87 protein-coding genes and 4 tRNA genes (1 of these 91 running past the window's edge) are annotated in these 115,343 nt (G+C 66.3%); 46 read left to right on the top strand and 45 right to left on the bottom strand.

Going from position 1 to position 115,343, the window contains the following annotated elements:
- The 5 genes from AC3A6F_RS08220 to AC3A6F_RS08200 all read right to left on the bottom strand — a co-directional run.
- Positions 1-1,537: the 5' portion of an NADP-dependent malic enzyme gene (locus AC3A6F_RS08220; RefSeq protein ID WP_487679638.1), read on the bottom strand. The gene continues 665 nt to the left of window position 1, outside the view; the window shows 1,537 of its 2,202 coding nt (coding positions 1-1,537); it begins with the start codon at positions 1,535-1,537; its stop codon lies beyond the left edge, outside the window.
- Positions 1,538-1,653: 116 nt separating this feature from the next.
- Positions 1,654-2,934: a permease gene (locus AC3A6F_RS08215; RefSeq protein ID WP_487679636.1), complete on the bottom strand. Its 1,281-nt coding sequence runs from the start codon at positions 2,932-2,934 to the stop codon at positions 1,654-1,656.
- A complete protein-coding gene (locus tag AC3A6F_RS08210; RefSeq protein ID WP_487679634.1) occupies positions 2,919-3,167 on the bottom strand; it encodes a DUF2249 domain-containing protein in 249 nt (82 codons plus the stop codon). Before AC3A6F_RS08210 ends, AC3A6F_RS08215 begins: the two co-directional genes overlap by 16 nt.
- On the bottom strand, positions 3,164-3,658 hold the full coding sequence (locus AC3A6F_RS08205) for an RrF2 family transcriptional regulator (protein ID WP_487679632.1): 495 nt from the start codon (positions 3,656-3,658) through the stop codon (positions 3,164-3,166). Before AC3A6F_RS08205 ends, AC3A6F_RS08210 begins: the two co-directional genes overlap by 4 nt.
- 37 nt (positions 3,659-3,695) lie before the next feature.
- Positions 3,696-4,376, bottom strand: a complete 681-nt coding sequence (locus AC3A6F_RS08200; RefSeq protein WP_487679670.1) for a Crp/Fnr family transcriptional regulator — start codon at positions 4,374-4,376, stop codon at positions 3,696-3,698.
- A 258-nt stretch (positions 4,377-4,634) separates the two neighbouring features.
- Between AC3A6F_RS08200 and AC3A6F_RS08195 the strand changes: the two genes are divergently transcribed.
- From AC3A6F_RS08195 to AC3A6F_RS08185, 3 genes are read left to right on the top strand one after another with little or no spacing between them, the layout of a single operon-like run.
- The gene (locus AC3A6F_RS08195) at positions 4,635-5,303 is read left to right on the top strand and encodes a carbonic anhydrase (protein ID WP_487679630.1); all 669 of its coding nucleotides are present in this window, start codon (positions 4,635-4,637) and stop codon (positions 5,301-5,303) included.
- A gap of 5 nt (positions 5,304-5,308) precedes the next feature.
- On the top strand, positions 5,309-7,252 hold the full coding sequence (locus tag AC3A6F_RS08190) for a type IV pili methyl-accepting chemotaxis transducer N-terminal domain-containing protein (protein ID WP_487679628.1): 1,944 nt from the start codon (positions 5,309-5,311) through the stop codon (positions 7,250-7,252).
- Between the two features lie 22 nt (positions 7,253-7,274).
- Positions 7,275-7,961 (top strand): response regulator, encoded by a 687-nt coding sequence (locus AC3A6F_RS08185; RefSeq protein WP_487679626.1) that lies wholly within the window; start codon positions 7,275-7,277, stop codon positions 7,959-7,961.
- 1 nt (position 7,962) lies between these two features.
- On the opposite strand, the gene AC3A6F_RS08180 is transcribed toward AC3A6F_RS08185, so the two are convergent.
- Both AC3A6F_RS08180 and AC3A6F_RS08175 read right to left on the bottom strand, forming a co-directional pair.
- The gene (locus AC3A6F_RS08180) at positions 7,963-10,410 is read right to left on the bottom strand and encodes an ATP-binding protein (RefSeq protein WP_487679624.1); all 2,448 of its coding nucleotides are present in this window, start codon (positions 10,408-10,410) and stop codon (positions 7,963-7,965) included.
- Positions 10,411-10,842: 432 nt separating this feature from the next.
- Positions 10,843-11,985 (bottom strand): ATP-binding protein, encoded by a 1,143-nt coding sequence (locus tag AC3A6F_RS08175; protein ID WP_487679622.1) that lies wholly within the window; start codon positions 11,983-11,985, stop codon positions 10,843-10,845.
- 311 nt (positions 11,986-12,296) lie between these two features.
- Between AC3A6F_RS08175 and AC3A6F_RS08170 the strand changes: the two genes are divergently transcribed.
- From AC3A6F_RS08170 to AC3A6F_RS08100, 15 genes are all read left to right on the top strand, one after another.
- Positions 12,297-12,506 carry a cold-shock protein gene (locus AC3A6F_RS08170; protein ID WP_123070176.1) on the top strand — a complete coding sequence of 70 codons (210 nt, stop codon included), beginning with the start codon at positions 12,297-12,299 and terminating at the stop codon, positions 12,504-12,506.
- Between the two features lie 302 nt (positions 12,507-12,808).
- On the top strand, positions 12,809-14,080 hold the full coding sequence (locus AC3A6F_RS08165) for an MFS transporter (protein WP_487679620.1): 1,272 nt from the start codon (positions 12,809-12,811) through the stop codon (positions 14,078-14,080).
- 32 nt (positions 14,081-14,112) lie between these two features.
- Complete coding sequence (locus tag AC3A6F_RS08160) at positions 14,113-15,489, top strand: NarK family nitrate/nitrite MFS transporter (RefSeq protein WP_487679618.1); 1,377 nt, start codon at positions 14,113-14,115, stop codon at positions 15,487-15,489.
- A gap of 130 nt (positions 15,490-15,619) precedes the next feature.
- Complete coding sequence (locus AC3A6F_RS08155) at positions 15,620-19,375, top strand: nitrate reductase subunit alpha (RefSeq protein WP_487679616.1); 3,756 nt, start codon at positions 15,620-15,622, stop codon at positions 19,373-19,375.
- Positions 19,372-20,928, top strand: coding sequence for a nitrate reductase subunit beta (gene narH / locus AC3A6F_RS08150; protein WP_123070172.1), 1,557 nt, complete (start codon positions 19,372-19,374; stop codon positions 20,926-20,928). Before AC3A6F_RS08155 ends, narH begins: the two co-directional genes overlap by 4 nt.
- Before the next feature lie 15 nt (positions 20,929-20,943).
- Positions 20,944-21,603: a nitrate reductase molybdenum cofactor assembly chaperone gene (gene narJ, locus AC3A6F_RS08145; RefSeq protein ID WP_123070171.1), complete on the top strand. Its 660-nt coding sequence runs from the start codon at positions 20,944-20,946 to the stop codon at positions 21,601-21,603.
- Between the two features lie 13 nt (positions 21,604-21,616).
- On the top strand, positions 21,617-22,300 hold the full coding sequence (gene narI / locus AC3A6F_RS08140) for a respiratory nitrate reductase subunit gamma (RefSeq protein ID WP_487679614.1): 684 nt from the start codon (positions 21,617-21,619) through the stop codon (positions 22,298-22,300).
- A gap of 11 nt (positions 22,301-22,311) precedes the next feature.
- On the top strand, positions 22,312-23,064 hold the full coding sequence (locus AC3A6F_RS08135; protein ID WP_487679611.1) for a peptidylprolyl isomerase: 753 nt from the start codon (positions 22,312-22,314) through the stop codon (positions 23,062-23,064).
- 15 nt (positions 23,065-23,079) lie between these two features.
- Positions 23,080-23,484: a ribonucleotide reductase subunit alpha gene (locus AC3A6F_RS08130; protein WP_487679610.1), complete on the top strand. Its 405-nt coding sequence runs from the start codon at positions 23,080-23,082 to the stop codon at positions 23,482-23,484.
- Between the two features lie 75 nt (positions 23,485-23,559).
- Positions 23,560-24,597, top strand: coding sequence for a ubiquinone anaerobic biosynthesis protein UbiU (ubiU, locus tag AC3A6F_RS08125; RefSeq protein ID WP_487679608.1), 1,038 nt, complete (start codon positions 23,560-23,562; stop codon positions 24,595-24,597).
- A 4-nt stretch (positions 24,598-24,601) separates the two neighbouring features.
- Positions 24,602-25,489: a U32 family peptidase gene (locus tag AC3A6F_RS08120; protein ID WP_487679606.1), complete on the top strand. Its 888-nt coding sequence runs from the start codon at positions 24,602-24,604 to the stop codon at positions 25,487-25,489.
- A gap of 32 nt (positions 25,490-25,521) precedes the next feature.
- Positions 25,522-26,010 carry a ubiquinone anaerobic biosynthesis accessory factor UbiT gene (gene ubiT, locus AC3A6F_RS08115; RefSeq protein WP_487679604.1) on the top strand — a complete coding sequence of 163 codons (489 nt, stop codon included), beginning with the start codon at positions 25,522-25,524 and terminating at the stop codon, positions 26,008-26,010.
- Between the two features lie 9 nt (positions 26,011-26,019).
- Positions 26,020-26,391 (top strand): putative zinc-binding protein, encoded by a 372-nt coding sequence (locus tag AC3A6F_RS08110; protein ID WP_123070165.1) that lies wholly within the window; start codon positions 26,020-26,022, stop codon positions 26,389-26,391.
- A gap of 89 nt (positions 26,392-26,480) precedes the next feature.
- Positions 26,481-28,964, top strand: a complete 2,484-nt coding sequence (locus AC3A6F_RS08105) for an adenosylcobalamin-dependent ribonucleoside-diphosphate reductase (protein WP_487679602.1) — start codon at positions 26,481-26,483, stop codon at positions 28,962-28,964.
- Positions 28,965-28,993: 29 nt separating this feature from the next.
- Entirely contained in the window at positions 28,994-29,239 is a 246-nt protein-coding gene (locus AC3A6F_RS08100) for a hypothetical protein (RefSeq protein ID WP_487679600.1), read from the top strand.
- A 12-nt stretch (positions 29,240-29,251) separates the two neighbouring features.
- Here the strand turns inward: AC3A6F_RS08100 and AC3A6F_RS08095 are convergent, their stop codons facing one another.
- Complete coding sequence (locus AC3A6F_RS08095; RefSeq protein ID WP_487679598.1) at positions 29,252-29,842, bottom strand: nitroreductase family protein; 591 nt, start codon at positions 29,840-29,842, stop codon at positions 29,252-29,254.
- A 269-nt stretch (positions 29,843-30,111) separates the two neighbouring features.
- Between AC3A6F_RS08095 and AC3A6F_RS08090 the strand changes: the two genes are divergently transcribed.
- On the top strand, positions 30,112-30,912 hold the full coding sequence (locus AC3A6F_RS08090; RefSeq protein ID WP_487679596.1) for a cysteine hydrolase family protein: 801 nt from the start codon (positions 30,112-30,114) through the stop codon (positions 30,910-30,912).
- A gap of 7 nt (positions 30,913-30,919) precedes the next feature.
- Here AC3A6F_RS08090 and AC3A6F_RS08085 read toward each other — a convergent pair whose 3' ends face one another.
- The 3 genes from AC3A6F_RS08085 to ilvB form a co-directional block, all read right to left on the bottom strand.
- Complete coding sequence (locus AC3A6F_RS08085; protein ID WP_487679594.1) at positions 30,920-33,310, bottom strand: PepSY domain-containing protein; 2,391 nt, start codon at positions 33,308-33,310, stop codon at positions 30,920-30,922.
- Positions 33,307-35,412: a TonB-dependent siderophore receptor gene (locus tag AC3A6F_RS08080; protein WP_487679592.1), complete on the bottom strand. Its 2,106-nt coding sequence runs from the start codon at positions 35,410-35,412 to the stop codon at positions 33,307-33,309. The genes AC3A6F_RS08085 and AC3A6F_RS08080 overlap by 4 nt, the downstream gene beginning before the upstream one ends.
- A gap of 207 nt (positions 35,413-35,619) precedes the next feature.
- The gene (gene ilvB / locus AC3A6F_RS08075; RefSeq protein WP_487679590.1) at positions 35,620-37,404 is read right to left on the bottom strand and encodes a biosynthetic-type acetolactate synthase large subunit; all 1,785 of its coding nucleotides are present in this window, start codon (positions 37,402-37,404) and stop codon (positions 35,620-35,622) included.
- Positions 37,405-37,490: 86 nt separating this feature from the next.
- Here ilvB and AC3A6F_RS08070 point away from each other — a divergent pair, with 86 nt between their 5' ends.
- A complete protein-coding gene (locus AC3A6F_RS08070; protein WP_320475012.1) occupies positions 37,491-37,967 on the top strand; it encodes an Lrp/AsnC family transcriptional regulator in 477 nt (158 codons plus the stop codon).
- On the opposite strand, the gene AC3A6F_RS08065 is transcribed toward AC3A6F_RS08070, so the two are convergent.
- Positions 37,964-39,109: a glycerate kinase gene (locus tag AC3A6F_RS08065; protein ID WP_487679588.1), complete on the bottom strand. Its 1,146-nt coding sequence runs from the start codon at positions 39,107-39,109 to the stop codon at positions 37,964-37,966. The genes AC3A6F_RS08070 and AC3A6F_RS08065 overlap by 4 nt on opposite strands.
- An 11-nt stretch (positions 39,110-39,120) precedes the next feature.
- On the bottom strand, positions 39,121-40,455 hold the full coding sequence (locus AC3A6F_RS08060; protein WP_487679586.1) for an MFS transporter: 1,335 nt from the start codon (positions 40,453-40,455) through the stop codon (positions 39,121-39,123).
- Positions 40,456-40,668: 213 nt separating this feature from the next.
- On the opposite strand from AC3A6F_RS08060, the gene AC3A6F_RS08055 reads away from it, so the two are divergent.
- The gene (locus tag AC3A6F_RS08055) at positions 40,669-41,823 is read left to right on the top strand and encodes a sugar diacid recognition domain-containing protein (RefSeq protein WP_487679584.1); all 1,155 of its coding nucleotides are present in this window, start codon (positions 40,669-40,671) and stop codon (positions 41,821-41,823) included.
- A gap of 56 nt (positions 41,824-41,879) precedes the next feature.
- Here the strand turns inward: AC3A6F_RS08055 and AC3A6F_RS08050 are convergent, their stop codons facing one another.
- The 3 genes from AC3A6F_RS08050 to AC3A6F_RS08040 form a co-directional block, all read right to left on the bottom strand.
- Complete coding sequence (locus tag AC3A6F_RS08050; RefSeq protein ID WP_487679582.1) at positions 41,880-43,214, bottom strand: MFS transporter; 1,335 nt, start codon at positions 43,212-43,214, stop codon at positions 41,880-41,882.
- Positions 43,215-43,307: 93 nt separating this feature from the next.
- Positions 43,308-43,679 carry a DsrE family protein gene (locus AC3A6F_RS08045; RefSeq protein ID WP_487679581.1) on the bottom strand — a complete coding sequence of 124 codons (372 nt, stop codon included), beginning with the start codon at positions 43,677-43,679 and terminating at the stop codon, positions 43,308-43,310.
- 131 nt (positions 43,680-43,810) lie between these two features.
- The gene (locus AC3A6F_RS08040; RefSeq protein ID WP_487679580.1) at positions 43,811-44,710 is read right to left on the bottom strand and encodes a LysR family transcriptional regulator; all 900 of its coding nucleotides are present in this window, start codon (positions 44,708-44,710) and stop codon (positions 43,811-43,813) included.
- A gap of 128 nt (positions 44,711-44,838) precedes the next feature.
- Here AC3A6F_RS08040 and AC3A6F_RS08035 point away from each other — a divergent pair, with 128 nt between their 5' ends.
- Positions 44,839-45,189, top strand: coding sequence for a hypothetical protein (locus AC3A6F_RS08035; RefSeq protein WP_487679578.1), 351 nt, complete (start codon positions 44,839-44,841; stop codon positions 45,187-45,189).
- Positions 45,190-45,192: 3 nt separating this feature from the next.
- Here AC3A6F_RS08035 and AC3A6F_RS08030 read toward each other — a convergent pair whose 3' ends face one another.
- The 4 genes from AC3A6F_RS08030 to AC3A6F_RS08015 all read right to left on the bottom strand — a co-directional run bounded on the left by AC3A6F_RS08030 (position 45,193) and on the right by AC3A6F_RS08015 (position 48,097).
- The gene (locus AC3A6F_RS08030; protein ID WP_487679576.1) at positions 45,193-45,537 is read right to left on the bottom strand and encodes a winged helix-turn-helix domain-containing protein; all 345 of its coding nucleotides are present in this window, start codon (positions 45,535-45,537) and stop codon (positions 45,193-45,195) included.
- 178 nt (positions 45,538-45,715) lie between these two features.
- Complete coding sequence (locus AC3A6F_RS08025) at positions 45,716-46,195, bottom strand: nuclear transport factor 2 family protein (RefSeq protein WP_487679574.1); 480 nt, start codon at positions 46,193-46,195, stop codon at positions 45,716-45,718.
- Between the two features lie 36 nt (positions 46,196-46,231).
- A complete protein-coding gene (locus tag AC3A6F_RS08020) occupies positions 46,232-47,167 on the bottom strand; it encodes a PDR/VanB family oxidoreductase (RefSeq protein ID WP_487679572.1) in 936 nt (311 codons plus the stop codon).
- Between the two features lie 3 nt (positions 47,168-47,170).
- A complete protein-coding gene (locus AC3A6F_RS08015; protein ID WP_487679570.1) occupies positions 47,171-48,097 on the bottom strand; it encodes a pyridoxamine 5'-phosphate oxidase family protein in 927 nt (308 codons plus the stop codon).
- Between the two features lie 249 nt (positions 48,098-48,346).
- Between AC3A6F_RS08015 and AC3A6F_RS08010 the strand changes: the two genes are divergently transcribed.
- Positions 48,347-51,127: a TonB-dependent receptor gene (locus AC3A6F_RS08010; protein WP_487679568.1), complete on the top strand. Its 2,781-nt coding sequence runs from the start codon at positions 48,347-48,349 to the stop codon at positions 51,125-51,127.
- Positions 51,128-51,187: 60 nt separating this feature from the next.
- Here the strand turns inward: AC3A6F_RS08010 and AC3A6F_RS08005 are convergent, their stop codons facing one another.
- The 8 genes from AC3A6F_RS08005 to AC3A6F_RS07970 all read right to left on the bottom strand — a co-directional run bounded on the left by AC3A6F_RS08005 (position 51,188) and on the right by AC3A6F_RS07970 (position 67,830).
- Complete coding sequence (locus AC3A6F_RS08005) at positions 51,188-52,465, bottom strand: sugar MFS transporter (protein WP_487679669.1); 1,278 nt, start codon at positions 52,463-52,465, stop codon at positions 51,188-51,190.
- A 40-nt stretch (positions 52,466-52,505) separates the two neighbouring features.
- Complete coding sequence (locus tag AC3A6F_RS08000; protein ID WP_487679667.1) at positions 52,506-54,986, bottom strand: GH92 family glycosyl hydrolase; 2,481 nt, start codon at positions 54,984-54,986, stop codon at positions 52,506-52,508.
- Positions 54,986-55,891, bottom strand: a complete 906-nt coding sequence (locus AC3A6F_RS07995; RefSeq protein WP_487679665.1) for a carbohydrate kinase family protein — start codon at positions 55,889-55,891, stop codon at positions 54,986-54,988. The genes AC3A6F_RS08000 and AC3A6F_RS07995 overlap by 1 nt, the downstream gene beginning before the upstream one ends.
- A gap of 10 nt (positions 55,892-55,901) precedes the next feature.
- Positions 55,902-57,119 (bottom strand): AGE family epimerase/isomerase, encoded by a 1,218-nt coding sequence (locus AC3A6F_RS07990; protein WP_487679566.1) that lies wholly within the window; start codon positions 57,117-57,119, stop codon positions 55,902-55,904.
- 22 nt (positions 57,120-57,141) lie between these two features.
- Entirely contained in the window at positions 57,142-58,128 is a 987-nt protein-coding gene (locus tag AC3A6F_RS07985; protein WP_487679565.1) for a LacI family DNA-binding transcriptional regulator, read from the bottom strand.
- A 284-nt stretch (positions 58,129-58,412) separates the two neighbouring features.
- Positions 58,413-61,886: a GH92 family glycosyl hydrolase gene (locus tag AC3A6F_RS07980; protein WP_487679563.1), complete on the bottom strand. Its 3,474-nt coding sequence runs from the start codon at positions 61,884-61,886 to the stop codon at positions 58,413-58,415.
- Complete coding sequence (locus AC3A6F_RS07975; protein WP_487679561.1) at positions 61,883-64,570, bottom strand: beta-mannosidase; 2,688 nt, start codon at positions 64,568-64,570, stop codon at positions 61,883-61,885. Before AC3A6F_RS07975 ends, AC3A6F_RS07980 begins: the two co-directional genes overlap by 4 nt.
- 65 nt (positions 64,571-64,635) lie before the next feature.
- The gene (locus AC3A6F_RS07970) at positions 64,636-67,830 is read right to left on the bottom strand and encodes a TonB-dependent receptor (RefSeq protein ID WP_487679559.1); all 3,195 of its coding nucleotides are present in this window, start codon (positions 67,828-67,830) and stop codon (positions 64,636-64,638) included.
- A gap of 342 nt (positions 67,831-68,172) precedes the next feature.
- On the opposite strand from AC3A6F_RS07970, the gene AC3A6F_RS07965 reads away from it, so the two are divergent.
- Positions 68,173-69,300: a metallophosphoesterase gene (locus AC3A6F_RS07965; RefSeq protein ID WP_487679557.1), complete on the top strand. Its 1,128-nt coding sequence runs from the start codon at positions 68,173-68,175 to the stop codon at positions 69,298-69,300.
- Between the two features lie 66 nt (positions 69,301-69,366).
- Here the strand turns inward: AC3A6F_RS07965 and AC3A6F_RS07960 are convergent, their stop codons facing one another.
- Positions 69,367-71,673, bottom strand: a complete 2,307-nt coding sequence (locus AC3A6F_RS07960; RefSeq protein ID WP_487679555.1) for an FG-GAP-like repeat-containing protein — start codon at positions 71,671-71,673, stop codon at positions 69,367-69,369.
- A gap of 149 nt (positions 71,674-71,822) precedes the next feature.
- Between AC3A6F_RS07960 and AC3A6F_RS07955 the strand changes: the two genes are divergently transcribed.
- Together AC3A6F_RS07955 and AC3A6F_RS07950 are read left to right on the top strand one after the other, a co-directional pair.
- The gene (locus AC3A6F_RS07955) at positions 71,823-74,123 is read left to right on the top strand and encodes a putative bifunctional diguanylate cyclase/phosphodiesterase (protein ID WP_487679553.1); all 2,301 of its coding nucleotides are present in this window, start codon (positions 71,823-71,825) and stop codon (positions 74,121-74,123) included.
- The gene (locus tag AC3A6F_RS07950; protein WP_487679551.1) at positions 74,120-75,013 is read left to right on the top strand and encodes a phosphate/phosphite/phosphonate ABC transporter substrate-binding protein; all 894 of its coding nucleotides are present in this window, start codon (positions 74,120-74,122) and stop codon (positions 75,011-75,013) included. Before AC3A6F_RS07955 ends, AC3A6F_RS07950 begins: the two co-directional genes overlap by 4 nt.
- 30 nt (positions 75,014-75,043) lie before the next feature.
- Here AC3A6F_RS07950 and AC3A6F_RS07945 read toward each other — a convergent pair whose 3' ends face one another.
- The gene (locus AC3A6F_RS07945; protein WP_487679549.1) at positions 75,044-75,292 is read right to left on the bottom strand and encodes a hypothetical protein; all 249 of its coding nucleotides are present in this window, start codon (positions 75,290-75,292) and stop codon (positions 75,044-75,046) included.
- 332 nt (positions 75,293-75,624) lie between these two features.
- Here AC3A6F_RS07945 and AC3A6F_RS07940 point away from each other — a divergent pair, with 332 nt between their 5' ends.
- From AC3A6F_RS07940 to AC3A6F_RS07900, 9 genes are read left to right on the top strand one after another with little or no spacing between them, the layout of a single operon-like run.
- On the top strand, positions 75,625-75,900 hold the full coding sequence (locus AC3A6F_RS07940; RefSeq protein WP_487679547.1) for a hypothetical protein: 276 nt from the start codon (positions 75,625-75,627) through the stop codon (positions 75,898-75,900).
- A 19-nt stretch (positions 75,901-75,919) separates the two neighbouring features.
- The gene (locus AC3A6F_RS07935; protein WP_487679545.1) at positions 75,920-76,681 is read left to right on the top strand and encodes a GntR family transcriptional regulator; all 762 of its coding nucleotides are present in this window, start codon (positions 75,920-75,922) and stop codon (positions 76,679-76,681) included.
- Position 76,682: 1 nt separating this feature from the next.
- A complete protein-coding gene (locus tag AC3A6F_RS07930; protein WP_487679543.1) occupies positions 76,683-78,428 on the top strand; it encodes a fumarate reductase/succinate dehydrogenase flavoprotein subunit in 1,746 nt (581 codons plus the stop codon).
- Between the two features lie 9 nt (positions 78,429-78,437).
- Positions 78,438-78,671: a 4Fe-4S dicluster domain-containing protein gene (locus AC3A6F_RS07925; RefSeq protein ID WP_487679541.1), complete on the top strand. Its 234-nt coding sequence runs from the start codon at positions 78,438-78,440 to the stop codon at positions 78,669-78,671.
- Positions 78,672-78,712: 41 nt separating this feature from the next.
- The gene (locus tag AC3A6F_RS07920) at positions 78,713-80,113 is read left to right on the top strand and encodes an ABC transporter substrate-binding protein (protein ID WP_487679539.1); all 1,401 of its coding nucleotides are present in this window, start codon (positions 78,713-78,715) and stop codon (positions 80,111-80,113) included.
- 15 nt (positions 80,114-80,128) lie between these two features.
- Positions 80,129-80,950 (top strand): ABC transporter permease, encoded by an 822-nt coding sequence (locus AC3A6F_RS07915; protein ID WP_487679537.1) that lies wholly within the window; start codon positions 80,129-80,131, stop codon positions 80,948-80,950.
- Positions 80,947-81,822, top strand: a complete 876-nt coding sequence (locus AC3A6F_RS07910) for an ABC transporter ATP-binding protein (RefSeq protein WP_487679535.1) — start codon at positions 80,947-80,949, stop codon at positions 81,820-81,822. Before AC3A6F_RS07915 ends, AC3A6F_RS07910 begins: the two co-directional genes overlap by 4 nt.
- A gap of 17 nt (positions 81,823-81,839) precedes the next feature.
- The gene (locus AC3A6F_RS07905) at positions 81,840-82,802 is read left to right on the top strand and encodes a HEAT repeat domain-containing protein (protein WP_487679533.1); all 963 of its coding nucleotides are present in this window, start codon (positions 81,840-81,842) and stop codon (positions 82,800-82,802) included.
- A complete protein-coding gene (locus tag AC3A6F_RS07900; RefSeq protein WP_487679532.1) occupies positions 82,799-83,098 on the top strand; it encodes a DUF971 domain-containing protein in 300 nt (99 codons plus the stop codon). Before AC3A6F_RS07905 ends, AC3A6F_RS07900 begins: the two co-directional genes overlap by 4 nt.
- Positions 83,099-83,125: 27 nt before the next feature.
- On the opposite strand, the gene AC3A6F_RS07895 is transcribed toward AC3A6F_RS07900, so the two are convergent.
- The 5 genes from AC3A6F_RS07895 to AC3A6F_RS07875 all read right to left on the bottom strand — a co-directional run bounded on the left by AC3A6F_RS07895 (position 83,126) and on the right by AC3A6F_RS07875 (position 90,285).
- Complete coding sequence (locus AC3A6F_RS07895) at positions 83,126-83,719, bottom strand: helix-turn-helix domain-containing protein (protein WP_487679530.1); 594 nt, start codon at positions 83,717-83,719, stop codon at positions 83,126-83,128.
- 2 nt (positions 83,720-83,721) lie between these two features.
- Complete coding sequence (locus tag AC3A6F_RS07890) at positions 83,722-85,002, bottom strand: type II toxin-antitoxin system HipA family toxin (protein ID WP_487679528.1); 1,281 nt, start codon at positions 85,000-85,002, stop codon at positions 83,722-83,724.
- Positions 85,003-85,187: 185 nt separating this feature from the next.
- Complete coding sequence (locus AC3A6F_RS07885) at positions 85,188-87,320, bottom strand: TonB-dependent receptor (RefSeq protein ID WP_487679526.1); 2,133 nt, start codon at positions 87,318-87,320, stop codon at positions 85,188-85,190.
- 267 nt (positions 87,321-87,587) lie between these two features.
- Positions 87,588-88,889, bottom strand: a complete 1,302-nt coding sequence (locus tag AC3A6F_RS07880) for a sugar MFS transporter (protein ID WP_487679524.1) — start codon at positions 88,887-88,889, stop codon at positions 87,588-87,590.
- A gap of 169 nt (positions 88,890-89,058) precedes the next feature.
- Positions 89,059-90,285, bottom strand: a complete 1,227-nt coding sequence (locus tag AC3A6F_RS07875; RefSeq protein WP_487679522.1) for a hypothetical protein — start codon at positions 90,283-90,285, stop codon at positions 89,059-89,061.
- A 739-nt stretch (positions 90,286-91,024) separates the two neighbouring features.
- Here AC3A6F_RS07875 and AC3A6F_RS07870 point away from each other — a divergent pair.
- From AC3A6F_RS07870 to AC3A6F_RS07860, 3 genes are all read left to right on the top strand, one after another.
- Entirely contained in the window at positions 91,025-93,499 is a 2,475-nt protein-coding gene (locus tag AC3A6F_RS07870; RefSeq protein WP_487679520.1) for a sensor domain-containing protein, read from the top strand.
- A gap of 316 nt (positions 93,500-93,815) precedes the next feature.
- Positions 93,816-96,662, top strand: coding sequence for a TonB-dependent receptor (locus AC3A6F_RS07865; RefSeq protein WP_487679518.1), 2,847 nt, complete (start codon positions 93,816-93,818; stop codon positions 96,660-96,662).
- Between the two features lie 53 nt (positions 96,663-96,715).
- Positions 96,716-98,107, top strand: a complete 1,392-nt coding sequence (locus AC3A6F_RS07860) for a DUF4832 domain-containing protein (RefSeq protein ID WP_487679516.1) — start codon at positions 96,716-96,718, stop codon at positions 98,105-98,107.
- Between the two features lie 4 nt (positions 98,108-98,111).
- Here AC3A6F_RS07860 and agaR read toward each other — a convergent pair whose 3' ends face one another.
- Positions 98,112-98,879 carry a transcriptional repressor AgaR gene (gene agaR, locus AC3A6F_RS07855; RefSeq protein ID WP_487679514.1) on the bottom strand — a complete coding sequence of 256 codons (768 nt, stop codon included), beginning with the start codon at positions 98,877-98,879 and terminating at the stop codon, positions 98,112-98,114.
- A gap of 254 nt (positions 98,880-99,133) precedes the next feature.
- Between agaR and AC3A6F_RS07850 the strand changes: the two genes are divergently transcribed.
- Entirely contained in the window at positions 99,134-101,119 is a 1,986-nt protein-coding gene (locus tag AC3A6F_RS07850) for an NPCBM/NEW2 domain-containing protein (protein ID WP_487679512.1), read from the top strand.
- On the opposite strand, the gene AC3A6F_RS07845 is transcribed toward AC3A6F_RS07850, so the two are convergent.
- The gene (locus tag AC3A6F_RS07845; protein WP_487679510.1) at positions 101,100-101,345 is read right to left on the bottom strand and encodes a hypothetical protein; all 246 of its coding nucleotides are present in this window, start codon (positions 101,343-101,345) and stop codon (positions 101,100-101,102) included. The genes AC3A6F_RS07850 and AC3A6F_RS07845 overlap by 20 nt on opposite strands.
- Before the next feature lie 236 nt (positions 101,346-101,581).
- Between AC3A6F_RS07845 and AC3A6F_RS07840 the strand changes: the two genes are divergently transcribed.
- Entirely contained in the window at positions 101,582-102,739 is a 1,158-nt protein-coding gene (locus AC3A6F_RS07840) for a sensor histidine kinase (RefSeq protein ID WP_487679508.1), read from the top strand.
- A gap of 98 nt (positions 102,740-102,837) precedes the next feature.
- Here the strand turns inward: AC3A6F_RS07840 and AC3A6F_RS07835 are convergent, their stop codons facing one another.
- Entirely contained in the window at positions 102,838-103,806 is a 969-nt protein-coding gene (locus AC3A6F_RS07835; RefSeq protein ID WP_487679506.1) for an IS1595 family transposase, read from the bottom strand.
- 359 nt (positions 103,807-104,165) lie between these two features.
- Between AC3A6F_RS07835 and AC3A6F_RS07830 the strand changes: the two genes are divergently transcribed.
- The 4 genes from AC3A6F_RS07830 (at position 104,166) to AC3A6F_RS07815 (ending at position 109,972) form a co-directional block, all read left to right on the top strand.
- Positions 104,166-104,870 (top strand): ABC transporter ATP-binding protein, encoded by a 705-nt coding sequence (locus tag AC3A6F_RS07830; RefSeq protein WP_487679504.1) that lies wholly within the window; start codon positions 104,166-104,168, stop codon positions 104,868-104,870.
- Positions 104,818-106,299 (top strand): DUF3526 domain-containing protein, encoded by a 1,482-nt coding sequence (locus tag AC3A6F_RS07825; RefSeq protein WP_487679502.1) that lies wholly within the window; start codon positions 104,818-104,820, stop codon positions 106,297-106,299. The genes AC3A6F_RS07830 and AC3A6F_RS07825 overlap by 53 nt, the downstream gene beginning before the upstream one ends.
- Positions 106,296-107,798, top strand: coding sequence for a DUF3526 domain-containing protein (locus tag AC3A6F_RS07820; protein WP_487679500.1), 1,503 nt, complete (start codon positions 106,296-106,298; stop codon positions 107,796-107,798). The genes AC3A6F_RS07825 and AC3A6F_RS07820 overlap by 4 nt, the downstream gene beginning before the upstream one ends.
- Before the next feature lie 65 nt (positions 107,799-107,863).
- Positions 107,864-109,972: a TonB-dependent receptor gene (locus AC3A6F_RS07815; RefSeq protein ID WP_487679498.1), complete on the top strand. Its 2,109-nt coding sequence runs from the start codon at positions 107,864-107,866 to the stop codon at positions 109,970-109,972.
- Between the two features lie 275 nt (positions 109,973-110,247).
- Here AC3A6F_RS07815 and AC3A6F_RS07810 read toward each other — a convergent pair whose 3' ends face one another.
- Positions 110,248-111,159: a LysR family transcriptional regulator ArgP gene (locus tag AC3A6F_RS07810; protein WP_487679496.1), complete on the bottom strand. Its 912-nt coding sequence runs from the start codon at positions 111,157-111,159 to the stop codon at positions 110,248-110,250.
- A gap of 53 nt (positions 111,160-111,212) precedes the next feature.
- On the opposite strand from AC3A6F_RS07810, the gene AC3A6F_RS07805 reads away from it, so the two are divergent.
- Together AC3A6F_RS07805 and AC3A6F_RS07800 are read left to right on the top strand one after the other, a co-directional pair.
- Positions 111,213-111,827: a LysE/ArgO family amino acid transporter gene (locus tag AC3A6F_RS07805; RefSeq protein WP_487679494.1), complete on the top strand. Its 615-nt coding sequence runs from the start codon at positions 111,213-111,215 to the stop codon at positions 111,825-111,827.
- 17 nt (positions 111,828-111,844) lie between these two features.
- The gene (locus AC3A6F_RS07800) at positions 111,845-112,273 is read left to right on the top strand and encodes an ACT domain-containing protein (protein WP_487679492.1); all 429 of its coding nucleotides are present in this window, start codon (positions 111,845-111,847) and stop codon (positions 112,271-112,273) included.
- A gap of 54 nt (positions 112,274-112,327) precedes the next feature.
- On the opposite strand, the gene AC3A6F_RS07795 is transcribed toward AC3A6F_RS07800, so the two are convergent.
- The 6 genes from AC3A6F_RS07795 to AC3A6F_RS07770 form a co-directional block, all read right to left on the bottom strand.
- Entirely contained in the window at positions 112,328-112,957 is a 630-nt protein-coding gene (locus AC3A6F_RS07795) for an alpha/beta fold hydrolase (protein WP_487679490.1), read from the bottom strand.
- Positions 112,958-113,029: 72 nt separating this feature from the next.
- Entirely contained in the window at positions 113,030-114,187 is a 1,158-nt protein-coding gene (locus tag AC3A6F_RS07790; RefSeq protein WP_487679488.1) for a branched-chain amino acid ABC transporter substrate-binding protein, read from the bottom strand.
- Between the two features lie 697 nt (positions 114,188-114,884).
- Positions 114,885-114,958 (bottom strand) — tRNA-Cys (locus AC3A6F_RS07785).
- Positions 114,959-115,035: 77 nt separating this feature from the next.
- A tRNA-Gly gene (locus AC3A6F_RS07780) sits at positions 115,036-115,111 on the bottom strand.
- Between the two features lie 31 nt (positions 115,112-115,142).
- Positions 115,143-115,218 (bottom strand) — tRNA-Gly (locus tag AC3A6F_RS07775).
- A 47-nt stretch (positions 115,219-115,265) separates the two neighbouring features.
- Positions 115,266-115,341, bottom strand: a tRNA-Gly gene (locus AC3A6F_RS07770).
- Between the last annotated feature and the right edge of the window lie 2 nt (positions 115,342-115,343).

Genomic DNA, 115,343 nt, shown 5'->3' with positions numbered 1-115,343 from the left:
CAAGCTCCGCCGCGATGACCGTGTAGTCCACGCCAGCCTGCAGGCGCAGGCCGGCCTGCTTGACGGCGCGCGCGATCGCGGTCTCGTCGCCGATCAGCACCGGCTGGGCGATGCCCTCGTCCACCACCGCCTGCACCGCGCGCAGCACGCGTGGCTCGTTCGCTTCGGCGTAGGCGACCTTGCGCACATTGGCGCGCGCCTTGTTGAACACGGGCTTCATGAAGAAACCGGTGTGGTAGATCATCTCGCCCAGCTTGTCGCGGTAGGCGTCCATGTCGGCGATCGGGCGGGTCGCCACGCCAGAATCGGCGGCCGCTTGCGCCACGCGCGGTGCGATCGCCGCCAGCAGGCGCGGATCGAACGGCTTCGGGATGATGTATTCAGGACCGAAGGTCAGGTCCTGGCCTTCGTAGGCCAGCGCCACCACGTCGCTCGCCTCGGCCTCGGCCAGTTCGGCGATCGCGGTCACGCAGGCCAGCTTCATCTCGTCGGTAATGCGGGTCGCGCCGCAGTCCAGCGCGCCGCGGAAGATGTAAGGGAAGCACAGCACGTTGTTGACCTGGTTCGGATAGTCCGAACGGCCGGTGGCGATGATGACGTCCGGACGCGCGGCCTTGGCCACCTCAGGACGGATTTCAGGTTCAGGATTGGCCAGGGCCAGGATCACCGGCTTGTCGGCCATGGTCTTGACCATCTCGGCGCTCAAGACGCCGGCGGTCGAGCAGCCCAGGAACACGTCGGCATCCTTGACGATGTCGCCCAGGGTGCGCGCATCGGTCGCCTGCGCATAGCGCGCCTTGTTGGCTTCCATATTCGCTTCGCGACCCTGCCAGATCACGCCCTTCGAGTCGGTGACGTAGATGTTCGACTGCTTCACGCCCAGCAGCACCATCATGTCCAGGCAGGCGATGGCCGCCGCGCCGGCGCCCGAGGCCACCAGCTTGATCTGGCCGATGTCCTTGCCCACCACCTTCAGCGCATTGAGCAGCGCGGCGGTCGAGATGATCGCGGTGCCGTGCTGGTCGTCGTGGAAGACCGGGATGTTCATGCGTTCGCGCAGCTTCTTCTCGATGTAGAAGCATTCCGGCGCCTTGATGTCTTCCAGGTTGATGCCGCCCACGGTCGGCTCGAGCATGGCAATGGCGTCGACCAGCTTGTCCGGATCCAGTTCGTCCAGTTCCAGGTCGAACACGTCGACGCCGGCGAATTTCTTGAACAGGCAGCCCTTGCCTTCCATGACCGGCTTCGATGCCAGCGGGCCGATGTTACCGAGACCCAGCACCGCGGTGCCGTTCGAGATCACGGCCACCAGGTTGCCGCGCGAGGTGTAATCGAAAGCGGTCGCCGGGTCGGCGGCGATTTCCTCGCAGGCGTAGGCCACGCCCGGCGAGTAGGCCAGCGACAGGTCGCGCTGGTTCGACAGCGGCTTGGTGGCCACCACTTCGATCTTGCCGCGGGTCGGGCTGCGATGGTATTCGAGCGCGTCGATGCGCAACTGGGTGTTCTGGGCTTCGTTCAGATTACTATCGGTACTCATGGTCTTCCTATAACTTGGATGTCGCGGCGTGGAAGGCGGCCTTCCATTCATGGGCAAACATTCTAGCCGAAGCGACACCATCGCGTGTGGACGCGGTTACGTACGGTCGTGCTGTTTTATGCGCCGCGCAGGCGTACGTACAGCAGCGCCGCGCCGGCGACGTCGCGCGCCAGCAGTAGCAAGGACACCATCAGGAACAGGCCCGCGGGCCGCGCCAGCACGGCGGGGAACAGGCAGGCCAGCACCAGCAGCGCCAGCCCGGCAAGATGCCAGCGCCACTGGCGCGCGGCCTGCGCCTCGCCCAGCACCGCCGACATCTTGGGGATGCGTTCGCGCGGCAGACGCTCGTCGTGGGCCAGGTGGTACCAGACCAGGAAGGGCACGATCTTGTACAGCATGCCGTTCACCGCCGAAATTGCGCAGCCCACGATCACGAGCACGCCGGTGAGCAGGGGCAGCGCATCCACCGAATCGAAGGCCAGCTCGAACGGAATGAAATGCAGCAGCGCCGCCAGCAGCAGGCTGCCCATCGCGAGCAGCCAGTAACGGGTCCCGGTATCCGGCTTGCGCTTGCGGCGCCCTAGCCAGGCCACCGTGGTGACCGCATAGTGCAGCAGAAGCGCGCCGATGCCGATCTCGCAGGCCAGGGCCCACCAGCCGGCGTCGAACAGCGTCGCCGCACTCCAGCCAAACAGCAGCGCGAACACCAGCGGAGGCAGCCAGGTCTCGAGCAGACGCGGATAGGTGGCCGTACCCTGGAACATCGGGACCACCTGGAACGACACGGTCGCCGTCAGCACGATCACCCAGCCGACCAGGCCCCAGGTGGCGTGGATGTCGGTGAGCAGCGGCGCGTTGAGGCTTCCCACTCCGCCCAGGTAGAGCGCCAGCGCGGCGCCGATCGCGATCGTGATCGCCAGCGCCGCCGCCGCGTAGCGCACGCCTTCCACCAGCGGCTTCGCGCCCGCCGGCACCGGACGCGCGATGGCGGCCCCGATCGCGCTCAGGAACACGAATCCGGCGCTGCCCAGCAGGCCCGCCGCGAGGTGAAACGCCGTCGCGCCCAGGCTCAGGCCGAGCGCCGCGGCTAGTACGGCCGTGCCCAGCGCCAGCGCGCACCAGCAAAAGACCGCCACCTGCCGCGCCAGCGGCACCGCCACGCCCGCCGTCACCGGCAACAGCTGGAACAGCGCGCCCACGATCGTCATGGTCAGGAAACCCAGCACCACCAGGTGGGTCATGCAGAGCGTGACCGGGGTCCAGCGCAAGACCAGCGCCGCTTCGCCGTGCCACACCAGCAGCAGCGCCGCCGCCAGCGCGAAGCACGGCGCCGCCAGCATGAACGGCAGCGGCACCCGCAGCGCGGGCATCGCCGCGTAGCTCAGTGCGCGCTGCATGCCATCGCTTCGATCACGAGGTCGTAGCGGGCGTCCGGCCGGCGCGTGGTGCGGTGTTCCCAGCCGCGCCGGTCGAGGATCTCGTACAGCGGGAACGGCTCGCGGTGGATCAGCACCTGCAGCCGGGCGCCCGGCGGCAGCGCGGCAAGCGCATCGAGGATGCGTTCCATCGGTTCGGGCGCCGCCAGCGCCGAGACGTCGATGCGGATCGTGTCGGCGATGATCGCGTTCATGCCCCCTCCTCGAGTGTCGAGTGCTGCCAGCGCCAGGCATTCGTGGCCAGCCAGCCCGGCATCTCGCCGTGAGCCTCCCCGCCGCCGGGAATGAGGTCGGCCAGGGTCACGCGATTGAGTTCGGCCAGATAGGCGGCGGTGGCCACCGCCAGCGATTGCTGCAGGCGGTCGTCAGGCTGGCGGCATGGCGGCCGCTCGCCGTCCGGACCGCCGCGCGCACCACGCGCCAGGCCGCGCTCGGTGCAGCGCACGACTTCGCCCAGGCGGATGTCGCGCGGCGCGCCGGCCAGGCGCATCCCGCCCAGGCGGCCGCGCGAAGTCTCGATCAGGCCCGACGCGGCCAGCACGCAAGACACCTTGGCCAGGTGGTGGCGCGAGATGCCGTAGCGCTCGGCGATCTCGTTGATGGTCGCGATCCGCTCGCGGTGGTTGCCCAGGTAGACCAGCAGGCGCAGGGCGTTGTCGGTGAATTCGGTCAGCTGCATGTACATATGAACGCCTTCGTGGTTGGTTGATGACGGCGCGGCGTCAGCCTTCGTAGGCACGCAGGCGCTCGATGTCGAGGATGGTGATGCTGCGCCCGGCGATGCCGACCATGCCGCGGTGGGCCATGTCGTGCAGCACGCGCGAAAAGTATTCGGGCGACAGCGACAAGCGCGACGCGATCATCTTCTTGCGCGCCGCCAGCGTCACCTCGGCGCCCTGCGCCGGATCGTCCTTGAGCAGGTAGCTGACGATGCGCTGGCTGCCGCTGCGCAGGGTATAGGATTCGACGTCCGAGATCAGGCCGTGCAGGCGCCGGCTCATCGACGCCAGCAGGCGCCGCGAGAAGCCGGGATTGCGCTCGATCTGGGCGTAGATCGCGTGCTTCGAGATGTGCAGCAGCATGCTGTCGGCCAGCGTTTCGGCCTGGGTCATATAGGGCCGCTCCATGAACAGCGGCGCCTCGCCGAAGCTCTGGCCGGGGCCGATCAGTTCGACCACCTTCTCGTCGCCTTCGCTCGAGACGATGGAAAGCTTGACGTCGCCGTAGATCACGGCGTGCAGGCCGCTGCAGGATTCGCCGCGTTCGACGACCACGCGGCCGCGCGGCACGTGCAGCTCGGTGGTCGCTTGCGCGAGCATGTCGAGCTGTTCGGACGAGAGGTCGGCGAACAGGGGCAGGGTTGCCAGGAACTGGCGGGGTGCGATGCGGTGTCGGCTCACGATAAATTCAGGGCGTAGCCCGTGGAAACGAACGAAACGGGGGCGCCTGGAACATCCGGCGCACCGGAAAGCGCATTCGCTCCAAAGCAGCGATTGCGCATGCCGCATCCTACAATTCGTTGACTAAACAAAAACTTGATGTGGATCAAAAACGGCCGAGCTAGCTGTGCAAATAGTCAATTTGACCTAGAAACCGTACGTCGTCATGCCGACTGCCGCCGAAGCCGCCCCTGCCTACAATGGGGCCAACCGGAGGCCGACATGCAGGACATCGAAAAATTCATCCGCGGCTTCAGCCGCTTCCAGGAGCAATACCTGAAGGAGCCCACCGCGCTCGACAGCCTGCGCCAGGGCCAGCATCCGCGCACCCTGGTCATCGGCTGCTGCGATGCGCGGGTCGATCCGGCGCTGCTCACCGGCTGCGATCCGGGCGACATCTTCGTGGTGCGCAATATCGCCAACCTGGTGCCGCCGTGCGCCCCGGACGCCCCGCCGGGCGTCAGTTCGGCCATCGAGTTCGCGGTGTGCGGCCTGGAGGTGGCGCGCATCATCGTGCTCGGCCACGCGCGCTGCGGCGGGATACGCGCCCTGATGTCGGGCGCACGCATCAGCGAAGAGGCGGAGCAGACCGGCTTCGTCGCGCGCTGGATGCGGCTGGCCGAACCGGTGCGGCGCGACGTGCTGCGCGAACTGCACCACAAGCACGCCGACGAGCAGTGCCGAGCGGCCGAACTGGCCAGCATCCTGCATTCGCTCGACAACCTGTTGACCTATCCGTGGGTCCGCCGCCGCGTCGAGGCTGGTACACTAGCCATGCACGGCTGGTATTTCGACCTTGCCGCCGGCACCCTGCTCGCCTACTCGGCGCGCAAGCAGGAATTCCTGCCCATACTCGATCCCGTCGCGGTGAACGTGACGCACGCCGCCTGAACCGCATGCCAGCCTACTCCGCCCTCGCCCCCTTCCAACGCCTGTCCACCAAGATCGTCGGCGCCCTGATCGGCTTCCTGCTGCTGGCCCTGGCCGCAATCGGCGCCACCCTGTGGCTGTCGTGGCAGCTCGAAGGGGCGGCGGCCGCGATCAACGAGACCGGCAGCCTGCGCCGCCACAACTACCGGCTGGCGCTGGCCCTGCCGCGCACGCAGGAGGCGCCCGTCATCGACGCCTATGCGCGCGTGGAACGCCAGATCGCCACCATCGAAGCGACCCTGCTGCTGCTCGAACGCGGCGATCCTCAGCGTCCGCTGGGATTGCCGCCGACGCCGGCGATCCACGGCGCCTTCCTCGACGTGGCGCGGCGCTGGGGCGGCCAGGTGCGCCCCAGCGCGCGCCAGGTGCTGCAATTGGAAGGGCCCGCTCGCATCGAGGCGCTGCGCCTGTTCGACGACCAGCTAGAAGACTACGTGGCCGATCTCGACCGCCTGGTCAACCTGATCGAACGCGACAACGAACTGCGCACCTTCTGGCTGCGCGCCTCGCAGCTGGTGCTGGTCGCGCTGGCGATCGGCGGTACGGTGGCCCTGGTCTACCTGATGTTCGCAATGATCATCGCGCCCGTGATGCGGCTGCGCGAAGGCATGCGCAGCATGGCAGGCAGCGACTTCGGGGTGCGCCTGGACGTCGAGAGCCGCGACGAATTCGGCCAGCTGTCGAGCGGCTTCAACGAAATGGCCGACCGCCTGCAGCACCTGTATTGCAATCTCGAAGACGAGGTGCGGCGCAAGACCGCAAGCCTCGAAGACAAGAACCGCGAACTGGCACTGCTGTACGACTGCGCCGCCTTCCTGCAGCAGCGCCACACTTTGGCAACCATGTGCAGCGGCTTCCTGTCGCGCATCGCGGCTTATTTCGGCGCGGCTGGCAGCACCGTGCGCATCGTCGACCCGGCCAACGAGAACATGCATATGGTGGTGCACGACGGCCTGTCCAGCGAGATGGCCGAGGCCGAGCGCTGCATGAAGATCGGCGACTGCCTGTGCGGCGAAGCGGCGGCCAGGAAGATCTCTGTGGTACACAGGCTGGAAGACATGCCGCAGGTGGGCCCCCTGGCCTGCAGCCGCGAAGGTTTTGCGACCATTTCGGTGTTCCAGATCCACGCGCAAGACCAGCACGTCGGCCTGTTCAGCCTTCACTTCATGCAGGGGCGCAGCTTCAGCGAGCGCGAACAGGCCCTGCTCGAGACCTTGGCCAAGCTGGTCGGGGTGGCGATCGAGAACATGCGGCTGGCGGCGCGCGAGCGCGAGATGGCGATCTCGGAAGAACGCAACCTGGTCGCGCGCGGCCTGCACGACAGCATCGCGCAAGGCCTGAACTTCCTCAACCTGCAGGTGCAGATGCTGGAAACCTCGCTCGCCGCGGGACGCGCTGCCGAGGCGGCGGAGATCGTGCCGCTGCTGCGCGCCGGGGTCCAGGAAAGCTACGAAGACGTGCGCGAGCTGCTGCTGAACTTCCGCAGCCGGCTGGCGGAAGAAGACCTGAACGCGGCCCTGCACAAGACGGTGCGCAAGTTCGCGGACCAGGCCGGCGTCGACACTGCGTTCTCGGTGCACGGCAAGGGCGGCCCGCCGATCGAGCGCGAGGCGCAGCTGCAGATCCTGTTCATCGTCCAGGAAGCGCTGTCGAACGTGCGCAAGCACGCCCGCGCCAGCCGCGTGGAAGTGCGGGTCGACGACGGCGATGACTACCTGGTGAACGTGAAAGATGACGGCGCCGGCTTCGACGCCGGCGCGAAGCCGGACGCCGACGGCGGCCACGTGGGGCTGCACATCATGGGCGAGCGCGCCGGCCGCATCGGCGCCAGCCTCGAGATCGAATCGACGCCGGGCGCCGGGACCACGGTCCGGCTCCGGCTCGCGCAGGCGCAGCGCCGCGCCGCCTGAATCAATATGAAAGGGAGATTGAATGCCTAGTGAAGCCGAAACGATCAGCGTGCTGCTGGTGGACGACCATACCCTGTTTCGCAGCGGCGTGCGCTCGCTGTTGCAGCGCAATCCGCGTTTCAACGTGGTGGGAGAAGCCGCCGACGGGGTCGATGGCGTCAAGCGCGCCCTGCAGCTCAAGCCCGACGTCGTCCTGCTCGACCTGAACATGCCCGGCATGTCGGGCATCGAGACCCTGCAGCTGATGCTGCAGGACCGGCCCGGCGCCGCGGTGCTGATGCTGACCGTGTCTGAGGAAGCCGAGGACCTGGCAGCGGCCCTGCAAGCCGGCGCGCGCGGCTACCTGCTCAAGAACATCGATGCCGATTACCTGACCCGTGCCGTGGAACGCGCGGCCGCCGGCGAATCGGTGCTGGCCGAATCGCTGGCCGGCAAGCTGTTCGCCCACGTGCAGCGAGGCGGCGCAGCCAGGGCGCCTGCAGCGGTGTCGGAACTGGACAAGCTCACCCCACGCGAGCGCGAGATCCTGGCCTGCCTGGCACGCGGCGAGAGCAACAAGGTGATCGCGCGCGCCCTGGACCTGGCCGAAAGCACGGTCAAGATCCACGTCCAGAACATCCTCAAGAAGCTCGGGCTGTCGAGCCGGGTGCAAGCGGCGGTGTTCGCGGTGGAGCATGGCTTGCAGTCGGGGCAGGAGCGGCGCGACTAGCTCACTGGCCGTCGAGCGCCATCTTCACCTGGTTCGCCAGTTGGGCCAGCGTGAACGGCTTGGCCAAGGTCCACGCCCGCACCAGCATGCCCTCGACCGCCTCCACGTCGCGCGTATGCCCGCTGGTGAACAGCACCGGCAGGCCGGGCCGCCGCTGCAGGGCGCGGGCGGCGAGCTGGCGACCGTCGAGTTCGGGCATCAGCACGTCGGTGAACAGCAGCGCAATGTCGGGATGCGCGTCGAGCAGGCGCAAGGCCGCCGCCGCGCCATCCGCCACGTGCACCGCGTAGCCCAGCATCTGCAGCATCTCGGCCGACAGGCTGCGCACCGCCGCCTCGTCGTCCACCACCAGGACCACTTCGCCGGCGCGCGCGCGGACGATGTCCGGCGCCGCCGCCGGCTGCGCGGCCGTGCTGCCTGCCTCAAGGTGGCGCGGCAGGTATAGTTCGACCCGCGTGCCCGCGCCGGGCGTGGACTCGATGCGCACCTGGCCGCCGGATTGCTTGACGAAGCCATACACCTGGCTCAGGCCGAGCCCCGTGCCGCGCCCCACTTCCTTGGTGGTGAAGAAGGGCTCGAAGGCCTTGGCCAGCACGTCGCGCGGCATGCCGGCGCCGGTGTCGGCCACCGCGATCATCACGTAGTCGGCCGGCGCGGCATCGCCCAGCTCCACGAAGTCGAACCGGTCGAGCACGCGGTTGGCGGTCTGGATCAGCAACTTGCCGCCGTGCTCCATCGCATCGCGTGCGTTCACCGCCAGGTTCAGGATCGCATGCTCCAGCTGGTTATGGTCGGCGTGCAGCAGCCAGGGAGCGCCGCCCAGTTCCAGCTCGACGCGGATGCTGCCGCCGAGCGAATGTCGGATCAGCTCCGACATGCCCGCCACCAGGTCGTTGGCGGAGAATGATTCCGGCTGCAGCGGCTGCTGGCGCGAGAAGGCCAGCAGCCGCTGCGTCAGCTGGGCCGCACGCCGCACGCCGCCCTTGGCGATTCCCACGTAATGCAGGGCGCGCTCATCGCCCTCGCCCAGGCGCCGGCCGAGCAGCTCCATCGCGTTCGACACCACCGCCAGCATATTGTTGAAATCGTGCGCGATGCCGCCGGTGAGCTGGCCGACCGCCTCCATCTTCTGCGATTGGCGCAGCGCTTCTTCCATGCGCGCGTGGCGTTCCAGTTCGCTCGCCACGCGCCGCTCGAGGGTGTCGTTCATGTCGCGCAGCGCCACCTCGGCGCGGTGCCGCTCGGTGATGTCCTGGAACAGCACGGCGACCTGGCGCCGTTCGGGCGGCTCGATGCGCAGCGCCGCCAGCTCGAGGAAGCGCCCGGTGTGTTCGAGCGCGCGCTCGAAGCGCAGCGGCTGGCCACTGACCAGCACCTGACGGTAGATCTCGATCCAGCCCTCGGCCTCCTGCGGCACCAGGTCCCTGACCTTCTTCCCGACCACGTCATCGATGCCGGCGTTAGCCGCATAGGCGGGGTTTGCCAGGACGTGCACGTAGTCGTTCAGCGGGCCATGGGGGCCGTCCAGGAACTCGATCACGCAGAAGCCCTCGTCGATCGATTCGAACAGGGTGCGGAACAGGCGCTCGCTTTCCTGCAGCGCCGCCCGGGTCGCCCGCTGCTCGCTCAGGTCGAGCATGGCGCCGATCATGCGCCGCGCGCGGCCTTCGGCGTCGCGCAGCACCGTGCCACGGTCGAATATCTCGGCATAGCTGCCGTCGGCGCGCTGGAAACGGTACTCGCCCGACCAGCTGCTGCCCTGGCTGTCGATCACCGCGTGGATGGTGCTGTCGATGCGCGGCCGGTCCTCGGGGTGGATGTGCTCGAGCCACCAGTTGGCGCTGGTCGCGTCGAACTGGTGGCCGAACAGCGTCTGAACCGCCTGGTTCCAGATCACGTGGCCGTCGGCCATATTCCAGTCCCAGATGGCGTCATTGGTCGACAGCAGCGCAAGCCGGTAACGCTCCGCCGTCTCCATCGTCTGCGCGGTACCGCGCGCGGCGGCGGCCTCGCTCTCGCGCAGGCTGCGCCGGGCGGCGACCGTCGCGCTCACGTCCTGCACCGTGCACAGCAGGCCCTGCACGCGACCGGCGTCGTCGCGCAGAGGTGCGAACGCGAACGTCGCCCAGGCGGGCGCGAGGCCGCCGGCGCCACGCAGCTCCAGTTCATCGACGCGGCTGCCCCGGCCATCGAGCGCATGCAAGGCCGCCGGCCGCAGCGCATTCCAGGCCTCGCCCCAGGCTTTGGCAGCCGGGGCGCCGGGCCGCCGGGCGCCGGTCGACGGCAGCAAGGCGCCGCAGGCGTCGTTGGCGAGCAGCGCCAGCGCATCGCCCCAGGCCAGCCACATCGGGGCCGGGGATTCGAGGACCAGCGCCGCGGCCAGGCGCAGCGCAGAGGGCCATTCGCACGGGTCGCCCAGCGGCGAATCACGCCATTGCTGCTCGCTCATCCCTGTCTGGCGTAATACGGCTGTGTTCATCGATTGGTGCGGAAATTAAGAAAGTGGCCCAATGGCCAATACCGCGAGGAATAGTACAGGAACAGGATACAGTTGTCGCATCGGCAAGCACCCGCCTGCTCCGTCAGCTGCGACCCGATATTGCTACGCGCTGCTTTTTCGTGCCAAATATTTCCCAAAAGTATCTAGATTTCATATAGATCAACCTTTAGCCAGCCCAGGGCCTGTCCGGCATCGCCAGGCAGGCGGCGCCGTGGTCTGCCAGGTGGTGGCGACGATAAACGCCATCTGCGCCTCAGCCGACCGCATCGGCGCCATCACCAACGTCATCGACGGCCTCGGCGGCCAGGGAAATCAAGGGACTGATCGCCGACTCGTCGGCGCGGGTCGCCGACGGCTCGGCAGCGCTCGCCCGGCGCGCGCTCACGCGCCCTGGCGTCGCGGCAGCGTGATGGTGAATGTGGTACCGTCGTCCGCGGTCGAGGCGACGGTCAGTTGACCGCCGTGCGCCTGGACGATCTCGCGCGAGATGAACAAGCCAATGCCGAGGCTGGTGCGCTCGGTGTAATCGGTATTGACGCTTGACGCGATTCGCACCAGGGGATCGAAGATGCCGGCCAGCTTGTCGGGAGGGATCAAGGGACCGCGGTTATTGACCGCGACCACGACCGCGTCATCGGAGTCCCTCACGCGCACCTCGACCGGCGCCTCCGGGGCGCCGTATTGCAGGGCGTTGCCGATCAGGTTGGACAGCACCTGGGCGATGCGGCTGTCGTCGAATACCGCTTCGAGCTGGGTCGGCGCCTGGAAGTCGATCAGCTTCTCGGGATGGAAGGTGCGCAGTTCTTCGACCACTTCTTCACATACCTTCAGCAAATTACCTTCCCTTGCCTTGATCGGGATTCCCGGCCCCAGGTGGGTGCGCGTGAAATCGATCAGATCGTTGATCAGTTTGCTCATGCGCTTGGCGCTGTTGAACATCCGCGTCGCGACCAGCACGTATTTCGGCGGAATGTCATGCGCCTGCATGACGAAGCTGGCGCCGGTGACGATCGTGCCGAGCGGGTTGCGCAGGTCGTGCCCGAGAATGGCCAGGAACATGTTCTGAGACTGCTTGACCATGGCCTGGTAACGCGCGACCGATTCGGCCAGCGCCTGGTCGACCGCCTCATTGAAGCGATTGACGTCTTCCATATCGGTTGGCTGCCCGGCCGCGACATCCGCCGCCCACAAGGTGAGCACGCTCGAGCGCAGCGCGCGGTACTCGGACACCAGCTGCACCACCGTGTAACCGGAGATGAGGCGCGCTTCGGCGTGGACTTCGGCTGCGGTATCGGCGCGCTCGCGCTTGCCGAGGCCGCGCGATCTGGCGCTGCGTTCGGCCTCGTCCTGTGGCTGCGCCAGGTCTTTGGCGAAGGCCTGCAGCATCTGCCTGGCGTGGTCGCGCAATTCGACGTCGTCCATGGTTAGTGCGGGCGGCTCGATGGTGCGCGCAAAATCTTCCCAGGCCTGCAGGATAGGTTCCAGATTATCGCGAATAAAATCGGCGAGCCGGTGTTTTGTCATTATTATTCTTTCCATTTTCCCGGCGTTGCGCCAATCGCATCGCTCCAGACTTTTTCATCATATCAGCCACCGTAGATTTGCGTAAATGCCACTCATCATTTATCGGTCAATTAAATTCAGAAACAATTAGGACATTCCACTGAAGTCGTGTATCTTTCATTTCTGCACTACATCAAGTCGTTGTTATTGTTGGATTTTCTCTCCAGTCTCGCCGTTTGGCAGTCCCGTTTGATTCCCTCCCGTTACACCTTTTCTTGGTCGAATGTGCATCCGAGCAATCTTGCTCAATTTAATGCAAAAGGAAATATCAAATGACTACCCAAACCGGCACCGTAAAATGGTTCAACGATTCCAAGGGCTTCGGCTTCATCGCTCCTGATGCAGGCGGCGCCGATTTATTCGCGCATTTCCAGGATATTCAATCCGAAGGTTTCAAGAGCCTGTCCGAAAACCAGCGCGTGTCCTTCGTGCGCTCGACCGGACCTAAAGGCGATAAAGCAGGAAACATCCTCGCCATCTGATCTGAACAACCCGGCGGCGGCGCGCACCACGCAGATAGCGTGGGCGAGGCTGCCGCAGGCTGCAAGCACCTGAAAGCCCGCCTTCTGGCGGGCTTTTTGCATGGCGCCGCCCATCGCATTGTTACTCCGGGCGTAAACCGGCCGTACTCCCGAGTGTCTAGTTTCCCTCCCGCCCCATAGCCCATCCGGCCGACCTTCCCTAGGTCGTTATTGCTCCCGCCAGCCCACCTGTGGCGAATGGCCGCGCACGTCCGCAATCCCTAACCTTGGTGGCGACCGTCCCCCCACCCAAGGAGAACAATATGGGAACCAATGAACGCCACGACCGGCGGCCGCTCGCGGTCCTGGTGAGCAGCACCTTCGCCTTCACGATCTGCTTCGCCATCTGGATGATGTTCGCCGTGCTGGGCATCCCGATCAAGGCCCAGCTCGGCCTCAATGAAACCGAATTCGGCCTGCTGGTCGCCACACCGGTCCTCACCGGCTCCCTGATCCGGGTGCCGCTCGGGATCTGGACCGACCGCCATGGCGGGCGCATCGTGTTCTTCCTGCTGATGCTGGCCTCCGTGCTGCCGATCTGGATGATCGGCTACGCCACCGAGTTCTGGCACTTCCTCGTCTGCGGCCTGTTCGTCGGCCTGGCCGGCGGCTCGTTCTCGGTCGGCACGCCCTACGTCGCGCGCTGGTTCAAGCAGGAGCGGCGCGGCTTCGCGATGGGTGTATTCGGCGCTGGCAATTCCGGCTCGGCCCTGACCAAGTTCGTGGCCCCGGCCATCATCGCGGCGTGGGGCTGGCAGGCCCTGCCCCACGCCTACGCGGCCCTGATGCTGGGCACCGCCCTGCTGTTCTGGTTCTGCTCCTACTCCGATCCTGCCCACAAGGCGCCCACCGGCGTCACCTTCGCCCAGCAAATGAAGGTGCTGAAAGACCCGCGCGTGTGGCGCTACTGCCAGTACTACTCGGTGGTGTTCGGCGGCTACGTGGCCCTGGCCCTGTGGATGACCAAATACTACGTCGGCGAATACGGCTTCGACCTCAAGCTGGCCGCCCTGCTGGCCGCCTGCTTCTCGCTGCCGGGCGGCGTGCTGCGCGCGCTGGGCGGCTGGATCTCGGATAAATACGGCGCCTATAAAGTCACCTGGTGGGTGATGTGGGTGTGCTGGGTGTGCTTCTTCATCCTCTCGTATCCGCAGACCAGCATGACGATCCAGACCGTCGAGGGCAGCATGGGCCTGGACATCGGCCTCGGTCCGATCCTGTTCACCGCGCTGCTGTTCGTGGTCGGCGTCGCCATGGCCATCGGCAAGGCCTCGGTCTTCAAGTTCATCTCGGACGACTTCACCGACAACATCGGCGCCGTCTCGGGCGTGGTTGGCCTGGCCGGCGGCCTGGGCGGCTTCATCCTGCCGATCATGTTCGGCGCCGTGGTGGACCTCACCGGCATCCGTTCCAGCTCCTTCATGCTGCTCTACGGGACCGTCTGCGTCTCGCTGGTGTGGATGCACTTCTCGTTCAAGCCCGGCCGCCAGGACACCCCGGCGGCCCAGGCGGCCCCGCTCAAGCGCGCGGCCTGACATCACCCTACTAAAACCATCTGGAGAACAACGTGAGCCGCTATCTCATCTCGACCTGGGAACCCGAGGTTCCCGCCTTCTGGCAAAGCCAGGGCAAGGCCACCGCCAACCGCAACCTCTGGATCTCGATCCCGGCCCTGATGCTGGCGTTCGCGGTCTGGATGGTCTGGAGCGTGGTCGTGGTCAACCTGCCGAACATCGGCTTCACCTACAGCACCAACCAGCTGTTCTGGCTGGCCGCCGTGCCCGGCCTGTCCGGCGCCACGCTGCGCATCTTCTATTCCTTCATGGTGCCGATCTTCGGCGGGCGCAAATGGACCGCCATCTCCACGGCCTCGCTGCTGCTGCCGGCGATCGGCATCGGCTATGCGGTGCAGGACCCGTCCACCGGATATCCCACCATGCTGGTGCTGGCCCTGCTGTGCGGCTTCGGCGGCGGCAACTTCGCCTCGTCGATGGCGAACATCAGCTTCTTCTTCCCCAAGGCGCAAAAGGGTTACGCCCTCGGCATGAACGCCGGCCTCGGCAACCTGGGTGTGTCGGCGGTGCAGTTCGTGGTGCCGCTGGTGATCACCGCCGCCGTCTTCGGCGGCGACCCGCAGACCTGGACCAAGGCCGGCGTGGTCAAGGAGATGTGGCTGCAGAACGCCGGCTTCATCTGGGTGCCCTTCATCGCCCTGACCGCGCTGGCCGCCTGGTTCGGCATGAACGACCTGGCATCGGCCAAGGCCTCGTTCGCCGAGCAGGCCGTGATCTTCCGGCGCAAGCATAATTGGCTGATGTGCTGGCTGTACGTGGGCACCTTCGGTTCCTTCATCGGCTATTCGGCCGCCTTCCCGCTGCTGACGACCACCCTGTTCCCGCAAGTCGACCCGCTGCAGTACGCCTTCCTCGGTCCGCTGGTCGGCGCCCTGGCGCGCGTGGCCGGCGGCTGGATCTCCGATAAATTGGGCGGCGCGGTGGTCACCCTGTGGACCTTCGTGGCCATGATCGGCGCCGTGATCGGCGTCCTGCAATTCCTGCCGCTGCAAGGCAATGCGGGGAATTTCTGGGGCTTCTTCTGGATGTTCATGGTGCTGTTCGCCTGCACCGGCGTGGGCAACGCCTCGACCTTCCGCATGATCCCGGTGATCTTCCTGACCCTGCACCAGCGCGCCGCCAAGGGCAAGCCCGAGGCCGTGCAGCAGCAGGCAGTCGTCAACGCCAACAAGGAAGCCGCTGCCGTGCTGGGCTTCACCTCGGCGGTGGCGGCCTATGGCGCCTTCTTCATCCCCAAGAGCTACGGCACCTCGATCGCCCTCACCGGCAGCCCGGGCGCGGCCCTGTGGTGCTTCATCGGCTTCTACGCGACCTGCATCGCGATCACCTGGTGGTACTACTCGCGCAAGGGCGCCGAGATGCCTTGCTAGTTTTTCATTAGATCGAAAGGACTAGTCGGTCTAGTCCCGATGCAACGGCACCGACCGACTTCCTGCGAATACCCGGCGTCGCAGCGCAAACCTACACTGGTTCCAGGCTGTACGCACCAATGGAGAAATCATGAGTCACTTTCTGGACCGCCTGAATTTTTTCGGCAAACCGAAGCAAACCTTCTCGAACGGCCATGGGGCCGTGGTCGAGGAAGACCGCACCTGGGAAAACGCCTATCGCCAGCGCTGGCAGCACGACAAGATCGTGCGCTCGACGCACGGCGTCAACTGCACCGGCTCGTGCAGCTGGAAGGTCTATGTCAAAAACGGCCTGATCACCTGGGAAACCCAGCAGACCGATTACCCGCGCACCCGTCCCGACCTGCCCAACCACGAACCGCGCGGCTGCCCACGCGGCGCCAGCTACTCGTGGTATGTCTACTCGGCCCAGCGCGTCAAGCACCCGATGGTGCGCGGCCGCCTGATGCAGATGTGGCGAGAAGCGCGCAAGACCATGGATCCGGTCCAGGCCTGGGCCTGGGTCAGCCAGGATCCGGAGCGTGCGCGCAGCTACAAGTCGATCCGCGGCCAGGGCGGCTTCGTGCGCGCCAAATGGGACGACGTCAACGAGATGATCGCCGCCGCCAACGCCCATACGATCAAGGAGTACGGGCCTGACCGCATCATCGGCTTCTCGCCGATCCCCGCCATGTCGATGGTGAGCTATGCCGCAGGCACCCGCTACCTGAGCCTGATCGGCGGCGTGGCCATGAGCTTCTACGACTGGTACTGCGACCTGCCGCCGGCCAGCCCGCAAGTCTGGGGCGAACAGACCGACGTGCCGGAATCGGCCGACTGGTACAACTCGACCTACCTGATGGTGTGGGGTTCCAACGTGCCGATGACCCGCACCCCGGACGCCCACTTCTATACCGAGGTGCGCTACAAGGGCACCAAGACCGTGGCCGTGTCCTCGGACTTTGGCGAGATGGCCAAGTTCGGCGACATCTGGCTGGCCCCGAAACAGGGCACCGACGCCGCGCTGGCGATGGCCATGGGCCACGTCATCATGAAGGAATACCACGCCACCGGCAAATCGGCGTACTTCAATGAATACGCCAAGCAGTACACCGACTTCCCGATGCTGGTCATGCTCAAGGAAAAAGACGGCCGGCTGGTGCCCGACTACTTCCTGCGCGCCTCGCACCTGGCCAACAACCTCGACGAGACCAATAACCCCGAGTGGAAAACCCTGGTGCTCGACCAGTCCACGGGCAAGATCGTCGCCCCGAGCGGCTCGATCGGCTTCCGCTGGGGCGAGACCGGCAAGTGGAACCTGGAGCAGAAGGACGGCAGCTCGCGCGCCGCCATCGATCCGCAGCTGTCGCTGCTGGACGCGCACGACGACATCGTCAGTGTCGGTTTCCCCTACTTCGGCGGCAAGGATGCCGACGACCTCCTCGAGCGCAAGGTGCCGGTGAAAAAGGTCACCCTGGCCGACGGCACGCAAGCCCTGGTCACCACCGTGTTCGACCTGTCGATGGCCAACTACGGCGTCGACCGCGGCATCTGCCCGAATACCCCGAAGAGCTATGACGACGACCTGCCCTATACCCCGGCATGGCAGGTCAAGCATACCGGCGTCAAAGCGCTTGATGTGATCACGGTGGCGCGCGAGTTCGCCGACAACGCCGACCGCACCCGCGGCAAGTCGATGGTGATCGTGGGCGCCGCCCTGAACCACTGGTATCACATGGACATGACCTACCGCGGCATCATCAATATGCTGATGATGTGCGGCTGCATCGGCCAGAGCGGCGGCGGCTGGTCGCACTACGTGGGCCAGGAAAAGCTGCGTCCACAAACCGGCTGGACCCCGCTGGCCTTCGCGCTGGACTGGAACCGTCCATCGCGCCAGATGAACTCGACCTCGTTCTTCTACGCCCACACCAGCCAGTGGCGCCACGAGAAGCTGAACACGTCCGAGATCCTGTGCCCGACTGCCGACGGCGAACGGGCCGAGATGTCCCTGCTCGACTACAACGCCAAGGCCGAGCGCATGGGCTGGTTGCCATCGGCGCCGCAGCTCGAGACCAATCCGCTCGACGTCGTCAAGGCCGCCGAAAGCGCGGGCGAGGATCCCGTCAAGTACGCCGTCGACCAGATCAAGGCCGGCAAGCTGAATCTGTCCTGCGACGACCCGGACAATCCAAAGAACTTCCCGCGCAATATGTTCGTGTGGCGCTCCAACATCCTGGGCAGCTCGGGCAAGGGCCACGAGTACTTCCTGAAGTACCTGCTCGGCACCCAGAACGCCCTGATGAGCGACGAAGACGATTGCGTCAAGCCGCGCGACGTCAAGGTCCGCCCTGCCGCCGAAGGAAAGCTCGACCTGCTGGTGGTACTCGACTTCCGCATGTCCACTACCTGCCTGTACGGCGACATCGTGCTGCCGACCGCCACCTGGTACGAGAAGGACGACCTGAACACCTCGGACATGCACCCCTTCATCCATCCGCTGTCCGAAGCCGTGCAGCCGCTGTGGGAATCGAAGTCGGACTGGGAGATCTACAAGGGCATTGCCGCCAAGTTCTCCGAGATCGGCGGCGCCCACCTGGGCATCCAGAAAGACCTGGTGCTCACGCCGCTGATGCACGACACCCCGGGCGAACTGGGCCAACCCTTCGATCCGAAGGACTGGCGCGCCGGCGAGTGCGAACCGATCCCGGGCAAGACCATGCCGAGCATGACCGTGGTCGAGCGCAACTACGCGGACGTCTATAAAAAATTCACCTCGGTCGGACCGCTGCTCGAGAAAGTGGGCAACGGCGGCAAGGGCATCGGCTGGAAGACCGGCCACGAAGTCGACGTCCTGCGCGGCATCAACCGCACGGTGCTGGCCGATGGCGTGTCGAAGGGCCAGCCGCGCCTGGACACCGCGATCGACGCCGCCGAGATGATCCTGTCGCTGGCGCCCGAGACCAATGGCCACGTGGCGGTGAAGGCCTGGGATGCGCTGTCGAAGATGACGGGGCGCGATCACACCCACCTGGCCATCCCGCGCGAGCACGACAGCATCCGCTTCCGCGACATCCAGGCGCAGCCGCGCAAGATCATCTCGTCGCCCACCTGGTCGGGCCTGGAAAGCGAGGAAGTCAGCTACAACGCCTGCTACACCAACGTCCATGAACTGATCCCATGGCGCACCCTCACCGGCCGCCAGCAGTTCTACCAGGACCACGCCTGGATGCGCGACTTCGGCGAGGGACTGTGCGTGTACAAGGCCGCGATCGATACCAAGACCACCGACGCGCTGCTGAATGCACGTCCGAACGGCAACAAGGAGATCGCGCTGAACTTCATCACGCCGCACCAGAAGTGGGGCATCCACTCCACCTATTCGGACAATATGCGGATGCTGACCCTGTCGCGCGGCGGCCCCCACGTGTGGCTGTCGGAAATCGACGCGAAGAATGCCGGGATCGAGGACAACGACTGGATCGAGGTGTTCAACGTCAACGGCACGCTGACCGCGCGCGCCGTGGTGAGCCAGCGCGTCCCCGAGGGCATGACCCTGATGTACCACGCCCAGGAAAAGATCGTGAACGTGCCGGGCGCCGAGCTCTCCAAGAAACGCGGCGGTATCCATAACTCGGTCACCCGCGCCGTCACCAAGCCGACCCACATGATCGGCGGCTATGCCCAGCTGTCGTACGGCTTCAACTACTACGGCACGGTCGGCTCGAACCGCGACGAATTCGTCCTGGTGCGCAAGATGCGCGATGTGGAGTGGATGGAGGGCGCGCGCGACGAGTCGCGTCCGAACGGCGATCCCGGCATCAAGGCACGGCCAGAGGCGGTTGAGAACAACAGGAGTCAAGCATGAAGATCAGAGCACAAATCGGGATGGTCCTGAACCTGGACAAATGCATCGGTTGCCACACCTGCTCGGTGACCTGCAAGAACGTCTGGACCAGCCGCGATGGCGTGGAATACGCCTGGTTCAACAACGTCGAGACCAAGCCGGGCATCGGCTATCCGAAGGAATGGGAAAACCAGGACAAGTGGAACGGTGGCTGGAAGCGCAATGCGGCGGGCAGGATCGAGCCGCGCCAAGGCTCGCGCCTGAAAATCCTGGCGAACATCTTCGCCAACCCCAACCTGCCGGCGATCGACGAGTACTACGAACCGTTCACCTATGACTACGAGCGCCTGCAGAACGCGCCCCTGAGCGAAACCCCGCCCACCGCGCGTCCGGTGTCGGTCCTGACCGGCAAGAAGATGGACAAGATCGAATGGGGCCCGAACTGGGAAGATGACCTGGGCGGCGAGTTCGCCAAGCGCAGCAAGGACAAGCTGTTCGACAACGTGCAGAAAGAGATGTACTCGACCTTCGAGAACACCTTCATGATGTACCTGCCGCGCCTGTGCGAGCATTGCCTCAATCCGGCCTGCGTAGCCTCGTGCCCATCGGGCTCGGTCTACAAGCGCGAGGACGACGGCATCGTGCTGATCGACCAGGACAAGTGCCGCGGTTGGCGCATGTGCATCTCGGGTTGCCCATACAAGAAGATCTACTACAATTGGTCGTCGGGCAAGGCAGAGAAGTGCACCTTCTGCTATCCCCGCATCGAGGCCGGCCAGCCGACCGTGTGCTCCGAAACCTGCGTGGGCCGCATCCGCTACCTGGGTGTGCTGCTGTACGACGCCGACAAGATCGAGGCCGCTGCCTCGGTGGCCGACGAACAGGACCTGTACGAATCGCAGCTCGGCCTGTTCCTCGACCCGCACGACCCCGAGGTGATCGCCGAAGCACGCCGCCAGGGCATCCCGGACGCGTGGCTGGAGTCGGCCAAGCGCTCGCCGGTGTACAAGATGGCGGTCGAGTGGAAGATCGCCTTCCCGCTGCATCCCGAATACCGCACCTTGCCGATGGTGTGGTACATCCCGCCGCTGTCGCCGATCCAGGCCGCGGCCGAAAGCGGCAAGATGGGCATGAACGGCATCCTGCCCGACACCCGCAGCCTGCGCATCCCGGTGCGCTATCTCGCCAACCTGCTCACCGCCGGCAAGGAAGCGCCGATCGTGCACGCGCTGGACCGCATGCTGGCGATGCGCGCCTATATGCGGGCAAAGACAGTCGATGGCCAGCCCGACCTGAAGGTGCTGGGCCAGGTGGGCCTGTCCCAGGAAGTGGTCGAGGACATGTACCACATCATGGCAATCGCCAACTACGAAGACCGCTTCGTGATCCCGAGCAGCCACAAGGAGATGGCCGAGGACAGTTTCAACGACAAGGGCTCTTGCGGTTTCTCGTTCGGTAACGGCTGCTCGGACGGGGTCAGCGACGCTTCCCTGTTCGGCAAGAAGAAGCAGGGCTCGACCCACTTCGTCTCGATGCCCAAGTCGCGCAAGAAAAAAGAAGCCGAGCAGGCCTGAAACAAGGGACACATCATGAAACACTACCGCATCCTTTCCGCCCTGCTGCTCTACCCCGAGCCGGAGCTGGTCGCCGCGCTGCCCGAGATGGAAGCCGGCCTTGACGCCAGGCCCGGCATGCGCGCCGCCCTGCGGCCGCTGCTGACCCATTTGGCGAACGAAGACCTGATCACGCTGCAGCAGTACTACGTGCAGACCTTCGACCGCACGCCTTCGCACTCGCTGCACCTGTTCGAGCACATCCACGGCGAGTCGCGCGACCGCGGACAGGCCATGGTCGACCTGATGGAGGAATACAAGAAGCATGGCCTGCAGATGGAGGGCGACGAACTGCCCGACTTCGTGCCGCTGTTCCTCGAGTTCCTGTCCCAGCTCGAAGGCGAGCTTGACGCCGGCCCGCTGCTGGGCGACGCCGTCCACGTGCTGGCCCATATCGGCAACAAGCTGGCCGCCAACGGCAACGTCTACGCCTGCGTGTTCGACGTGCTGGAACAGCTCAGCCCCGTGCTGGCGGAGGAACTCTCCGAGCCGCCGATCAAGGACATGGACGAGGCGCTCGAGACCTTCGGCCCCGGTGCCGATGGCGTCGAGCCGCTCCTCAAGCACGCGCCAGGTGGCGCGCAACCGATCAACTTCTACCCGCAAGGCGCGCACCGCGCCCCGGTATCCGCCTGAACAGGAGACCATCATGGACTACGTGAACCAATTCTTCTTCGGGATCTATCCCTATATCGCGCTGGCGATCTTCCTGCTCGGTAGCCTGATCCGCTTCGACCGCGAGCAGTACAGCTGGAAATCCGAATCGACCCAGGTGCTGCACCGGGGCAGCCTGCGCTGGGGCTCGGCGCTATTCCACATCGGCGTCATTGGCCTGCTGTTCGGCCACGCCGTCGGCCTGCTCACCCCGGTCTGGGTATGGGACACCATGGGCATTGCCCACAGCACCAAGCAGATCGTCGCCATGGCCGGCGGCGGCGTGATGGGCCTGATCTGCCTGGTGGGCATCACCATGCTGCTGGTGCGCCGCTTCACCTCCGACCGCCTGCGCCGCGTCACCACCTTCAAGGACAAGATCGTGCTGCTGTGGATCCTGGCCACCCTGCTGCTGGGCCTGGGCTCGATCTTCACTTCCTTCGACCACCTCGACGGCGAGATCATGGTCAGCCTGATGCGCTGGGCCCAGCACATCGTGACCTTCCGCGGCGACGCGGCGTCCTATGTGGCCGAGGCCCCGATCGTCTTCAAGCTGCACCTGTTCATGGGCATGTCGCTGTTCGTGATCTTCCCATTCACCCGCCTGGTGCACGTATGGAGCGGCTTCGGCGCATTGGCTTACCTGGGCCGCGCCTTCCAGCTGGTCCGTCCACGTTAAGGAGCTGCATCATGGGACTGTCCGTCAACGGCGTCGACATCGACGACCACGTCATCGAACGCGAGCTGGCGCACCACCAGCATGCCGACAATCCGCTCAAGCAGTCGGTGCACGAAGTGGTGCTGCGCACCCTGCTGGTGCAGGAAGCCGACTGCCTCGGCCTGTGCATGCTGGGCGAGGACGAAGACGCGTGCATCGAAGCGCTGCTGGCCAGCGAAGTAAAGGTGCCGCAGGCCGACGATGCCGCCTGCTCTCGTTACTACGCCGCCAATCCACAGCAGTTCACCAACGGCGAACTGGTCGAGGCGCGCCACATCCTGTTCCAGGTGACGCCCAACGCGCCGCTGGAACTGCTGCGCGAGACCGCGGACGCGGTGCTGGCGACGCTCAAGGCGGCGCCGGAGCGCTTCGACGAACTGGCGCGCCAATACTCGAACTGCCCGTCCGGCGCCGTCGGCGGCAGCCTGGGCCAGCTGGCGCGCGGCCAGTGCGTGCCCGAATTCGACGCTGTCGTGTTCCGCCTTGAACAAGGCCGGCTGGCCGAGCGCCCGGTCGAGACCCGCTTCGGCCTGCACATCGTGCAGGTGCAGCGCCGGGTCGCGGGCCACCTGCTGCCGTTCGAGGCGGTGCGCGAGCGGATCGCCGACTACCTGGCTACGGCGGCCTGGCAACGCGGCGTGCACCAGTACCTGCAATTGCTGGTGGGCCGCGCCGACGTCCAGGGCGTCACGCTCGAAGGCGCCGCCACACCGCTGGTGCAGTAAGGGGGCGACTTGACCATGCAGATCACCGACTTCAACGATTTTCTCCTGGCCGCACGCACCCAGGACGAGCCGCAACGGCTGCTGTTTGTGTTCGCCGCGCGCGAGCTGCCACTCAACCATACACCGGGCCAGAAGAAGCGTTTCGAGGCCGGCCAGGGCGGCGCGCTGGCGCCCGTGATGTGCGTCGACAAGGCAGTCGACGAACTGCCGGACTTCGCCACGCTGGCGCGCGAATCGCAGCAGACCGGCCAGCCATGGGACGTCGCCTTCGTCGCCGCCCTGCCGGGCATCGACGGCGCCCAGCCCACCGCTCCGGATGTCGAACGCGCGCTCAAGATGATGATCGATGCCGTGCACCGCGGCGCCATCGAACGCTTCCCGGCGTTCGATGCCGATGGCAAGGTGCTGCGGCTCACGTAGTCCTTGAACCAGTTCAATGCGCCCGGAACCCCGGGTCGCTACAGTCACGGCACGCACCATCAACCTGCATCGCCCATGACACCGACACCTGCCGAACTCCCCACCACCATCCGCCCACCCATTGAACTGGTCTGCCCCGCCGGCAGCCTGCCCGCCCTCAAGGCCGCCGTCGACAACGGCGCCGACTGCGTCTACCTCGGCTTTCGCGACGCCACCAATGCCCGCAACTTCGCCGGCCTGAACTTCGGCGAGGATGCCATCCGCGCCGGGATAGACTATGCCCACCGGCGCGGCCGCAAGGTCTTCCTGGCCCTGAACACCTATCCCCAGGCGGCCGGCTGGGACGCCTGGCGCGCCGCCATCGACCGCGCCGCCGACTTCGGCATCGACGCCGTCATCCTGGCCGATCCCGGCCTGATGGAATACGCGGCGCGCGTACACCCCGGGCTGCGCCTGCACCTGTCGGTGCAGGGTTCGGCCACCAACCTGGAAGCCATCGACTTCTATCACCGCCACTTCGGCATCGTACGCGCGGTGCTGCCGCGCGTGCTGTCCCTGAGCCAGGTCGAGCACCTGATTGGCCGCACGCCGGTCGAGATCGAGGTGTTCGGCTTCGGCAGCCTGTGCGTGATGGTCGAAGGCCGCTGCCAGCTGTCGTCCTATGTGACAGGCGAATCGCCGAATACCTACGGCGTCTGCTCGCCGGCCAAGGCGGTGCGCTGGCAGCACACACCCAAGGGACTGGAAGCGCGCCTGAACGAGGTGCTGATCGACCGCTACGACGATGGCGAGCACGCCGGCTATCCGACCCTGTGCAAGGGCCGCTTCGACGTCGGCGACGAGACCTATTACGCGGTCGAGGAGCCGGCCAGCCTGAACACGCTCGAGATCCTGCCCCAGCTGGCCGCCCTCGGCGCACGCGCGATCAAGATCGAGGGCCGCCAGCGCAGCCCGGCCTATGTGGCCCAGGTGACGCGGGTCTGGCGCGAGGCGATCGACACCTGCCTGTCGGGCCAGCGTTTCTCGCTCAAGCCAGCCTGGATGGCGGAGCTCGACAAGGTGGCCGAAGGCCGGCAGCACACGCTGGGCGCCTATCACCGTCCCTGGAAATAAAAATATGAAGATCTCTCTTGGCCCCATCCAGTACTACTGGCCGCGCGCCACCGTGTTCGCCTTCTACGAGGCGCTCGCCAACAGCCCGGTCGACATCATCCATCTCGGCGAAGCCGTATGCTCGCGCCGCCATGAACTGCGCCTGCCCGACTGGCTGGCCCTGGCTGAGCTGCTGCAGGGGGCCGGCAAGCAGGTGGTGCTGTCGACCCAGGTGCTGATCGAATCCCATTCCGACCTCGGCGCCATGCGCCGCGTCGCCGCCAATGGCCGCTTCCTGGTCGAGGCCAACGACATGGGCGCCGTCAACTGCATGAGCGGCCAGCCCTTCGTGGCCGGCCCGCACCTGAACCTGTACAGCGCCCAGTCGCTGGGCATCGTGGCGCGCCTGGGCGCCACCCGCTGGGTGATGCCGATCGAGATGTCGCGCACCGGCCTGGCCGCGCTGCTGGCAGATCGCCCGGACGGCCTGGAGACCGAGGTATTCGCCTATGGCCGCCTGCCGCTCGCCTTCTCGGCGCGCTGCTTCACCGCGCGCCAGCGCAACCTGCCGAAGGACGACTGCCGCTTCAGCTGCATCGAGTATCCGGACGGGCTGGTGATGCAGACCCGTGAAAAACAACCCTTCCTGGTGCTGAACGGCATCCAGACCCAGTCGGCCCTCGTCTACAACCTGATGGGCGAGCTCGATGCCATGCGCGCCATGGGCGTGGATGTGGTGCGTCTCAGCCCGCAATCGAACAATATGCCCGCCATCGTGGCCCTGGTGCGCGCCGCCCTGGACGGCGCCATTGCCCTTGGCGAAGCGGCCGCGCGCATGGCGCCCCTGATGCCGGCCGAAGCCTGCGACGGCTTCTGGCATGGCCGGCCGGGACTCGAGCGCATCGCTGCCTGACCCGCCGCCTGACCACACGACAAGGAAGCACCATGCACCCTGAATCGCATCCCCTGCCCGCGCCCGTCAAGCGTCTGCTGTCGCTGCTGCCGGCCGCCCCCGGCTCGCGCCTGTTCGCCACCGCACTCAACCTGGCGCTGGTGCGCCACCTTCCTGACGACGTGCGCGCCGCCCTGCGCGGCAAGCGCCTGCGCCTGTGCGCGCCGGATGCCGGCCTCGCCTTCGACTTCGTCTGGAACGGCAGCGCCTTCGGACCGGCCGCGCGCAGCCAGGCGCCCGACCTCACCATCAGCGCCAGCCTGCACGACTTCGCCCAGCTGGCGGCGCGCAAGGAAGATCCGGACACCCTGTTCTTCAGCCGCCGCCTGCTGATGGAAGGCGACACCGAACTCGGGCTGACGATCAAGAACACGCTCGACGCGATCGACGGCCCGGTGTTCGACCCGGCCCGGCTGGCGCCGCACCGGGTGCTGGCGTCGCTCATCCCGCGGCGCACCGGCGCGCCGCCCCCTCCCCATTGAAAGGCCATCATGGACAAGTCGACTTTTCCCATCGTGTACTCGTGCTCGGGCTGTTCCAGCGCCGCCCAGACCGCCAACCAGGTCGCCCTCGAACTGGACCGCATGGGCGTGGCCGAGATGTCCTGCATCGCCGGCATCGGCGGCGACGTCAAGCCGATCCTCAAGCTGGCGCGATCCGGCCGGCCGCTGGCCGTGATCGACGGCTGCCCGCTGCTGTGCGCCCGCAGCTGCCTGGCGCGGCACGGCATCGAGCCGGACCTGCACTGGCAGCTGGCCGAACACGGCGTCAAGAAGCGCTTTCACCATGACGTCGATCCGGACCAGGCGCGCACGATGACGGCGCTGATCGCGCAAGACCTGGGAACGCTGTCGGAATCTTGAACCGGTTTAAGGCGCCGGGCGCCCGAAGCGCGGATAGTGGACGAACACCTAACCCACAGGATCGAACGATCCACGATCCGTAGAATTCGATGAACGCCAAAGACCACCTGTTTACCGCGGCCATGCCTCCACAAGAGGTATCGACCGACGTCCTGCGCGAAAAATACGCGCGCGGCCTGGAAACCTCGATCGAGGAAGTGCGCGCCCGCGTGGCGCATGCGCTGGCAAGCCATGAGCCGCAAGCCCTGCGCGCCGAGATGGAGCAGCGCTTCCTGTGGGCCCAGGAACACGGCTTCGTGCCGGCCGGCCGCATCAATTCCGCCGCGGGCCTGGGCATCAAGGCCACCCTGATGAACTGCTTCGTGCAGCCGGTGGGCGACTCGATCACCGGCGACGCCGACGGCCTGCCCGGCATCTATACGGCGGTGGCGGAAGCCGCCGAGACCATGCGCCGCGGCGGCGGCGTCGGCTACGACTTCAGCCCGATCCGCCCGGCCGGCAGCCTGGTCAAGGGCACGCACTCGCGCGCTTCCGGCCCGGTGTCGTATATGGAAGTGTTCGACGCTTCCTGCCGCACGGTCGAATCGGCCGGCGCCCGCCGTGGCGCCCAGATGGGCGTGCTGCGCATCGACCATCCCGATATCGAGCGCTTCATCGCCGCCAAGGACGGCGGGGCCTTCAGCAATTTCAACCTGTCGGTGGGCGTCAGCGACGCCTTCATGGAAGCGGTGCTGGCCGACGAAGCCGTCGAGCTGGTGCACCGCGCCCCGCCGGCCCAGGACGCCATCGATGCCGGCGCCTTCCAGCGCGACGACGGCCTGTGGGTCTACCGCAGCGTGCCGGCCCGGACGCTGTGGGACAAGGTGGTCGGTTCGACCTACGACCACGCCGAGCCGGGCGTGCTGTTCATCGACCGCATGAACGCGGAGAACAACCTGTACTGGTGCGAGCGGCTGGCGGCCACCAATCCCTGCGGCGAGCAGCCGCTGCCACCGTATGGCTGCTGCGACCTCGGTTCGCTCAATCTGACCCGCTTCGTCAGCCAGCCCTTCACCCCCGGCGCCGCCTTCGACTTCGACACCATGCGCGAAGTCGCCGCGATCGGCGTGCGCATGCTCGACCTGGTGCTCGACGCCAACCAGTGGCCGCTGCCGCAACAGGCCGAGGAAGGCGCCAGCAAGCGCCGCATCGGCCTGGGCTTCATGGGCCTGGGCAGCGCCCTGGTCATGCTCGGCCTGCGCTACGACGCGCCGGAAGGGCGCGCCATGGCGGCCTGCATCGCGCGCGAGCTGCGCAACGCCGCCTATGCGGCCTCGATCGCGCTGGCCCGCGAGAAGGGCCCGTTCCCGCTGTTCGACGCCGAGCGCTACCTGGCCGGCCAGTTCGTCGCCCGCCTGCCGGATGCGCTACGCGAAGACATCGCGCGCCACGGCATCCGCAATTCGCACCTGCTGTCGATCGCGCCGACCGGGACCATCTCGCTGGCCTTCGCCGACAATGCCTCGAACGGCATCGAGCCGGCCTTCTCCTGGGTCTACCAGCGCAGGAAGCGCATGCCGGACGACTCCATCCGCACCTATGAAGTGGCGGACCACGCCTGGCGCCTGTATCGTCACCTCGGCCTGCAGGCGGACGGTGAGCCGCTGCCACCGCAGTTCGTCACCGCGCTCGAGATGTCGGCGCTCGACCACCTGCGCATGATGGAGGCGGTGCAACCCTATGTCGACACGGCGATCTCGAAGACCGTCAACGTGCCGGCCGATTATCCCTATGCCGAATTCAAGGACCTGTACACCGAGGCCTGGCGCGCCGGCCTGAAAGGCCTGGCTACCTACCGTCCCAACAGCGTCACCGGCAGCGTGCTGAGCGTGGAAGCGCCGGCCCCGGCCTCGACGTCGCCCGCACCGTCGGACGATGATCCGCTGCGCAAGCGCTTCGAGTCGCGCCCGCTGGGCGAGCTGGAGTCGCTCACCTCGAAAGTCGAGTACACGACCCAGGAGGGCAAGAAGGCGGTCTACCTGACCATCAGCTTCCTGCGCGTGGAGGGCCTGCACGACGGGCACCCGGTGACCATCGAGCGTCCCTTCGAATTCTTCATGCCGGCCAACCAGCGCAGCGACGGCCATCAGTGGATCACCTCGACCATGCGCCTGCTGTCGCTGGCGGCGCGCGCCGGCAGCCCGGTGGCCAAGGCCCTGGCCGACATGCGCGAGGTGGTGTGGGAAAAAGGTCCGGTGCGCTGCGGCCACCTGGTCCGCGAGGACGGCGTGCAGGTGCCGGTCTACCACGATTCCGAAGTGGCGGCGATCGCCTTCATGTTGCAGCGGATGCTGATCCGGCGCGGCTTCCTGGACACCTGGGGCAACCAGGTGCCGGTCGACCAGCTCGACTGCGCGCTGGCGGCGCGCGCGGCGGACCATGAAGAAGCCATGCCGGCGCCGCTTGCGGAAAGCATCGGCGCCGAGCCGCGCATGGCCGCCGCCAAGTGCCCGGAATGCGGCGCCCGCGCCCTGCACAAGGTCGACGGCTGCGCGCGCTGCGCCGAATGCCATTACATCGGCAGCTGCGGCTGACCGTTCCCCCCCACCGAAAGGATCCAACCATGGAACACCGACTGCAACTGGACGCCGCGCTGGACCAGCCCGGCGCCGACCACATCCTGTACTGGCTGCGCGCCATCCCCGGCGTGAACGCGGTCGAGGCCAATGCCGGCGCCAGCCAGGTTCGGGTGCTGTACGACGGCGACCTGACCTCGTCGCGCGAGATCGACATCACGGCCACGCGCGCGGGCTTCCCGGTGCGCCAGGCGCGGGCGGGCGGCTGCTGCGGCGCCTGCGGCGGGGCCTAGCGCCGTCGGCGTCTAAATGCTGCTCAGGTAATCCGCCGCGTCCGGCCTCGGGCGCGGCGGTTTTTCGATTGCCGCCGTACCCAGGCCGATGAAGCAGATCGCGCGCTCGTGCGGCGCCAACCGAAGCAGGCGCCTCATGCCCGGCGCGTCCATGGCGGCGCCGCTGGCCAGGCCGGTCGCGAAGCCGGCGGCGCCGGCCGCGAGCAGCAGGTTTTGCATGGCGCAGCCGAGCGAGACCAGCTTCTCGGCTACGGGAATCGCCTTGGCCGCCGTATCGTCGCGCAGCACCGCCACCAACAGGCAAGGCGCACGCTGCGCCTTGTCGCGCGCGGTGACCAGCGCTTCTTCGCCGCAGCCGGGGTCGCGCTCGGCCAGGGCTTCGGCGAACACCTCGCCCAGGTCGGCGCGCCGCGCTTGCGGGATGAGCACGAAGCGCCACGGCCGCAGCAGGCCATGGTCGGGCGCATGCGCGGCCGCTTCGACGATGCGTTCCAGCGCTTGCGCATCGGGCCCTGGCGCGTGCAGGCGCCGCAAGGTGAAATTGCGGCGCGCCGCCACGAGGGCCTGGAAATCGCCGCCGGCGTCGGATGGGGGAATGTTCATGCGCGCAGTATAACGAGAGCGGCGCCAGCCTGCAGGCGCCATGCGGCGTAGTTCGAACGGCTGCGGGCGCCCTGCGCGCCCGCCTGCGGAAGGCGGGAGTGGAGCCGGTTTCCGGCGCCACCTGCACTGACGTCCGAAAACTAGTTTTTACCACGTTTTCGGCCAACAATGCCATCCGGAATCAGGGGGACGCCTGGCTCGCCAAATGTGGGCTGGCGAGCCAGGCGCCGCAGGGATGTAATGGAGGTCCATCCACAAGGAGAACCCTGATGACCACCAAACCATCCACCATCGGCCGCGCGCTTGCCTGCGTCCTGGCCTGCACCCTGGCCGGCGCCCTTTTCGCCACCGGCGCCGCCGCCCAGATCCCCGCGAAATACGCCGATCCCGCCAGGCCGGCCCTGCCCGATCCGGGCATGCAGCTCGACCTGAAGCGCACGGCGCTGGTCGTGATCGATCCGCAGATCGACTTCATGAGCGCCAAGGGCGCGGCCTGGGGTGTGGTCGGCGAAAGCGTCACCGAGCAGAACCTGGTTCCCAACCTGACCAAGCTGTTCAAGGCCTCGAAGGCGGCAGGCATCGTGGTGTCGATCTCGCCGCACTATTACTACCCGCACGACCACGCCTGGAAGCACGGTGGCCCGGCCGAGATCTTCCAGCACAAGATCAAGATCTTCGACCGCCCCAGCGCCCTGAGCCTGGACGGCTTTCGCGGCTCCGGCGCCGACTTCATGCCCGAGTTCAAACAGTTTATCGAGGACGGCAAGACCGTCGTCGCCTCGCCGCACAAGCTGTACGGTCCGCAGTCGAACGACCTGATGCTCCAACTCCGCAAGCAGGGCGTGGACAAGATCGTCCTGGCCGGCATGCTGTCGAACCTGTGCGTGGAGTCGCACCTGCGCGAATTCCTCGAGCGCGGCTTCGAAGTGGCCGTGGTGCGCGATGCGGTCGCCGGCCCCAAGACGCCGGAAGGCGACGGCTACGCCAGCGCGCTGGTCAACTATCGCTACATCGCCAACGCGCTGTGGACCACCGACCAGACCGTGCAAAAGCTCCAGGGCGGCAAGTGAGGGAGCCTCAGTAGACGTCGCGCCGGTAGCGCCCCGCGTCCATCAGCCGTTCCAGTTCCGACCGGTCAAGGATGGCAGCCAGCGCCTCGTCAACCGCCCTGGCCATGCCCTGCAGGCTGCCGCAGACGTGGATCGTGGCGCCGTCGTCGATCCAGCGGCGCAGCACGTCGGCGCGCGCGTGCAGGCGGTCCTGGACGTATTCGGGCCCCGGGTCGCGCGAAAATACCAGGTCGAGTTCGGGCAGCATGCCGGCCGTCCGCAGGACCGCCAGCTCGGCCTCGCACAGGCTGTCGAAGGCTCGCTGGCGCTCGCCGAACAGCAGCCAGTTGCGGCCCCGCCCCATACCGGCGCGGCTGCGCAGGTGGCCGCGCAAGCCGGCCATGCCCGAGCCGTTGCCGATATAGATGCAGGGCCGGTCGTCGCCAGGTGCATGAAAGCCCGGATTGGCGACCAGGCGCGCGCGCACCGACCCGCCGACCGCCAGGTATTCGGTGAGCCAGCCGGAGGCCAGGCCGAGGCCGTGTTCGTGACGCTGCTGGCGCACCAGCAGTTCGACCGCGCCGTCGTCCTGCACGCTGGCGATCGAATAGCGGCGCGGCGCCGTCGGGGCCTCGGGAACGACGATCTCGAGCAAGTCGCCTGCCTGCCAGCTGGCCTCGAGGCCTGGCCGCAGGGCGATTTCGTACAGCGGCGCGCCCTGGCTGCCCGGGTTGAGCAGGCGCCTTGAATGGAGTACCCAGTCCGACAACGGTGCGGCCCCGCCGGCTGGCGGCAACTCGCCTGGGCTGGCGCCAAGCGCGCCCAGCGCATGCATCCAGCGTCCCAGCGCCGTTTCGTCGCCCTGGTCCACTTCGATCAGCGGGAACAGCGGGGTGCTGCCCAGCGCCTGCAGGCGGCGGTCCAATGCATGCCCATAGCCGCAGAAGCGCGCGTAGTTGCGGTCGCCCAGCGCCAGCACGGCGAAGCGGCAGCCCTCAAACATGGACTGCCATGCCTCCAATTCGCGGCTGAAGCGCCGTGCGGAATCGGGCGCCTCGCCTTCGCCGAAGGTACTGGCCACGAACAGTGCCTGCCCGTAGCCGGCCAGGTCGCCCGGCGCCAGCGCCGACACGGCCCGCAGGTCGACCGCGCGGCCGCCGGCGCGCAAGGCGCCGGCGCTGTGCAGCGCGATCCGTTCGGCCTGGCCGCCCTGGGTCGCAAAGGCCACCAGAACCGGCGCGCCGCTGGTGTCCGCATCGGCCTGCGCCGCCAGGCTGCGCTCGCGCGCCAGCGCACGCTTCTGGCGCCGGCGGCCAAGATAGAGCATCCATCCGGTGATCGCGAAGCCAGGCAAGGCCAGGCTGGCGAACATCATGACGATCCGCCCCGGCAATCCGAAATACGTCCCGGTGTGCAGCGGACGGATGGTGGTCAGCGCACGCTGCCCGGCGTCCTTGTCGGCATGGCGTTCGTCCTGGCGCACCGCGCCATTGCCGCCAACGGTCATCCGGTTGCGCGCGCGGTCGTGCGGCGCATCCTGTGCAAGCCAGGTCAGTTGATAGGCGCCATTCCCGCGCTCCGGCAGGCGGATGGTGGCGCTCGACCAGCCGGGCGCCATCGACACGAAGGTGCGCCAGGCCGGCGCGAGGCTTGCGTCGCCACGCGTCGTGGCAGCGGACCTGGCCTCGCGCTGCTGCGCCGCAGGGGTGCCGGCCCAGTCCTGCAAGGTGCCGCGCACGATATCGAAACTCCAGTAAAGTCCGGTGCCGGCCACCACCAGGTAGGCGACCAGGGCCCAGGTGCCGGCGATCGCATGCAGCGCCCACAGGAACGATCGGCCGCGCAGCGACGTATTGAAGGTCAGCCAGCTGCGCCAGTCTTTCTTGCGCGGCCAGCGCAGGTACAGGCCGCTGAGCGCCAGCCCGACCAGGCACAGGGCCAGGATGCCCAGCACGATGCGGCCCGGCGCGCGCGGCAGCAGCAGCCAGCGATGCAGCGAATCGACGAACTGGAAAAAGGCCGCGCCGCGCACGGCGGGCAGCACGCTGCCGCTATACGGATGAACATGGATCTCCAGGCCGCGCCGCTCCCCTGGCGGCGGGGCGAAGCGTACGCCAACGGTGCTGCCGGGCTGCGCCTCGAACGTGAGGCTGGCGACCCGTTCGCCGGGATGGGCCTGGCGGGCCGCGCGCAGGATCTGTTCCGGCTCCAGGCGCGACCGCTGCTCGACCGGCACGGCGAACACGCCGGGATTGATGCTTTCTACGATCTCGTCCTCGAAGGCGAGGATGGCGCCGGTCAGGCCGATCACGGCCAGCAAGGTGCCGGCCGTGATGCCGACGAACCAGTGCAACTGGAACCAGACCTCGCGCATGGTCGGCAGACGCCAGCGCCGTGGCGAATTGGGCGCCGCCTTCACAGGTCCACCTTCACCGACAGCTTGACCAGGCGCGGCAGGCCGGCCGAGAGGCGCGTACCGGCGCCCGCCCAGTACTGCTTGTCAGCCGCATTATCGATATTGAGCTGCCAGGTGGTGCGCTTGCCGAAAGCCTGCGTGACATAGCGCCCGCCGGCGCTGAACAGCGTGACGCCGCCCAGCCAGGCCTGGTTCAAGTCATTCACCGGGCGCTTGCCCGTGTAATAGGCGCCCAGGGTCAGCGACAGGCCGGGCACCGCGTCCAGGTCGTAGGCCAGGAAGCTGCTGGCGGTGCGGCGCGCCGCGTTCTCGGGCAGCTTGCCGTCATAGGCGGCGCCGATGTCACGGAATTCGGGATCGAGCACCTGGGCAGAACCCTGCCAGGACAGGCGGCGCGTGAGACGCCCCTGCGCCGACAGCTCGACGCCGCGATAGCGCTGCTCGCCCTCGGCGGTGAACACATTGGCGGCATTGGTGTAGTAGCCGGGGCGGTCGATGTCGAACAGCGCCAGCTGGGTCAGGAAGCCGCCGCCGCTCTTCCAGCGCGCGCCGATCTCCTTCTGCTTGCTTACGCCCGGCGCCATGCGGGTACCCTCGTTGGCACTGCCGGCCGGCGCCGCCTCGCCTTCCTCGAGCCCTTCGGCCATCGAGGCATACAGCGAGAAGTCGTCGCGGGCGCGCCAGGTCACGGCCGCCATTGGCGTGGTCTCGCTCACGTCGTAGCGGTTGACGCCCTGGCTGCTCTGGTAGTCGACCCGGCGCACGCCGCCGATCAGCTGCCACTGGCCCAACTGGATGCGGTCGACCAGGTACAGGCCCTTGTCGCGGCTGTCCAGCGCGGCCGTGGTGGGCCGCGTCGGTACCGCGCCGAAGCTGGCGTTGCGGATCGGGACCGGGTCATACAGGTTTTGAAAGGGGATCGTGTAGTTGGCTTGGTAGACCGGCGCCTGGCCCTTGTCGGTGCCGGCGACGCCGAGCGTCAGATCGTGGCTCAGCGCACCGGTGGAGAAGCGCCCGGCCAGCTCAGCGCGCAGCATGTCGGAGTCGACGTCAGCGAACTGGGAGTTGCCGCCGATGCGGCCGGCGCCGGTGGCGACGCTGGCCGCGCTGTCGAAGCGGAAGATCGACAGGTTGCGCTCGCGTTTGGTCTCGGCGTGGCCGGCCTCCAGGGTCAGGGCCCAGTCCTGGTTCAGCGAGAGGTCGGCGCGCAGCTGGACGTTACGTGCATGCGTCTCGAAGCGCGCCCAGTCCGGGCCGACCAGGCGCCGCGGGTCGACCGGCCGCGGCAACCCGATGGCGCCGCCGATGGTCGGCGGCAGGTTGATGCCGGCCTGCTCGGTCACGCGGCGCTTGTCGTATTCGAGGTCGGCGCGCAGGCGCAGGCGCTCGCTCACGCGCCAGTCGAGGGCGGCGGAGGCGAAGCCGCGGTTGCCGTTGCCGACGCCGTCGAGGTGCGAGCCGAGCGTGCCGCCGGCCGCGTTGACGCGCACGCCGAATTCCTGGCGCTGCCCGAAGCGGCGCGCCACGTCGGCGGTGGCGACGGCGGAGCCGTTGTCGTCCAGGGTCAGGCCGACCGTGTTCACCGGCACGCTGCCGGCGCGCTTGGTGACGAAGTTGACGACGCCGGCCGGCGAGGTGAAGCCGTAGTACAGGGCGGTGGCGCCCTTGAGCACCTCGACCCGCTCCTTGTTCTCCATCGAGACCTGGCCGAAGTTCATCAGCGGCAGCGAGCCGTTGAGGCGGTAGTTGGTGCGGTTCTCGACGGCGATGCCGCGGATGACCAGCTGGTCCCAGGTGTCGCCGCCATTTTGCTGGCGCGTGACGCCGGCCGTGTTGCGCAGCGCGTCGTACAGGCCGGCGGCGGCCTGCAGCTCGAGCACGTCGCGCGTGATCACGTTGACGGTCGAGGGCACGTCCATGACGTCGGAACCACGGAAGCTGCCCGCCTCCACGGTATTGGGCATGAAGCCCTGGGCCCGGGTGGCGGTGACGCGCACCGCCTGCATGTCCTGTTCGTCAGTCTCCTGCGGCGCCGCGAAGACAGGGACAGCGTGAGACAGGGCAAGGGCGATCAGGAGCGGACGACGGGACACGGGCGTGGGCATGGCAAGCGGGATTCATGAACAAACCGGCATCCTATCGTGAATGAGAATCATTTTCAATACGAGCAATTACTTAGAGCCTATCTCGGTAGGTGTGGGGAAGCTCATGGCGATGCATGGCTGGCGTGGGCAAGGCGCGAGGAGGCCGCATGGCGAGCCATGCAACGACGAGCAACGCAGCACACGTCTGCCAGGCGCGCCAGGAGCGACTCACACCTGCCGGGATAGGCTCTTGGTGTTGCGATACCAGCGATCCTTCCCCAGCATGATCTCGTGGTGCCCCCGCCCGCCCGGCATCATCGGGAAGCAATTCTCGGCCTGGGCCACCCTGACATCGAGCAGGAAGGGCCGGTTCGACGCCAGGCAGGCATCCAGCCCCGCGTCCAGTTCGCCGGCCTGCTCCACCCTCCCCGCCTCCCACCCGAAGGCGCGCGCCAGCGCCACGAAGTCGGGCAAGGCTTCGGTATAACTGTGGCTATAGCGCCCGCCGTGATGCAGCTCCTGCCACTGCCGCACCATGCCCATGCAGCCGTTGTTCGACAGGACCAGCTTGACAGGACAGCGATGCTGCACCGCGGTCGACAGCTCCTGGATATTCATCAGCACCGAGGCATCGCCGCTGACGCACACGACCAGCGCGTCCGGATGCGCGACCTGGGCGCCGATCGCCGCCGGCAGGCCATAGCCCATGGTGCCGGCGCCGCCCGAGGTCAGCCAGCGCCGCGGCGCCTCGAAGCCCAGGTATTGCGCGGCCCACATCTGGTGCTGGCCGACGTCGGTCGAGACGATCGCGTTGCTGCCCGTCAGGCGCCCGGCCAGGGTGGACATCAGCTGCTGCGGGACGATCGTGCCATCCTGCGCGACGAAGTCCAGACAGCGCTCGGCGCGCCAGGTGTCGAGCGTGCGCCACCAATCGCCGAGCAGGGCCGGATCGGCGCGCAGGCCGGCCAGCCGATCCAGCAGGCCACGCAGCACCGCGCCGCAATCGCCGCGCAGGCCGACGTCGGCCGGCACCACCTTGCCGATCGAACGGGGATCGATGTCGACGTGGACGATCTTCGCGCCGGGACAGAAGTCGGCCAGCCGACCCGTCACCCGGTCGTCGAAGCGCGCGCCGACGCACACGACCAGGTCGGCGTGGTGCATCGCCAGGTTCGCTTCCAGTGTGCCGTGCATGCCCAGCATGCCCAGCCAGCGCCGGTCCGAGGCCGGGAAGGCGCCGAGGCCCATCAGGGTCAGCGTGCAGGGCGCATCCTTCCAGCGCACCAGGCGCGTGAAGGCGGCGCAGGCGTCGAGACCCGCGTTGATCAAGCCGCCGCCACCGTAGAACACGGGGCGCCGCGCCTGGCGGATGAGCAGCGCCGCCGCATCCAGGCCTTCCAGGTCGTCGCCCGCGGCCGGCAGTTGCGGGGCGGGTTTCACCTGGCGCCCGAAGTCGGCCGCGTCCACCGCGCGCGCCTGGATATCCTTGGGCACGTCCACCAGCACCGGACCGGGCCGGCCCTCGAGCGCCTCGCACACCGCGCGCCGGATCGTGGCGACGATATCGCGCGTGGCCCGGACCTGCGTATTCCACTTGGTGACCGTGCGAGAAATGCCCAGCGCGTCGCACTCCTGGAAGGCATCCGTGCCGATCGAGGTGGTCGCGACCTGGCCGCTGATGCACAGGATGGGGATCGAATCGCTCAGGGCGTCGAGGAGGCCCGACGTGGTGTTGGCGATGCCCGGCCCGGACGTCACGAACACGACGCCCAGCCGGCCGGTGGAGCGCGCATAGCCTTGCGCCGCATGGACGGCGGCCTGCTCGTGGCGCACCAGCACGTGGCGCAGGCGCCCGTCCTGAGCCAGCGCATCGTATAGCGGCAGGACGGCGCCGCCGGGATAGCCGAACACGGTGTCGACGCCGCAGGCGACCAGGGTGTCGAGCAACAGGCCGGCGCCGGTCAGGGCGAGCTTGCCGGCCGGCGGCGGAAGGAATTCGGGATGTGGTTTCATGCCTTGAAGTCTATCGACTCAGGACATGAAAGTGCTTCATAATTTCAGCTAGAATTGGCGGGTTACCTGAATATTTTTCACCAGATATGAGCCAAGATAAAAAATCTTTCGACGCAACCGATTTGACCATCCTGGGCATCCTGTTGCGCGACTCGCGCACGCCACTGCAGGAGATCAGCGCCACGGTGGGCCTGTCGACCACCTCGTGCTGGAACCGCATCAAGCGGATGACGGATAGCGGGGCCTTGCAGGGCTACACGGTCAAGGTCGACCTGCCCAGCCTCGGCTACCACGACCAGCTGATCGTACAGGTCACGCTGGACAGCCACAGCGAAGAGACGCTGTATGAATTCGGGCGCGCACTCGAATCGATTCCCGAGGTGCTGGAAGCCTCGCTGATCTCGGGCGACTACGATTATTTCCTGCGCATCGCGGTGAAAGACACGCGCGACTACGAACGCCTGCTGCGCGAACGCCTGTACAAGATCCCCGGCATCCGCCACAGCAAGTCGAGCTTCGTGCTGCGCACCCTCAAGAAGGTCGATACGCCGCTGATCGGCTAGCGCCGCAAGTCCATGCCCAGCTTGAGCGCGGCGGCGATATTGCGCGCCGTGCACTGCAGGTTGAACTGCGCGCCCGCCAGCACCTCGGCCACCGTCCCCGCCTTCATGACGGTGCTGAAAGTCGCCGCGATGCCGTGCGCATGCACCGCATGGGCGTCCGTCGCCAGGCAGCCGCCGATGGCGATCACCGGTTTGCCGTGGCGCTGTGCCACGCGCGCGACGCCGATCGGCGTCTTGCCGTTGACGGTCTGGCTGTCGATGCGACCCTCGCCGGTGACCAACAGGTCGGCGTCGCGCACGAAGGCGTCCAGGCCCACCGCATCGGCCACGATCTCGCTGCCGGGACGCAGGCGCCCTTTCAGGAACACCAGCATCGCCGCGGCGATGCCGCCGCCGGCGCCGGCGCCTGGAATATCGGCCACCTCCTGGCCCAGGTCGCGCGCGATCACGCCTGCGTAGTGGCGCAGGTTGGCGTCGAGCTGCTCGACCATTCCAGGAGTGGCGCCCTTCTGCGGCCCGAAGATCGCGGACGCGCCTTTGTGCCCCACCAGGGGATTGCTGACGTCGCAGGCCACCTCGAACACAGAGTCTCCGATGCGCGGGTCGAGCCCGGAGACGTCGATGCGCGAAAGCAGCGCCAGCGCGCCGCCGCCCGGCGCCAGCTGGTCGCCCTGTGCATCGAGCAGTTGGACACCCAGCGCCTGCAGCATGCCGGCCCCGCCATCGTTGGTGGCGCTGCCGCCCACGCCCAGGATGAAGCGGCGCGCACCCGCGTCCAGCGCGGCGCGGATCAGTTCACCGGTGCCGCGGCTGGTGGCCACGAGCGGATCGCGCTCGGCGGGCGCCACCAGTTCGAGGCCACTGGCGGCGGCCATTTCGATCACGGCCGTGGATTCGTCGCCGGTCAGGCCATAGAAGGCCTCGACCGGCCGACCCAGCGGACCGGTGGCCTGCAGCACGACCTGGCGGCCGCCGGTGGCGGCGACCATGGCCTCGACCGTGCCCTCGCCGCCGTCGGCCACCGGCACCTTTATGTAGACCGCGTCGGGGAAGATCTCCCGAAAACCGGTCTCGATGGCGGTGGCGGCTTCCAGCGCCGACAGGCTTTCCTTGAACGAATCTGGAGCGATGACGATTTTCATGGACCTCTCCTTTAGCGATTGACCAGACGGGCAGGCACGACCAGCACCAGCATCGCGCCGATGAACAAGACGGTGGACAGGATGTACAGCGCGACGTCGGTGCTGCCGGTGGCGTCCTTGATCCAGCCGACCAGGAAGGGACTGACGAAGCCTGCCACCTGGCCCATCGAGTTGATCAGGGCCAGGCCGCCGGCCGCCGCCGCGCTGCCCAGGAAGGCCGCCGGCAAGGGCCAGAACATCGGCAGGCCGGTCAGCGCGCCCATCGTGGCCAGGGAGAGGCCGACCAGCACGATCACCGCGTTGTCCGAGAAGTTCGCGGCGATGAGCAGGCCCACCAGCGCCATCAAGAGCGGCGCCGACAGGTGCCAGCGGCGCTCGCGCCGGCGGTCGGCCGAGCGGCCCACCAGCACCATGAACACGCCGGCGAACAGGTAGGGAATGGCGCTCAGCCAGCCGACCGTGGTCGCGTTCTCGAAGCCCAGCGACTTGATGATCGAAGGCAGCCAGAAGTTGATCGCGTAGACGCCCATCTGGATGCTGAAGTAGATAAAGCCCAGCATCCACACATGCCAGTCGCGCAGCACGGCGCCAAAGGAATGCACCGCGTGCACGCCCGTCGAGCGCTGCTGCTCGTCCCGGTCGAGCGCGTCCTGCATCGCCGTTTTCTCGGCGTCGCTCAGCCAGCCGGCCTGCCTGATGCCGTCGTTCAGGTAGAAGAACACGGCCACGCCCAGGAACACGGTCGGCAGGCCTTGCAGCAGGAACAGCCACTGCCAGCCATCCATGCCGCCCTGGCCGTGCGCGAAGTGGCTCAGCATCCAGCCCGAGAGCGGGCCGCCGATCAGGCCCGAGACGGGAATCGCCGACATGAACAGCGCCATCACCTGGCCGCGCTTGTGCGACGGGAACCACTTGGTGAAGTACAGGACCATGCCGGGGAAGAAGCCGGCTTCGGCCACGCCGGTGAAGAAGCGCAGGACATAGAATTCGGTCGGCGTGGTCACGAACAGCATGCAGGCCGACAGCGCGCCCCAGGCCATCATCATGATGGCGATCCAGCGCCGCGCGCCCAGCCGGTGCAGGATCAGGTTGCTCGGCACCCCGAAGGTCACGTAGCCGATGAAGAAGATGCCGGCGCCCAGGCCGTACACGGTTTCGCTGAGGCCGAGCGCGTCGAGCATCTCGAGCTTGGCGAAACCGACGTTGACCCGGTCCAGGTAGTTGAACAGGTAGCAGACGAAAATGAAGGGGATCAGGCGCCAGGTGGCCTTGCGGTAGGCGCCCTCCAACAGGGCCGCGCCGGCGCCCCCGTCCTGGATGCCGGATGTGCTTGCGGTGGTGCTCATGCTGTCTCCGAATTTCTAATAAGGGTGATCGACAAGATTATCGGCCAAACAAGGGATATCGGGCGTCGGCGACACGCACAAGACCGAGATTGAAATAGCGGCCATTTTTCGTGCACATTCACAATATGCACAACGGATCATCACATTCCGCCACCTCGGCGCGACCGGTTTTGTGCATAATCACAAGGGTCGCTCCATCACTCACGTCTGCCCATGCACATCCTCGACACCCGGCTCGCCCAGGAAATCGTCACCCGCACCATGCGGATCATCCCGTTCAACGTCAATGTGATGGATGCCAGCGGCGTGATCCTCGCCAGCGGCAACCGCGAGCGGGTGGGCGAACTGCATGCGGGCGCCCTGCTCGCGCTGGCCAAGAAGCTGACCGTGGAGATCGACGCGGCCGCCGCGCGCAAGCTGCATGGCGCCCAGCCGGGCACCAACCTGCCCCTCTCCGTGGGTGGACAGCTATGCGGCGCGGTGGGCCTCTCCGGCGCGCCGGATGAGGTGCGCCAGTTTGGCGAACTGGTGCGCCTGACAGCCGAGATGATCCTGGAACAGGCGGCGCTGGCGAACGAGTTGCAGAACAACTCGCGCTACCGCGAAGCCTTCGTGCTGAACCTCATCCGTTATGAAGCGGCGCACCGCCCCGAGCTCGAAGGCTGGGCGCGGCGCCTGGGCCTGGACCTCGAGCGCATGCAGCTGGTATTCCTGCTCGAGCTGCAGCCGCGCCCGGACGGCGCCGGCGCCGGGGCCGCGCTGCACGACATCCAGCGCCTGCAGATGCGCCTCCTGGCGCGGCGCGAGGATGCGCTGACCGCCACCGTCGGCCCGTCCGAAATGGTGCTCCTCGATTCCTGGGACCCGGCGCGCAAGGGCTACGAAACGACGCCGCAGCGGCGCCTGGACCTGCTGGCCCAGCTGGTGCGCGAGGAATGCGAGCTGCCTTTTACGCTCGCGATGGGCATCGCCCTGCCCGGCCTGGAAGGCGCCGCCGTGTCTTACCAGAGCGCGCGCAGCGCCAGCCGGCTGGGCCGCCTGCGCGTGCCGCAGCAGCAGGTGTTCAGCTATTATGACCTGGCCCTGCCGGTGCTGCTGTCCGGGCTGGACAGCGGCTGGCAGGCGCACCAGCTGCGCATGCCCATCGCGCGCCTGGCCGGCGACAAGAGCCGCGCCATGCTGCGCACCACGCTCGACACCTGGTTCACCCAGAACGAGAACTCGGCCGCCACCGCGGCCACGCTCGGCATCCACCGCAACACGCTCGACTACCGCCTGCGCCGCGTCGGCGAGCTGACGGGGCTCGACCTGGCGCGCAGCGAAGACAAGCTGCTACTGTACGTGTCGGCGCTGCTCAGCCCCACCTGATCAGCCCCGCCCGATCAGCGCGCAGTGCTCACCGCGCAGTTCTCACCGCGCAGTTTTCACCTATTAACCAGCCGCGCCGGCACGGTCAGCACCAGCAAGGCCCCGACCAGCATCACGCTCGACAGGATGTACAGGGCGAGGTCGGTGCTGCCGGTGAGGTCCTTGATCCAGCCGACCAGGAAGGGGCTGGCGAAGCCGGCCACCTGCCCCATCGAATTGATCAGGGCCAGGCCGCCGGCCGCGGCCGCACTGCTGAGAAAAGCGGCCGGCAGGGGCCAGAACATCGGCAGGCCGGCGAGCGCACCCATCGTTGCCAGGCACAGCCCGATCATGGCGAGAATGGCATTGTCCGAGAAGTGCGCGGCCATCGCCAGGCCCGCCAGCGCCATCAGCAGCGGCGCCGACAGGTGCCAGCGGCGCTCGCGCCGTCGGTCGGCCGAGCGGCCCACCATGACCATGAACACGCAGGCGAACAGGTAGGGAATGGCGCTCAGCCAGCCGACCGTGCCGACGTCCTCGAAGCCGAGCTCCCGGATGATCGACGGCAGCCAGAAGTTGATCGCATACGCCCCCATCTTGATGCTGAAATAGATAAAGCCGAGCATCCACACATGGCGGTCGAGCAGCAGCGCGCGCAGCGAATGCACGGCGGTCGCGCCGGGCGGGCGTTCGCGCTCGTCGCGCGCGAGTTCCTCTTGCAGGGCGGCCTTCTCGTGGGCGCCGAGCCAGCTGGCCTGGGCCACGCCGTCGTTCAGGTAGAACAGCGCCGCCAGGCCAAGGAACACGGTAGGCAGGCCCTGCAGCAGGAACAGCCACTGCCAGGCCGCCATGCCGCCCTGGCCGTCGGCGAAGTGGCTCAGCATCCAGCCCGAGAGCGGGCCGCCGACCAGGCCCGAGACGGGGATCGCCGACATGAACAGGGCCATCACCTGGCCGCGCCTGTGCGACGGGAACCACTTGGTGAAGTACAGGACCATCCCGGGGAAGAAGCCGGCTTCGGCCACCCCGGTGAAGAAGCGCAGCAGGTAGAACTCCAGCGGCGTGGTCACGAACAGCATGCAGGCCGACAGCGAGCCCCAGGTCATCATCATGATGGCGATCCAGCGCCGCGCGCCCAGCCGGTGCAGGATCAGGTTGCCCGGCACCCCGAAGCTCACGTAGCCGATGAAAAAGATGCCGGCGCCCAGGCCATAGATGGTCTCGCTGAACTGCAGGGCGTCGAGCATCTCGAGCTTGGCGAATCCGACGTTGACCCGGTCAAGGTAGTTGAACAGGTAGCAGACGAAGATGAAGGGGATCAGGCGCCAGGTGGCCTTGCGGTACGCCCCTTCCAACGTGGCCGTGCCGGCCTCTTGCACGGACATGCCGGGCCGGCTTGCGGTGTCGAACATGCTGTCTCCGAGTTTTTTAGATAAACCCTGACATTATCGTCTGAACCGGAGACAACAGGGGGGCCTGCGTGCATGGCGAGCCCCGGCGCCCGTTCAGAACGTGAACACGGTATAGCCGTCGGCCGCGATCTGCGCAATGCTCGGCAAGCCGGAGGTGCCCGGCACGCTGTTATCGGTGATCATGTCGAAACCGGCCTTCTCGGCTTCTTCGCGTGCGCCGAACACGTCGGCGCAGCCGCATGAAATGCCTACCACCTTGTCTTCGACCGCCTTGTACAGCGCGTGGATCGGGTGCTTGTCGTCGGCCAGCACGCCGGGCCAGCGGGTGCCGGTGCCCTGGAAGTAGATGCCGACCTCGGTGTTCTTCTGCTTGAAGTCGTAGGCGGCGGCCAGGCCGTTGAACATGCGTCCCAGCGCGTCTTCGCCGGCTTTGGGATCAGACAGGATGATGATGGCTGCTTTCATGGTTTTCTCCTAGTGGGCTTGTGTTCGCCGCGCCGTGCAGCGAATGAAGCCATTCTAGGAACCGGGGACGCCAAGAGAAATCCCGCCCAGGACAATACATCGTTGCGCCTGCCGAAATGCCGGACCGGACCCTAGTTGAGGTGCGGGTTGGCGCGCAGGTGGTCGGCCAGCAGGTCGATGAAGTTGCGCACCTTGGACGATCCGAATTTGCTCTCGCGGTGCACCAGGTGCACCGGCCATGGTGCCTCCTCGTACTCGGCCAGCACGACCTTCAGGCGGCCGGCGGTCAACTGGTCGGCGATCTGGTAGGACAGCAGCCGGCAGATCCCCAGCCCGGCGCAGGCGGCCTCGATGGCGGCGTCGTTGCTGGTCACCGTCAGGCGCGGCCGCAGGCGCACCATGCTCGGATCGTCGACCGCGCCGAACTTCCACTCGACCCGCGGAGAAATGCCGGTGGCGGCGATGATCGTATGGCGCAGCAGGTCGGCCGGATGCTGCGGCAAGGGCTGCCGCGCCAGGTACTCGGGCGAGGCGCACAGTACGCGCCGCACCTGGCCCACGCGCAGCGCCTTCAGGCTCGAATCGGGCAGGTGGCCGATGCGCACGGCGACATCGATGCCCTCGTCGACCAGGTTCACGATCCGGTCCAGGAACAGCGCGGACACCTCGACTTCGGGATACTCGTTCAGGAACTGCACGATGCAGGGCATGACGAAGGTCTTGCCGAACAGGACCGAAGCCGTCACCGACAGATTGCCCTTGGGCGCAGCATTGACCCCGGCCGCCGCCTCGTTGGCTTCATCGATGCTGGCCAGGATGGCGCGCGTGTCGTCCAGGTAGCGCCGGCCCGCTTCCGTCAGGCGCACATTGCGCGTGGTGCGCAGCAGCAGCTTGACGCCCAGATTTTCCTCGAGACCGGCGATGGCGCGCGTGACGGCGGCCGGCGACAGGTCCAGGCGCCGCGCCGCCGCGGCAAAGCCCTCCTCTTCGCCCACGGCCACGAAGACGTTCATCAGATGGATCTGATCCACTCATTACTCCCTGCGAAATAGTGCCTTGCGTAGCACGCCGATTCCAATGGCCTTCATTATTTCGCAGAATGGAAGTCTCAGCAATTATCTGCCGCCGCAATCCCCATTATGATGGACCATCGGATCGTATGAATTCGCATGACGGGCGCCCCGCCGGCACGGGACTCGACCTGCGCACCCGCATCCGCATCGACCTGTTCCTGGCGCGCCGCCGCGCCGGGACGGGAGCGGCCACGCCGCGGATCCTGCGCCTGCGCGAGCGCGGCCGGGCGGCCGGCATGAACACCGCCGAAATGGTGGCCAACGAGGAAGGCAGCAGCCATGAGGCCAGGGCGACCGCCTGCCTCGCCTTCGTCGCGACGCTCCTGGCGCAACCCGGCGCGCCGTCGCCGGAGGCGCTGCGGCGCATGCACGACGCCGGCTACGGGCCGGACGGCATTAACGCGGCGATCGCACGGGTCAGGCAGGAGGCAGACTGACGATCAACGGCGCACCACCGGCGCCGTCAGCAGGTAGCCGCGTCCCGGCACGTTGAGGATGTAGCGCTCCACCCCCTCGACGTCGAGGGCGCGGCGCAGGGCGGCGATCTGCACCCGCAGGTTGGCCTCGCCGACGACGCGCCCGGCCCAGGCCCGTTCGAGCAGGTAGCGGTGCTCGAGCACCTGCCCAGGCGCCTCGGCCAGCAGCCACAGGATGTCGAAGGCGCGCGCGCCGATGCGCACGACAGCGCCGCCGCGGCTGAGCCGGCGCAGGCGCGGCTCGATGTCGAATTCTGCAAACGACAGGATGTAGCTGGCGCGGTCGTCCCTGGTCATAGTTCCCATCATGGTTCACCGATCGTGCACGGCGCCGCCAGCCCCCTGGCCAGCGAGGCGCACACCATCATTGTCGTAAATACTGACCATTTAGGGAATGGATACCGCTAGAAATTCATCGTTTCGCTGAAAGCAACACTGACTTGCCAATTGACGATGAATGTTTGCCGCGCCGACGCCAGGTGAGCTGTTACAGCCCGAGGTCGGACAGGCCCGGATGATCGTCCGGGCGGCGACCAAGCGGCCAGCGGAACTTGCGCTCTTCCTCCGTGATCGGCATGTCGTTGATACTGGCATAGCGGTTGACCATCAGGCCGTCCGGGCCGAATTCCCAGTTCTCGTTGCCATACGAGCGGTACCAGTTGCCAGAGTCGTCGCGGCTCTCGTAGGCGTAGCGCACCGCGATGCGGTTGTCGGTGAAGGCCCACAGCTCCTTGATCAGGCGGTACTCGAGCTCCTTGTTCCACTTGCGCTCGAGGAAGCCGCGCGCTTCGTCGCGGCCGTTGGCGAATTCGGCGCGGTTGCGCCAGCGGGTGTCGAGGCTGTAGGCCAGCGACACCTTGGCGGCGTCGCGCGTATTCCAGCCGTCTTCGGCCAGGCGCACTTTTTCGATCGCGGATTCGCGGGTGAATGGCGGCAGCGGCGGACGCACTGCGGTGGGCGTTGTCATCGTGGGACCTTTCGGTTGGGGGTGGTAGAAGACAGCTTACAGATCGAGTTCCAGCAGCGGGCCCGTGGCCCAGGAGACGCAGGGCGTCATGCCCATGGCCCGCTGCTGCGCGTTGAGGCAGACGTCGCGGTGCAGCGGCTCGCCCGACACCACGCCAGCATAGCAGTTGCCGCATTCACCGCGCTTGCACTCGTAGGAGACGAAGACGTCGGCCTCGATCATCGCATCGAGGATCGACTTGCCCGGCGCGACATCGAGGGTCATCCCCGTCTGGCGCAGGACGACCTGCAGCGGACGATCCTCATCATGGGCCCGTGCGCCGAAGCTCTCGAAGCGGACGTGTTGCTGCGGCCAGCCCTGCGCCGTCGCAGCCGCGCGGATCGCTTCCAGCAGCATCGACGGCCCGCAGGCGTGCAGCTCACAGCCCTCTTCCCACGGCCCGATCAGGCCTGCCAGGTCGGGACGGCCCTGGGTGGCGGTGACGTGGGTCTGGACGCGCTCCGGGCCCAATCCGGTCCAGTCCTCGGCCAGCACCAGCCGTTCGGCGTCGCGCGCCAGGTAGTGCAGCCGGTAGCTGGCGCCGGCCGCATCGAGCGCACGCGCCATCGGCACCATCGGCGTGATGCCGATGCCGCCAGCGATCAGCACCGTGCGGGTGCGGCCCGCATGCAGCTTGAACGTGTCCAGCGGCGGGCTGACCTCGAGCGTCATGCCGGGCTCGTATTCGTCGTGCAGTACGCGCGAGCCGCCACGCCCGCCCTCCTCGCGTTGAACCGCGATGCGCAGCATGCCACCTTCTTCGCCGACGACGGAGTAGGCATTGCGGTGACTGGCGCCAGCGCTCGAGGTGAATTCCAGTTCGACGTGGGCCCCGGGCTGCCATGGCGGCAGCGGTGCGCCGCCCTCCGGCGCCAGGCGGAACTCCTTGACCACGGGGCCGTAGCGGATGATGGAATCGATCAGATATCTCACGATTCAGCCCTCCACCGCCGGGTTGAAGGGCGAAGCGTCCAGGTATTCCCAGTCGAGGCGCTGCGGTGCGCGGCGCAGCAACCAGCGGTCGATCGCGACTTCCCAGAAGCGCCCGGTGCCGCCGGTCAGGCCGTGCGGATCGTCCTGGCCATGCAGGATGCGTGCGCGACCGCTCAGCTGCAGCAGGCGCTGGCGGTCGAAGTCGGGAATGCACAGACCCACGCGCGGATCGAGCGTCAGGTTGCCGAAGGTGTTGAACAGGCTGTTGCCGCTGTAGTCGGGAATGCGCAGCAGGATGTCGCTTACCACCTGGATGAAGCCGGGGCTGCCGCCGCGATGCGAGGCGTCGGCGCCACGCTCCTGGTGGTTGCTGGCCACGAAGATGGTGTCGGCGCGGCGCACGATGGCGCGCGCATCGTCGTCGAGCGCGCGCCCCTCGCCCACCAGCGCCGGCGCCGCATCGCCATCGATGCGGCGCAGCTGGCGGCGCTGGATGTATTTGGGGCAGTTCGGATAGGCCTCGCGCACGGCCAGGTCGAAGCCTCCATCGTCCAGGCGCTCCAGGGCGCCATTGATGCGGTAGCGGCGGCGCGAGCCGAGCTCGATGAACAGGCTGCCGACCGTCGGATTGGCGGCGACGTTGCGCCAGAACGGCTCCTCGGGGTCGCGCAGCGCCGCCGGCAGGTCGACGGTCACGTGCGCCGCGCTGTCGGCATGGGCGAAACCGGGCTGCCCGAACAGGACGGTGGACCAGGGCGCACCGTCGGCGTCAACGCTGGCCAGCACCACCATCGACTGCTTGCCGATGAAGGGCCGGGCGCCGCCGAGGATGGTGTCGGCGATGACCACGCCATTGCGGTCGGCGATGCCGACCTCTCCGGCGCTATGCTGCACGGCGCGTTCGCCGTCGTGGTAAACAGAGGTCGTCATGCTGCGTTCTCCCAGGCTGGCGGCCGGTTTGGCCGCGTTCGTCAGGGGAGCATTTTCATGAATTATGCGAATGCAGGGAATCGGTGCAAGCCGCAATTCATTATTTCTCCAGAGGGAATACCGACCCGGATCGGCAGCTCCCGCGTATCAGATTCGCAACATCCCTCGTTTCCGGCACCGATTGTTGTCTTTACGGCTCGCCGCGCGTTTACACTCGTCGATTATTGCGTAGTTTCACAAGGACAATTGATGAATATGAAGTTGAAGGCGGCGGCACACGCCGTGCGCGGTGCGCTGCTGGCGGGCGCCTGGATGGCGGCAGGGGTGTCGACGGGGATATCGAGCAATGCGCTGGCACAGGAAACACCGGCGGTGACGATCGAGCCTGTGCCAGCGACGGCGCCGGCGCCGGCCGCCATGCCGAAGGTCGAAGTCACCGGCTCCGCCATCCGCCGGGTGCTGTCCGAGACCGCGCTGCCGGTGCAGATCGTCTCGCGCGCAGAGATCGAGAAGGCCGGCGTGACCACCGCCTCCGAGCTCCTCGCCCGGGTGTCGAGCAACGTCGGCGGCCTGACCGACGGCGCCAGCATCAATGTCGGCGGCGACCAGCGCGGCTTCAACAGCGCCAATCTGCGCGGCATCGGCACCTCGTCGACCCTGGTCCTGCTCAATGGCCGGCGCATGGCCAACTTCGCCTCGCCCGGCGACGATAGCGGCGTCGACCTGAACAACATCCCGGCCGCCGCACTGGAGCGGGTCGAGGTGCTGCTGGACGGCGCCTCCGCGCTGTACGGCACCGATGCAATCGGCGGCGTCATCAACTTCATCACCCGCAAGGACTTCCAGGGCCTGGAACTGAACGCCTACGGCAGCACCACCGACGAAGGCGGCGCCGGCAAGCGCACCGCCAGCATCAGCGCCGGCACGGGCGACCTCGAACGCGACGGCTACAATGTGTTCGCGGTGGCAGACTTCCAGCGCACCAACGCGCTCAATACCTCGCAGCGCAGCTTCATCCCGGGCCTTTTGGTCGAGGAACGCCTGGGCCATCTGCTGTCGGGCTATACCGGCCCGGCGAATATCCGCCTGACCTCGAACCAGCGCGACCACCTGCAGGAACTGGGCTTCACCATCAACGGCCGCCCGATCACCAACCGCCTGATCAACCTGTCGGCGCCCGACTGCGCGCCGCCGGCCAACGTCTACCTGCCCGACGGCACCGGCGGCGTCGATGCCTGCACCTATAACTATATGGGCGACACCGAGCTCTATCCGAAGACGGAAAAGGCGAGCCTGCTCAGCCGCGGCGTGCTCAAACTGGGCGGCGGCCACCAGGCCTATGCCGAGGTCGCGCTCAGCCGCTCCAAGTCGTGGTACACCGGTTCGTCGGCGCGCGTGACGGGCTATATCGACTATCGCCTGGTGCCGCAACTGGTGGGCACCGGCCTCGAAGAACTGGACGACGACTATCCGGGCGAACTGGAACTGCGCATGCGCCTGTCCGAAGCCGGCCAGCGCACCAGCGAGCTAACCAGCGAAGGCATGCGCTTCGTGGTCGGCGTGAGCGGCACCGTGGGCGGCTGGGACTACGATACCGCGTACAACCACAGCGTCAACACGGTCAAGGACCGCGACACCAACGGCTACGTGCTGTACAACGAACTGATGGAAGGGATCCTGGACGGCCGCATCAACCCCTTCGGCCCATCCAGCCCCGAGGGCCGCGCCCTGATCGACAGCATCCAGGTCGACGACGTCGTGCGCCGTGCGCGCGGCACCCTCGATGCAGTCGACTTCAAGTTCTCGCGCGCGCTCATGCCGCTGGCGGGCGGCGAGCTGGCGGTCGCCATCGGCGGCGAGGTGCGGCGCGAGAAGAACAACTTCACGCCATCCGCCCTGCTCCTCTCCGACAACATCAACAACGACGCCGCGCCGGAAGGCGGCCGCGCCACCAGCGACAAGCGCGACGTCGCCGGCCTGTACGGCGAAGTGCTGGTGCCGTTCGCCAAGCAGTGGGAAGCGCAGCTGTCGGCGCGCTACGACCACTACGAGAAGGTCGGCGGCGCGGCCAGCCCCAAGATCGGCCTCTCCTACCGCCCGACGGATGCCCTGCTGGTGCGGGCCTCGGCCGGCCGCGGCTTCCGTGCGCCAACGATGACGGAGCTGTTCCGCCCCACCGTCTACAGCAGCACCGCCACCCTGCCCGATCCGGTCTATTGCGCCACGGTCGAGAACAACTATGCCGACTGCGCCGACAACTGGGATACGCGCCGCTACAGCAATGCCGACTTGAAGCCCGAGCGCAGCCGCCAGTTCTCCTTCGGCGCCGTGTTCGCGGCTGGCCGCAATGTGAGCGCCTCGCTGGACTACTGGAATATCAAGCGTACCGACTTGATCAGCGAGATCGGCGACGACATCATCCTGGGCAACCTGGCCAAGTACGGGAGCCTGGTGTACCGCGATGAGGACGACGTGATCGACTACATCGAACTGCGCAAGGAAAACCGCGGCGCCCAGGTGGCCAAGGGCCTGGACCTGGCGGTCACGGTGCGCGGCGTCGACACGGCCATCGGCCGCTTCGGCGGACGCCTGAACGGCACCTATGTGCTGTCGTCGGAAATCCAGAACGCGCCGGGCGACGCTTTTGTCAGCAACCTGAACAAGTTCGTCACCGACGGCGTGGTGCAGCGCTGGCGCCATACGGTGAGCTTCGACTGGGATCGCGGTCCCGTCTCGGCCAGCCTGCAGAACACCTGGTCGAGCGGCTACGACGACCAGAACACGGCGATCAATATCGACGACGGCTCGGTGGTGGCGCAGAACAAGGTCAAGTCATACTCGCTGTGGGATCTGTCGGCGGCGTATCAGGCAACCCCGCGCCTGAAGCTGCGCGCCGGCGTGCAGAACCTGTTCGACGAGAGCCCGCCGTATTCGAACCAGGCCTACTTCTTCCTGTCCGGGTACGATCCGAGTTATACCGATCCGCGCGGGCGGCGGTTCTATGCCAGCGTGAACTACGCGTTCAACTGAGACGACAAGTAAAACGGCGCCGGAAAACCCGGCGCCGTCCTGTTTCGCCTGCCTGGCCGCTTATTTGGCCGAATACATCGACGCGTACTTGGCTCCGAAGTACAAAATGAAGCCGTAGCACGCCGCCGGCAGCAGGAACGATACCTGCACGTTGAACGAGTCCGCCAGCGCCCCTTGCGCGAACGGCACCAGCGCCCCGCCGACAATCGCCATGCACAGGATGCCCGAGGCCTGGCCGGTGTGCCTGCCCAGGCCATGCAGCGCCATGCTGAAGATGGTCGGGAACATGATCGAATTGCACAGGCCGACGGCCAGGATCGCCCACATCGCCAGGTCGCCCCGGGTGAAGGTCGCCAACAGCACCAGCACGATCGCCGCCAGCGCGTTGAAGGCCAGCGTCTTGCCCGGGCTGACCACGCGCATCACGGCGAAGCCGATGAAGCGCCCGATCATCGCCCCGCCCCAGTAGATGCTGACGTAGTGGGCGGCGTCAGCATGCGACAGGCCGGCGATGTGCGGCTCGCCGATGAAGTTGATCAGGAAGCTGCCGATGCTCACCTCAGCACCCACGTACAGGAAGATGCCGATGGCGCCCAGCACCAGGTGCCGGTGCGACAGCGCCGAGCGCTGCGCCTCACCTGCCAGCGGCACGTCCTCGGTGTCGGCGATCGCCGGCAGGCGGGCGAGCCAGAACAGCACGGCCAGGAGCACCAGCACACCGGCCAGCACCAGGTAGGGACCGCGCACCGACGCCGCTTCGGCCGCCGCCTCGGCGACCGCGTCGCTGCCCGTGACCGCAACCGCCCCCGCCGCCGAAAGGATCAAGAGGCCGCCGACGGCCGGCCCGATCGTGGTGCCCAGCGAATTGAAGGCCTGGGTCAGGGTCAGGCGGCTCGAGGCCGTGCGCGCCGGGCCGAGCACCGCGACGTACGGGTTCGCCGCCACCTGCAGCACCGTGATGCCCGATGCCAGCACGAACAGCGCCAGCAGGAACAGGCCGTAGCCGCCGAACGAGGCCGGATAGAACAGGGTGCAGCCGACGGCGGCCACCAGCAGGCCGGCCACCGCCCCCTTCTGGTAGCCGATGCGGCGGATCAGCGCGCCGGCCGGCAGCGACACGATGGCGTAGGCCCCGAAGAAGCAGAACTGCACCAGCATGGCCTGCACATAGGTCAGGGTGTAGACCGCCTTCAGGTGCGGGATCAGCACGTCGTTGAGCGACGTGATGAGGCCCCACATGAAGAACAGGATCGTCACGATGACGAGCGCGCTCGTATTGTTGTCGAGCTGCGTCGCCGCGCCCTGGTTGGGGGCGGCTGGCGCCGCCTTGTATGGCATATTGGCCATGCTGTCTCCTGTTATCGTTTTTTTGCTGCGCTTAGTTCGCCACACCGGCCGGCGCGCGCGGCAGGTCACGCCCGCGCGTGCCCCAGCCCTTGGTGTCCGGCTGGGTAGTCAGCTGGTACTTCAGCGTGCCCGCCGACTGCAGCTGCTCCCAGTCCAGCCACACGCGCTCCACCGCGCGGCCGCCGTAGTTCACCGACTTGACGAAGCGGCGCTCGCCCGGCTTGGCGCCCGGCGCCTCGATGCGCAGGATGCGGCCTTGCGGCAGGTCGATCTCGGCCTTGGCGAAGCGCGGCGCATGCAGCAGGAAGCGGCCGCTGCCCGGCATGTCCGGGTAGATGCCCAGCGCGCTGAACAGGTACCAGGACGACATGGTGCCCAGGTCGTCGTTGCCGGTCACGCCACCGGGACCGTTGGTAAACAGCGTCTCGGCCGCGCGCACCACGGTGGTGGTCTTCCACGGTTGGCCCATCAGGGTGTACATCCATGGCGCGTGCAGGTCGGGTTCGTTGTTCGGGTTGTAGCGGAACTGCGCGTAGTAGCTGTACGGTCCCACCACCCACGACTTGCGCACCGCGTTCGGGTCGGCCAGCACCGCCGGATAGTCGAAGAACTGGTCCAGGCGGCCCAGGGCCGGCGCCGCGCCGCCCATCGCGGCGGCAAGGCCCGGCACGTCCTGCGGCACCAGCCACTGGTATTGCCAGGCCGTGCCTTCATGGAAGCCGTGGTCGCCGCGCGGATCGTAGCCGCTGCCGACGTCGCCGAACCAGCTGCCGTCCAGCAGGCGCGGACGCGGGAAGCCTTTCTGGCCGGTCTCGGCATCGACCACGCTCGGGTCCCAGACCGCCTTCCAGTTCAGGGCGCGCTGCGCCAGCACCTTCGCATCATCTAGATGGCCGAGCGCCTGGGCCATGCCGGCCAGCGCGCCATCGGCCGCCGCGTATTCGAGCGTCGCCGAGGCGCCGTGGTGCGGGTCGGTGTCCATTCCCTTCGAGATGAAGCTGCGGTCGTACTGCACGAAGCCCTGCTTCAGGTAGCTCGGGTTGCCCGAACGGCCTTGCGGACGGATGCCGTGGGCCGGCACGCCAAAGGCGTTCTCGCGCAGCGCGGCATAGGCCTCGGCCTCACGGCCCTTAAGGGCGCCGAAGCGCCACAGATCGACCAGGAACGGCGTCACCGGATCGCCGGTCATGATGTTGGTCTCGAAGTTGGCATAGCCCCAGCGCGGCAGCCAGCCGCCCTGCTCGCGGATCTTGAGCACCGAGGTCGCGATATCGCTCGCGCGCTCCGGACGCAGCAGGGCCAGCATCTGGTTCTGGGCGCGGTAGGTGTCCCACAGCGAGAAGAACTCGTAATAGGTCCAGTCCCTGGCCGTATGGATGGCGTCGTCGTAGCCGCGGTAGCGGCCGTCGGCGTCGTTGCCGGTCAACGGCTGCAGCAGGGTGTGATACAGCGCGGTGTAGAACACGGTGCGGTCGTCCTTGCTGCCGCCTTCGATGCGCACGCTGGACAGCTCGCGCTGCCAGTTCGCCTGGGCCTTGGCCTTCATGGCGTCGAAGCGCATCGGGCGACCAGCCTCCATGCCCTCCGACTTCAGGTTGATACGCGCGCCTTCGGCATCGACGTGGGAGATCGCGCTGACGGCGGTCACCGCCTGGCCATCCTTCAGGTCAAAGCTCAGCCACACGCCGTGCGGCTTGGCCTCGCCCTGCTGGCTCGGGCCGTCGACGTCGGGCCAGCCGGCGCGGTCGTCCCAGATGCCGCGCCTGGCGAAGGGCTGGTCGAACTCCATGCGGAACCAGGTCGTGTACTTCGCGCCGCCACAGAAGCTCTTGGTGACGATCTGGCCCTCGACACTGCGGTCGCCCACGATTTTCACTTCACTGCCGATGACGGAGTGGCGCTCGTTGGCCTGGCCCAGGTTGAGCAGCACGTGGCCGGTCTTCGTCCCGGGCGCATAGGTATAGCGCTCGGCGGCGGCGCGGGTCAGCGCGGTCGCCTCGGCCGTGATGCCGCCGTAGCTGGTCAGCTTGACCTTGTAGTAGCCGGCCTGGCCGACTTCGCCGTCGTGGGTGTAATCGGCAGCGTACTGCTTGTGGTCGAACGCGCCTTTTTTAGCGGTGTCGAAGTCGCCGCCGGGGCCGATGGTGCCGGTGACCGGCAGCACCGACAGCTGGCCGCCCTGCTCCCAGCAGCCGGCGCCGGACAGGAAGGAGTGGCCGAAGCCGCGGATCTTCTTGTCGGTGTAGCGGTAGCCGGCGTAGTGGTCGGCAATCGGGCTGACCTGGATCATGCCGAACGGGGCCGAGGCGCCGGGGAAGGTATTGCCTTCGTCCTGGGTGCCGATGAAGGTGTTCACTGGCATCGTGCCGACGGCGACGGCGGCTTTGGCCGCATTGGCCGACCCGCCGGCTGCGGTCGCATCGATAGCGGACAGCGGCAACAGGCAGGCGGCAAGGGCGAAACACACGCCCCGTAAGATGGGCTGGAACGGGTTGGTGCAGGCTTCACTCATCACGTAGCGTCTCCTTCGAGCTGTTCGAACAGTTGGTGCATGGCCGCCGGTGGCGGCGGGGTGGCGCCGGATTGCAGGCAAGCGGCGGAACCGGCGGCCAGCGCCGCATGCAGGTGCGCTTGCAGGCGGCGTTCCGGGTAGCGCGTCAGGCTGATCAACAGGCCGGCGGCGCTGGCGTCGCCGGCGCCGACGGTGTCCACCACCGCCACTTTCGGGGCCTGCGCGTCGCAGCGCTCGGCGCCGTGGAACAGGCTCGCGCCTTGGGCCCCGCGCGTCAGCAGGCAATACGCCGCCGGATTGAATTCGCGCAGGCGCGCCAGCGCTTCGTCCAGTTCAAGGCCGGGGAACAGGCCGCGCAAGTCGTCGTCCGACACCTTCACCAGGTCGGCGATCGAGGCCATGGCTTCGAGCGTCGGCGCATAGCGCTCGTCCATCACGTTCCGGTAGTTGGGGTCGAAGCTGATCGCCACGCCCTGCGCCTTGAGCTGGCGCGCCAGTGCTACCAGCTTCGAGGCCAGCGGCTCGCGCGCCAGGCTGATGCCGCCAAAGTGGGCCCAGCAGAGGCCCTCGGCCCAGCCGGCCGGGAACAGCGCCGGCTCGACGTGCAGGTCGGCGGAATCGTCACCGATGAAGAAGTAGCGCGGCGGCTCGCCCTGTTCCACCACGGCCAGCAGCGGCGAACGGTCAACCCGCTGCAGCAACCGCGTGTCCAGGCCGACGGCCTCGCTGGCGGCCCACAGCGCGTCGCCGAAGCGGTCCAGGCTGATGGCGCCCGCGAAGGCGGTCGCCTCGCCCAGCGCCGCCAGCGCGCGCGCCACGTTCCAGGTCGATCCGCCCACGCGGCTCACCCATTGCTCGTCGCCCTGGTGGATCATGTCGGTCAGCGCCTCGCCGGCGCACAGCATGCGGGGAGGATTAAGCACGCGCACCACCCTTCAGCACGGCCACGATGTCGTAGGCGGCGCCCATGGTGTGATAGTCGACCTTGCCGGCCGGGCTCTTCTCGTCGGAGAGCTTGCGGTTTTCGCGGTCGAGGATGCGGTACCAGGCGCCGTGCTGGTGGTCGACGAAATGGGTCCAGCTGTATTCCCACAGGCGGTCGTACCAGGTCCAGTACTCGGCATTACCGGTGCGCGCGGCCAGCATGGCCGCCGCCGCAGCGCTTTCGGCCTGCACCCAGAAGTATTTGTGGAAGTCGCACACGGTCAGGTCCGGCGCCAGCGAGTAGCACAGGCCGCCGTGTTTCGGATCCCAGCCCTTCTCCACCGCCACCTTGAACAGCTTTTCCGCGGTCGGCAGCAGCCAGTCGAGATCCTGCTCCAGCACGTCCTTGCCGCGCGCTTCCAGCTGCAGCAGCAGCTTGGCCCATTCGGTGAAGTGGCCCGGCTGGTAGCCCCAGGGACGGAACAGGTTTTCCGGGTCGTCGATATTGAACGTCCAGTCGGGCTGCCAGTTGGTGTCGTAGTGCTCCCAGACCAGGCCGCCGCAGCGTTCGGCCTGGCGCTGGGTGATGTTGTAGGCCACCGTATAGGCGCGTTCGATGTAGCGCCGCTCGCCGGTCGCCGCATGCGCCGCCAGCAGCGCCTCGCAGGCGTGCATATTGGCGTTCTGGCCACGGTAGGTGGACAGCTCGCGCCAGTCCCGGCTCGCCTCGTCGGCATACAGGCCGTCGGCCGCGTTCCAGAAGCGTTTTTCCATCAGCTCGAAGGCTTCGGCGATCCAGGGACGCGCCTCCTCCAGGCCGCCCATCGTGGCGTGCGCATAGGCCAGCAGCACGAAGGCCTCGCCGTAGGCATGCTGGGTGCCGTCCTCGATCGTGCGGCCGTCCAGCATCCAGGCGTAGCCGTCGCCATCCGGTGCGCGGTGCGCCTCGCGCAGAAAATGGACCGCATGCGTTAGGCCGTCGCGATAGGCCGTGTCCCCGAAGTGGCGGTAAGCCATGGCATAGGTGAACACGAAGCGCGTGCTGCTGACCAGGTGGCGGTGATGCGCGTCGTAGACCGCGCCGTCGTCCTTGAAGTAGTGGTACATGCCCCCGGCGGGATCGATCGCGCGCGGATGGTAGAAGCGCATCGTGTGGCGGGCGTGGTCGAGCAGCACGTCCGGGCTGCGAAAGTTCGGGAAAGTGGTCATGGTGGCTTGGCGTGGGTGTGCGTTAGTCGTCGTAGCTGCTCTCGCGCACGATCATCTCGACTGGCAGGGTTATCTGGGATGGGGTTTCGTCGGGTTTGTGCAGCAGGGAGTCGACCCCGGCCCGCCCCAGCGCTTCCTTGTCCACGTGGACGGTGGACAGCGGCGGGATGGCGGCGGCGGAGGCGGCGATATCGTCGAAGCCGACGATCGCGAGGTCATAGGGGATCTTGAGCCCCTCGGCCAGGCAGTACTTCATGGCGACCAGGGCGGTGCTGTCGTTGTAACAGAACAGCGCATCCGGCCGCTTCGGCAGGGCCAAGAGGCTGCGCATGGCCTCGATCACGCCGTCCTCGCCCTCGCCCATGGTGGGCACGATGACTTCCAGGCTCGGATCGGCATGCACCCTGGCGTCGAACAGCGCCTGGCGGAAGCCCCGGTTGCGCTGCTGGATGCTGTAGTGGGCCAGTGAGCCGGACAGCATGGCGATGCGCTTCTTGCCGCAGCGCAGCAGGTGCTGGGTGGCGAGGTAGCCGCCGCCCATATTGTCCGGGTTGATCGAGGTGAAGCCGCGCCGGTGCATGTCCACCAGCACCATCGGCTTGCCGGTCTGCTGCAGCGCGCTCAGGACCTCGGGCTCGAAGAAGCCGGCGCACAGGATCGCGTCGGGCTGGTGCAGGCGGATCTGTTCCAGCACGGGCTCGGCCGGGCCGACCACGATCAGCGACAGCGCGATGCCCTCGCGCCGGCAGGCTTCTTCGGCGCCGTGCAGCACCGGCGTGAAGAAGGGGCTGGAGGTGAGCGTGTTGTGCTGGCTGTGCAGCAGGAAGGCGATGCGGCGGATGCGGCCTTTCTTGAGCAGGGAGAAATCGTAGCCCAGCCGGATGGCGGCCTCGCGCACGACCGACCGGGTCGCCTCCGTCATGCCGCCCTGGTTTTTCAACGCACGCGAGACGGTGCCGATCGACAGCCCGGTCTCGCCCGCGATGTCGCGCAGGGTCACCTGGCTCATGTCAGCACCAAAATCGACAACATGCTATGTCTCCGTCATTATTATTCAAAACTGTTTTATTAAACGCCCGATGCCGCGTTTGCCGGCCACATACCGGCCAGGAAAATTCGCTTGCATCCAGCAGGTTTTATAACAGTCGCACTTTCGACGCGTCAATCGTAGAGAAGCTGCCCAGGTTCTTTTTAGCGATTTTTAGTAAACAGGCCGAATACCACCTTGAGCCGGGTTCTGCCGGCGCCTGTCACGCCTCGGCAGAACGTACTTACTGCGTGCCTGTTTCGTGTTTACCTGGCGCTCAAACCGCCGGTCGAAGGCTTGCGCACGCCCGGCTGCAGCAGTTCGAGCTCGGCCAGTTCGACCGTGCTGCCGTTGTCGAAGCGCAGACGGTATTCGCGGTACGCGCCGGGCTTGGCGACACCGAACGGCCGCAACTGGTTCCCCCACTCGAAACGCTCGCCGCTGCGCCCGTCGAGCGCCGTCCAGCCACCCTTGCCGCTGCGGCCTTCCAGCGTCCAGCCCAGGCCTTGGGGCGCGGACGCGCCCGCGGTGATGGTGTAGTGGCTGATCCGGGTTGGCGCCGCGAATGCGAACGCCACGCTGGCGCGCGGCGGCAGGGACAGCACGGTTGCCGCGTCGTCGTCCACCAGCGCGCCGGCGATGCGCTTGCCGCCCAGGGTCACGCTGCGCGCGCCGCCGCTGCGGTCGGCCAGGCCTTCCGGCTGCGCGCCGGGGGCCGTGAGCGACGCCGGCAGGCTGGCTGCGTCGCTGCCCCAGGTCGACGGCGCACTGCCCATCGTGAATTCCAGGGTGGCGCCATTGGCGATGTCGGCGTGCTTGATCCAGGCCTGGTTCCACGGCTTGCCGTTGACCTTGAGCGACTGCACGTACACGTTTTGCGGGCTGTTGTTGTTCGCGATCACGCTCAGCATGCGCCCGTTTTCCAGCCGCACATCGGTGCGCGCGAAGGCCGGCGAGCCGATCACATACTCGGGAGACCCCATGCGCATCGGATACAGGCCCATCATGGCGAAGGTGTACCAGGCCGACATCTCGCCGTTGTCCTCGTCGCCGGCGTAGCCCTGGCCGATCTCGCTGCCCAGGTACAGGCGGCGCAGCGCTTCACGGGTCAGCGCCTGGGTCTTCCAGGGCTGGCCGATGGAGGCATACAACCATGGAATGTGATGCGAAGGCTGGTTACTGTGCGCATACATGCCCATGCGCACGTCACGCGCCTCGGTCATCTCATGGATCACCCGCTTGTAACGGCCCGAGAATTTTTCCTCACCCGTCTCCGGGGTGGCGAAGAACTGGTCCAGGCGCGCCGCCAGCTTGTCGCGGCCGCCCATCAGGCTGGCCAGCCCCTCGGCATCGTGCGGGGTGGTGAAGGCGAAGGTCCAGGCATTGGCTTCGGTATAGTCCGCGCCCCACAGGCGCGGCTCGAAGCTGGCCGCCGGCTGGCGCCACTGGCCCTTGGCGTCACGGCCGCGGAAGAAGCCCGTCGCCGGGTCGAACAGGTGCACGTAGTCGGTGGCGCGCGAGGCGAAGTATTCGCTCTCTTCGCGGTAGCGGCGCGCGCGCGCCGTATTGCCCTTGCCGGCCTCTTCAATGGCCAGCGCCTGCCCCATCTTGGCCAGGCCGAAATCGTTCAGCGCCCCTTCCAGCGTCCACGACATGCCCTCGTGCACCGTGGTGTCGGCGTAGCCGCGGTACATCGACTTGCCCAGGCCCTTGCGGCCCACGTTCGAGACCGGCGGCGCCACCGTCGCGTTCTTCAGCCCCGCCTCGTAGACCTGGTGCACGTCGAAACCGCGCACGCCCTTGAGCCAGGCGTCGGCGAAGGCGACGTCGGAGCTGGTGCCGACCATCAGGTCGGCATAGCCCGGAGACGACCAGCGCGCCATCCAGCCGCCGTCGCGGTACTGCTGCAGGAAGCCGTCGACCAGTTCGCCGGCGCGGGTCGGCGTGAACAGCGCATAGGCCGGCCAGGTGGTGCGGAAGGTGTCCCAGAAACCGTTGTTGACGTAGTTCTTGCCGGGGATGATCCTGACCGAGGTGCTGGCGGCGTCGCCGCCGGCGTTGTCCTTCGACCAGCCGCTCTGGTCGGCATGGCGCCAGTCCGGCTTGTCGACCGTGCCGACGTTTTCGTGGGCCATATTCGGATACAGGAACAGGCGGTAGAGGTTCGAGTACACGGTCACCAGCTGGTCTTCGCTGGCGCCCTGCACGTTCACCCGGCCCAGTTCCGCGTCCCACGCCGCCTGGGCGCGCTCGCGCACGGCCTCGAAACCGGCGTCGCCGACTTCCATGTCCAGGTTGCGGCGCGCCTGCTCGAGCGAAATCAGCGAGGTGGCGATGCGCATGCGCACCTCGCCCTTGGCATCGGGCTTGAACTTCACATAGCCAGTCGGGCGTCCGGTTTCGAGCGCGCCGCTGGCGGTCCATGGCTGATCGAAGCGCGCGAACACGAACATGCGCGAGGCGCCGTTCGACAGGCCGCTGCGGGTGTCGGTATAGCCGCGCAGGGTCTGGGTCGCGGCGTCGAGCGTCAGGCCGCCGCGCGCATCGACGTTGTCGAACAGGAGGTTGGCGTCGCCGTCGGCGGGGAAACGGAAGCGGAATACCGCGGCGCGCTCGGTCGGCGCGATTTCGGCGCGGATGCCGTTGTCGAAGTCGACGCGGTAGCCATGCGCGCGCGCCTGTTCCTGCTCGTGCGAGAACGACAGCGCGCGGCGCTGGCGATCGGGGTCGGGCTGGCCGCTGGCGGCCGACGGCATCACCTGGAAGGTCTGGCGGTCCCCCATCCACGGGCTCGGCTGGTGGCTGAGCGACAGCGCCTGCAGGCGTGGACGGTTGTCGGCACCGTTCTTCTCGTTCCAGCTGTACATGAAGCTGAGCGTGCCGGCGTCGGTGACAGGGGTCCAGAAGTTGAAGCCGTGAGGCATCGCCGTTGCGGGGATGTTGTTGCCACGCGAGAAGGTGCCGTTGGCCTGGGTGCCGCGCGTGGCCCGCACGTAGTCCGACACGCGCGTGACCGCCAGCGGGGCCTGGTCGGCGATCCGGATGTCGTCCAGCCAGCCGCTGGCCTTGCCTGCATTTCCTTCCTTGCCGGCGGCGGGCCGCACCTCGAGCTCGATCGACTTGATGCGACGGCCCTGCAGCTGGCCCAGGCGCACCGATTTGTTCGCCCACTGCTGCGGGTACAGCGTCTTCGATTCGGCCTGGGAGGCGGCGCCGACGCGTACGCCGTGGTGGTCGAGGATGCCCAGGCTTGAGACGCGGCTGCCGTCGTCCAGCACCAGGTCGAGCGAGACGCCGGTCGAGGCGACCGTGTCGTCGTCGACGATCTCGGGCAGCACCTTCCACGACAGCGTGGTGTCGGCATCGATGGCGATATCGACCGGGAACAGCTGCATGCGGCCGCCGCTGCCTTCGGCCTGGTAACGCAGTGCGCGCAGGCCGCTGTAGCCGGCCTTCGGCTTGGCGGTGTAGGGGCGCTCGGGGCCCGCGCCGGCTTCGACGCGCACACCGCCGCCGGCCAGGGTCGCGGGCATGGGGTCGCCAGCCTCGAACGAGCTCGAGAACCGGGCCGCTCCATTGGCGGGGCCCAGGGTGTCGGGCGTCGTGCTGGCGCAGCCGAGCAGCAGCGCGGCGGCGGCAACTTGGGCGGCGATGGCGCGCAGGCGGGGACGAGCGCCGCGTGATTGGTCGGACAGCAAGGCGGCGCTGCGGGAATCGTGAGCGGTTGCTTTCTGCGTCATGGTGCGGAAGGGCTCCTGGTCTGTGGAAGGGTGGCTGGCACGGCATCGGCCAGCGCGCGAAGTTGCAGGGCGGCGCGCAAGGCGTCTTCGCTGGCGCCGGACGTCACGTTCAGCGTGATGCGCTCGCCGGGCAGCAGGGTCAAGGCGTTGTCGGACAGGTCGGCATCGAGATCGCCGAAATCGATCCAGACCGCGCGCGCGAGGCTGGAGGCGGAGATGTCGAGCAGGTAGGCGTCGGGGTGCTCCGGGTCGCGACGCAGGTCGGCGCGCAGGCCGGCGTCTTTCCAGGCGATGTTCTTGGCCGGCGCAAAGTACACCACGGCGCGCGCGGCCGGTTCGCCCTCGGCGTGCAGCTCGAATACGGCGACGGTGGACGCGGGATCGGCCGTGCCGAGCACGTCGGCATCGCGATAGGCGGCGACTTTGGTCGCCGACAGCGGCGCCATCTCGACCGGCTTTCGTTCGTCGCGCAGCACCTTGCCCTCCAGCGTCATCACGCGGGTGCGCAGCTCGCCACGCACGCGGCTGGTGCGGTCATTGAGCAGGCTGAGTCCAGTCTCGCCCCTGGCGTCGCGCAGCGCGGCCACTGTCACTGGCGCGAAGAAGCGGCGGGCGTGGAAGTGCAGCGCCTTCGGGCGACCGAACCAGTCGATGCTGGACCAGGAAGCGCCCGGCCAGACGTCGTTGAGCTGCCAGTACAACGAGCCCATGGTGGTCGGACGGCTGCGGCGGTGATGCAGCGCCGCCAGCTCGATGCCTTCGGCCTGCATCGCCTGGCTCAGGTAGACAAAGCCGGCGAAGTCGCGCGGCGCGCCGAACTCGTCGTCGATGTACTTCATCAGGCGTTCGTTACCCTTGCCGGCCATGAACTTCTGATGGGCGTCGATCACGGGCGCGCCGAGCTGCTGCTGGTCGCGCCGGGCGAAGGCATCGATGGTGCGCTGGACCGGCCACGCCTGCAGGCCGTATTCGGACATGAAACGCGGCGTGATCTCCAGGTATTTCGTCACTGGATGGGCCGGATTGCCCCACACTTCCCAGTAATGCATGTCGCCGCTGGCCTCGGTGTTGGCGACTTCCTGCAAGTCTTCGCTCGGCGAGCTGGACCAATAGCCGATGCCGCCGCCCTCTTCCCGCACCACCTGGCGCAGGTCGGTTCCAAACAGCTGCACATAACCCTTCCACACCTGGTCGGCAAAGGCCGGATCGGCCGCCTTCAGCGTCTTGCCGTGCCCCCAGTATTTCCAGGCGATCTCTTGCTCGTTATTGCCGCACCACAGGACCACGCTCGGATGGTTGCGCAAGCGCCGCACCTGGTCGCGCGCCTCGTGCACGACGTTCGCGCGGAAAGCCGGGTCGTAGGCCGGCTGCATGCCGCCGCCGAACATGAAGTCCTGCCACACCAGCAGGCCCAGCTCGTCGGCAAGATCATAGAAATCGCGCCCTTCGTAGTAGCCGCCGCCCCAGCTGCGCAGCATATTCATATTGGCGTCGCGCGCCAGTTGCAGCGCGCGGCGCAGCTGCGCCTTCTTGACGCGCGGTTGGAACATGTCGAACGGGATCGTGTTGGCTCCCTTGGCGAACACCGGGATGCCGTTGACGACGAAGTAGAAAGCGGTGCCGCGCGAGTCGCGGTCGCGCCGCAGTTCGACGCTGCGCAGGCCGGTGCGGGCGGAGACGCTCGCCAGCCGGGTCTTGCCATCGGCCACCTCGAGTTCGTAGCGGTACAGCGGCTGCTTGCCGTAGCCGTTCGGGAACCAGCGCTGCGGCGCGTCCACCGCCACCGGAAGCGCGATGCGATTGGCGCCGGCGCGCAGTCTGGAGCGCTGGCGGGCCGCCAGCGTGCGCGCGCCATCGGGCCCCGTCTGCCACAGGCGCAGCTCGACCGCCGCAGGGCGCACCGCGTCGAGCGAGGCGATCGCGGTCAGCTCGGCGCGCGCGGCGTCGACGCGGTCCTGGCGCAGTTGCAGGTCGTCGATGCGCAACGTATCCCAGCTTTGCAGCACCACAGGCTTCGTGATGCCGGCGCCGACATAGCGCGGCCCCCAGTCCCAGCCGTAGTGGTAGCCGGGTTTACGCACGAAGTTGCCAGTCATGGCGTCCTTCGGCTCGTCGCCGTAGGGAGAAGGATAGTTGCCGGCGATTTTGTGCGGCATCGCCGCGACCTGCGGCAGCATCCGCGCGATCGGCGAGCGCAGCACGATGCGCAGGATGTTGCCGCTCGGGCGCAGCCAACCCTGGACCGGCACGCGCCAGGTACGGTGGGCGTTGTCGGCGTCGAGCAGCTTGTGGCCGTTGAGCCAGACTTCGGCGAAGGTGTCCAGCCCGTCGAACACCAGGTCGCTGCGCGCGTTGCGCAAGGCCGCGCGCGGGGCATCGAATTCGACGCGGTATTCCCAGTCCGCCAGGCCGACCCATTGCAAGCCGGCCTCGGGCGCACCGACATAGGGGTCGGGAATCAGCCCGTGCGCCATCAGGTCGGTGTGCACCGTGCCCGGCACCGTGGCCGCGCGCGACGGCGCCGCTTCCGGATAGGCGCCGGCCTGGGCGTCGCCCGGCACCATGCGGAAAGTCCAGCCCTGGTCGATGGTGAACTGCAGCGGGGCGTCGGCCTGGACGGCGCCGGCGAACAGCGCCACGACCAGTCCGAGCAACAGGCGCGTGGAGGACATCAGTGTAGACATGGCAATCATGAGATGTGGGCCTCCCCGCCTCCTGGTCGAGGTGCGGGGAGGCGCGACGGCGGAACTCAGAACTTGTAGTTCAGGCCCACGTATGCCACGCGGCCCGCGTAGCCACTCGAGTAGTAACGCGCCTTGGTGTCGTTACCCAGGCGGGAACGCGACTCTTCCTCGGTCAGGTTCAGCACCGACGCGGTCAGGCTGAGTTCCTTGGTGAAGTTATAGGCGGCGTTCAGGTCGACCTGGCTGTAAGGCTCGTCATACACGTTCAAACCGTTGACCAGGCCGTTGACCACTTCGCCGCGACGGTTGTACGACGCGCGCAGCATCATCTTGTCGTTCGAGTAGAACACGGTCAGGTTGGCCTGGTTCTTGGCGCTACCCACCAGCGGTGAGGTGCCGATCTGCTGGCCGTTGGACAAGGTGATCGCGGCCTGGTTGGTCTTGTTGTACGTGTAGTTCGCCTGGAAGCCAATGCCGGAATCGAAGGTGTGCTGCGCATACAGTTCGATGCCCTTGGACACCGCATCGCGGCCACCGGCGCTGGTGCTGTAGTTCTGCACCGCCACCTGCTCGCCGCCGATGTCCAGGGTGACGTCGCGCACCACAGGCACCGCGAAGTTGCTCACGTTCTTGCGGAATACGGCCGCGCCCAGCACCGAACCGCGCGTGAAGTACCACTCGAGGCCCAGGTCGTACTGGGTGGCCTTGAAGGCGTCCAGTTCCTTGTTGCTGCCCGTACCGAACCAGCCGACCTGGTCGCCGCCGCCGATCAGGCGGCGGTCGTCGACGTATTCCTGGCCGAAGTTGCGCAGGCTGCCCGGGGCGGCGATCGAGTTGTAGCTCGGACGCGCCACCACCTTCGACGCCGCGCCGCGCAGCAGCAGGGTGTCGGTGAGGTCGAAGGCCAGGTTCAGGCTCGGCAGGTAGTCGGTGTAGGTACGATCGAGCGCGCTCACCACGAAGGTCGAGATGTGGCCGCTGGCCGGATTGGTCTGGCTGTCCGGCAGCACGGTGAAGCCGCTGGTGCAGCCCGAACCGGCCGGCGCGCCGGCGGCAGGCGCGCCGCCTGGCAGACATGGCGCCGGGTTGCCGTCGGGGCCGTCGAAGAAGTAATCGTTGTAGTAATCGACCTGGTCCGTCGAATCGGCGTGCTGGCGGGTGCGCACCACGCGCATGCCGAGGTTGCCGCGCAGGCGGTCGGTCTTGATGTTGGCCTGGACGTACATCGACGTGATTTTCTCGTCGACGTTGTAGACGAAGTTGTCCTCGTTACGGGTCTGCATCGGGCCGTAGGTGCTGTTCAGGTGCGCGATATAGGCCGGGTAGTTAATCGCCGGGAAGGCGCTCGCTTTCAGTCCGTTGGTCAGGTTGCCCAGCTCTTCGCTGTAGAGGAAGTCGGGACGGAACTTGTTGGCATTGACGTCGCAACCGTTCTGGAAGCGGCTGTCGTAGTCGCCCGGGTCGGCGCCCTGGCAAACCCAGTAGTTGTTGCCGGTACGGCGGTTGGTGCCGCCGTCGCGGTACTTGGCGCCGAACTGGATCGAATCGAGCCAGTTGCTCTTGTCGACGTGCCAGGTCAGGTCGGCCTGGGCGTAGTTCTGGTCGGTCTTGTTGCGGGTCCACGACGAGCTGGTCGAGCCAAGATCGATCTCGCCGATGCCGCTCTGCAGGTTCGCCATCAGCTCCGGCGAGAAGGTCATGGTCGGAGTGCCGGAGAGGTCCCACGCCGAGAAGTGATTGCCCAGGCTCCAGCTGCCGTCGGCATTCTGGCGGCGCGGCTTGATCGGCATGCCGAGCGTCATTTCCGGACCGCCCTCGGCCCAGGTGCGGCCGAGCTTGATGTTGGCGTCGAGCGAATCGCCCTTCCATTCGAGTTCGAAGTCGGCGGTCTGCGACAACGCTTTTTCGCGGCTGATGTTGCCGGCGATCTGCGGGGTCGGGATGGTGCAGTCGTCGGGACCGAAGCCGCCGGTATTGGCGAACCCGGCCGCCCCGGCCTGCGCCGAACTGCAGTAGTAGTTCTTGCCCGGACGCGCGCTGTACTGGGCGCCGGTGACGATGGTGCCGCTCGGGTCGAAGGTCAGGTGGTCGAGCATGCGGCCACCCGGATAATTGCCGTCGCCATTGAAGCGCGCGATGCTCCATTCCGGGATCTTCAGCGAATTGGTCTGCGTATTCTGCTTCAAGTCGAAGCGGAAGTAATTGGCCGTCATGTTCAGGTTGCGCAGCGGCTTGAATTGCAGCGTCAGCTGGCCGCCCTTGCGCTCGCGTTCATTGGTCACCACGTCCAGGTTGACCGAGGTGGGCAGCGCGAAGTTGGTGTAGTAGTCGCCATCCTGATTGTAGAAGCCCGATTCGCCCCACCAGTACGAGTTCAGGCCGTTCGGCTGGCCGTTGACGTCGACCGACGGATTGGTGGCGCGGCTGTCGCTGTACCACTGCCAGTTGGAGGTGCTGCCGCCCATGGTGCGAATGGTGCGCTTCTGCTGGGTGTAGCCGATCAGGACGCCGATGCGGTTGCTTTCGTCGTGCCAGGCATACTGGCCCGAGATTTGCGGGTCGGTCTTCTTGGTGGTGTCGGACCAGGTGCCTTCGGCGTTCAGGAAGCCCGAACCCGATTTCACGTCCAGCGGACGGCGGGTGCGCAGGATCACGGTGCCGCCGATGCCGCCTTCGTCGAAGCGCGCTTCCGACGTCTTGTACAGTTCGGCGCTGGCCAGCATATTCGACGGCATCAGCGTGTAGTTGAACGAACGCGACGGGTCACCGTTCGATTCGGCGGTGGCGACATAGTTGCCGTTCAACTGGGTCAGCGTCAGTTCCGACGACAGGCCGCGCACCGAGACGTTCTTGCCCTCGCCGCCGCTGCGGGTGACGACTACGCCCGGCACGCGCTGCAGGGCGTCGGCCACGTTCTTGTCCGGGAACTTGCCGACGTCTTCGGCGGTGACCACCTCGACGATCGAGTTGGCGTCGCGTTTCTGGTCGAGGCTTTTCTCGATCGAGTAGCGAAAGCCCGTCACGTGCACCGTCACCGGTCCGGTGGTGTTTGCCGGCGCCTCGGCCTGCGCGCCCGGCTGCGCCGGCTCGATCTGCGGCGCGCCCTGCTGGGCCACCGGCGCTGCGGGTTCCGCCGGGACGGTGGCGGCGGTCTGCGCGTGGGCGCTGGAAAGGGTCAGCAGTGCGGCGCCGACCGCCATCGCGATAGGCGTAATGCGGCAGGTCAGCTGCCGGGAAGCGGCTTGGGTTCTTGAAGTCATCGTTTGTCTCCTTGACGTGCCCTGTGGCGGGCTTTCTTTTAGGCGGAACCTTGCAGGTTCCCTCGAGCGGCAGCCGTGCTTTCCCCTTGATGCGGAACGCCAGGATGATAGCGTTCACAGGGATTTACTAAACGACAGTGATGCCGCATGCATAGCAGGGGTCTTCGTGTAACAACAAGCGAATTTATACAAAGGAAAGAACTTGCACTCAACAGTCTTTCGCGGAACGGGCGAAGTTTAGCGAAGTTTAGTAAACGACGATAAACCGTGTGCGGCGCCGCCGCCTGGCGCCGGGTGCGATATCATCGCGGCAACTTAACCAGAGACAAGAGTGTTGCCGCTGTGTTTTTCCCCTATGTTTATCTCGCCTACCTGTACTTCGTACTGCGCCTGATCGTTCCCCTTCCCCTGCACCGCTTTACCCGGATCGGCCTGGGACTTGCCCTGCTGGTGGTCTGCCAGCACCACATGATCCAGCGCTGGGTGTTCGGCACGATGTTCTCGCCCGAGATCCCGCGCATCTTCATCATCCTGCTGGGCTGGTTGTACTGCAGCTTCCTGCTGGCGCTCCTGCTGCAGTTGCTGGCCGACTTGGCCCTGCTGGCCGCCTGGGCGCTGCGCCGCGGGCGCGCCGTCGATGCACGGCTGACGCTTCGTTTACGGTATGCCGTCCTTGCCGCCGGCGCGCTGCTGTCGGCGGTCGGCGTGGGCCAGGCAATCCAGGTGCCCGAGGTGCGCCGGGTCGAGCTGGCGATCCGCGACCTGCCCCCGGCCCTGATTGGCTTTCGCATGGTGCAGCTCACCGACCTGCACATCAGCCGCCTGATGCACGGGGACTGGGTGCGCGAGGTGGTCGAGCGCAGCAACGCGCTGCGGCCCGACCTGGTCGTCATCACCGGCGACCTGATCGACGGCTCGCCGCAGGCGCGCGCGGGCGACGTGCGGCCGCTGGCCGACCTGGCGGCCCGGCACGGCGTCATCGCCAGCCTCGGCAACCACGAATACTATTTCGGCGCCGAGCGCTGGACGGGTGTCTTCGAAGGACTTGGCATGCGCGTGCTGGTCAACCGCCACGCCACCATCGACCATAATGGCGGCCGCCTGACGATGGCCGGCGTGACCGACCGGGTGGCGCCGCGCTTCGGTATGGAAGGGCCGGACACGCGCCGCGCGCTCGAAGGCGCCGCGCCGGGTGCGCCAGTCGTGCTGCTCAGCCACCAGCCGATCGGCGTCGCCGCCAATGCCGAAGCCGGGATCGACGTGCAGTTGTCGGGCCATACCCATGGCGGCATGATCCGGGGCGTCGACCAGGTGGTCAAGCGCGCGAATGGCGGCTACGTCTCGGGCAGTTACCGCGTCAAAGGGATGGAGCTGTATGTCAGCAATGGCACCGGGCTGTGGAACGGGTTCCCGATCCGGCTCGGGGTGCCGGCTGAGATCACGGAGTTCGTCCTCAAGCGCGCCCAGTGATTGAACGCGTGGAGTAATTCGTGCCAGTGGCACGAATTACCAGCCGTCCACGCGTTCAACAACATCTCAACGCGACCGCTTCTCCAGCTTCGGCACCGGCGGCAGCGACGCCCGGTGCTTCTTGATGTCGCTGAGTAGCAGGCGCGCCTGGGTGCCCCAGCCACCGATGAAGACATCAATCTTGCCGTCGCCATCGAGGTCTCCCTTCCCCATGCTCCAGCTGCGGCCGACGGTCACGCCCGGCAGCACGGGCAGGGTCACGTCCTTGAAATTGCCCTTGCCGTCGTTCTGCCAGGCGCGCGGCTGCAGCGGCACGAAGCCCGGCACCTGGATCGCGCCGACCAGCAGGTCTGGCGCGCCGTCGCCATTGAAATCGACCACCGTACCGGCCCAGCTCGAGAAGGTGTGCGCCGGCAGGCGCGCCGCCGTCTCGTCGCGATAGTTACCCTTGCCATCGTTGACCAGCAGGCGCGTTTGCGGGTCTTTCTCCCAGCCGGCGTTATTGCTCGTAATATTGAAAAACACGATATCGAGCTTGCCGTCGCCGTTCACGTCCAGCACGTGCACTTCGCGGGTCTCCATCGGCACCTTCAGCTCGAGCCGGTCCGACGCATCCCTGAATCGCCCTTTGCCGTCGTTGGTCAAGAGGCGGTTCGGTTGGCTGGGGCTGGCCAGCACCAGGTCGAGGTGGCCGTCGCCATCCATATCGGCCAGCACCGCGCCCTCGGTCTGGTCGTTCGCCTGCGGCAGATGGGTGGCGGAGGCATCGATGAAGTAGCCGGGCCGCTTGGGGTCGCCCAGGAACAGCAGGTTCTTGGCCGGCACCTCCTTGCCGCCGCCCGCCTCACCGGTGCTGCCGATGAAGATGTCGGGCAGGCCGTCGCCATTGACGTCGCCGACCGCCAGCCCATTGCCCTGGCTGTGGGCCGGGAGGCGCGCGCTGGCGTCGACGAAGCCGCCCTTGCCGTCGCCCAGGTACAGCTGGTGGTGCTCGTCCGCCTCGGCCACGAACACCACGTCCATATGGCCGTCGCGGTTGACATCGGCGGCGCGCACGTGTTCGCTGTCGTGCATGCGGGTGCCGAAAGCATCCGGGACGTATGTCAGCTTGCCGCCTCCGTCATTGCGGTACAGGCGGTTGACGCCGTGCTCCACCGAGATCACGACATCCAGGTCGCCGTCGTGGTCCACGTCGATGAACACCGAGTCGGTCGCGTGCAGGGCAGGCGCCACCGGCACATTCGGCAGGGTCGCATCGATCCAGCCGGATCCCGGCGCCTCGGGGATCAGGGAGAAGGCATCGTAGGCGGGATCGCGCGCAGTGGGCTTACCGGGCTTGCCTGGCTCGATACGCCAGAGATCGTCCAACTCCGGTCCGCCGCCGCGGTTGCCGCTGCCGGCCGCAAGATACACCTTGCCGTCCAGCGTGGCGGCCTGGGTGCCGTGGCGGCCGACCGGCAAGGCGGGCAGCGTTTGCCAGCGGGCGCTTTTCGGGTCCCAGGCCTCGACTTCGCGGTGCGCGTGCTCGTGCATCATGCTCTCGCCGCCCATCACCGCCAGCTTGCCGTCGATGACGGCGCTGGCCGTCCCGGCGCGCTGCGTCGGCAGCGGCGCGGGGAGCGTGCTCCAACGCTTCGCCTTGAAATCGTAGACGTCGACCTCACCGACGGTCTGCGCCAGCGCATTGCCCAGGTCGTGCGCGGAGCGGCGTCCGCCCGCCGCATACAGCTTGCCGTCGATGACGGCGGCGTGGAAGTGGTCGCGCGCATGCGGCGCGTCGGGGAGTTCGGTCCAGCGGCCGGTGGCCGGGTCGAAGGCGTCGAGCCAGGCGACGTAGCCGCTCATATGGCCGCGGCGGTTGCCGCCGACCAGATAGATGATCCCGTCATGCACCGCCACGCCGCTCGCGCCGCGCCGCCGATGCGGCGGAATCTCGGGACCCTTGCTCCAGCGGTCGGCCGCAGGATCGTAGATCAGCACGTGCGGCACCGGAGACTCCTCCGGGAACTTGCCGGTCAGGGCGCCGAGCACGACTAGCTTGCCCCCGAACTCCACGCCCTGCAGATGATGGATCTCGAATGGCGGCGCTGCGCCTTTGGTCCAGCGCCCGCTGGCCGGGTCGTAGATCTCGAGGGGCCGCTCGCCGCGTCCGCCGAGCAGGATCAGGCGCCCGGCCACCGCCACGAAGCCGTTCTCGTGGCGCGCGGTGGGCCTGGATGCGTCACTTTGTTGGCGCCATTGCGGCGCCGTCGCCTGGGCGGATTCACGGGCCTGGGCGGCTGCGCCGCCCACCGTCGTGGAGGCCAGCGCGATGGCGGTGGCGAGACGGATCCAACTGGGATTGCGCGGCTTGGCGCAAAGGTCAAACGTCATCGATGCGTTCCTCCATGAGAAGCAAATGGCTGCAAGCGAAAAGCATAGCAGACTTGACAATCCGGCAAGCACGCCTGACATCCCCATGTCATGGACCTGTCATGTCACGTTGTTAGCATGGCTCGTTCGGTTCGATACATCACAACCCGGTGCCTGCCTCCACCCCTCCTCCATTCGCCATCCTGCGCCGCCGCGTCCTGTCACTGGTCAGCCCCAATGCCTTGCTGCCCGTGACCTGCGTGCTCGGGCTCACGATCGTGCTCTCGATCTGGGCGTTCTACGTCGATCGCGCCGAGCAGGAAAAGACCGTCGCGCGCCAGGCGGCGACCACCAGCAGCGAAAACATCGTCCTCATCGTCGCGACCAATCTCGAGGAAGTGCTGGGCCGGGCCACGCTCTATGCGCGCATCGCCGCCAGCGAAGCGAATGCGGCGCAGCCCGCCGCCTTCCACCTGAATCCGCAGCTGGTCGGCGACTCGGCCTATGTGCGCGCCGTGCTGTTCGACGCCGGCGGCGCCCTGGTCTACTCGTCCGCCAACCAGGACCGGGAGCCCGAGCTGCAGCAGCTGCTCGAACGCGCCGGCGGCGACTCGCCCGACGCGCCGGCGATGGCGATCGGGCGCCCCGCCGCGAGCGGCAAGTATCCCTGGCGCCTGCCGGTCCTGGTCCGGCTCGACGGAGACCGGGGCCACTACGGCGCGATGGTCGACCTGGGTTACTTTTTGGGCAGCTACCGCAACGTCGACCTGGGGCCGGAAGGACGCATAGAGATCGTCCACCAGGACGGCGCGCCGCTGGCGGTCATGCAGGGCGGGATCCTGTTGCCCACGGCGTCGCGCGAGACGGGCCAGGGGATGGAGCCCGCCGCCGGCGCCATCGTTGCCCGCGAAGTCCTGGCCGACATCCCGATCCGGGTCACCGTGACCCAGGATCCGGCGGTCGTCCTGGGCCAACTCGATGCGCAGCACCGGTCGTATTTCCTGCGCGCGGGCGCCTATTCGCTGCTGGTGCTGGTCATCACGATCGGCATCGCGGCCGGCCTGTGGCAACAGCAGCTGCTGCACAGCGCCGTGGCCGTATCGGAACAGGAAAAGCAGCGCCTGATCGCCCAGCTGGAGCAGGAAAAGAGCCGCGCCCTCGCGCTGGCCTCGCAGGACCACCTGACGGGGCTGGCCAACCGCAGGATGTTCCAGGAGATGGCGTCGGCGGAACTCAAGCGGGCCAGGCGCAGTCGCAACCTGTACGCCCTGCTGTTCTTCGACCTCGACCGCTTCAAGGTGATCAACGACACCCTGGGTCACGGCGTCGGCGACCAGCTCCTGAAGGCGGTGGCCGCGCGCCTGCGGGGCGCCGTGCGCGAGTACGACCTGGTTGCCCGGCTGGGCGGCGACGAGTTCGTGGTGCTGCTGTCCGAGGTGCCGTCCGAGGAATTCGTCGCCCAGCTCGCCGGCAAGCTGGTACAGGGCCTGTCGGCGGTCTATCCGAACCTCGACGGCCACGACGTCGAAACGAGTCCCAGCGTCGGCATTGCGCTGTATCCGCGCGACGGCCAGCAGCTCGATGCGCTGCTGCTGCATGCCGACCAGGCGATGTACAGCGTCAAGGCGCGCGGGCGCGGCTTCTTCAGCTTCTACGACGCCTCGCTGAACGCTTCCAGTGCGCTGCATTCGGAACTCGCGGCGCGCTTCAGGCCCGCCATCCATGACGGCGAATTCTGCCTGCACTTCCAACCCAAGCTGACCCTCGACACCCTGCAGATCGTCGGCCTGGAAGCCCTGGTTCGGTGGCAGCATCCCGACCATGGCCTGATCTTCCCGGGCGACTTCATCCCCCTGGCCGAGGAACAGGACTTCATCGCGCCGCTCGGGCGCTGGATCATCGACGCCGTGTGCCGCCAGTTGGCGCAGTGGCGGGCGGACGGCGTGCCGCTGGTGCCGGTGGCGATTAACGTCTCGGCGCGCCAGTTGCGCGACGAAAGGCTGCTGGAAGACTTCCTGGGCGCGTTGGCCCAGCATGGCATCGCACCCGACCTGATCGAAATCGAACTCACCGAGAGCAGCCTCATCGAGGATGCGGAAATGGCGCAGCGCAACCTCGACGCCCTTGCCGGCGCCGGCATCCGGATGGCGCTCGACGACTTCGGCACCGGCTTCTCGGGCCTGTCCCGCTTGAAGCAGTTCCCGATCCATACCGTCAAGATCGACCGCTCCTTCATCCGCGACATCCGCAATGACACCAACGACGCGGTGATCGTCGCCTCGACCATCTCGCTGGCCCACAACCTGGGCCTGACCGTGGTGGCCGAAGGCGTCGAGACGCGCGACCAGCTGGTGCACCTGAAGGCTGCCGGATGCGACCAGGTGCAGGGCTTCTACCTGCAACGCCCGTGCCCCGCGGCGCAGATCGCGCCGCTCCTCCACAAGCAGTTCCTATCCTTCCAGCCGACATGAACCCCGATCCCCGCCGCCGGACCCTCATGCAGCTGCCGCTCCTGGCGGCCCTTGCCGCGCACGGGGCTCATGGCGCGCCGGCGCTGGCGGCGGCCTGCGAACGGCCGGACCGGCTGCGCTTTTCCATCATCCCGCGCGGCGACGTCCGCAAGGAGATCGCGGATCTGCAGCCGCTGCTCGACCAGCTGCGCGCGGCGCTGGGGATCCCGGTGGAAGTCTATGCCGCGCCCTCGTACGGGGCGGTGGTCGAAGCCCTGCTGTCCGGGGCGGTCCACCTGGCCCGGCTGGGGCCCGCGTCCTACGTCTCCGCCAGGCGCGCCGATCCCATGCTCACGCCATTCGCCAACTATGCGAACAAGGCGAGCAGGTTCCAGCCCGCAGGCGCGTTCTATCACTCGCTGCTGATCGTCCGGGCCGGCAGCGCGATCGCGGACGTCCGGGCGCTGCGCGGAAAGCGCCTGGCCCTGGTCGACCCCGAAAGCACCTCGGGCGCCCTGATCCCGCGCCATGTGTTCGCGAAACAGGTCGGCCGGCCGCTGGAAGCGTATTTTTCCCAGGTCGGCTATTCGGGCAGCCATAGCCAGTCGATCAACCGGGTGCTGGCGGGCCAGATCGACGCCGCCTTCGTCGGCAGCCAGAACCTGGCGACGGAGATGGCTTCGCATCCAGCCAGGGAACGCCAGATCCGGGTCGTGTGGCGCTCCGGCCCGATCCCGACCGACCCCTTCGTGTTCAGGGGCCAGCTGTGCGACGACTTGCAGGAGAAGATACGCGGCGCCTTCTTCAAGCGCGGCGGCCCACAGAGCGCGGACGTGCTGGACAAGCTGAACGTCGCCCGCTTCGTGCCGGTGTCTGACCGCGACTACCGGATCGTCCACGAGATTTATTGAGCTGGATGAGAGGCGCTTCGGCCGGCAGCCTCAGAAGAACGGCCAGGCGAGCCGCCCCTTCAGGTGCAGGACGACCCGCAGCGCCGGGTAGCCGAGCGCAAGGCCGAAGGCCAGCAGGCAAGAGGGTTGGCCCATGAAGGCCAGCCAGAACCCGGCGACCATGCCGGCGGCCACCAGCACCATCAGCCATAGCTCGATGCTGAGCAGGAATCCGGACGCTGCGCGCCACACTTGCCGCAACTCGGCGGCGGCTTCGCTGACGGACTTGTCATGGATCATGGCAGTGTCGCTCCCCTGGTGAGACTGGCGCGCACCGCAGGCGGCGGCGCGGCGCCCGGACCGTTACTGCATCCTAACCCCGGCACCGACAAGAGACATTGCCGCGCGCCAATAAATACACAATAGTTCCATTCTCCTGATGCGGCGGCCCGATACCCAGGATGGGAAGCGCTGCAACTGCGCGCCCGTCCGATGCGCGAGACTGGGCGGCGCATGGGCGACCCGATCGTCGGCCCCGTACCAGCCGGTGCTTCCCGGTGAAAAATGGATCCTGATTCCCTACCCGCACGATTTACCGTCCGGCAGGACCATTCACTTTCCCGGAGAACCTCATGAGCATGAAGCACGTCCTGTTCATGGTGACCAACACCCACGAAATCGGTCCGCACAAGCGCCCACGCAATGTGCCTCGCCGCGTTCAGCGGGCTGCGGGCGCTGGCGATGAACCACGACGGCTTGCCGCTCCAGGCCGCATTGGTCACCTTGTCGCCGAATATCGATATGCGCTCGCCGATTCAGGCGTTTTCCGCATGTGCAAACGCAAAGAGATTCGTTCCCGTCGCGAGGCCCTGTCGATACGATCCATGCAACGTCATCACCTGTCATGACAGGATCCACGAGGCTAGCATGGCACTTTTCCAGGCCCTTGAACACTCCGCCGTCCCCCTCCACTCCCAGCTGCGCGAGCGCCTGCGCGAGCGGATCGTGGATGGCAGCTACCAGCCGGGAGCGCGCCTGCCGGCCGAGAGCGAGATCAGCGCGATCTTCGGCGTCAGCCGGATCACCGTGCGCCAGGCCCTGGGCGACCTGCAAAACGAAGGCCTCATCGTCAAGACGCCCGGCAAGGGTTCGTTCGTGGCCCGGCGCACGCCGCGCCAGGACCTGAGTCGTCTCGAGGGCTTTGGCGAAGCGATGTCGCGCCAGGGCTACCAGATCGTCAACCGGGTGGTATCGCACCTGGAAACGGACGCTTTGGCGGCGGTCGCGGACCGCCTCGGCCTGGCGCCCGGCGCGCCGGTCACCGAAGTGCGCCGCGTGCGCTACCTGGACCGGCAACCGGTATCGTTCGAAGTGACTTACCTGCCACCCGAGGTGGGGCGGCGCCTGCGCGGCGAAAACCTGGCCGAACGCGACATCTTCCTGATCCTCGAAGTGGACTACGGCATTGCGCTCGGGCACGCCGACATCCAGATCGGCGCCGTGGCCGCCGATCCTGCCATGGCGACGGCCCTGGGGGTGGCGCCCGGAGCGCCGCTGCTGCGCATCGAACGCCTGACCTGGACTACCGGCGGCGCGCCACTCGATTTCGAATACCTCTATGTGCGTGGCGAAGTCTTCCAGTATGGATTGCGCCTGCCCCGTCACCCTTCACCTTCCCGAGGAAACTGATATGGAAACCCATGTGCAAACCGTCGACGTGCTGGTGATCGGCGGCGGCACCGCCGGCCCGATGGCGGCGGCCAAGGCCAAGGAGGCCAATCCCGCCCTGCGCGTGCTGCTGCTCGAGAAAGCCAACGTCAAGCGCAGCGGCGCCATCTCGATGGGGATGGATGGCCTGAACAATGCGGTCGTCCCCGGCTTCGCCACGCCCGAGCAGTACGTCAAGGAGATCACCGTCGCCAACGACGGCATCGTCAACCAGAAGACGGTGATGGCCTATGCCCGAAACAGCTATGCGATGATCGAAGAACTGGACAGCTGGGGCGTCAAGTTCGAGAAGGACGAGACCGGTGACTACGCGATGCGCAAGGTGCACCATATGGGCACTTATGTGCTGCCGATGCCCGAGGGGCACGACATCAAGAAGGTGCTGTACCGGCGCCTCAAGCGCGCGCGGGTCGAGATCACCAACCGCCTGGTGGCGACGCGGCTCCTGACCGCGTCCGACGGCGCGATCGCCGGCGCCATGGCCTTCGACTGCCGCAGCGGCGACTTCCACGTGATCCGGGCAAAAAGCGTGGTACTGGCCACCGGCGCCGCCGGCCGCCTCGGGCTGCCGGCCTCGGGCTACCTGTTCGGCACCTATGAGAACCCGACCAATGCGGGCGACGGCTACAGCATGGCCTACCACGCCGGGGCCGAGCTGTCCGGCATCGAATGCTTCCAGATCAATCCGCTGATCAAGGATTACAACGGTCCGGCCTGCGCCTACGTCACCGGCCCGTTCGGCGGCCATACCACCAACGGCAAGGGCGAACGCTTCATCGAGTGCGATTACTGGAGCGGCCAGATGATGCAGGAGTTCTACAACGAACTCCAGGGCGGCAACGGCCCCGTGTTCCTCAAGATGAACCACCTGGCCGAGGAAACCATCCAGACCATCGAGACCATCCTGCACACCAACGAACGGCCCAGCCGCGGGCGCTTCCACGCCGGCCGCGGCACCGACTACCGCGAGCAGATGGTCGAGATGCACATCTCGGAGATCGGCCTGTGCAGCGGCCACTCGGCGTCCGGGGTCTGGGTCGACGAGCAGGCCCGCACCACGGTGCCCGGCCTGCACGCTGCCGGCGACCTGGCCTGCGTACCGCACAACTATATGCTGGGCGCCTTCGTCTACGGCCGCCTGGCGGGCGAAAGCGCGGCCGCCTACTGCGCCGGGAACGCCCTGCCGGAACTCGACGAAGCCCAGGTCGAGGCCGAACGCGCCCGGGTCTGGGCGCCGCTCTCGCGCCAGGACGGCCTGCCCGCGAACCAGGTCGAATACAAGCTGCGCCGCATGGTCAACGACTACCTGCAACCGCCCAAGGTCACGCGCAAGATGGAGATCGGCCTGCAGCGCTTCGAGGCCATCCGCACCGACCTCGATCGCCTGCAGGCGCGCGACCCGCACGAGTTGATGCGCTGCATGGAAGTGCATGCGATCCGCGACTGCGCCGAAATGGCGGCGCGCGCCTCGCTGTACCGCACCGAGAGCCGCTGGGGGCTCTATCACAACCGCGTCGACTACCCGCAGCGCAACGACGCCGACTGGTTCGTGCACGTGCAACTCAAGAAGCAGGACGGCCGCATGACCTGCTTCAAGCGCCCGATCGCCCCGTATATCGTGCCGCTCGACGAGGTCGAGAAAGACGCCTACCGCCGCCTGCGTGTGCACCAGGCCGCGCACGACGCCCCGCAGCCGGCCGCTGTCTAGGAGAACCGTATGCCGACCACCATCAACATCACCAGCGTCCCGGTCACCGTGGACGAAGACAAGTGCATCGCGCACAAGGGCTGCACTGTCTGCGTCGACGTCTGCCCGCTCGACGTGCTGGCCATCGACCTGAGCCGGGGCACGGCCTACATGAAGTTCGACGAGTGCTGGTACTGCATGCCGTGCGAGAAGGACTGCCCGACCGGCGCCGTGCACGTCGATATTCCCTATCTGCTGCGCTGAGCGCGGCGTCCACAGCAAGTCGTCCACCACCAGGAGAGAACATGAAACCGCACCGCACGCTGCTCGCGCTGTCGCTGCTGCTATCGTTTGCCAGCGCCCACGCGGCGGAAACGATCCGCATCGCCATCGGAACCCAGGACACGACGATCAACTGCGCCACCGGCGGCCTGTTGATCCGCGAACTCGGGCTGCTCGAGAAATACCTGCCGCGCGCCGGCAAGTACAAGGACGTGAAATACGATATCCAGTGGAAGAATTTCACCTCCGGTGCGCCGCTCACGAACGAGATGGTGGCCGGCAAGCTCGACATCGGCGCCATGGCCGACTTCCCCGGCTCGTTCAACGGCGCCGCCCATGCCAAGGCGGGCAAGAAAAGCATCTTCATCAACGTCCTGTCCGGCAGCACCACGGGTTCCGGCAACGGCATCGTGGTGCCGAAGGCGTCGGCCGTGCAGTCGCTGGCCGAACTGAAAGGCAAGACCATCTCGGTGCCGTTCGCTTCCACCGCCCATGGCATGCTGCTGCGTGCGGTGCAGGCCCAGGGCTGGGACCCCGAGCGCGACGTCAACATCACGCCCCAGGCGCCGGAAGTGGCGGGATCGGCCCTGCAAGGCAACAAGATCGAGGCGCATGCCGACTTCGTGCCGTTCGCCGAGCTGTTTCCGCACCGCGGCTATGCCCGCAAGATCTTCGACGGTTCGCAGGCCAGGGCGCCGACCCTGCACGGCAGCCTGGTCGACGCCGCCTATGCCGGCAAGTATCCCGAGGTCGTGGTGGCCTACCAGCGCGCCGCGCTCGAGGCCGACCGCCTGATCGCGGCCGAACCCGAGAAGTACAGCGAGCTGATCGCCAGGGTGACCGGCATCGAGGCCGAAGTGAACTACCTGTTCCACGGACCGCTCGGCCTGCAGACGCGCGACTTCAGCTGGAAGCCGGAATACCGCCAGGCGGTCAAGACCTCGATCGCGACCCTGCGCCTGCTCAAGCGCACCGACAGCGACATCGACGCCGCCACCTTCATCGACGACCGCTATATCCGCGCCGCCTACCAGCAGGCCGGCCTGGATTACGACAAGCAGCTGAAGAACTACGCCAAGCTGCCGCTCGCGGCGACAGACGCCGTCAGCGGCAAGCCGATCGCCGACGTCAAGCGCCTGACCCAGATCTGGGTCCAGGGCGAGCCGCTGGTGCGCCACTACGCCAGCGCCACCACGGCCTTCGCCGAGCTGCGCAAACTCGAGCAGGCCGGCAAGAAGGTGCGCACCGTCTACGCCCACGACCAGAACACGGGGCTCAAGCTGCTCGCCGGCGACGCCTGGTTCGTCGTCGACGGCAAGGAGATCAGCGCCTTCCTGCTCAAGGCCGACGCCGAAGCGCATGCACAGAAGAACAAGTCCCGGGTCGTCGACTACGACACCCTCAAGTCGGCCCGTTCGGCCTGAGCGCCGGAGCCGCCGATGGAAGCGCTTCGAATCGCCTGGCTCGACCCCGCCCTGTCTCGCAAGCTGGGACGGCTGCTGCTGCGCCTGTTGTCGGTGGCAGCCTGTATCGCGGCGTGGCAGTGGGCCGCGTCGCGCCACCTGAACCTGGGGCTGGTCACCTTCCAGAACGTGCCATCGCCGCGCGAGGTGCTGGAGGCGGCAGCGGCGCTGGTCGAGTCGCCCAAGCTCGAGCGGCACCTGACGGCCAGCGTCCAGCGCGTGTTTTCCGGCTTCGCCGGCGCCATGGTGGCGGGCATCGCCCTGGGCCTGCTGATCGGCCGCTCGCGCCTGCTGGAAGACGTGTTGCTGCCACCGCTGGAAGTGCTGCGGCCGATTCCGGCCGTGGCCTGGATTCCGCTGGCGATCCTGATGTTCCCGTCGTCCGAGATGTCGATGGTCTACATCACCTTCATCGGCGCGCTGTTCCCGATCCTGCTCAACACGATCCACGGCGTCGAAGGCGTCGACCCGCGCCTGGTCGCGTCCTCGCGCAGCCTGGGGGCTGGACGCCGGGCCATCTTCACCGAAGTGATCCTGCCGGCGGCGGCGCCGAACATCGTCACCGGACTGTCGATCGGCATGGGCACCGCCTGGTTCTGCCTGGTGACGGCCGAGATGATCTCCGGGCAGTACGGCATCGGCTACTACACCTGGGCCTCGTGCACCATCCAGGACTATCCCGAGATCGTGGTCGGCATGCTGTTCATCGGCGTGATAGGGATGGGCAGCAGCATTCTGGTGAAAAAGATCGGCAACCTGTTTCTGCCGTGGTACCTCATGCAAAGGAAGAAGCCATGAACCAGCTGTCGCCGCTGGAAAGCGTGCGCCTGGCGCAAGCCGGCGCCCCGACCGGCCGCATCGAGATCGACGACCTGACCATCCGCCTGGGCGAAGGCAGCCAGGCCTTCGATGCGGTGCAGGGCGTGTCGCTGTCGATCGTCCCCGGCGAATTCGTGTGCGTGCTGGGGCCGTCCGGCTGCGGCAAGTCGACCCTGCTGGGCGCGCTGGCCGGCCACTGGAAACCGGACAAGGGAGCGATCCGCATCGACGGCGAGCCCGTCGCCGGCCCGCATCCCGACCGCGGCCTGGTGTTCCAGCACCACACCCTGTTCCCCTGGAAGAAGGTGCTCGACAACGTGGCCTTCGGCCTGAAGATGAAAGGCGTTGGCAGGCGCGCCCGCCACGACAGCGCCCGCGCGCTGCTCGCGCTGGTGGGGCTGGCCGGCTTCGAGGACCGCTATCCGATCCAGCTCTCGGGCGGCATGCAGCAGCGGGTCGAGATCGCGCGCGTGCTGATCAACCAGCCGCGCGTGATGCTGATGGACGAACCGTTCGGCGCGCTCGACGCCCAGACCCGGCTCAAGATGCAGGAGCTGCTGCTGGAAGTCTGGGCGCGGGTGAAGACCACGGTGGTCTTCATCACCCACGATATCGACGAAGCGCTGTTCCTGGCCGACCGGATCGTGGTGATGAGCCCGCGGCCGGGCCGCATCATCGAGGAGCTGCGCCTGGACTTCGCGCGCCCGCGCCACCCCGACCTGGTGACGTCGCCCGAATTCATGCGGCTCAAGCGCCACTGTCTCGACTTGCTGCACCCCCAGGCCCGGATCGTTCCGCTCGAGCGCCTGAGCCCCCTCGGCCCGCCGAGCGCCCCCCATACCAACCGATAAACGACAAGGATGTTCCCGTGACCGCCCTACCGTATCAAGACCCGCAACTGGCCGCGCTGGCCCCGCGCCTGCAGGATATCGATGCAACCGTACGCCGGATCGCCGTGCTCGACCTGGCCGACCTGGATGGCGACGCCCACCTGCCGCTCCTGATCGCCGCGCTCGGCGACGACGCGGCCCCGGTGCGCGCCGAGGCGGCGCGCGCGCTGGAAGCCTTCGAGACACCGCAATCCGTGGCCGGCCTGGCGCGCCTGCTGTCCGATGCCGACGAAGAAGTGCGCGCGGCGGCGGCGCATGGCCTGTCCGAGCTCAAGCAGCCAGCATCGGCGGCGCAGCTGACGCCGTATATCGGCAGCGGCGACAGTTTCGTGCGCGCGGCCGCCTTGCGCGGCGTGCGCGAGCTACGCGTGCCCGCCAGCTTCGCACCGGCGCTCGATGCCTTGCTGGACGAGAATGCGCTGGTCAGGCGCGAAGCGGTCGCGGTGCTCGGCTACCTCAAGCAAGAGGGAGCCCTGCCCGCCCTGACGCGCATCGTCCGGTGCGATCCCGCGCCCGAGGTACGCCGCGCCGCGGCGGGCGCGCTCGGTTTCGCGGATGGCCCCGCAGTGCTGGACGCGCTGCTGGCCGCGCTGGCTGACGCGGCCTGGCCGGTGCGCGAAGAAGCGGCGACCACGCTGGGCAAGCTGCGCCTGCAGGGCGCGGCGCCGGCATTGATTGCGGCCCTGGCCGATCCCTACTGGCAGGTGCGCTTGCGCGCCGCGCGCAGCCTGGGGCGGTTGCGCAGTGCGGATGCCTTGCCCGCGCTGCTGTCGGCACTGGAGCATGCGATCGGCAATCTGCGCAAGGAAGCGGCGCTGGCGCTGGGAGAGATCGGCTCGCCCCTGGCGCTGGAGGCCTTGGCGCTGGCGGCCGGCGACCCCGACCCCGAGGTGCGCAAATCGGTGCGGCTGGCGATCCAGCAGATCGGAGCGGTGACGTGAGCACCACGCCGGACGCCATCGAGAACCACCTGCTGCGGGGCGTGCTGGACTTGTCGTGGGCGGATGGCAGCGCGCGCAGCTGGACCCACGCGGCATTGCGCGCCTCCTGCCCCTGCGCCGAATGCCGCGCCCGACGACGCGCCGGGCTGGCGGTCGAGGCCGACACACGGGTGCGCATCGCCGTCATCGAGCCGGTGGGGGCTTATGGGCTCAATCTCGGATTCACGGATGGACACCGGCGAGGGATCTATCCGTTTGCGATGCTGGTCGGGGCGGAAGAAGTAAAGCGCGACTAGTCGGCATCCTGGTTCGTGACAAAGTGCTCAGGCCGAAGGCGGTTTCTTTCCGTTGCGGATGCGGCGCTCGCCTGTTGCGGAACCATCGGACAAGGTTCGCTTCACCTTCGCAGCTAGCGGGACGGCTTTGCTCGTCAGATCCAGGGACATCAACCTGTCGACTGTTTCGTTCATGCTGTTGACCAACTCATTAAGCTCCTCTTGATGGGCTTTTGCGCGATCGTTAATTTTGTTTTTTATATCGAGGGCGCGACGGATGAGTTCCGCTGGCGCCACCCCAGTATCGTCGCCCGAGGTGGCAACAGAATCGTCCTCAGGCGTGAAGCTTGCCACAGGCTGTGCTTCACGCCGGATCGGAACGAACGCCACCTCCAGACCGAAGAACTGACCGATCCGGTTCATCGTCGCCATCGTCGGATTGCCCTGTCCGAGTTCGAGCGCCTTGATTACCCTGGCGCTGACGCCGCGATGGCGCGCGAAGTCTTCTTGTGTCATCCCTGAGATTGCCCGCATCTCGCGCACGCCTTCGGTGAGCGAGAGCCTGGCGGCGGCTGCCGATTCCAGCATGCGATTGCGTCGCTCCCGAATCTGCGTCTTGTCGATCGGCTTTCTTCTGCTCATGACTACCTCAATGCCAGGATGTGGGTTCGTTGCGCTTCGACGCTGGGTTTGACGAATTCGACGATGTCATCGTCGATGCCTGCCTCGCGCATATAGTCGGGCAAGGTCGCCAGTTGTTCGCCAAAGCGGACCAGGGCGTCCACCACCTGCGCATGCTCCGGACCGGACAAGGCCAGGTGATCCAGGATGTCCGTCCAGTGCCGAAGTTCCTTGCGTGTTTCACGGTGATACCAGCGCGCCGAGCGCGTGATGCCCTCGGGGTCCAGGTACATCGGTGCGAAATCGAACAGGGGCGTCAGGCGAACGATACCATCGGCAGATTGCACCGCTGTGTTGCGAGCATGGTTATCGGTATTGCGCATGGCCAGGTTGAGCACGTCGCGCCGGATGAACTCGATGGTCTCTCCGGTCGGATCATCCACGACCTTGCGTATTGCCTCCAGCAGCTCGAACTGGTTGGCCTGGGTACCGAAACCGGCCAGTCCGGCGATCGAGGCCACGCTCTCCTGGTGAAAGCGCTGTACGCATCCGTCCTGTGCGCGGCGGTCGAAGCGAGGAACGAACAAGGTGTTTTCATGCCATGTCGGCAGGTCGAAGGTACGGATGCCAAGTCGGTGAGCGACTTCCATATAGCCGGCTTCGTTGCGCAACACCTTGCGGTCGTCTTCGGATGACCCGCGTGGTCGCTTGACAATGTAATGGCGCCGGGCACGGTCGTCGGGGAGCGCCGCATCCGGATACCATTTGCCGTCATGCCCTTCGGTCAACAGGTATTTGGGGGCGACTCCCTGCACGCCAGTGCCACCTGCCGCCAGCATGCCATGGACCATCATCACTTCATGGAAGTCTGCCGAACGTGCGAGCAATTCATCGACATCGAAGCCCTCGGCAGCAACATCATGGCGTTCGACATGCTGCTCGTAATAATGCACGGCTTCCCGTACCCGCAGTCGCCCGATGGGATTGAAGGCGCCTGCGCAGAGCAGCGGGAGATCGGACGCCTGGGCATCGGGGAGCTTGAGATGATCGAGGAGAAACTTGCGACCATTCCCTTGCGGTACGAGGTCGTACAAAAACGTAGGCCAGGCCGCGCGAACATGGCGATCGGCATCGACTGGAACGACGAGCGAGACTGGCAACGGCGCGTCACCGAAAGCGTAGGGCAAATCGTATTCGAACACGCAATCGTTGGCCCTGAAGCCGTTGCGGACGATGTCTGAAAAGCTCGCAGTGGCAGCTGCGATCCACTGGCCGTCCTGGAAAATCTCGATATGGCAATCCATATTCGCTCAACGCCCTTAAAGTGCACTATATGATCCTGAAACCAGTATAGCAGCTGGCTTGTGCACTGGACAGCAGATAGCATGCGGCCATATTCGCAACTGACACATTATCCAGTCCAAATGAAAATTGCCGGCGTCAGCCGGCAATTTTCAATCCTGTTCTGCGTCGAGCCTCAGACGCATCCCTAGAAATCGAACTGCGCCGACACCAGCGCGGTGCGCGACGCGGCCGCAGTGGCGAAGGTGCCGTTGGCCAGCCAATAGGCCTTGTCGGCGACGTTCTCGACGCTGGCGCGCAGGATGACGGGGCGGCCCATCAGGCTAGTGCGATAGCGGGCGCCGATATCGAAGCGGGTCCAGGACGGCAGGAACAGCGTGTTGGCGGCGTTGTACGGGATGTCCGAGGTGTGGATGGCGCGGGCATTGAAGCTCAGGCCAGGCACCTGCACCAGATCCCAGTCGAGGCCGGCGCTGAGGGCGCGCTTCGGCACGCCGTTGGCGTCGTTACCCTCGTTCAAGCCACCCTGGGTTTTCTCCAGTTCGGCGTCATAGAAGGTGGCGCTGGCCATCAGGCGCAGGTTGCGCACGGCCTCGCCCATGACCGACAGTTCCAGGCCGCGGTTGCGCTGGTTGCCGTCCATGCTGTAGATCGTGGTGACCGGATCGGTAACGGCGTTCGGACGATCGATCTGGAACACGGAGATGCCGGTCAGGAGCTTGCCCTGCTCGACCTTCACGCCGGCCTCGTACTGCTTCGATTTATACGGAGCGAACACCTCGCCTGCATTCGCCGCAGTCTGAGGCGCCATGGCGCCGCGCGTCAGCCCGGACGTGAAGTTGGTGTACAGCGACACATTGGCCATCGGCTTGACCACGATCCCGAGCAGCGGCGAGGTCGCGCTCTCGTCGTACGAGGTCGTGCTGGCTCCGCTCGGTGCGATGTTCTTCGCAACGACCTTCTGCTTGCGCACGCCGCCGGTCACCAGCAGGCGGTTGTCGAAGAACGACAGGGTATCGGTGAGGGCGATACTGGACAGTTCGGTGCCCGAGGTCGTGGTCGGCGACTGGCGCACCCCGGTCATGACCGGCAGCGGCGCCGGATGATAGATGTTCGAGTCCACCGCGGTGCCGGCCGGCGCCGGCAGGTAGAAGCTGCCGGATTCCTGTTCCAGGCGCGAGGCCGAGACGGTAAACAGGTGCTTCACGCCCAGCCCTTCGACGGTGGCGCGGGCGCCGACCTCGCCGGTCTTGTTGCGGGTGGCGGCGTCGTACCAGGCGCTGGTGATGCGCAGATTGCCCGCCATGTCGATCGCATCGTTGCCGCGCGCCGCAGGGAAGTCCTGCTCGTAGGCGTTATAGTGGTAGCCGGCGGCGGCGTACAGCATCACGTTCGGGGCCAGGTCGTACTCCAGGCGCGACGAAATGGCCGAGTCGCGCATCGCGAGTTCGACGCCCGGATACATCGCGCGCTTGCCGGACGGCGCATCCGGGATCCGCGTCACGTTGGGACGGAAGGTGGACTGGCCGCGGAAACCGTCGGTGTCTTCGCGCTGGGCATAGGCATCGACCACCCAGCGCAGGTTCGACGAACGATAGTCGAGCGCCAGAGCGGCCAGGCCGGATTCGGTCTTGCTGTGGTCGAGCGTGTTGTCGCCATTGCGGTAGACGCCGTTGAAGCGCACGCCCCATTGGCCGGCATCGCCGAAGCGGCGGCCGACGTCCACGTGGGTGCCGAAGATCGACTTGCTCTCGAAGGTGCCGGTGATGCGGGTCAGCGGCTTGTCGCCAGCGCGCTTGGTGACGATATTGATGCTGCCGCCGACGCTGCCGCCGGGGGGGATGCCATACATGAGCGTGCCCGGGCCTTTCAGCACTTCGACGCGGTCCATCATCGCCGCCGGCATCCGGTTGCCCGAGGCGAGTCCGTACAGGCCGTTCACGCCGACGTCGCCGCTGCCCACGCCAAAGCCGCGAATCTGGAAGTCTTCGCTGAAGCCCGAGGTCGAGGTCTGCACCCGCACCGACGCTTCGTTGACGAGCACGTCGGCCAGCGTGCGCGCCTGCTGGTCTTCCAGCAACTGCGAGGTGTAGTTGGTCGTGCTGAACGGCGTATCCATGATGTCGCTTGCCCCGAGCACGCCAACGCCGCCGCGGCGCGCCACGCCGCCGCCCATGTACGGCGCCTCGTCCAGCGTGCGGGCGCCGGTCACCAGCACTTGCTCGATCTGCGGCGCCGCGCTGTCCTGGGCATGCGCGGTGCCGGCCAGCAGCGCGATCGGCGCGAGAACGAATGCGCTACCCCAGACCCTGCGGATCATCAGACACAGCTCCGTGGGACGATTGGATTGGGCAGATGGCGGAGTCCGAAGCTTGGTCATGAAGAGGTCCAGTAAGAATTGAGATTGAATGCAAATGAGAATTATACTCATTTGCATAATCAATCACAATATTCCTGATGGATTCATCTCCTTGTCGACCCTCGAAAAGAAGGACTGCGGCAGCGTCTTACGGGGCCCTTGGCGCTGTCCTGGGGCCGCGCGCAGCCAGATCCTCTCGCCGATGATCTGACTGCTGCCCCCCCCCCTTCAGTCCGGCCGGCCGGCATGGCTGCCGCCTCGCGCTCCCCACACGGCGTAGAACAGCACGTACAGCTCGCATGCCGCCGTCAGGAGGAACGACAGTTGCAGCCCGACGGTATCGGCGAGCCAGCCTTGCGCGATGACCAGCGCCCCACCGGCAATGGCCATGATCAGCAGGCCCGCGCCCTCCTCGGTGAGCGGCCCCAGGCCCCGGATGCCCAGCGTGAAGATGGTCGGGAACATCACCGAATGGAACAGGCCGACCGAGACCAGCGCCCACAGCGCGACCTGGCCGGTTCCCAGCGCGGCGACCAGCATGACCATGAAGGCGCCGATGCTGGCCATCGCCAGCACGTGCTGCGCCGCCACCCGGCGCATCAGGACGCTGCCGGCAAAACGCCCAACCATCATGCCGCCCCACATCAGGAACAGGTAATGGGCGCCCTGCTCGTGGCTCAGGTTGCCGATCTCCGGCAGCGCCACGAAGTTGATGAACAGGTTGGCGACGCCGATTTCCGCGATCAGGTAGATGAAGATCGCCGGGATGCCGAGCACCAGGTTCCGGTGGCGCCACAGCGACAGCGTGGCGCGCACTTCCTTGCTGACGCGGCGCGTGCCGGCATGCAGCGCCGGCAGCGGGAAACGGGCGATCGCCACCGCCAGCAATACCAGCACACCCGCCACGATAAGGTAGGGCAGCTGGACTGCCTGGGCATCGGCGAGGCGCTCGGCCTGGGTAAGGACCGTGTTCGCCTCGGCGGTGCCGGAGTTCGAGCGCCCCAGGATCAGATAGGCGCCGAACAGCGGCGCCAGCGTCGTGCCGAGCGAGTTGAAGGCCTGGACCAGGTTCAGGCGCGACGAGGCTGTTTCTGGCGAGCCTACCACGGTCACGTAGGGGTTGGCCGACACCTGCAGCAAGGTGATGCCGCTGGCGATCACGAACAGCGCGAACAGGGTGACGCCATACGATGGCAGCCGCGCGGCCGGGACCATCAGCAGGGAGCCCACGGCCATGATGGCCAGGCCGGTCACGATCGCCCGCTTGTAGCCGACGCGCTCGATCAGCCGCGCCGACGGGATCGACGCGATGAAGTAGGCGGCGAACCAGACCGATTCGATCAGCGTCGTCTGGGTATAGCTCAGGTCGAACACGCTGCGCAGGTGCGGCAGCAGGGTATTATTGATGACGGTGATGAAGCCCCAGATGAAGAACAGGCTCGACAGCAGCGACATGACGGCGAAGCTGCTGACCCTCACCGATCCGGCTACGGTGGAAGCTGTGCCGGAAGCGGCAGTGGGACCGGGCATGGAAGACTCCTTCAAACGGATCGATCGGAATGCTGCAACGCTCCGGTCCGCTCGCGGCTGGCGCAGACGGCCCGGTCCCGCATGGTAGAGCCTTACGTGATGGCATTCCAATCAAGAATTTGACGAGATCGATACCCGTTTTGATATCCCTCCCCGCTTCTCGCTGGCCTCAGAAGTAGTAACCAGCCTGCAGATTGATGCGCCGCGTGAACCCCTGGTGCGCGGACGAGGTCGCAGCCAGGCCGCCGAGATCGGGCGACAGGTAGGGATGGTGCTTGCCGATCATCAGGTCCGCATAGAACGACCATTTCCCTGCCCCGAAACTCATCCCGGTCACGTTCTGCACCGAGTCCCGGTAGTCGCCGCTGCGCTTTTTCAGGACGCTGTAGTCGTTGTAGACCTTGAACCCGCTGAACGGGCCGATCCTGCCGGGGAGGTCGTAGCTGATGTTGGCGATATGGATGTCGCCCTTTGATGCGACCGGGAACGGGTAGCCGAAACCGCCGACCAGGACGAAGCTGTTGGGGTCCAGGCCGCCATAGGTCTGCTCGGGACCGTGCGCGGTGCGGTAGCGATAGCGCATCGATTGCAGCATCACATTGACGCGGCCATAGTTACCGCGATAGTGGACCGCACCGGCGTGGCGCCGGGTGTCGGTGCCGCGGCCGTTGTCGATCTCGCCGGTCAGGCCGGAAAAGCCGAACTGGTGACGGCCCTCCGGCCCCAGGTTCCACACCACGCGCCCCACCAGGGTGTTGCGCTCGCTGTCGGTCTGGCCGGTGCCGTAGCCCTGCTCGTCGTCATCCTTGACGATATTGTAGGAATACCGGTTCGATGCGCCCGCCGTATTGCTGCCGCCGCCGTAGGACCCGCCATCGCGCGGGAAGAAGGCGAGCTGCCATTCGATCGGACCAGGGCTGCTGATGTATTTCACGCCGAGGTCGTACTTATCTTCGAAGCCGGCGTAGAAGGCGATCGACTCGTAGAAGTTATTCGAGGCGAACGGCAGGAGGCCGAAGGGGTTGCTGTCCAGGCCCACATGCAGTTCGCTCTTGTCGTCGAAGCGCACGCCGCCCCAGGCATGACGCAGGAAATGCTGCCAGTAGTCGCCCTGCCCCTTCGGATAATTATTGTAGCGGTACTGGGCCGAGCCGATCAGCCGGCCGTCGTCGTAGTTGACGTCCAAGCGCGCCGTGTCGAGGCCGACGAAACCGCTGCGGCGGTCCTTGTCCCAACTCTTGTGCCCGTAATTGAAACGGATCGCGCCGCCGATCGTCAGCGGCGAGGCTGCTTCCTCCTGTGCGCTCCCGATCTCCTGGGCGTAAGCGTGGCCGGAGGCGAGGACCGCGATGCCGGCCAGGGCCGCGCACAGGCGGGTCGCCGTTGTCATTTTCATGCGCGCGTTCATGCGAGCTGAAAGCGCCGCCCTTGTCGAAACATGGTCTTGCGGGGTAAAGGTGTAGTTCGAATTCACGTAGATATCCTGAATGATGATCGGCGCGCCACGGCCGGCGTCGAGCGGGCGATGGCGCAATTGACGAAGAATCCCGGGCCTACGGTCTAGTGACGGCGCAGCAGAACCTGATATCGGGCGATCCATGTCGCGCGATGTGCAAGCTCCCGAGGTCGAAGCGGCCTGCGATTGCCCTCGATGACCTGCACGGCCAGGCCAATGACGTCACGTCGAGGGAATACAGGACCAGGGTCACCGCTCAAGGTGACGACGCCGCACAGGGCGCCCTGCCTGGCGCATGGGGTCGATCCGGACAAGACAGCGATCTCGAACGCTGCTCAATGCGCCCCATGCTTGCAGGCGCGCTCGGCACCGTATCGATTGGGGGGAAACATTAATGAATGCCAGGCCATGACTGGCGGCGGAAAAACATATTGTAACCCAGCAATGCAGATTCGTACAAATGTACTTGCCAATATTGAAATAAATGCCGATGCCCGACTGCAGCGCGATGGCGGGCAGCGCGTGCAAATCGGAGCCGCGCTTGCAGCGCCCCGCCCGAGGTGATACAACATGGCGTCTGTTCGACTGCCGCACGCGTCGCCTTCGATATCGCTCTCGACCTTCCCTCGACATTGCCATGCCCCCGCAGTCGCGTTCCCAACGCCTTGGACGCTGCGCCATGCCTTCTCCGAAAACCAGTTCCGCCCTCGCCCCAGTGCCACACGCCACGCTGGGAGACCGGCTCGATTTTCTCCAGCGCGTGGCCCAGGTCGGGCTGTGGGAGATGCGCGTCCGCGACCGCCGCCTGTTCGTGTCGGATGAGCTGCGCGCCCTGTTTGGCATCTGCGCGGATGCGGCCGATCCCGACTTCCCGACACTGTTCGCGCGCGTGCATCCCGACGACCAGCAAACCATCGAGGCCGAGGTCGCGAACGCCCTGCGATACGGCACGCCGCTCGACCTGGAACATCGCGTGGTATGGCCGGACGGCGAGGTGCGCCATGTGCATGCTCGCGGCGACCTGATGCACGGAAGAGACGGCGAACCTGCCTATTACGGCACGGTGCAGGACGTCACCGAGCGACGCACGGCCGAGCAGGCCAACGCACACCTGGCCCGGCGCCTGTGCGCCACGCTCGAGAGCATCACCGATGTCTTCTACACGGTCGACCGCGAATGGCGCTTCACCTACCTCAATGGCGAAGCCGAGCAGCTGTTCCAGCGACCACGCACCGAGCTGCTGGGCAAGGTATTGTGGGATGAATTTGCCGAACTGGGCGCCGGGCTGGCGTGGGAAGAGTTGCGGCGCGCCATGCGCGAGCGCTGCACGGTCGCCTTCGACGATGTCCATGCCTCGCCCCAGCTGTATTGCGAAGTGCGCGCCTATCCGTCCGATACCGGGCTGGCGGTCTATATGCGCGACATCACGCTCCAGAAACTGACCGAGGATGCGCTGCGCCGCAGCGAGGAGCGCTTTCGCATCGTCGCCCGCGTCACCAGCGACGCGATCTGGGATCTCGACCTGCGCACCGACACCCTGTGGTTCGGCGCCAACCTGCATGAGCTGTTCGGCTACACGCCGGATGAATTCTCGGCGTCGCTCGCCCTGTGGATGAACCGCATCCACCCGGACGACCGCGATCGTGTGATCGCGCGCTTCGACCATGCGCTGCGCGACAGCGGCGACGTCCATTGGAGCGACGACTACCGCTTCATCCGCAAGAACGGCAGCGCGGCCCACGTGCACGACCGGGCGCAGATCCTGCGCGACGGCGACGGCAAGGCCTTGCGCGTAGTCGGCGCCGTGGTCGATGTGTCCGAGCGGCACGCGTTCGACGCCCGCATCCGCTATCTCGCCTTCCACGATACGCTCACGCACCTGCCGAACCGCGCATTCCTGACCGAGTGCATGGAAGCCGCCCTTGCCGCGACCCGCCGCGACCCGCGGCGCAAGGCGGCCCTGCTATTGATCGACCTCGACAACTTCAAGACGCTCAACGAGACGCTCGGCCACGCGGCTGGCGATCAGTTGTTGCAGCAGATGGCGATACGGCTGGCTGCCGGCCTTCCCACCGATGTCATCGCCGCCCGTTTCGGCGGCGATGAGTTCGGCGTGCTGCTGGAACAGCTTCCCGCGGACAAGGAGCAGGCCTGCGCCCATGCGAAGCATGAGGCCGAACGCATCAATTACCTGCTGAGCCAGCCCGTGCAGCTCGACGGCTATTGGCTGCAGCTCGGCGCCAGCATCGGCATCACCGTCTTTTCCGACGACGCGAGCGACGCCGGCGAACTGCTCAGGCGCGCCGACCTGGCGATGTACCGGGCCAAGGCGGCCGGACGCGGCACCGTCCGCTTCTTCGATCCCGCCCTGCAAGCCGCGGCCGCGACGCGCCTGGCGCTGGAAGGCGACTTGCGCGCCGGACTGCGCGAGCATGCGTTTTTCCTGCACTACCAGCCGCAGGTCGAGCGCGACGGCCGCATCGCCGGGGTCGAGGCCCTGGTGCGCTGGCGCCATCCCGAACGCGGCACGGTCTCGCCGGTGGAATTCATCCCGCTGGCCGAAGAGACCGGGCTGGCCCTTCCACTCGGCCATTGGGTGCTCGAATGCGCCTGCCGCCAATTGTCCTCCTGGGGCGGGCAGGCGGAAACCGCGCACCTGGAAGTCTCGGTCAACGTCAGCGTGCGCCAGCTGCACCACCCGGCCTTCGTGGCCCAGGTGCTCGGCTGCCTCGATCAGAGCGGCGCCGATCCGCGCAAGCTCAAGCTCGAGATCACCGAAGGCTCGTTGCTGGACGATGTGGAAGACGCGATCGGCAAGATCAAGGCCCTCAGGGCCCACGGCCTGACCTTCGCGATCGACGATTTCGGCACCGGCTACTCGTCGCTGGCCTACCTCAAGCGGCTGCCGCTCGACATGCTCAAGATCGACCGCTCCTTCGTGCTCGACCTGACCACGAATCCGAACGACGCGGTAATCGCGCGCACCATCATCGCGCTGGGGGCCAGCCTTGGCCTGAAGGTGCTGGCCGAGGGCGTGGAAACCGAGGCCCAGCGCGACTTCCTGTTCGCGAACGGCTGCCAGGCCTACCAGGGCTACCTCTGTGCGCGTCCGCTGACCGCGGAGGCGCTGGCGGGGATGCTGCGCAATAGCTGACCTCTAACTACGCCTTACAACAGAAATAGTAAGCGCGCAAAGCTTTCGAACGAAAGCGCTATAGCGAAATAACACGGATACAACAGGTGATTCGAAAAAAATCGAAAGATGTTTTGTCACGCCCGGGATTTCGCTATAGACTAACTCACACTGTTACAACAGTAGCCAGCCAGGTGCTTTCGATTCAATCAAACCGAAACCGCTATACGTGAGAGACAACGTCATACGAAATCAAACGAAAGCAACCGGACAGTCTTCCCGTGTACCAGCACTCGCCCGTGCTGCTTCAACAAACCTATAAAAAAGGAAGCGTTTAATGAGTTCTCATATGCAATGCCGTTCGCACGGCGACAGTCATGCCCGCTTTGTGCTGAATCCACTAACTTCCGCCTGCCTGCTGGCACTGGCCACCCTCACGGCGAACGCCCAAGCCCAGGAGGAAGCCGTCACGGCCGAGACGGACAAGGTCGAGCAGGTCGTCGTGACCGGCACCCGTGCCAGTCTGCAGCAGTCGCTGGCGCTCAAGCGCAACTCGGCTGTCGTGCAGGACAGCATCAGCGCCACTGAACTCGGACGCTTCCCCGACAACAACGTGGCCGACTCGCTCAGCCACATCACCGGCGTGTCGATCTCGCGCACGGCCGGCGGCGAAGGCCAGCAGGTCAGCATCCGCGGCCTCGGCCCCGACTACACGATCACCACCTTCAACGGCCGCCTGCTGGGCACGGATAGCGCCGGCCGCTACTTCGCCTACGATGTGTTGCCGGCCGACGTCATCAGCGGCGCCGACGTCGTCAAGTCGACCCAGGCGCAACTGGTCGAAGGCGCCATCGGCGGCCTCGTCAACCTGCGCTCGGCCAGCCCGTTCGACCAGAAAGGCCAGCGCGGCCTGCTGCGCCTGGAGGGCGACCACAACGACATGAGCAGCCTCAACGGCAAGAAGCTGTCGGGCACTTACAGCAATACCTGGGATGACAAGGTAGGCGTGCTGCTCGGCGTGGTCTACGCCAAGCGCGACGTGCGCACCGACACCGCCGGCAACGAAGGCGGCTGGTCGCGCAATGCGATCCCAAGCGACCCCAGCCAGTTCTGGGAATCCGGCAATACCTGGGGCGGCCACATCGACCCCAACGGCAACGGCATTCTCGATCCCGGAGAAGAAGGCCTGATCGGGCCGGGGCAGTTCCGCTTCGGCTCCATCATGGAGAAGAAGGAACGCATCGCCCTCTCGGGCAAGGTGGAGTGGCGTCCCACCAGCGACGTGAAAGTCATCTTCGACGGCTTCAAGACCCGCCTCGACTCGCCGCAGGTCGGCTACCAGCTGTCGTATTACCCCTTGTTCGCGCCGGGCCGCTGGTCCAATATGCAAGTCTCCAACGGTGTGGTGACCGACCTGACCCTGGACAGCACCGACCCCGAGCTGCGCCTGAATCCCGAGGTCCTGAACCAGACCGAGTACCGCGTGGTGGATACCGCCATGTACGGCACCCGGGCCGAATGGAAGGTGTCGCCGACCTTCAAGGTGGCGGCGGACGGTTACCTGTCCACCTCGGAGCGGAACTCGGGCGGCAACGACAGCTATGTCGTGCTGCGCATGAACCAGCCCAACACCACGCGCATCCGCCTCACCGGCTCTTCCGTGCCCGACGTGACGACCACGCTGGCCGACGGCCGCGACCTGCAGACCGGCCTGGCCCAGGGCCTGTTCACCGCCAACGACTTCAATACCCACTACTACAGCCGCACGGGCGACAACATCAAGGACCGCATCGGTGGCCTGACGCTGGATGCCGACTGGCGGGTAGACCGGTTCAACGTCGACAACCTGAAGTTCGGCGTCAGCCAGACCAACCGCAAGAAGTCGCGCGACATGATCAACAACGCGTTCAATGCAGGCCAGGATCATTACTCCGGCGAGAATGCGATCAATGTGGGCTCCCTGGGCAACAACGTCATCAACCAGACCCTCAGCCCGGGCGGCTTCCTGTCCGGCGTGAGCGGAAACTTCCCACGCAGCTTCCTCGGTTTCGACGTCAACAACTATGCGCAGGCACTGGCCGCCCTGGACGGCACGCCCCGCCCGGGCGGCGGCGTCTACAGCTCGACCTTGTCGGCGCCCGCCTTCAACCCGCTGGAAAGCTACCGCGTGGAAGAGAAAACCACGGCTGCGTTCGTGCAGGCGGACATGTCGGGCGACCGCTGGTTCGCGGACGTCGGCGTGCGCCTCGTGCGCACCAGGACCAGCGCCCAGGCCTGGGACGCGAAGATCAACGACATCCTGCAGAACGGCGCGTTCAACTTCACTGCCGTCTATGCCGATCCGTCGGTCATCCAGCAAGACGCCAGCTATACCTCCGCTCTGCCATCGGGTAACTTCACCTACTCGCTGACCGACAACCTGCAGCTGCGCCTCGGCGCCGCCAAGACGATGGCGCGTCCGTCGGTCGACAAGCTGGCGCCGTCCAGCACCACCGCCAGCATCTCGTGGGGCGACTTCACGCAGATCTACGGCGGCAATGCCGACCTCAAGCCGTACAGCGCACGCCAGGCCGACGTGTCGCTCGAGTGGTATTACGCCAAGAGCTCCGCGCTGACCTTCGCGGTCTACCAGAAGAACATCAAGAACCAGATCACCAACCAGTGGCTGACCGGCCAGGACATCGGCGCGCCCGGTGGACGCCTGTTCAACGTGCAGCGCCCGATCAATGGCGACAGCGCCAAGGCCCGAGGCATGGAGATCGGCCTGCAGCACCTGTGGGACAACGGCTTCGGCGTGCGTGCGCAATACACGCGCAACCTGTCGAAGAGCTGGGTCGACGGCCAGGAACGCCCGCTCGAGGGCATCGCGCCGGCCACCGCCTCGCTGGGCGTCCTGTACGAGAAGGGCCCATGGAGCATGAGCGCCACGGCCGACTACACCGACTCCTTCGTCACCGCCACCAATGTGATCGGTTCGGGCTTCAACGAGATGGCCAACTCGATGACCTGGGTCACGGCCCAGATCGCCTACGAGGTGAACAAGTCGCTGCGCATCAGCCTCGAAGGCAATAACCTGTCCGATGCAGAGCAGGCGCCGAAGCTGACCAACGGCATCATCAGCCTGCCCAACGGCTACTACCGCTATGGCCGCTCGTTCACCCTCGGTGCAAGCCTGAAGTTTTGATGCAGCACGGGCCGGCGTGCGCGCCGGCCCGCTTCATCGGACACGGAGTCTCGATGCGATTGCCTCTCTTCCCCTTTGCCGCCCTTCTTTCCGGGGCGGTCCTTTTTTCCGCTCATGCCGCGGGCGATGTCGCGACAACCACGTTCAGTGCAACGGACGACGAGATCGCCAATCCCGAGCGCGGCATGTACGTCTGGGCGGCAGACGACCTGGCTGCATGGACGCAGGCGCAGGCCGATGCGCAGTTCGCCGCCGGCTACCGCATCGTCTATGCGCCGGTGCGGCTCGACCGGTACGTCGGCGAGGCGCTGCCCCGGAACCAGCTCGATGCGCTGAACGAAGGCTTTGCCACGGCGCGCCGCGCCGGCCTGAAACTCATACCGCGCTTTATCTATAACTACCCTGGGGGCGAGACCGGATACCAGGCGGCGCAGGATGCGCCGCTCAAGCGCGTCCTCGGCCACCTCGGGCAGCTCACGCCGGTGCTGAAGGAAAATGCGGACGTCATCGCCTACCTGCAGGCCGGCTTCGTCGGCGCCTGGGGCGAGTGGCACACCTCGTCCAACAATCTCACCCTGCCGGCGGCGCGCACGCGCATCCGCGACGCGCTGCTTGGTGCACTGCCGGCCGACAGGTTCCTGCAACTGCGCTATCCACCCTACCTGATGGCGTGGGCGCCGCAGGCGCCGCGCTGGCGCGACGGCTCGAGCGCCTCGCGCATCGGCGTGCACAACGACTGCTTCATGGCCTCGAGCACGGATGTCGGCACCTACAGCGAAGACGCGGCGACCCGCCGCCGCGAGCGCGACTACGTCGCCGCGCTTTCGACCGTCGCACCGTTCGGCGGCGAGACCTGCAATCCCGCGGACGCGGTCGATCCGACGCCGCGCGGGGACTGTGAAGACATCCTGCGCGAAGGACGGCAATTCGGCCTGACCTACCTGAACGACACCTATTATCGCAAGCTGTTTCACGCGCGCTGGGAGGCGCAGGGCTGCCTGGCCGAAGTAAAACGCCTCATGGGCTACCGCTTCGAGCTGCAGACGCTGCAGCACAGCCCTGCGGTGGCGGCCGGCCAGTCAGGCGAGCTGGCGCTAACGCTACGTAATAGTGGCTGGGCGCGCGCCTTCAATCCACGCGGCGTGCACATGCTGCTCAGGCACCGCTCCACCGGCGCGGTCGTGCGCATTGCCCTGGCCTCGATGGACCCACGCACCTGGTTGCCGGGGAAGACCAGCGAAGCAAGCGCACGGTTCGCCGTGCCGGCCGGCACGCCCGCCGGCGCCTACGACGTGTTGCTTGCATTTCCGGATGGCGCCGCCTCGCTGGCGGGCGATGTTCGCTATAGCGTGCGCCCGGCCAATGCCGACGATGCCGCCAGTTCGCAGGGATGGGATGGAACGCTCGGCGCGTTTCGTACAGGGACGACGCTGAGCATTCTCTGAGGGCTCAGCCGGCAACCAGGAGTTCGATGCCGGCGTCGCGCAAGCCTTCCCGGTATTCGGGGCTGATGTCGGCGTCGGTGATGATGGTGTTGACACGGTCGAGCTGGATGATGCGGTGCAGGCTGATGAAGCCGAACTTGGAGGAATCGGCGAGGACGATGACGTTCCTGGCGCGCTCCACCATCTTGTGGTTCAGGCTCGCTTCCGCCTCATGGTGGGTGGTCACGCCGAACTGCAGGTCGAAGCCGTCGACACCGAGGAACAGCTTGTCGAAACTGTAGGCCTGCAGGCAGGCCTCGGCCTGCAACCCCTGGAGCGACAGCGAGCGCTTGCGCAGCAGCCCACCGGTCAGGATCAGGTCGACGCCCGGTGCGTTGACCAGTTCCCAGGCGATATTCAGGCCATTCGTCATGACCGTCACATCCTGGGCATCGCGCAGATGGCGGGCCAGCGAGAGCGTCGTGGTGCCCGAATCGATGATGATGTTCTCGCCCGGCTTCACGAGCCGCGCAGCCAATGCGCCGATGCGCTCTTTCTGCTCGTGATTGAGCGCGTCTTTCTGCGAGACCGTGTGTTCGGTCGGCGGCATCCGGGCCAGCGTTGCGCCGCCGTGGCTGCGTATGGCAAGGCCTTGCGCCTCGAGCGCGCTCAGGTCGCTGCGGATCGTCACCGCCGAGACCTTGAGCTGCTTCACCAGTTCGCTCACTTGTACCGACGCTTGCTCAGCAAGTGCTTTAAGGATGGTATCGCGGCGCTGACCGGTTTGCCCCATGGTCGGACGAATAATTTTAATAAAGTGTCAGCTTACCAGATTGGCGCAAGGCCGGCACGAGCGGCCAGCAGCGGCAAAAAAATGGAAAAACTTCCCATATATTTTCGTTTTATTTCCTTTTAATGGCCATGTAATGACTTTTCTTTTCGAATTCTTTCGATTACCATCGAAATTGAAGACTTCGTGCATTGCCAGATTCGATTTTCCCTTGGCCTGCCTCGACGCAAGCCCTGTACTACAACCAGGAGATGTGCATGAAAGACTGCCGGACCAAAGTGACCCAACCCAAGCCATGGAAACTGGTGTGCGGTAGCCTGGCTGCCACGCTGACCTTGTTGTTCACGCCGGCGCATGCCGACTCCCCGGGCGATCCACTGGCCCCGGCGGGCCGTTGGGAAGGCGCCACGAACGGCAGCGCCAGCACGCCGCCGATGGGCTGGAACAGCTGGAACGCGTTCCGCACCGAAGTCGATGAGGGCAAGGTGCTCGGCGCCGCGCAAACGCTGGTCGACAGCGGGCTCGCCAAACTGGGCTACAAGCACGTCAACATCGATGACGGCTGGTGGGTGAAACGGCGCACGGGCGACGGCCGGCTACAGATCCGCACCGGCATCTTTCCCTCGGCGGCCACCGGTGGGCCGAACGAAACCAGCTTCAAGCCATTCACCGACAAGCTGCACGCGATGGGCCTGAAGGCTGGCATCTACACCGATATCGGGCGCAACGCCTGTTCGCAAGCCTATGACCTGCATTCGCCCAACCTGCCGCAGGGCACGACCGCCGAGCGCGAGGTGGGCCTGGAAGGCCACGTCAGGCAGGACATCAACCTGTATTTCAAGGAATGGGGCTTCGACTACATCAAGATCGATGCCTGCGGGCTGGCCGACTTTTTGCCCGGCTCGGACCTGGTGAAAAAACAGGACTACCGCGCGGCGGCGCCGCTGATCGAACGCGGCTCGATCAACCGCACCGATGTCAAGGCGGTACGCGCGCGCTACGAAGAAGTCGCCGCGGCGATCAAGGAAGCGCGGCCGAATAATGATTATGTGCTGTCGATCTGCGCCTGGGGCATGGCCAACGTGCGCAGCTGGGGCAAGGATGTCGGCAACCTGTGGCGCACCAGCGCCGACATCACGCCGAGCTGGACGAGTATGCTGCACAACTTCGACAGCGCAGCGAAACGCGCGCTGTACGCCGGCCCTGGCCAATGGAACGACCCCGACATCCTGCACATCGGCCACGGCGAATTCGATGTCGCCAACCCGGTCGAAGTGCGCTCGCATTTCTCGTTGTGGGCGATGATCAACGCGCCGCTGCTGCTCAGCTATGACCTGCGCAACGGACCGGCATCCTTCCTCGAGGTCATCGGCAACGCCGAGGTCGTCGGCCTGAACCAGGACAAGGCCGGACACCAGGGCGTGGTCACCTATGACTCCGACGATGCGCAGATCATCGTCAAGACGCTGGGCAACGGCGAGCGCAAGGCGGTGGCCTTGTTCAACCGCGGCGCCTCGCCGGCGCCCGTAACCCTGCTGGCAGGCCACCTGAAACTGTCCGACAGCGCACCGGTGACCCTGCGTGACCTGTGGTCGAAACAAAGCTCGACCTTCACCGGCGAAAAACAGTTCGTGCTCGCCCCGCATGAGACGCTCGTGTTCGAGGCGACCGGCAAGCGGCAACTGGACAACGGCGTGTACCTGTCGGAGATCCCCGGCGCGATCAACGTCGCCGTCGACGGCACCCGTCAACCGCAACTCGACCCGACCGTCCACCGCATGATCGACCCGTGGTCGAGCACCCGTTCTGGCGGCTCGCGCCCCCAGTACGCGGGCTGGGGCGGCGCGCAGGCGGATACGACGCCGTATGGCCAGAGCCTGCAGGTGGCGGGACAGGTGTACGAGTCGGGGATCGGCGTGCTGTCGAATTCGCGGCTGCAGGTGAAGAACGATGGCGGCTATGCGCAGTTGACGGCCGCGGTTGGCGTGGACGATTCGACCGAAAACCCGCGTCAGCCTGTGCGGTTCTACGTATATGGCGATGGCAAGCTGTTGGCTGAGAGCGCGCCGGTGGCGTTTGGCGCCAGGGCGCCGCTGTTGAAGGCGGACGTCCGGGGCGTCAAGGTCATTGAACTGGTGGTGCGTGGATCACAGGCAGCCGATGCGCCGCCGGTGGTGGCGACCTGGGGGAATGCCCAGTTGACGCGTGTTGCCGGATCCCTGGCTACTGCCCAACGCAAATGACCCTGGTGTCGTATTCGTGGGCGTTGCCTTTCTTCCTGGCAGCCCAGTCGATGACTTCCTGAGCCTCGGCCACCGTCATGACGGTGGCTTTTTCCTTGTTCTTGATGAAGGAGACGCCTTCGAACTTGCCTTCTTTGCTACGCATTACCTTGGCGAATACGGGCGGCTTGCCCTCCTCGGTGCGCTTTTTTTGCTGGACGAGGTAACGCTGGTCGATGGTTTCCATGCGAATGTCTTATACGTAGTGGATCAAGACCGCATTTTACGGCGTGTGATTAGTCAAAGGCCAGAATCCAAACGGTCATCCACTGGATTGTTCGAGCCCGCGCCCTCTGTTGCGGGTCACTGCGGGCACGGCGTGAATTGCAAAATTTTCATACTACCCTGTTACAATCGTCGCTAACCGTTGGGGCGATTCCCGTACCATGCGCGCATGAACAGCTTCAATCGAATGGGCAAGCGATGACTTTCGCAAGCGATCAGCAAGGCGCCGGGGCCCGCCTTTCCGAGGCGGCGCGACGCATGCTCGACTTGCGTGACGCCGTCTTTTCCACCTGGGAAGCACGCGTGCGCGAACGGATCGTGCAGGCACGCGACGTCCGGCATCCGATCCTCATCGATACCCTGCCTGTCTTCTACGACAACATCGCCCAGAGCATCAGCCCCGACTATCCCCGCATCACGGCGGTCGACGGCACCTCGGTGGCTGCCGAACACGGCGGCGAACGGGCGCGGGTCACCGTCTACGATCATGCGGCATTGATCGAGGAGTACCAGATCCTGCGCTGGGCGATCTTCGAGGTATTGCAGCGCGAGCAGGTCGACATCGGTCAGCACGAGGCGCGCACGATCCACGCCTCGATCGATGCCGGCATCCAGCAAGCGGTCGAGGCATTTTCGCTGGTGCACAGCGGCTTTCGTGAACGCTTCGCGGCTGCGCTGACCCACGACATGCGCGGGCCGCTGGCAGCGTCCATGTCGGGACTTGAACTCATCCTTCTGAGCAATGACCTGACGCGGGTCAAGACTGTGGCAACCAAGGCGCTCACCAATCTGCAACGCATGGCCGCGATGGTGGATGAGCTGCTCGACACCATGGCTTTCCACAGTGGCGAGAGCATCCAGCTCGCACTGGCCGCCGTCGATATCTGGGAGGTCGCGAAGGAAGTCCAGACCGACGCCCTGGCGGCGCACGGGCCCCGTATCCATCTCGATGGCCGGCCCACCGTCGGCTGCTGGGACCGCTCGGCGCTCAAGCGCGCGGTGGAAAACCTGGTCTCGAACGCGATCAAGTACGGCGCCGCCGGCTCGCCGGTCACCATTCGCCTGGACAACGTCCACGAGCGCTTGCTGCTGACCGTGCACAACGAGGGGCAGCCGATTCCTCCGGACGAACAGGAATGCATCTTCCAGATGTACCGCCGCGCCGAGGCCGCCTTGAGCGGCCAGCGCCATGGTTGGGGAATCGGCCTGCCCTACGTCAGGGCGGTAGCCGAAAGCCATGGCGGCAGCATTGGACTGGACAGCAGCGCGGAACGGGGGACCACATTCGTCATCGATATTCCGATGGATGCGCGCCTGGTCCAGGCGGCGCCTACCCTGCAGACGACGGATGGTTGAGCGCAAGCTGTAGCCATCACACTCGCGCATGCGCTGGCCCATGCACCGGCGGATTCGGACGGAAACCTGATTCGTCAAAAGACAAGGCGCTGTCATCGTTACCTGTTGATGACCCCGAATGCAATACGCAGCAATTGCTCGACAGAAGTGACTCGGCCGCCATCGAGCGCCCAATGCCAGCCCAGGTAGTTGGGTAACCAGCGTGACGCCACGCCATGGAAGCGCGCCAGCCATTCCTTGAAGCGCCGGTGATAGGCGTTCACATTCTGCACATGGATGGCGCCTTCGACGCCATTGCGGACGCGTTCGCCGGCGCTGAGATTGACGGCCTGGTGCGCAATGCCATGAGCACGGGCAAAGGCGGGATAGGCGGCGTTGGCATCGGTGACCAGCAGCGCCTGGGGATCGAGTTTCGGCAGCAGGTGCCTGACCAGTTGGGCCACCTTCAGGGCGCCGCGACCGGTCACGGCGTCGATGGTTTGCCCGCTGCGGTCGCGCGCCACCAGAATGCAGTCGAGGTGATGCGAAATCCCACGCAGGGCGGCCCTGCCGCCGCGCTTGCGGGGCTTGCGATCGAGCTTGCGTGAACCCTTCTGCGATTCGAGCAGGAACATTTCGTCGGCCTCGACGATGCCGACCAGGCGCTCGGGCCGGTCGTCCTTGACCCGGTCGAGAAAGCGATGGCGCCAGCGAAACGTGGTGTTGGGGTGCACGCCGACACGCTTGGCCGCAGAGCGGACTGTGCGTGAATCGAGCACCGTGTCGAGATAATCGAGCCACTTGCCCTTGTGCCTGAGCCGCGCCAGCGGCGTTCCCGTCAGGTCGTTGAAGGTGCGGCCGCATGCGCAGCAGCGATAGCGTTGCAGGTCATTGGCATGGCCGTGCAGGTGACAACGCTCGCAAGCGCAATCGGGGCAGCGCCGTCCCTTTGACCGGATCTCGCCAATGAGGGCGACCACCCGGTCGAGCCCAGCTGCCGGATGCAGGGCGGCAAGCACCTGCTGACGCTGCGGCTGGTTCAGCTGAGGCAGCTGGGCGAACATCTTGGCGAACTTCGGCGCTTTCATGGCGCGCTCCCGATCGATGGCGACCGGGATTGGACCGCGAGTAAGCTCAGCAGTTCAATGCTCATCCATATTTAACGATGACAGCGCCAAAGACACCGAGTCGCGATCGCGCTGAAGGGCCGCGAGCGCCAATCACCGGCAGCATTCCCCGCAGGCCGCGATCCGTATCACCAGCAGACGCTTCAGCTATTTCACCGGCACCGACATGACCAGTTACACCCAGGACGGCGTGTAACTCAGATCATTTACACACTTTTGATAATGATATATCATTCTCACTAAGGAGGAGCATCGTCCTGACGGCCCCTGCGCGTCTCCGATTCCCGCATCGCGGCGCCCCGCCTTCACCACCACACCCCATGATCAGAATCGACCACCTGACCAAACGCTACGGCGAGCGCACCGTCGTCAACGACCTCAATCTGCACGTGCCGGCCGGACAGGTTTATGCGCTGCTTGGGCCGAACGGCGCCGGCAAGTCCACCACCATCGGCTGCCTGCTGGGATTCGTGAAGCCCGACCACGGCCGCATCACCCTCGCCGGTTCCCCACTTCCCCCGGCCGAGGCGGCAATCCGCCACGCCGCCTACATCGCTGAAAACGTCGCCCTGTACGACCGCCTTACCGGCGTCGAGAACGTCGACTTCTTCATGCGCCTGCTGGGTCGCCGACTCGCCACGAGCGAGATCGAAGCGCTGCTGGCGCGCGTCGGCCTGCCCCAGCACGCGTGGCACCGGCAGGCGCACGGCTATTCGAAAGGCATGCGCCAGAAGGTCGGCATCGTGATGGCGCTGGCCAAGGGCGCGAGCGTATTGGTACTGGATGAACCGACCTCGGGGCTCGACCCTGAAGCCAGCGTCGCTTTCGGCGACCTGATCCGCGCGGTGGCGGACGACGGCGCGGCCGTGATCATGGCCACCCACGATCTGCTGCGCGCCCAGGAACTGGCGGACCGCTGCGGGGTGCTGGTCGGCGGCCACCTGGTCAGCGAATGGAAACTTGGAGAATTGAATGCAGGCGAACTCGAACGCAATTACCTCGACAGTCTCGCGGCCCGTGCCTGACGCCGTGTGGCGCCACGCCTTGGTCGGCGCCTGGCAGGCCGACTGGCGCGAGCGCCGGCGCGACTGGAGGGTGGGCCTGGTGCTGGCGCTCGGCCTGGCGCTGGCCGCCTGCGCAGCGCTGCTGGCCTCGCTCGACCTCGATCGAACCCGCGCCGCGCGCGCAGTGGCGGCCGAGGCCGAGGCCCAGCGCTGGGTCCACCAGGGCAGCAAGAATCCCCATTCCGCCGCCCACTATGGCGTGTACGTCTTCAAGCCGCTGCCGACGCTGGCGGCGCTCGATCCCGGCATCGAGCACTATGTCGGCACCAGCGTGTGGCTCGAAGCACACCGCCAGAACGATATGGTGTACCGCCCTGCGGCCGACGGCGCGGGGGCCGATCGCCAGTTTCGCCTCAGCCCGGCCCTGATGCTGCAGGTGCTGGCGCCGGCCGCCATGATCTTTTTGGGTTTCGGCATGTTCGCCGCCGAACGTGAGCGCGGCATGCTGCCCGCGCTGCGCCTGAACGGCGCGCCGCTGGGTGCGATCGCCGCCGCGCGCGGCGCGGTCCTGCTCTGCCTGGCGCTGACCATGTCGCTGCCGGCGATCGTCGCGATCGCCGGCGTGAAGTGGCATGCCGGCGGCGCCGAGCCGGTCGCCGACGCCGCTGCGCGCGGGGTGCTGTTCGCGGCCGCCTACCTGGTCTATCTGGCCACCTGGGCCGCGCTGGTGACGGCCGTATCGGCCTTTGCCCGGACCATGCGCGCCAGCCTGGCGCTGCTGGTCACGCTGTGGATCGTCGCGACCCTGGTGCTGCCGCGCGCCGCGGTCGAGCTGGCGCAGTCGGCGGCGCCCCTGCCGTCGATGCAGGCTTTCCGCCAGGCGCTCGACGAAGAACTCGGCATGCCCGACGACCCGGCCGAGGCCGAGCGCCACAAGCAGCAGCTGCTCAGCCAGTATGGCGTCGACGATGTCGCCGACCTGCCGGTCAACTGGGCCGGCATCAGCCAGTTGCGCAGCGAGGCCCACGGCAACGAGGTCTTCGACCGTCACTACGGTCCGCTGTTCGCGGCGATGGCCGCGCAGGACCATGCGGTGGCGCTGGCGTCCTGGCTGTCGCCGGCGGTGGCGATCGGCGGCCTGTCGACCCGGCTGGCGGCGAGCGACAACGCCAGCCATACCGAATTCATGCAGGCGGCCGAGGCGCACCGGCGCCTGATGCAGGACTTGCTCAACAGCGACCTTGCACGCAATCCCGACCGCGACGGCGTCAAGTACCAGGCCGGCGAAGCGCTGTGGCGCAGTATTCCGCCGTTCCGATTCACCTACGCCGCCCTCGACATGGGCGAGCTGCTGGCGCGCTGGCTGCTGCCACTGCTGGCGGGCCTGGCCGCAAGCCTGGCGCTGGCCGTGGTCGCCCTGCGCCGTCTGCGTACCGGGAGCGTCAAATGATGTCCATCCTTGCCCTGGCGCGTTTTGACCTGCGCGCCGTGCTGCGCGAGCGCGGCACGCTGCTGCTGATCGCCGCTGCCTTGCTGCTGGCGCTGTACGGCCTGTTCGAGAGCACGCGCTTCCAGCGCCATGCCCAGGCCGCGCAGCAGGCGGCGCTCACCCAGGAAGCCAGCGCGCGCGCCGACGCCAAGGCGCTGGCGGCGCGTTACTTCGCCGATCCGGACCATCCCGACTTCGCGGGCATGCGTTACTTCCGCACCCCGGTCGACATCCGCGGCTACGCCTTCCGCGAACATGTCGGATTCGCGGCGCTGCCCGCCCTGCCGGGCGCCGCGCTGGCGATCGGCCAGGCCGACATCCAGCCCGGCTATGTGCGCGTGCGCGCCGAGTCGATGGAATCGGTGCGTACCGCCACCGAGATCGAGCATCCGGCGCGCCTGGCCACCGGGCGCTACGACCTGATGTTCTTCGTGGTCTACCTGTGGCCGCTGGTGCTGCTGACCTTGTCGGCCTCGGTACTGACCCAGGACCGCGAGAGCCTTCGCCTGCGCAGCCTGCTGCTGCAGGGCGTCGGCAGCGGCCGCATCCTGTTTACCCAGGCCGGCGCCCGCAACCTGCTCGCCACGGCGCTGCTGGTGGCGACCGTCGCGGGCGCGGCACTGCTCGGCGGCGCCGTGCCGCGCGATGGCGCTGGCCTCGCCGCGCTGGGTAGCTGGAGCGCCCTCGTGCTGCTGTATTCGGCCTTCTGGACCGCGGTCGGCGCGGCCGTGTGCGCGGCCTGCGCCAACCGCATGAGCGCGACCTTCGCCGGCTTCGGCCTGTGGCTGCTGTTCGCGATCGTGCTGCCCGCCGCGCTCGATGCCGGCGCGCGCATGGGTGCGCCGGTACCGCCGCGCGAGCGCTATGTCCAGGCAACCCGCGATGCGCTCGACCAGGTCAACGCCAACACGGCCAGCAGCATGGCGCGCTTCTACGACAGCCACCCGGAATGGAAGCCGCAGCGCACCGCGCCCGGCAACGTATCGTCGAACGTCTCGCGCCTGCACCGTGCCGAAGAGGTCGAGCGCACCATGGCCGGCGTCGAGCGTGAGTTCGCCGCCGCCAGGGATGCCCGCAGCACCCTGTTCGCGCGCTTGAGCCTCGCGAGTCCGGTGACGCTGGCGAATGCCGCCTTCTCCCGGCTCGCTGGCAACGATGGCGCGCGCCACGCGCGCTTCGTCGCCGAGGTCGCGCGCCACCAGCATGCGCTGCGCAACTGGTTCCAGGGCGCCATCCAGCGCGCCGCGCTCGGCGACGAGCGCTCGCCCTGCCCGCGCACCTGCCTGGGCGGCTATGGCTTTCGCGACTTCGACGCGGTGCCGCGCTTCGCCGCTTCCCCAGGCCTGGGGCAGCCGGCCGCGATGCCGTGGCAGGCCTGGCTGCTGGTGGCATGGGCGGCCTGCTTCGTCGCACTGGCGCTGTTCGCCTTGCGCCGCGAACGCCGTCGCCAGCGCGGCTGAGCCGCGCATCCAAGATTTTCCACACTTATTTTCCACACCTTCCCCACGTTTCTGGAGTAGTCATCTTGCATTCCGTCACCCGTCCGACCCCGACCGCCGCGTCCCTGCGCGCGATTCCGCATGCCGTCATGCTCACCTGCGCGCTGGCCGCGCCGGCGTTGGCAGACGATTCGGCCGCCGCCGCGTCCGCTGACCCTGCCCAGGTGGTCGAAGTAAAAGGCCAGCGCAGCGAGGACGAGCGCCTGACGCCGGGCACCGGCGCCAGGTCGCTGCCCGGCAGCGTCGTCACGGTGACCTCGGAAGAGCTCGCCACGCTGGACATCGGACGCGATATCTCGAACGTATTCCGGCGCGTGCCGGGCGTAGTCGCCAACAATATCGACCAGGGCGACACCGGCAACGGCTTTCGCATGCGCGGTTTCGCCACCCAGGGCACGCACGGCGCCGACACCGCGATCTACATCGACGGCGTGCCGCAGAACATCCCGTCCAGCCAAGGCGGCGCCGGCCACGGTCCGGCATTCCTCGAGTGGATGACCGGCGACATGATCGACACGATCGACGTCATCAAGGGACCGGTCTCGGCACTGTATGGCGACCAGAACCGCGCCGGCGCGGTGGCGATCCGCACCCGCGAAGGCGGCGCCGCCACGCCATCGAGCGCCACGGTGACCGTGGAAAGCTATGGCGGACGGCGCGGCTCGCTGGTGCTCTCCAGCGAGCACGGCAAGCTGCGCTCGCTGGTGGTGGCCGACCGCTACAGCCTCGATGGCTTCCGCCACGGCGCCTTTACCGATCGCAGCAACCTGTTCTGGAAACTGTCGACCACGATCGGCGATGGCGTCTACAGCCTGCGCGCCACCTACTACAAGTCCGACTTCGCCGGCGCCGGCTACCTGTCGCTGCCGGCCATGGAAGCCGGGCTCGACCCGCATTCGACGATGTACGACCTGCCCGGCTTCGGCGCCGCCCAGCGCAAGACCCTGGTGTTCAACCGCCGGCCGGCATCCGGCGAGGCCGGCTGGTTCGCCACCGCCTACGCCGAGGACTTCGAGCGCAGCCGCGCGATCCAGACCAGCACTACCCAGCACACCTACGGCTACGACGACCGCGGCATCTACGGCGCGCGCGGCGGCAATACCTGGACCTTCGGCGACGCCGCCGTGCTGACGCTGGGCGCCGAGGCGCGCAAGGACAAGGGCGACGCGTATCGCCAGCAATACCGCGACCGCCAGCCGACTGCCAACTACGTCAACAACCAGGACCTGGACCTGCTGACCTATGGCGTATTCGTGCAGGGCCAGTACCGGGTACTGCCGACCGTCAAGCTGCATGGCGGCGCGCGTTACGACCGATTCGACTACGACCTGGTCAACGTCAAGCTGCCAGCCGCGTCGACCGGCTACAAGGGCTCGGTGGTCACGCCAAAGTACGGCGCCATCTGGAACGTCGTGCCCGACGTGGAACTGTACGCCAATATCGCCCAGGGCTTCCGCTCGCCGGCCGCCGAGCAGATCAGCACCAGCGGCAGCCTGGGACCGCTGGGCGCTGCGGGCGGGCGCATCAACGCCGGCATCGATCCGAGCCGGGTCCGCTCGCACGATGTCGGCTTCAACGCCAGGCCGCTCGGCGGCCTGAGCGTGTCCGGCGCCCTTTATTACATCCAGAACGACGACGAGATCGTCAACACGGCGCCCGACGTGTTCGTGGCCTCCGGCCAGACCACCCGCCGCGGCGTGGAACTCGACCTGCGCTACCAGTTCAGCAGCGCATTCAGTACTTACCTGAACTATGGCCGCATCCTGCGCGCGCGCCTGGACAACCCGGCCCCCGGCGCCGGCGCCCGCCTTTCGGTGCCGGAACACACCTGGAAGGCCGGCGCCCAGTACCGCAGCGCACTGGGACCGGGCCGGCTGACGCTTGCCGGCGACGTGTATGTCACGGCCGGCAATCCCTATTACATGGGCGCGCCGTCATACGAACGCGATATGCCGACCTATGTGCGCTACGACGTCAAGGCGACCTACGACATCGGCAAATTCCAGGGCGCGCTGTTCGCGACGCTGCAGCCGCACAAGTTCGCCAGCGATATCGCCTATGGCACGGCGGCAGGGCTGGTGGTCACTACCGTGCCGCAGGCCAGCGGCGGTGCGTCGCTGCGGTATTTCTTCTGATGCGGAAAACGACCCTGACTGCGCTCAGGTCGCCCTGTACAGGTTTTCGTAGGTCACATTGAGCGCCGACGTCTTCCACATCAGGTGAAACATTCCCGCTCGGCGTTGGGCGGACCGCAGTTAGGCGTGCGCTACAGGTCGCGAGGAGGGTAAGACTTTGTCGCCCCGTTTGGAATCGATGGACTTTGGCGGCACTGTGCCTCGCTTTCGCGGAACTGGTGACTTGACCGCAGCGCATCGGTATAAAGGCGGTGTGGTAAATGTCGCGCAGTATGCTAAGCCAGCCAACGCTGTGCGGCCTCGGCAATGGCAATATTCAACGCCCGGGTAACCGGCGTCTGTATATTCCATTGGTGCCAGTAAAGCGGCACACTCACCGCTTGTCGCGGCGTCAGCTCCACGAGTGCGCCCACTTCCAGTTCGTGGCGAACCTGGATCGCGGGCACCATGCCATAACCGTAGCCGGCCTTGATGAACGACACAAAACCCTCCGCACTGGGGAAAAAGTTCTTCGGCACGTCGGGAGGCAATCCAGCCTGCTGCAGATAGCGTTCATGCAGTCGGTCGCTGCGATTGTAGACCAAGGCTGGTGCGACTGCAGTTGCGGACGCGATGACGCCCTCCGGGAACCATCGCCCCGCAAATTCCGGCGTTGCCACGCAAAGATAAGACATGACTCCCAGCGCTTCCACTGTCGTACCGGCGACCGCATCGCCCGAGCTGGTAATGCAACCGATCACCTGCCCTTCCCGCAGATACCGCAGCGTTTCATCCTGATCGTCGATTCGCACGTCTATCAGGCATGCGGGCACATTCAGCAGTGGTGCCAGTGCATCGAGCAGCCACGTCGCGGCGCTGTCCGCATTGACGGCAATCGCCAACCGCAGCAGCGGGGTGTGGGCTTTCGATTCGATCTCCATGCTGGACTCCAACAGTTGTACCTGGCGAAAGTGCGAAATCAGCCGTTGGCCGCGTATGGTGGCCTGCGGCGGCTGACTGCGTATCACCAGTAACTCGCCAGCCCATTCTTCCAGCGCACGCAACCGGTGCGAGACAGCTGGTTGGCTGATTGACAAGGCCGCTGCCGCTCGCTCGAAGTTGCCTTCCTCTACGATCGCCGTTAGGGCGGCAAGTCCGCGATAGTCCCACATGATAAGTTTGGTGAATAAGGTATGAATATCATTCATTATACTAATCGCCGCCTCCGCACTAAGCTTCGGCTTTCTGTTGCGAGCAGGCAATGATGGTAACTGGCGCTTTTTTAAAAGGCATGGCAATGGGCGGCGGCCTGATCGTCGCCATCGGTGCACAAAACGCCTTTCTGCTGCGTCAGGCACTACAGGCCCGATACGTCGTGATGTGCACCCTCACCTGTATTTGCTGCGACGTTCTGCTTATCGCCCTCGGAGCCAGCAGCGTCGGTCGTATCATCGCTTCCAACGCGATGCTAATGGATGCTATGCGCATCGGCGGCGCATTGTTCCTCATCGAATACGGTCGGCGCGCTGCATTGTCGGCATGGCGCGGCCAGGCGCAGTTTTTAGAAGGCGGTAATAACAGCTTGCCTCGTCGTGGGCCAGTTTTCCGTGCTGCCATCACGCTCAGCCTTTTGAATCCGCATGCCTGGCTCGATACGGTGGTGCTGCTCGGCGCGATCGGCGCGCAACAACCGGATCATGGCCGCGTCAGCTTTTCCGCCGGCGCAATGGCGGCATCCATGCTGTGGTTTGCCAGTCTGGGGCTTGGGGCACGCTGGCTGGCTCCCCTGCTTGCCCGGCCTGGCGCATGCCGGATACTTGATGCGCTGATTGCCGTGCTCATGTGGGCCATCGCCGCCTCCCTTTTCATTTACTGACTATCTTTTAAGGCTTTATGCAAACAGCGATCCATAAGATCAAACTGGAACAGGCGCACGGCGAATATGCTGTCTGCCGTCTGGCGCCGAACGCAGCGATTCCTGCCTGGGCCGATGGTCCCGGCTTTGTGACCATCAGCCGCTCGGCGCACGAACTGTCGATCGTCTGCCTGGCTGAACGCGTGCCGGAGAATACGCAGAAAGAATGCGGCTGGACTTGCCTACGTTTCGTCGGGCCATTTGCTTTCGGCGCCACGGGCATCGTGCTTTCGGTTGTGCGGCCGTTGTCAGAGGGTGGACTGGGCGTGTTCGTCGTATCGACTTTCGACGGCGACCACCTACTGCTCAAGACAGGCGACATGCCGAACGCGATTGCGCTTTTAGGGGAAGCGGGCCATGTGCTAAAGCCGGTCGGTAGTGCTAACCCCGACTCACATCAACTATAAGGCGCTTTGCTGGTCACTCCGGTGGTCAATCTTCCGCTTCCGCTTCGAGCTCCATTACGAAACCCGGGGTTTCTGACATCGGGTCGATCGAAGGTGCTGATCGATGAGTGCGGCAACCTGTGTAGCGTGCGTGCAGCCCAGATCGTGATCCGCGTCCTGGATGATCCGTAGATCGGCTTGCGGCAGGAGGGCAGCCAGCTTTTCGCCCACAGCCACGGGACTGATAGGATCGCTATCGCCCCAGAGAAGCAATACCGGCATTTCGACCTCAGTAAGGCGCTCCGTGAGATCTTCGTGATAATCGATGAACCAGTCGGGCAGCGCTGGATGGTCGCTCCGGACGAACGGGCGCCAGTCTTGCGCGCCTAGTCCCGTGATATCCATGCCGCCCGACGTTGCCGCAAGAATCAGGTGAGTTACCAGGTCTGGCCGGGCCAGCGCCACTCGGATCGCAATCATGCCACCCATCGATTGCGCGACGAGCGCCGACGGCGTATCCAATCTGGAAATGACCTTGCTGACCAGGTCGTCAATACCTCTTACATCTTTCTCAGGCGGAGTAGGGCCGAATCCGGGCCATCCGAAGTGAATTTTGTCTGCAGGATGGCGAACAAGTTCGGCAACGGGAACCCAAAAATCCATCCGTCCGAGGGCGCCAGGAAGAAAATATAGTGTTGAGGGCATAAGCAAATCTGGGTCAACTGAATGAAACGTTTTTTTTTGTTGTCAGCATGGCTCTCGTTTGGGCTCTCTGCATTAGCGCAATACTGCCAGCCGGACTTTCTTGCGATTTCGGAAGGTATAGATCGTCATCGCCGCGTCGCGCAAATCTCCCTTCTCATCGAAGACAATGGTGCCAGTAACGCCCTCGTGCCTGACGGCGGCCAACGCCGGCAGGAATCTGGCTGGATCGGCTGAATTTGCTGTCTGCATCGCTTTCGCGAACACCATCACCGCATCGTAGGCGTAGGGCGCGTACGTCTGCAGGGGGATCTTGTAGCGCTGCTGGTAACGTTGCGTGAACCCATCCAGGCCCGCTTGCTGCACCGTGCCGACGCCGCCGGCCACGACGCAGTACACCTTGTCGTCGACCAGCGCGTCGCCGGCCAGCTGCGGCATTCTTTCCGAGCAGACGCCGTCGCCCGAAATGAGTTTGGCACTCAGCCCGAGCGCTTTCATCTGTTTGAGCATCGGGCCGGCCACCGCGTCCATGCCTCCATAAAAAATTACGTCCGGATTGCGCGCGCGTATATTGGTCAGGATGGCGCTGAAATCGGTTGCCTTGTCGTTGGTATACTGGCGGCTGACAACACTCGCACCCGCTCCCGCCTTCTTTACGCCCTTGACGAATTCGTCGGCCAGCCCCTGGCCGAAGGCGGTGCGGTCGTCGATCACGGCAATCTTCTTTGCTTTTAGGGTGCCGATCGTATAAGTGGCCAGCGTGCGCCCGATCAGGTTGTCGTTGGCGACCACGCGGAATGCCGTCTTGAAACCTTGGTTGGTGTAGACGGGCGTTGTGGCCGCTGGCGAGATCTGCGGAATGCCGGCGTTGGCATAAATTTTCGAGGCCGGCACTGTCGTGCCCGAGTTCAGGTGCCCCACGACCGCCGCCACTTTCGCATCTACCAGCTTTTGCGCGACCGCTGCGCCGGTCCTTGGATCGGCGCCGTCGTCCTCGGGTTGCAAGACCCATTGCATCTTGCTGCCTCCAAGCACGATGCCTTTCGCGTTGAGTTCATCAATCGCCATGCGAGCACCGTTTTCAATGTCCTTGCCCGCATGAGCGCTTGGGCCGGACAGTGGAGATACGGTACCGATTCTGACTTGCAAAACCTTGGCTGCCGGCTGAGCCTGGGCGAGCTGCACCGCAGCAAAGACGAGGGAGAACGCAGCGGCAATGACAATAATATGCATGGCGGGCCTTCCAGGAACGGACGTTTGATTGTACTGTCAGGTCGACTTATGACGGAAAAGCAATCGTGCACACAGGTTCTGGAGGCCCGATGACTGACATGAGCAGTCTCGGGCTATGCGGTTAACTGGTCACGGACTATGACATTATTGTGACTCGAACAGCAAGACCTGACACCTGCGAAGCATTGCCGAAGCTCATCGCGACCCTACCCGGTACTCGAGCGTCTAAAAATGCGCAGGAAAACACCACCGATTTCACGAAACCGGCCAAGGAATATGTCCATTGACAACAAATGGACCGCGCTCGTCAGTTGCAAACCAGGGCCGCATCCGAGACAGCTAGCTTTCCAACTCGCAAATCGCAGAATGTGATAACCAATTCGACTCTCATTTCCTGCGCCTTCTGGCCGTTTCTTAGTCGGATATATTTATCAAGGACAGTACCCCGGTAATCCCCCCAATCCCACTGGGGATGCGAACATCAACTTCCAACGAGAAAAATCCTCGATCAAATCGGCGGCAGTCCAACCCAATCCTCAACAAAACTAGCTATTGGCTCGGGAGCGCGGTAGCAGCGGCCTGCTAGGCCGCTGACGACCCGTTAAGCTGCTACGAAACGAGAGTCGAATATAACTTGATCAGGATTTTTACCTACAAAACGAAATGGGCCTCTAAAGAGGCCCATTCGTTTAATATTTGGAGGCGAGGATCGGAGTCGAACCGACCTAGACGGCTTTGCAGGCCGCTGCATAACCGCTTTGCTACCTCGCCAGAGGATATAGTGCGCTTGATCGATGTGAACGGTTATGAAACACATCAACAAGGGAAGAAAGGATCTTCCTGAATTCTGGAGCGGGAGAAGAGTCTCGAACTCTCGACCTCAACCTTGGCAAGGTTGCGCTCTACCAACTGAGCTACTCCCGCTTAGGAGTGTTACCACTTATCTTGCAAAACCTGGAGCGGGAGAAGAGTCTCGAACTCTCGACCTCAACCTTGGCAAGGTTGCGCTCTACCAACTGAGCTACTCCCGCATGGAGCCTTACAATGTACTACCGACTGCAGCGCCAGTTCAGAAAACTGGAGCGGGAGAAGAGTCTCGAACTCTCGACCTCAACCTTGGCAAGGTTGCGCTCTACCAACTGAGCTACTCCCGCGT

It is taken from the genome of Massilia sp. Soil_C_3, from assembly GCF_057657035.1.
This window is presented reverse-complemented; position numbering and strand designations above follow the sequence as displayed.

Coding starts and splice junctions, on each gene's coding strand:
- AC3A6F_RS08215 (WP_487679636.1), bottom strand. CDS start 2,934: ATGCAGCGCGCACTGAGCTACGCGGCGATGCCCGCGCTGCGGGTGCCG.
- AC3A6F_RS08210 (WP_487679634.1), bottom strand. CDS start 3,167: ATGAACGCGATCATCGCCGACACGATCCGCATCGACGTCTCGGCGCTG.
- AC3A6F_RS08205 (WP_487679632.1), bottom strand. CDS start 3,658: ATGTACATGCAGCTGACCGAATTCACCGACAACGCCCTGCGCCTGCTG.
- AC3A6F_RS08195 (WP_487679630.1), top strand. CDS start 4,635: ATGCAGGACATCGAAAAATTCATCCGCGGCTTCAGCCGCTTCCAGGAG.
- AC3A6F_RS08190 (WP_487679628.1), top strand. CDS start 5,309: ATGCCAGCCTACTCCGCCCTCGCCCCCTTCCAACGCCTGTCCACCAAG.
- AC3A6F_RS08185 (WP_487679626.1), top strand. CDS start 7,275: ATGCCTAGTGAAGCCGAAACGATCAGCGTGCTGCTGGTGGACGACCAT.
- AC3A6F_RS08180 (WP_487679624.1), bottom strand. CDS start 10,410: ATGAGCGAGCAGCAATGGCGTGATTCGCCGCTGGGCGACCCGTGCGAA.
- AC3A6F_RS08175 (WP_487679622.1), bottom strand. CDS start 11,985: ATGACAAAACACCGGCTCGCCGATTTTATTCGCGATAATCTGGAACCT.
- AC3A6F_RS08170 (WP_123070176.1), top strand. CDS start 12,297: ATGACTACCCAAACCGGCACCGTAAAATGGTTCAACGATTCCAAGGGC.
- AC3A6F_RS08165 (WP_487679620.1), top strand. CDS start 12,809: ATGGGAACCAATGAACGCCACGACCGGCGGCCGCTCGCGGTCCTGGTG.
- AC3A6F_RS08155 (WP_487679616.1), top strand. CDS start 15,620: ATGAGTCACTTTCTGGACCGCCTGAATTTTTTCGGCAAACCGAAGCAA.
- narH (WP_123070172.1), top strand. CDS start 19,372: ATGAAGATCAGAGCACAAATCGGGATGGTCCTGAACCTGGACAAATGC.
- narJ (WP_123070171.1), top strand. CDS start 20,944: ATGAAACACTACCGCATCCTTTCCGCCCTGCTGCTCTACCCCGAGCCG.
- narI (WP_487679614.1), top strand. CDS start 21,617: ATGGACTACGTGAACCAATTCTTCTTCGGGATCTATCCCTATATCGCG.
- AC3A6F_RS08135 (WP_487679611.1), top strand. CDS start 22,312: ATGGGACTGTCCGTCAACGGCGTCGACATCGACGACCACGTCATCGAA.
- AC3A6F_RS08130 (WP_487679610.1), top strand. CDS start 23,080: ATGCAGATCACCGACTTCAACGATTTTCTCCTGGCCGCACGCACCCAG.
- ubiU (WP_487679608.1), top strand. CDS start 23,560: ATGACACCGACACCTGCCGAACTCCCCACCACCATCCGCCCACCCATT.
- AC3A6F_RS08120 (WP_487679606.1), top strand. CDS start 24,602: ATGAAGATCTCTCTTGGCCCCATCCAGTACTACTGGCCGCGCGCCACC.
- ubiT (WP_487679604.1), top strand. CDS start 25,522: ATGCACCCTGAATCGCATCCCCTGCCCGCGCCCGTCAAGCGTCTGCTG.
- AC3A6F_RS08110 (WP_123070165.1), top strand. CDS start 26,020: ATGGACAAGTCGACTTTTCCCATCGTGTACTCGTGCTCGGGCTGTTCC.
- AC3A6F_RS08105 (WP_487679602.1), top strand. CDS start 26,481: ATGAACGCCAAAGACCACCTGTTTACCGCGGCCATGCCTCCACAAGAG.
- AC3A6F_RS08100 (WP_487679600.1), top strand. CDS start 28,994: ATGGAACACCGACTGCAACTGGACGCCGCGCTGGACCAGCCCGGCGCC.
- AC3A6F_RS08095 (WP_487679598.1), bottom strand. CDS start 29,842: ATGAACATTCCCCCATCCGACGCCGGCGGCGATTTCCAGGCCCTCGTG.
- AC3A6F_RS08090 (WP_487679596.1), top strand. CDS start 30,112: ATGACCACCAAACCATCCACCATCGGCCGCGCGCTTGCCTGCGTCCTG.
- AC3A6F_RS08080 (WP_487679592.1), bottom strand. CDS start 35,412: ATGCCCACGCCCGTGTCCCGTCGTCCGCTCCTGATCGCCCTTGCCCTG.
- ilvB (WP_487679590.1), bottom strand. CDS start 37,404: ATGAAACCACATCCCGAATTCCTTCCGCCGCCGGCCGGCAAGCTCGCC.
- AC3A6F_RS08070 (WP_320475012.1), top strand. CDS start 37,491: ATGAGCCAAGATAAAAAATCTTTCGACGCAACCGATTTGACCATCCTG.
- AC3A6F_RS08065 (WP_487679588.1), bottom strand. CDS start 39,109: ATGAAAATCGTCATCGCTCCAGATTCGTTCAAGGAAAGCCTGTCGGCG.
- AC3A6F_RS08060 (WP_487679586.1), bottom strand. CDS start 40,455: ATGAGCACCACCGCAAGCACATCCGGCATCCAGGACGGGGGCGCCGGC.
- AC3A6F_RS08055 (WP_487679584.1), top strand. CDS start 40,669: ATGCACATCCTCGACACCCGGCTCGCCCAGGAAATCGTCACCCGCACC.
- AC3A6F_RS08050 (WP_487679582.1), bottom strand. CDS start 43,214: ATGTTCGACACCGCAAGCCGGCCCGGCATGTCCGTGCAAGAGGCCGGC.
- AC3A6F_RS08045 (WP_487679581.1), bottom strand. CDS start 43,679: ATGAAAGCAGCCATCATCATCCTGTCTGATCCCAAAGCCGGCGAAGAC.
- AC3A6F_RS08035 (WP_487679578.1), top strand. CDS start 44,839: ATGAATTCGCATGACGGGCGCCCCGCCGGCACGGGACTCGACCTGCGC.
- AC3A6F_RS08030 (WP_487679576.1), bottom strand. CDS start 45,537: ATGATGGGAACTATGACCAGGGACGACCGCGCCAGCTACATCCTGTCG.
- AC3A6F_RS08025 (WP_487679574.1), bottom strand. CDS start 46,195: ATGACAACGCCCACCGCAGTGCGTCCGCCGCTGCCGCCATTCACCCGC.
- AC3A6F_RS08015 (WP_487679570.1), bottom strand. CDS start 48,097: ATGACGACCTCTGTTTACCACGACGGCGAACGCGCCGTGCAGCATAGC.
- AC3A6F_RS08010 (WP_487679568.1), top strand. CDS start 48,347: ATGAATATGAAGTTGAAGGCGGCGGCACACGCCGTGCGCGGTGCGCTG.
- AC3A6F_RS08005 (WP_487679669.1), bottom strand. CDS start 52,465: ATGCCATACAAGGCGGCGCCAGCCGCCCCCAACCAGGGCGCGGCGACG.
- AC3A6F_RS08000 (WP_487679667.1), bottom strand. CDS start 54,986: ATGAGTGAAGCCTGCACCAACCCGTTCCAGCCCATCTTACGGGGCGTG.
- AC3A6F_RS07995 (WP_487679665.1), bottom strand. CDS start 55,891: ATGCTGTGCGCCGGCGAGGCGCTGACCGACATGATCCACCAGGGCGAC.
- AC3A6F_RS07990 (WP_487679566.1), bottom strand. CDS start 57,119: ATGACCACTTTCCCGAACTTTCGCAGCCCGGACGTGCTGCTCGACCAC.
- AC3A6F_RS07985 (WP_487679565.1), bottom strand. CDS start 58,128: ATGAGCCAGGTGACCCTGCGCGACATCGCGGGCGAGACCGGGCTGTCG.
- AC3A6F_RS07980 (WP_487679563.1), bottom strand. CDS start 61,886: ATGACGCAGAAAGCAACCGCTCACGATTCCCGCAGCGCCGCCTTGCTG.
- AC3A6F_RS07975 (WP_487679561.1), bottom strand. CDS start 64,570: ATGTCTACACTGATGTCCTCCACGCGCCTGTTGCTCGGACTGGTCGTG.
- AC3A6F_RS07970 (WP_487679559.1), bottom strand. CDS start 67,830: ATGACTTCAAGAACCCAAGCCGCTTCCCGGCAGCTGACCTGCCGCATT.
- AC3A6F_RS07960 (WP_487679555.1), bottom strand. CDS start 71,673: ATGACGTTTGACCTTTGCGCCAAGCCGCGCAATCCCAGTTGGATCCGT.
- AC3A6F_RS07950 (WP_487679551.1), top strand. CDS start 74,120: ATGAACCCCGATCCCCGCCGCCGGACCCTCATGCAGCTGCCGCTCCTG.
- AC3A6F_RS07945 (WP_487679549.1), bottom strand. CDS start 75,292: ATGATCCATGACAAGTCCGTCAGCGAAGCCGCCGCCGAGTTGCGGCAA.
- AC3A6F_RS07940 (WP_487679547.1), top strand. CDS start 75,625: ATGAGCATGAAGCACGTCCTGTTCATGGTGACCAACACCCACGAAATC.
- AC3A6F_RS07935 (WP_487679545.1), top strand. CDS start 75,920: ATGGCACTTTTCCAGGCCCTTGAACACTCCGCCGTCCCCCTCCACTCC.
- AC3A6F_RS07930 (WP_487679543.1), top strand. CDS start 76,683: ATGGAAACCCATGTGCAAACCGTCGACGTGCTGGTGATCGGCGGCGGC.
- AC3A6F_RS07925 (WP_487679541.1), top strand. CDS start 78,438: ATGCCGACCACCATCAACATCACCAGCGTCCCGGTCACCGTGGACGAA.
- AC3A6F_RS07920 (WP_487679539.1), top strand. CDS start 78,713: ATGAAACCGCACCGCACGCTGCTCGCGCTGTCGCTGCTGCTATCGTTT.
- AC3A6F_RS07915 (WP_487679537.1), top strand. CDS start 80,129: ATGGAAGCGCTTCGAATCGCCTGGCTCGACCCCGCCCTGTCTCGCAAG.
- AC3A6F_RS07910 (WP_487679535.1), top strand. CDS start 80,947: ATGAACCAGCTGTCGCCGCTGGAAAGCGTGCGCCTGGCGCAAGCCGGC.
- AC3A6F_RS07895 (WP_487679530.1), bottom strand. CDS start 83,719: ATGAGCAGAAGAAAGCCGATCGACAAGACGCAGATTCGGGAGCGACGC.
- AC3A6F_RS07890 (WP_487679528.1), bottom strand. CDS start 85,002: ATGGATTGCCATATCGAGATTTTCCAGGACGGCCAGTGGATCGCAGCT.
- AC3A6F_RS07885 (WP_487679526.1), bottom strand. CDS start 87,320: ATGATCCGCAGGGTCTGGGGTAGCGCATTCGTTCTCGCGCCGATCGCG.
- AC3A6F_RS07880 (WP_487679524.1), bottom strand. CDS start 88,889: ATGCCCGGTCCCACTGCCGCTTCCGGCACAGCTTCCACCGTAGCCGGA.
- AC3A6F_RS07875 (WP_487679522.1), bottom strand. CDS start 90,285: ATGAAAATGACAACGGCGACCCGCCTGTGCGCGGCCCTGGCCGGCATC.
- AC3A6F_RS07870 (WP_487679520.1), top strand. CDS start 91,025: ATGCCTTCTCCGAAAACCAGTTCCGCCCTCGCCCCAGTGCCACACGCC.
- AC3A6F_RS07865 (WP_487679518.1), top strand. CDS start 93,816: ATGAGTTCTCATATGCAATGCCGTTCGCACGGCGACAGTCATGCCCGC.
- AC3A6F_RS07860 (WP_487679516.1), top strand. CDS start 96,716: ATGCGATTGCCTCTCTTCCCCTTTGCCGCCCTTCTTTCCGGGGCGGTC.
- agaR (WP_487679514.1), bottom strand. CDS start 98,879: ATGGGGCAAACCGGTCAGCGCCGCGATACCATCCTTAAAGCACTTGCT.
- AC3A6F_RS07850 (WP_487679512.1), top strand. CDS start 99,134: ATGAAAGACTGCCGGACCAAAGTGACCCAACCCAAGCCATGGAAACTG.
- AC3A6F_RS07845 (WP_487679510.1), bottom strand. CDS start 101,345: ATGGAAACCATCGACCAGCGTTACCTCGTCCAGCAAAAAAAGCGCACC.
- AC3A6F_RS07840 (WP_487679508.1), top strand. CDS start 101,582: ATGACTTTCGCAAGCGATCAGCAAGGCGCCGGGGCCCGCCTTTCCGAG.
- AC3A6F_RS07835 (WP_487679506.1), bottom strand. CDS start 103,806: ATGAAAGCGCCGAAGTTCGCCAAGATGTTCGCCCAGCTGCCTCAGCTG.
- AC3A6F_RS07830 (WP_487679504.1), top strand. CDS start 104,166: ATGATCAGAATCGACCACCTGACCAAACGCTACGGCGAGCGCACCGTC.
- AC3A6F_RS07825 (WP_487679502.1), top strand. CDS start 104,818: ATGCAGGCGAACTCGAACGCAATTACCTCGACAGTCTCGCGGCCCGTG.
- AC3A6F_RS07820 (WP_487679500.1), top strand. CDS start 106,296: ATGATGTCCATCCTTGCCCTGGCGCGTTTTGACCTGCGCGCCGTGCTG.
- AC3A6F_RS07810 (WP_487679496.1), bottom strand. CDS start 111,159: ATGAATGATATTCATACCTTATTCACCAAACTTATCATGTGGGACTAT.
- AC3A6F_RS07805 (WP_487679494.1), top strand. CDS start 111,213: ATGATGGTAACTGGCGCTTTTTTAAAAGGCATGGCAATGGGCGGCGGC.
- AC3A6F_RS07800 (WP_487679492.1), top strand. CDS start 111,845: ATGCAAACAGCGATCCATAAGATCAAACTGGAACAGGCGCACGGCGAA.
- AC3A6F_RS07795 (WP_487679490.1), bottom strand. CDS start 112,957: ATGCCCTCAACACTATATTTTCTTCCTGGCGCCCTCGGACGGATGGAT.
- AC3A6F_RS07790 (WP_487679488.1), bottom strand. CDS start 114,187: ATGCATATTATTGTCATTGCCGCTGCGTTCTCCCTCGTCTTTGCTGCG.